The sequence below is a fragment of the Flavobacterium sp. R1_16 genome, from assembly GCF_057652095.1.
On record NZ_JBYFCG010000002.1, the window covers coordinates 288,357 to 403,699 of the forward strand.

89 protein-coding genes, 1 tRNA gene and 1 other RNA gene (2 of these 91 cut by a window edge) are annotated in these 115,343 nt (G+C 33.7%); 53 read left to right on the forward strand and 38 right to left on the reverse strand.

All coding sequences use genetic code 11. The features are described from left to right. The 5 genes from pyrE to AC23L6_RS05710 form a co-directional block, all read left to right on the forward strand. Nucleotides 1-526 carry the 3' portion of an orotate phosphoribosyltransferase gene (pyrE, locus tag AC23L6_RS05690; protein WP_487560983.1) on the forward strand. It extends 122 nt beyond the left edge of the window, so the window shows 526 of its 648 coding nt (coding positions 123-648); its start codon lies off the left edge, out of view; the stop codon is at nt 524-526. A gap of 26 nt (nt 527-552) precedes the next feature. After that, on the forward strand, nt 553-945 hold the full coding sequence (locus AC23L6_RS05695; RefSeq protein WP_487560982.1) for an SRPBCC family protein: 393 nt from the start codon (nt 553-555) through the stop codon (nt 943-945). 225 nt (nt 946-1,170) lie between these two features. After that, nucleotides 1,171-3,585: an ATP-binding cassette domain-containing protein gene (locus tag AC23L6_RS05700; RefSeq protein ID WP_487560981.1), complete on the forward strand. Its 2,415-nt coding sequence runs from the start codon at nt 1,171-1,173 to the stop codon at nt 3,583-3,585. After that, nucleotides 3,539-4,768 (forward strand): HlyD family secretion protein, encoded by a 1,230-nt coding sequence (locus AC23L6_RS05705; RefSeq protein WP_487560980.1) that lies wholly within the window; start codon nt 3,539-3,541, stop codon nt 4,766-4,768. The genes AC23L6_RS05700 and AC23L6_RS05705 overlap by 47 nt, the downstream gene beginning before the upstream one ends. Nucleotides 4,769-4,776: 8 nt before the next feature. Next, on the forward strand, nt 4,777-6,105 hold the full coding sequence (locus tag AC23L6_RS05710) for a TolC family protein (protein ID WP_487560979.1): 1,329 nt from the start codon (nt 4,777-4,779) through the stop codon (nt 6,103-6,105). 2 nt (nt 6,106-6,107) lie between these two features. On the opposite strand, the gene AC23L6_RS05715 is transcribed toward AC23L6_RS05710, so the two are convergent. Then, nucleotides 6,108-6,836, reverse strand: coding sequence for a biotin--[acetyl-CoA-carboxylase] ligase (locus AC23L6_RS05715; protein ID WP_487560978.1), 729 nt, complete (start codon nt 6,834-6,836; stop codon nt 6,108-6,110). Between the two features lie 94 nt (nt 6,837-6,930). Here AC23L6_RS05715 and rsfS point away from each other — a divergent pair, with 94 nt between their 5' ends. The 9 genes from rsfS (at nt 6,931) to AC23L6_RS05760 (ending at nt 14,510) form a co-directional block, all read left to right on the forward strand. Next, nucleotides 6,931-7,302, forward strand: a complete 372-nt coding sequence (gene rsfS, locus AC23L6_RS05720; RefSeq protein WP_487560977.1) for a ribosome silencing factor — start codon at nt 6,931-6,933, stop codon at nt 7,300-7,302. 15 nt (nt 7,303-7,317) lie between these two features. Continuing rightward, a complete protein-coding gene (gene ftsH / locus AC23L6_RS05725; protein WP_487560976.1) occupies nt 7,318-9,249 on the forward strand; it encodes an ATP-dependent zinc metalloprotease FtsH in 1,932 nt (643 codons plus the stop codon). Between the two features lie 109 nt (nt 9,250-9,358). Continuing rightward, a complete protein-coding gene (locus AC23L6_RS05730) occupies nt 9,359-9,961 on the forward strand; it encodes a lactate utilization protein B/C (RefSeq protein WP_487560975.1) in 603 nt (200 codons plus the stop codon). 1 nt (nt 9,962) lies between these two features. After that, nucleotides 9,963-10,766 carry a phosphatidate cytidylyltransferase gene (locus AC23L6_RS05735; protein WP_487560974.1) on the forward strand — a complete coding sequence of 268 codons (804 nt, stop codon included), beginning with the start codon at nt 9,963-9,965 and terminating at the stop codon, nt 10,764-10,766. Further along, nucleotides 10,756-11,409 carry a phosphatidylserine decarboxylase family protein gene (locus tag AC23L6_RS05740; protein WP_487560973.1) on the forward strand — a complete coding sequence of 218 codons (654 nt, stop codon included), beginning with the start codon at nt 10,756-10,758 and terminating at the stop codon, nt 11,407-11,409. The genes AC23L6_RS05735 and AC23L6_RS05740 overlap by 11 nt, the downstream gene beginning before the upstream one ends. Further along, entirely contained in the window at nt 11,410-11,679 is a 270-nt protein-coding gene (locus AC23L6_RS05745; protein ID WP_487560972.1) for an acyl-CoA-binding protein, read from the forward strand. A gap of 13 nt (nt 11,680-11,692) precedes the next feature. Further along, on the forward strand, nt 11,693-12,451 hold the full coding sequence (locus AC23L6_RS05750; RefSeq protein ID WP_487560971.1) for a superoxide dismutase: 759 nt from the start codon (nt 11,693-11,695) through the stop codon (nt 12,449-12,451). A 177-nt stretch (nt 12,452-12,628) separates the two neighbouring features. After that, nucleotides 12,629-13,192 (forward strand): Crp/Fnr family transcriptional regulator, encoded by a 564-nt coding sequence (locus tag AC23L6_RS05755; RefSeq protein WP_487560970.1) that lies wholly within the window; start codon nt 12,629-12,631, stop codon nt 13,190-13,192. Between the two features lie 52 nt (nt 13,193-13,244). After that, complete coding sequence (locus AC23L6_RS05760) at nt 13,245-14,510, forward strand: glycosyltransferase (protein ID WP_487560968.1); 1,266 nt, start codon at nt 13,245-13,247, stop codon at nt 14,508-14,510. Between the two features lie 202 nt (nt 14,511-14,712). On the opposite strand, the gene AC23L6_RS05765 is transcribed toward AC23L6_RS05760, so the two are convergent. Next, a complete protein-coding gene (locus AC23L6_RS05765; protein ID WP_487560967.1) occupies nt 14,713-17,490 on the reverse strand; it encodes an alpha-amylase family glycosyl hydrolase in 2,778 nt (925 codons plus the stop codon). A gap of 118 nt (nt 17,491-17,608) precedes the next feature. Further along, nucleotides 17,609-20,242, reverse strand: coding sequence for a valine--tRNA ligase (locus tag AC23L6_RS05770; RefSeq protein ID WP_487560966.1), 2,634 nt, complete (start codon nt 20,240-20,242; stop codon nt 17,609-17,611). A 299-nt stretch (nt 20,243-20,541) separates the two neighbouring features. Here AC23L6_RS05770 and AC23L6_RS05775 point away from each other — a divergent pair, with 299 nt between their 5' ends. Next, nucleotides 20,542-20,979: a DUF1573 domain-containing protein gene (locus AC23L6_RS05775; protein WP_487560965.1), complete on the forward strand. Its 438-nt coding sequence runs from the start codon at nt 20,542-20,544 to the stop codon at nt 20,977-20,979. Between the two features lie 32 nt (nt 20,980-21,011). Here the strand turns inward: AC23L6_RS05775 and AC23L6_RS05780 are convergent, their stop codons facing one another. Beyond that, on the reverse strand, nt 21,012-22,340 hold the full coding sequence (locus AC23L6_RS05780) for an aspartyl protease family protein (RefSeq protein ID WP_487560964.1): 1,329 nt from the start codon (nt 22,338-22,340) through the stop codon (nt 21,012-21,014). A 128-nt stretch (nt 22,341-22,468) separates the two neighbouring features. On the opposite strand from AC23L6_RS05780, the gene AC23L6_RS05785 reads away from it, so the two are divergent. The 6 genes from AC23L6_RS05785 (at nt 22,469) to lgt (ending at nt 27,722) form a co-directional block, all read left to right on the forward strand. Next, a complete protein-coding gene (locus AC23L6_RS05785; RefSeq protein WP_487560963.1) occupies nt 22,469-23,665 on the forward strand; it encodes a pyridoxal phosphate-dependent aminotransferase in 1,197 nt (398 codons plus the stop codon). A gap of 172 nt (nt 23,666-23,837) precedes the next feature. After that, nucleotides 23,838-24,509: a GTP cyclohydrolase I FolE gene (gene folE / locus AC23L6_RS05790; RefSeq protein ID WP_487560962.1), complete on the forward strand. Its 672-nt coding sequence runs from the start codon at nt 23,838-23,840 to the stop codon at nt 24,507-24,509. Nucleotides 24,510-24,543: 34 nt separating this feature from the next. Continuing rightward, nucleotides 24,544-24,933 (forward strand): four helix bundle protein, encoded by a 390-nt coding sequence (locus AC23L6_RS05795; RefSeq protein ID WP_487560961.1) that lies wholly within the window; start codon nt 24,544-24,546, stop codon nt 24,931-24,933. Between the two features lie 44 nt (nt 24,934-24,977). After that, the gene (gene cysS, locus AC23L6_RS05800) at nt 24,978-26,456 is read left to right on the forward strand and encodes a cysteine--tRNA ligase (protein ID WP_487560960.1); all 1,479 of its coding nucleotides are present in this window, start codon (nt 24,978-24,980) and stop codon (nt 26,454-26,456) included. Nucleotide 26,457: 1 nt separating this feature from the next. Then, complete coding sequence (gene yidD / locus AC23L6_RS05805) at nt 26,458-26,733, forward strand: membrane protein insertion efficiency factor YidD (protein WP_487570229.1); 276 nt, start codon at nt 26,458-26,460, stop codon at nt 26,731-26,733. 62 nt (nt 26,734-26,795) lie between these two features. Further along, the gene (gene lgt / locus AC23L6_RS05810) at nt 26,796-27,722 is read left to right on the forward strand and encodes a prolipoprotein diacylglyceryl transferase (RefSeq protein WP_487560958.1); all 927 of its coding nucleotides are present in this window, start codon (nt 26,796-26,798) and stop codon (nt 27,720-27,722) included. 30 nt (nt 27,723-27,752) lie between these two features. Here lgt and AC23L6_RS05815 read toward each other — a convergent pair whose 3' ends face one another. From AC23L6_RS05815 to AC23L6_RS05875, 13 genes are all read right to left on the reverse strand, one after another. Then, nucleotides 27,753-28,547 carry a metallophosphoesterase gene (locus tag AC23L6_RS05815; protein WP_487560957.1) on the reverse strand — a complete coding sequence of 265 codons (795 nt, stop codon included), beginning with the start codon at nt 28,545-28,547 and terminating at the stop codon, nt 27,753-27,755. Nucleotides 28,548-28,653: 106 nt separating this feature from the next. Beyond that, complete coding sequence (gene secDF, locus AC23L6_RS05820; protein WP_487560956.1) at nt 28,654-31,626, reverse strand: protein translocase subunit SecDF; 2,973 nt, start codon at nt 31,624-31,626, stop codon at nt 28,654-28,656. A gap of 248 nt (nt 31,627-31,874) precedes the next feature. After that, the gene (locus AC23L6_RS05825; protein WP_487560955.1) at nt 31,875-32,699 is read right to left on the reverse strand and encodes a hypothetical protein; all 825 of its coding nucleotides are present in this window, start codon (nt 32,697-32,699) and stop codon (nt 31,875-31,877) included. A 107-nt stretch (nt 32,700-32,806) separates the two neighbouring features. After that, nucleotides 32,807-33,739, reverse strand: a complete 933-nt coding sequence (locus AC23L6_RS05830; protein WP_487560954.1) for a malate dehydrogenase — start codon at nt 33,737-33,739, stop codon at nt 32,807-32,809. A 77-nt stretch (nt 33,740-33,816) separates the two neighbouring features. Next, nucleotides 33,817-34,839, reverse strand: coding sequence for a DUF6588 family protein (locus AC23L6_RS05835; RefSeq protein ID WP_487560953.1), 1,023 nt, complete (start codon nt 34,837-34,839; stop codon nt 33,817-33,819). A 50-nt stretch (nt 34,840-34,889) separates the two neighbouring features. After that, complete coding sequence (gene gyrB / locus AC23L6_RS05840; protein WP_487560952.1) at nt 34,890-36,830, reverse strand: DNA topoisomerase (ATP-hydrolyzing) subunit B; 1,941 nt, start codon at nt 36,828-36,830, stop codon at nt 34,890-34,892. Between the two features lie 114 nt (nt 36,831-36,944). Further along, nucleotides 36,945-37,967 (reverse strand): dipeptide epimerase, encoded by a 1,023-nt coding sequence (locus AC23L6_RS05845; protein ID WP_487560951.1) that lies wholly within the window; start codon nt 37,965-37,967, stop codon nt 36,945-36,947. A gap of 168 nt (nt 37,968-38,135) precedes the next feature. After that, nucleotides 38,136-41,468 (reverse strand): bifunctional amidotransferase subunit GatB/aspartate--tRNA ligase AspS, encoded by a 3,333-nt coding sequence (gene gatB/aspS / locus AC23L6_RS05850; RefSeq protein ID WP_487560950.1) that lies wholly within the window; start codon nt 41,466-41,468, stop codon nt 38,136-38,138. After that, nucleotides 41,468-42,865, reverse strand: a complete 1,398-nt coding sequence (locus tag AC23L6_RS05855) for an amidase family protein (RefSeq protein ID WP_487560949.1) — start codon at nt 42,863-42,865, stop codon at nt 41,468-41,470. The genes gatB/aspS and AC23L6_RS05855 overlap by 1 nt, the downstream gene beginning before the upstream one ends. Before the next feature lies 1 nt (nt 42,866). Beyond that, nucleotides 42,867-43,136 carry a hypothetical protein gene (locus AC23L6_RS05860; protein WP_487560948.1) on the reverse strand — a complete coding sequence of 90 codons (270 nt, stop codon included), beginning with the start codon at nt 43,134-43,136 and terminating at the stop codon, nt 42,867-42,869. Between the two features lie 221 nt (nt 43,137-43,357). Beyond that, a complete protein-coding gene (locus AC23L6_RS05865; protein ID WP_487560947.1) occupies nt 43,358-43,807 on the reverse strand; it encodes a hypothetical protein in 450 nt (149 codons plus the stop codon). A 19-nt stretch (nt 43,808-43,826) separates the two neighbouring features. Then, complete coding sequence (locus tag AC23L6_RS05870) at nt 43,827-45,587, reverse strand: porin family protein (RefSeq protein WP_487560945.1); 1,761 nt, start codon at nt 45,585-45,587, stop codon at nt 43,827-43,829. A 32-nt stretch (nt 45,588-45,619) separates the two neighbouring features. Further along, complete coding sequence (locus tag AC23L6_RS05875) at nt 45,620-48,634, reverse strand: tetratricopeptide repeat protein (protein WP_487561240.1); 3,015 nt, start codon at nt 48,632-48,634, stop codon at nt 45,620-45,622. A gap of 171 nt (nt 48,635-48,805) precedes the next feature. Between AC23L6_RS05875 and AC23L6_RS05880 the strand changes: the two genes are divergently transcribed. The 4 genes from AC23L6_RS05880 to AC23L6_RS05895 are packed head-to-tail and all read left to right on the forward strand — an operon-like array spanning nt 48,806 to nt 52,053. Then, nucleotides 48,806-49,489: a cell division ATP-binding protein FtsE gene (locus tag AC23L6_RS05880; protein WP_487560944.1), complete on the forward strand. Its 684-nt coding sequence runs from the start codon at nt 48,806-48,808 to the stop codon at nt 49,487-49,489. Then, entirely contained in the window at nt 49,489-50,376 is an 888-nt protein-coding gene (locus tag AC23L6_RS05885) for a glycosyltransferase family 2 protein (protein WP_487560943.1), read from the forward strand. Before AC23L6_RS05880 ends, AC23L6_RS05885 begins: the two co-directional genes overlap by 1 nt. A 3-nt stretch (nt 50,377-50,379) precedes the next feature. Beyond that, entirely contained in the window at nt 50,380-51,126 is a 747-nt protein-coding gene (locus tag AC23L6_RS05890; RefSeq protein ID WP_487560942.1) for a class I SAM-dependent methyltransferase, read from the forward strand. Beyond that, complete coding sequence (locus AC23L6_RS05895) at nt 51,127-52,053, forward strand: glycosyltransferase family 2 protein (protein WP_487560941.1); 927 nt, start codon at nt 51,127-51,129, stop codon at nt 52,051-52,053. A gap of 20 nt (nt 52,054-52,073) precedes the next feature. On the opposite strand, the gene AC23L6_RS05900 is transcribed toward AC23L6_RS05895, so the two are convergent. Continuing rightward, nucleotides 52,074-52,901 (reverse strand): glycosyltransferase family 2 protein, encoded by an 828-nt coding sequence (locus tag AC23L6_RS05900; RefSeq protein WP_487560940.1) that lies wholly within the window; start codon nt 52,899-52,901, stop codon nt 52,074-52,076. Between the two features lie 40 nt (nt 52,902-52,941). Here AC23L6_RS05900 and AC23L6_RS05905 point away from each other — a divergent pair, with 40 nt between their 5' ends. The 4 genes from AC23L6_RS05905 to AC23L6_RS05920 all read left to right on the forward strand — a co-directional run bounded on the left by AC23L6_RS05905 (nt 52,942) and on the right by AC23L6_RS05920 (nt 56,879). Then, nucleotides 52,942-54,081: a glycosyltransferase gene (locus tag AC23L6_RS05905; RefSeq protein WP_487560939.1), complete on the forward strand. Its 1,140-nt coding sequence runs from the start codon at nt 52,942-52,944 to the stop codon at nt 54,079-54,081. 227 nt (nt 54,082-54,308) lie between these two features. After that, nucleotides 54,309-54,887 (forward strand): YciE/YciF ferroxidase family protein, encoded by a 579-nt coding sequence (locus AC23L6_RS05910; protein ID WP_487560937.1) that lies wholly within the window; start codon nt 54,309-54,311, stop codon nt 54,885-54,887. A 141-nt stretch (nt 54,888-55,028) separates the two neighbouring features. Further along, a complete protein-coding gene (locus tag AC23L6_RS05915) occupies nt 55,029-55,796 on the forward strand; it encodes a dienelactone hydrolase family protein (RefSeq protein ID WP_487560936.1) in 768 nt (255 codons plus the stop codon). Nucleotides 55,797-55,859: 63 nt separating this feature from the next. Beyond that, a complete protein-coding gene (locus AC23L6_RS05920; RefSeq protein WP_487560935.1) occupies nt 55,860-56,879 on the forward strand; it encodes a M28 family metallopeptidase in 1,020 nt (339 codons plus the stop codon). 101 nt (nt 56,880-56,980) lie between these two features. On the opposite strand, the gene AC23L6_RS05925 is transcribed toward AC23L6_RS05920, so the two are convergent. The 5 genes from AC23L6_RS05925 to AC23L6_RS05945 form a co-directional block, all read right to left on the reverse strand. Then, nucleotides 56,981-60,760, reverse strand: a complete 3,780-nt coding sequence (locus AC23L6_RS05925; RefSeq protein ID WP_487560934.1) for a T9SS type A sorting domain-containing protein — start codon at nt 60,758-60,760, stop codon at nt 56,981-56,983. 341 nt (nt 60,761-61,101) lie between these two features. Beyond that, nucleotides 61,102-61,175: transfer RNA gene (locus AC23L6_RS05930), tRNA-His, on the reverse strand. A gap of 61 nt (nt 61,176-61,236) precedes the next feature. Next, nucleotides 61,237-61,953, reverse strand: coding sequence for a bacillithiol biosynthesis deacetylase BshB1 (gene bshB1 / locus AC23L6_RS05935; protein WP_487560933.1), 717 nt, complete (start codon nt 61,951-61,953; stop codon nt 61,237-61,239). A gap of 39 nt (nt 61,954-61,992) precedes the next feature. Continuing rightward, nucleotides 61,993-63,108 (reverse strand): chorismate-binding protein, encoded by a 1,116-nt coding sequence (locus tag AC23L6_RS05940; protein WP_487560932.1) that lies wholly within the window; start codon nt 63,106-63,108, stop codon nt 61,993-61,995. After that, nucleotides 63,108-63,536, reverse strand: coding sequence for a PaaI family thioesterase (locus AC23L6_RS05945; RefSeq protein ID WP_487560931.1), 429 nt, complete (start codon nt 63,534-63,536; stop codon nt 63,108-63,110). Before AC23L6_RS05945 ends, AC23L6_RS05940 begins: the two co-directional genes overlap by 1 nt. A 141-nt stretch (nt 63,537-63,677) precedes the next feature. Between AC23L6_RS05945 and AC23L6_RS05950 the strand changes: the two genes are divergently transcribed. The 4 genes from AC23L6_RS05950 (at nt 63,678) to AC23L6_RS05965 (ending at nt 70,896) form a co-directional block, all read left to right on the forward strand. Next, nucleotides 63,678-65,237 (forward strand): right-handed parallel beta-helix repeat-containing protein, encoded by a 1,560-nt coding sequence (locus AC23L6_RS05950; RefSeq protein ID WP_487560930.1) that lies wholly within the window; start codon nt 63,678-63,680, stop codon nt 65,235-65,237. A 126-nt stretch (nt 65,238-65,363) separates the two neighbouring features. Continuing rightward, complete coding sequence (gene purL / locus AC23L6_RS05955; protein WP_487560929.1) at nt 65,364-69,149, forward strand: phosphoribosylformylglycinamidine synthase; 3,786 nt, start codon at nt 65,364-65,366, stop codon at nt 69,147-69,149. A gap of 84 nt (nt 69,150-69,233) precedes the next feature. After that, nucleotides 69,234-70,340, forward strand: coding sequence for an acyltransferase family protein (locus AC23L6_RS05960; RefSeq protein WP_487560928.1), 1,107 nt, complete (start codon nt 69,234-69,236; stop codon nt 70,338-70,340). A 109-nt stretch (nt 70,341-70,449) separates the two neighbouring features. Beyond that, a complete protein-coding gene (locus AC23L6_RS05965; RefSeq protein WP_487560927.1) occupies nt 70,450-70,896 on the forward strand; it encodes a hypothetical protein in 447 nt (148 codons plus the stop codon). 40 nt (nt 70,897-70,936) lie between these two features. Here AC23L6_RS05965 and AC23L6_RS05970 read toward each other — a convergent pair whose 3' ends face one another. Next, complete coding sequence (locus AC23L6_RS05970) at nt 70,937-71,527, reverse strand: dual specificity protein phosphatase family protein (RefSeq protein ID WP_487560926.1); 591 nt, start codon at nt 71,525-71,527, stop codon at nt 70,937-70,939. Nucleotides 71,528-71,640: 113 nt separating this feature from the next. On the opposite strand from AC23L6_RS05970, the gene AC23L6_RS05975 reads away from it, so the two are divergent. Together AC23L6_RS05975 and AC23L6_RS05980 are read left to right on the forward strand one after the other, a co-directional pair. Beyond that, nucleotides 71,641-73,416, forward strand: coding sequence for an AMP-dependent synthetase/ligase (locus AC23L6_RS05975; protein WP_487560925.1), 1,776 nt, complete (start codon nt 71,641-71,643; stop codon nt 73,414-73,416). 185 nt (nt 73,417-73,601) lie between these two features. Beyond that, the gene (locus AC23L6_RS05980; RefSeq protein ID WP_487560924.1) at nt 73,602-74,690 is read left to right on the forward strand and encodes an endonuclease; all 1,089 of its coding nucleotides are present in this window, start codon (nt 73,602-73,604) and stop codon (nt 74,688-74,690) included. A gap of 334 nt (nt 74,691-75,024) precedes the next feature. On the opposite strand, the gene AC23L6_RS05985 is transcribed toward AC23L6_RS05980, so the two are convergent. Beyond that, complete coding sequence (locus AC23L6_RS05985; protein ID WP_487560923.1) at nt 75,025-77,121, reverse strand: T9SS type A sorting domain-containing protein; 2,097 nt, start codon at nt 77,119-77,121, stop codon at nt 75,025-75,027. Between the two features lie 292 nt (nt 77,122-77,413). Beyond that, entirely contained in the window at nt 77,414-79,801 is a 2,388-nt protein-coding gene (locus tag AC23L6_RS05990) for a 7TM diverse intracellular signaling domain-containing protein (RefSeq protein WP_487560922.1), read from the reverse strand. Between the two features lie 110 nt (nt 79,802-79,911). On the opposite strand from AC23L6_RS05990, the gene AC23L6_RS05995 reads away from it, so the two are divergent. The 3 genes from AC23L6_RS05995 (at nt 79,912) to AC23L6_RS06005 (ending at nt 83,365) form a co-directional block, all read left to right on the forward strand. Next, nucleotides 79,912-80,484 (forward strand): non-canonical purine NTP diphosphatase, encoded by a 573-nt coding sequence (locus tag AC23L6_RS05995; RefSeq protein WP_487560921.1) that lies wholly within the window; start codon nt 79,912-79,914, stop codon nt 80,482-80,484. Between the two features lie 100 nt (nt 80,485-80,584). After that, nucleotides 80,585-82,510, forward strand: a complete 1,926-nt coding sequence (locus AC23L6_RS06000) for a DEAD/DEAH box helicase (protein ID WP_487560920.1) — start codon at nt 80,585-80,587, stop codon at nt 82,508-82,510. A gap of 87 nt (nt 82,511-82,597) precedes the next feature. Continuing rightward, nucleotides 82,598-83,365 (forward strand): carboxypeptidase-like regulatory domain-containing protein, encoded by a 768-nt coding sequence (locus AC23L6_RS06005; protein ID WP_487560919.1) that lies wholly within the window; start codon nt 82,598-82,600, stop codon nt 83,363-83,365. A gap of 63 nt (nt 83,366-83,428) precedes the next feature. Here AC23L6_RS06005 and AC23L6_RS06010 read toward each other — a convergent pair whose 3' ends face one another. Further along, complete coding sequence (locus AC23L6_RS06010) at nt 83,429-84,085, reverse strand: TrmH family RNA methyltransferase (RefSeq protein WP_487560918.1); 657 nt, start codon at nt 84,083-84,085, stop codon at nt 83,429-83,431. Nucleotides 84,086-84,150: 65 nt separating this feature from the next. On the opposite strand from AC23L6_RS06010, the gene AC23L6_RS06015 reads away from it, so the two are divergent. From AC23L6_RS06015 to AC23L6_RS06025, 3 genes are all read left to right on the forward strand, one after another. Next, a complete protein-coding gene (locus AC23L6_RS06015; RefSeq protein WP_487560917.1) occupies nt 84,151-84,843 on the forward strand; it encodes an SIR2 family NAD-dependent protein deacylase in 693 nt (230 codons plus the stop codon). A gap of 61 nt (nt 84,844-84,904) precedes the next feature. Next, nucleotides 84,905-86,251 (forward strand): adenylosuccinate lyase, encoded by a 1,347-nt coding sequence (purB, locus tag AC23L6_RS06020; RefSeq protein ID WP_487560916.1) that lies wholly within the window; start codon nt 84,905-84,907, stop codon nt 86,249-86,251. A gap of 172 nt (nt 86,252-86,423) precedes the next feature. Next, a complete protein-coding gene (locus AC23L6_RS06025; protein ID WP_487560915.1) occupies nt 86,424-88,655 on the forward strand; it encodes a cation:proton antiporter domain-containing protein in 2,232 nt (743 codons plus the stop codon). Between the two features lie 62 nt (nt 88,656-88,717). On the opposite strand, the gene guaB is transcribed toward AC23L6_RS06025, so the two are convergent. Next, nucleotides 88,718-90,190, reverse strand: a complete 1,473-nt coding sequence (gene guaB, locus AC23L6_RS06030) for an IMP dehydrogenase (RefSeq protein ID WP_487560914.1) — start codon at nt 90,188-90,190, stop codon at nt 88,718-88,720. Nucleotides 90,191-90,345: 155 nt separating this feature from the next. Between guaB and AC23L6_RS06035 the strand changes: the two genes are divergently transcribed. Further along, nucleotides 90,346-92,868: a cation-translocating P-type ATPase gene (locus tag AC23L6_RS06035; protein ID WP_487560912.1), complete on the forward strand. Its 2,523-nt coding sequence runs from the start codon at nt 90,346-90,348 to the stop codon at nt 92,866-92,868. Here the strand turns inward: AC23L6_RS06035 and AC23L6_RS06040 are convergent. Then, complete coding sequence (locus tag AC23L6_RS06040; protein ID WP_487560911.1) at nt 92,865-93,728, reverse strand: hydroxymethylglutaryl-CoA lyase; 864 nt, start codon at nt 93,726-93,728, stop codon at nt 92,865-92,867. The two genes, AC23L6_RS06035 and AC23L6_RS06040, sit on opposite strands and share 4 nt — an antisense overlap. A 46-nt stretch (nt 93,729-93,774) precedes the next feature. Then, the gene (locus AC23L6_RS06045; protein WP_487560910.1) at nt 93,775-94,794 is read right to left on the reverse strand and encodes a quinone-dependent dihydroorotate dehydrogenase; all 1,020 of its coding nucleotides are present in this window, start codon (nt 94,792-94,794) and stop codon (nt 93,775-93,777) included. Nucleotides 94,795-95,075: 281 nt separating this feature from the next. On the opposite strand from AC23L6_RS06045, the gene AC23L6_RS06050 reads away from it, so the two are divergent. The 5 genes from AC23L6_RS06050 (at nt 95,076) to pepT (ending at nt 99,635) form a co-directional block, all read left to right on the forward strand. Next, nucleotides 95,076-96,098 carry a hypothetical protein gene (locus AC23L6_RS06050; RefSeq protein WP_487560909.1) on the forward strand — a complete coding sequence of 341 codons (1,023 nt, stop codon included), beginning with the start codon at nt 95,076-95,078 and terminating at the stop codon, nt 96,096-96,098. A gap of 21 nt (nt 96,099-96,119) precedes the next feature. Then, complete coding sequence (locus AC23L6_RS06055; protein ID WP_487560908.1) at nt 96,120-97,091, forward strand: MBOAT family O-acyltransferase; 972 nt, start codon at nt 96,120-96,122, stop codon at nt 97,089-97,091. A gap of 69 nt (nt 97,092-97,160) precedes the next feature. After that, on the forward strand, nt 97,161-97,571 hold the full coding sequence (locus tag AC23L6_RS06060; protein ID WP_487560906.1) for a hypothetical protein: 411 nt from the start codon (nt 97,161-97,163) through the stop codon (nt 97,569-97,571). Between the two features lie 195 nt (nt 97,572-97,766). Beyond that, nucleotides 97,767-98,186, forward strand: a complete 420-nt coding sequence (locus AC23L6_RS06065; RefSeq protein WP_487560905.1) for a hypothetical protein — start codon at nt 97,767-97,769, stop codon at nt 98,184-98,186. A gap of 159 nt (nt 98,187-98,345) precedes the next feature. Continuing rightward, on the forward strand, nt 98,346-99,635 hold the full coding sequence (gene pepT / locus AC23L6_RS06070) for a peptidase T (protein WP_487560904.1): 1,290 nt from the start codon (nt 98,346-98,348) through the stop codon (nt 99,633-99,635). A 52-nt stretch (nt 99,636-99,687) separates the two neighbouring features. Here the strand turns inward: pepT and yajC are convergent, their stop codons facing one another. Both yajC and nusB read right to left on the reverse strand, forming a co-directional pair. Next, nucleotides 99,688-99,960, reverse strand: a complete 273-nt coding sequence (gene yajC / locus AC23L6_RS06075) for a preprotein translocase subunit YajC (protein ID WP_487560903.1) — start codon at nt 99,958-99,960, stop codon at nt 99,688-99,690. A gap of 50 nt (nt 99,961-100,010) precedes the next feature. After that, complete coding sequence (nusB, locus tag AC23L6_RS06080) at nt 100,011-100,922, reverse strand: transcription antitermination factor NusB (protein WP_487561238.1); 912 nt, start codon at nt 100,920-100,922, stop codon at nt 100,011-100,013. A 264-nt stretch (nt 100,923-101,186) separates the two neighbouring features. Between nusB and AC23L6_RS06085 the strand changes: the two genes are divergently transcribed. Then, on the forward strand, nt 101,187-102,947 hold the full coding sequence (locus AC23L6_RS06085; RefSeq protein WP_487560902.1) for an ABC transporter ATP-binding protein: 1,761 nt from the start codon (nt 101,187-101,189) through the stop codon (nt 102,945-102,947). A gap of 71 nt (nt 102,948-103,018) precedes the next feature. Continuing rightward, nucleotides 103,019-103,399, forward strand: coding sequence for a PUR family DNA/RNA-binding protein (locus tag AC23L6_RS06090; protein ID WP_487560901.1), 381 nt, complete (start codon nt 103,019-103,021; stop codon nt 103,397-103,399). Between the two features lie 341 nt (nt 103,400-103,740). Here the strand turns inward: AC23L6_RS06090 and AC23L6_RS06095 are convergent, their stop codons facing one another. Continuing rightward, nucleotides 103,741-104,979: a cation:dicarboxylate symporter family transporter gene (locus AC23L6_RS06095; protein WP_487560900.1), complete on the reverse strand. Its 1,239-nt coding sequence runs from the start codon at nt 104,977-104,979 to the stop codon at nt 103,741-103,743. A gap of 27 nt (nt 104,980-105,006) precedes the next feature. Then, nucleotides 105,007-105,323: RNase P RNA component class A (rnpB, locus tag AC23L6_RS06100), an RNA gene on the reverse strand. A 139-nt stretch (nt 105,324-105,462) separates the two neighbouring features. Between rnpB and dnaX the strand changes: the two genes are divergently transcribed. After that, nucleotides 105,463-106,548 carry a DNA polymerase III subunit gamma/tau gene (gene dnaX / locus AC23L6_RS06105; protein WP_487560899.1) on the forward strand — a complete coding sequence of 362 codons (1,086 nt, stop codon included), beginning with the start codon at nt 105,463-105,465 and terminating at the stop codon, nt 106,546-106,548. A gap of 35 nt (nt 106,549-106,583) precedes the next feature. Next, nucleotides 106,584-107,168 carry a DNA polymerase III subunit gamma/tau gene (locus tag AC23L6_RS06110; protein WP_487560898.1) on the forward strand — a complete coding sequence of 195 codons (585 nt, stop codon included), beginning with the start codon at nt 106,584-106,586 and terminating at the stop codon, nt 107,166-107,168. Nucleotides 107,169-107,180: 12 nt separating this feature from the next. Here AC23L6_RS06110 and AC23L6_RS06115 read toward each other — a convergent pair whose 3' ends face one another. The 4 genes from AC23L6_RS06115 to AC23L6_RS06130 are packed head-to-tail and all read right to left on the reverse strand — an operon-like array spanning nt 107,181 to nt 111,299. Then, the gene (locus AC23L6_RS06115) at nt 107,181-107,756 is read right to left on the reverse strand and encodes a TMEM175 family protein (RefSeq protein WP_487561237.1); all 576 of its coding nucleotides are present in this window, start codon (nt 107,754-107,756) and stop codon (nt 107,181-107,183) included. A 19-nt stretch (nt 107,757-107,775) separates the two neighbouring features. Further along, nucleotides 107,776-108,666 (reverse strand): Ppx/GppA phosphatase family protein, encoded by an 891-nt coding sequence (locus AC23L6_RS06120; protein ID WP_487560897.1) that lies wholly within the window; start codon nt 108,664-108,666, stop codon nt 107,776-107,778. 7 nt (nt 108,667-108,673) lie between these two features. Next, complete coding sequence (gene ppk1 / locus AC23L6_RS06125; RefSeq protein ID WP_487560896.1) at nt 108,674-110,809, reverse strand: polyphosphate kinase 1; 2,136 nt, start codon at nt 110,807-110,809, stop codon at nt 108,674-108,676. A gap of 4 nt (nt 110,810-110,813) precedes the next feature. After that, nucleotides 110,814-111,299, reverse strand: coding sequence for a SixA phosphatase family protein (locus tag AC23L6_RS06130; RefSeq protein ID WP_487560895.1), 486 nt, complete (start codon nt 111,297-111,299; stop codon nt 110,814-110,816). Nucleotides 111,300-111,872: 573 nt separating this feature from the next. Here AC23L6_RS06130 and AC23L6_RS06135 point away from each other — a divergent pair. Both AC23L6_RS06135 and AC23L6_RS06140 read left to right on the forward strand, forming a co-directional pair. Next, on the forward strand, nt 111,873-112,403 hold the full coding sequence (locus tag AC23L6_RS06135) for a hypothetical protein (RefSeq protein ID WP_487560894.1): 531 nt from the start codon (nt 111,873-111,875) through the stop codon (nt 112,401-112,403). A 21-nt stretch (nt 112,404-112,424) separates the two neighbouring features. Next, on the forward strand, nt 112,425-115,343 hold part of the coding region annotated (locus tag AC23L6_RS06140; protein WP_487560893.1) for a beta strand repeat-containing protein (this coding region is incomplete at its 3' end). 783 nt of the annotated region lie beyond the right edge of the window; 2,919 of 3,702 annotated nt are visible.

The following is a 115,343-nucleotide window of genomic DNA, read 5'->3' on the forward strand; positions in this document are numbered from 1 at the left end:
TGACAATAGGATGACACTGTCATTTCCTGCTATACGAAATTATATTCGAGAGGAGTTTTCTAAAAATATTGAAAAGCAATTTGGAAAACCTGATGTTATTGCTGGTGTAGCTACCGGAGCAATAGGAATTGGTATGCTGGTGGCGGAATATATGGGACTCCCGTTTGTGTATGTGCGTCCTGAACCAAAAAAACACGGAAGAGAAAACCAAGTGGAAGGTTTTCTGCAAAAAGGACAAAACGTAGTTGTAGTTGAAGATTTAATCAGTACGGGTAATAGTAGTTTACTTGCCGTTGATGCATTGAGAAGGTCTGGTGCTAATGTTAAGGGTATGGTCGCCATTTTTACCTATGGCTTTGATATTGCTGAAGAAAATTTTAAAAAATCTCACCTAGATGTTTTCACTTTGAGTAACTACGACAATTTACTCAATTTAGCAGTGAATAAAAAATACATTACAGAAAAAGAACTTGCTTTACTGAAAGAATGGAATCTTGCTCCAGACAGTTGGGGTGTTGAAGCTTAATTCTTTTACCTAATACATAACATATAATGAATCTAGAAAGTCCTAAGGTTACTATAGAAAAATCAGCTCAGTATCTATTTGATGCGCTGTCTGATGTAAAAAATTTTGAAACGCTAATGCCAGAATCAATTGCAAAGTTTGAAGTTCTTGGTGAGGATGCTTTCATTTTTGGTTTAAAAGGTATGCCTGAAATCAAATTGAAGATGAAGGAAAAAGTAGCTCCCAACAAAATTGTCTTAGGTGCTGCAAGCGATAAATTACCCTTTACGCTCACTGCTAACATTGACAGCGTTTCTGAAAACACATCAGCTGTACAACTTTTTTTTGAAGGCGAATTCAATCCTATGATGGCCATGATGATAAAAGGTCCTATTGGAAAATTTATTGAAACTCTGGCAGGGAATATGAACAAGCTGTAAAACAGTATTTTGTAAATCAATGAACTATAGTCTTTTAGTAAAAACTGAAAGACTTTTTTTGTACCTTAAAATTAAAAAAAATGTCATTTTAACGAGTTTTCAGGTTAGTTATAGAGAAATTTAGTGGGATTAATTAAATATGAGTACTATTGTTCTGTAATAATTAGCAAACAATTAAATAACATTATGTTAATGTTTAATTGGATTAGATAAACCCCCAAATCTATGCCAAAAACCGACCCACAATTGAAAAGTAACGACTGCGGAATTAGTGCAGTTAAGACCATTTTCAACATTTATGAAAAAGATATTTCTCGAAAATATATCGAGGAAAATATCCCCGTTGAAGAAAAAGGTACCCGAATAGCAGATTTAAAAGACTTTCTGAATGCAAATGGCTTTAATGCTCAATTCAAACTGCTAGATGTTAATTACATCAACGGAAACGAAGCTCATTTGAATGACTTATTTCCTTTCATCATTCCAATTCAAAACAAAAGAGGATTACATTATGTAGTCATCAATGAATTAAAAAATAAAAGATTTAAAGTATATGATCCTAGCAAAGGAAGTCAATACTATTTATCACTTCAAGAAATTAAAAAGCTCTCTCATTTTGTAAAAAACAATTGGGATTTAGCTGAAACTGAAGACAAAATTCTCGCTATCTGTTCCCAAGATTTAAAAGAGTACAACATTAATTTTGATGTTGCTCTTGTAAACAATGGTCATGCAACACTTTTTAATAAACTTACTTATTTTAAATACCTTAAAGAAAGTTTTGGATTTAAAAATAGTGAGGCTGAGAGAAACTTCCTTGATGATTTATTAAAAAACCAAGAGATTTCAAGTGTTCCAACTAGCTTTAAGAGCCTTGAACTTGAAAAAGGAAAAATTAAAAACAATTCTCCTCTTATCCTTGTTGTAAAATCAGACCAAGAAAAAGAAGAAACCGTAAACTATCCTCAGGAAGAAAACAGAAGTTTGTACTGGAAACTGTTCAAGCAATTGGGTGAGTACAAAAAATTGTGGTACATCTATATTTTTGCGGCACTTTTCTCTGCAACAACTGCTCAGATTGCCGTATTTACCAATCAGATATTAATTGACAACGTTTTACCTACTTACAATTTAAATACTTTAGTATTATTTGCCATTGGATTAGGTATTTATAAGATATTCGACATTTTTACTACCCTGTATAAAAATTTCGTGAGTATCCACTTGGGTAATGCTCTAGACCGTTATTTCTTATTTTCATTTGATGATAAAATCAATAATTCGTCACTTTCATACATCCATTCCTATAAAAAAGGAGATTTGATGGAGCGTGTGAGCGATTCGATGAAATTGAAAACCTTCTTCATGAAGTTTTTCACAGGAATTTTGGTGGACATCATCGTATCGATTTACTCTTTGTGTATTTTATTTTTCATTGATAAAATGCTAACGCTTATTGTTGTTGCGGTAATGGTGTTGTTCTTTTTGTGGTTCAAATTTATAACCCCTTACTTGAAACAAAACGAAAGATTGCGTTATATTCGAAAAGCCGATTTTATCTCTAAAATGATGGAAAAAGTAGATGGAATTCAAGTAATCAAAAGTTTTAAAATTGAGCGCTTCCATTCTAATAAAATCTACAATAGCATCAATGGCTATTTGAAAATACAACTTCGTAATGGTTATGTAGATTTAATTAACAAGTTGGTTGTTGCTGTTATTGTAATTGTTTTTTCCGTTTTGATTATGGTGTTTCTGACAAAATCTGCTATTGAAACGCAAATCATTACTCTTGGTCAAATAGTTACTTTTATTGCATTATCGTCTAAGATTTTCTCATCGTTAAAAGGGATTCTTGACGACAACATGACGCTGCAGGAAAATGAAGTGATTTTGAAACGCTATTTGGACTTTGATGAACAAGCCAAAAAAGTGAATGGAAAAGGAATTAAAGATTTTAGTATTGATAAAATCGAATTCAAGAATATCAATTTTGGCTACTTGCCGAATGAAATGGTGCTGAAAAATATCAACCTAAAAATTAATAAGGGCGATAAAATCAAGGTTGAAGGTCAAAATGGTTCGGGTAAATCAACATTTAGTAAAATATTGACTACGTTGTATCATCCCCATTCGGGATCTATACTCATTAATGACAACGATAAAAAGTTCTACAATGAAGACCGAATGCGAGATAAAATATTACTAGTTACCAATGAAGATATTTTATTCAATGATACCATTCAAAACAATATTGCGCTAGGTAAGGATATTTCTATCGCCGACATTATTGAAATGGCAAAAAAAATCAACTTCTATGATTTCATCGCCTCAAAAGAAGATGGTTTGGATTTTATTATTAATGAGAACGGGAAAAATTTATCCACAGGACAACGTAAAAAAATACTTTTGTTACGTGCCTTATTTTCTAATGCCGAATTAGTAATACTCGACGAAGTACTCTCTGGAATGGATATCGAATCCAGAAACAAAGTAGAATCGTTAATTGATAATGATGCTACTAAAATCTACATTATCATTTCTCATGAACCTATAAACAACATTAACTTTTCCGATAAATATAAAATTACAAATGGAGAACTCAAACTTTTACAACACGAAGTCAATCAACTTTATTAAAATTCTAAACAAAATTTTAGTAGCGTTTCTGGTTATTTCCATTATTTTAATCTTTACACTCAACATTAACGATACCGTAAGCTTCAAAGAAGGACAGATTTTTTCAGATACCCCTCAGCTCAAAATTAATGCTCCTAATGAAGTACGAGTTATAAAAGTATTGGTAAAAGAAGGTCAAGAAGTACAAAAAGGAGATACCTTATTTGTTTTAGAGAACAAAAAGACCAAATCAGACTATGATGTATTAAACACCGATGTTGCTTCTATGGAACATAAAATAGATATCATTAATAAACTGATTGAGAATACTTTAGATAGAAAAAAATCGTTAATTCAATTGTTAAATATTCAGTCTAGAATCTATTCTACTGACCGTAAAAAAACGGCTATGGAGATTAGTTCATTGAACAACAAAATCAATCTTTCGTCTCAACAAACATCTATTCTAACAGATAAATTCAAAACGGATTCTATTTTGTATGCCAAAGGCGCCATTTCGAGATATGAAATGACCGATACCAAAAATAGAAATCTAGACGACAAAAAAGTGCAGGTTGACATTAAGTCGAATTATAGTGTTAAAAATTATGATTTTGAAAATCTACACAATAATTACAGCCGAACAAAAAATGACTTAAAACGCAATATCATTGATGTAGACAATCAAATTCAGAATTACCGTAGAGATGTTTTAGAACTTCAAACGATGATTAAAGATGGTAAATATAATCTGAATTACATTGGAGACGAATTGAAAAAATTAATCATTATTTCTCCAATACATGGCACTATTTCCAATCTTTTTAATGCGAGACAAAATGTTGAAATTGCCAATAAAAATGACTTATTAACCATAATTGCTCCTAAAAAAGAGAACTTCTATGCTAAGGTGATTCTGGATGAAAAAGACCTTACCTATATCAAAAATGGGCAAGAAATTAATTTGAAATTAGACGCCTATAATTACTATCGATTTGGAGCGATTAAGGGAAACATTACCTATGTATCGCCTTCAGATGTTGACAGAACCTTTTACTGTCTTGCTGATATCAAGAAATATAATCCTAATATTCAACTGAAAGCAGGATATAAGCTCAAAGGAGAGGTTATTATTGAGAAAATGAAACTTTTTCAATACATCATCAAAAAATTATTTAATAAAATTGATAATAGCACTCATTAATACATCTTATGAAAAAAAATGTCCTACTCATTATACTTTTCATTTTTTCAAACACCCTATTTGCACAGGATGCGCTAACATTTGGTGACTGCTTGAATCTAGCCTTAAAAAATAATTTATTACTAAAAAGCGCATTAAATGATGAAAAAATAGCATCATACCAATACAAATCCAGTTATGGAAAACTGTTGCCCAATGTATATGGTGAAGCCGAAAATAGAAATTCTTGGGGTAGAGAAATTGACCAAAACACCAACCAGTTTGTCAATCAAGATTTAAAAATTTATTCTGGAAGAGTTAATGCTGTATTCAATTTATTCTCAGGATTTTCAACCATCAACACGATAAAATCGACTAAAGAAGAGCTGAAAATTCAAAGAATCAATATCAAAAAAGTACAAAACGAAATTAGTATTGACTTGGCTCAAAAATTCATCACCATACTCTACTTACAAGAAATAATAGCTGCCAATAAAGAACAAATACAATCCAGTGAAAAACAATTGGAACTGGCTATTCTAAAATTCAATTCTGGTGTTGTTGCTGAAAGTGAAGTATTTAAAATAAAATCCCAAAAAGCCAGAGAAGAATTAAATTTAATAACGAATGAAAATCATTTGGTAGATAATCTTATCAGTATCAAACAATTGATGAACATTCCGTTAGAAAAAGAAATTACTTTGATTAGCCCTACTACAGATATCAATAAAAACAAACTCTTGGATGAAAATCCTTATTCTTTGACAAAAAAAGCGATTGAGATTAATCCCAATTACAACATGAGTGTTTTGAGAGAAAGTAAGGCTCGAACCAACCTTTCTTTAGCTCGCTCTTCACTCTATCCAACCTTAAGTTTACGATTTCTGGCGGGCTCAAATTATACTGATAATTACTTTGACAAAGGAGTTTTTATATCCAATGATGATCAAATAGATCTCAACTATTCTAGAGGTTTACGATTGAACTTAATTATACCTATTTTCAGTCAGATGACTAATTTCTCTAAAATAAAGACGAGTAAATTGAACTACAAACAATCAAAATTAGATACTCAAATTACTCAAAATAATTTGTCTAAAGAAGTTTTGAAAGCCATAGCAGATACCAAAACGGCAATAAAGAAAAATGAATCTTCATCCTTGGGTTTCGAATTTTCAAGAAAAAGTTACGAAGCAGACGCCTTAAAATTTGAATTGGGAAAAATTAACATCACCGAACTCAATGTAACCAAGGTAGCCTATAACAATGCACAAGCTGAATTGATTCAATCTAAATATGAATTATTGTTTAATAACGCTCTGATTAACTTCTATTTAGGCGACGAATTCAAACTGTAAACTTAATACAAAAGTTGAATTTCTTTGAGGTCAAATTCTGCAATGGTATTATCCTCTAAAAGAATTTGAAGTTTACCAATAGAGGAAACACCTTGAATGATTCCCATGAAGTTTTGACCATTAGCATCTTGGAATGGCATTGGAATTCCTTTTTTAAAGAGCATGTCTGTATAACTTTGCCACATCAAATCGGATTGCTTTTGCCAAGACAAACTATTTTTCTTCATCTTATCTACTATCAATAAAAGAAGCTCTTCTTTGTCAAAAAAACGATTGGTTACAGCTGCTAATGAAGATGCTCTGGGCAAATGTTCAAAATTAGTCTGATTGCAATTCAGCCCCAAACCCACTACTGAAAAAATGGTTCCATCATTCTTGATACTATTTTCAATTAAAATGCCACCAATTTTTTTGGTGTCTGACATAATGTCGTTTGGCCATTTGATGCTTAATTTTGGTATGCTGTATTGCTGCAATACTTGGATTACCGACAGAGAAACAATACAATTTAAATTAAAAATCTGATTGATATCTGTGATAAAATCCGTAATCAAGACACTCATTATTAAGTTTTTACCAGTTTCCGATTCCCAAACAGCACCCATTTGCCCTTTTCCTTTAGTTTGGTTTTCTGCGGTAATAACAGTGTAATTTTCAAGCTGTTGCTCATTCAAAAACCGTTTCAAAAATTCATTTGTAGAATCTATGGCATCGAGTTTGATTACATTCATAATAAATAATTTGTGAAACAGAATTTAATGTTATGTTAAGGTTCAAAAATAATCACAAAAAGTGGTAACTTTGCAAACTTAGACAAAAAAATAGATGACAAAAAAGGCAATAAATAATGATGTTCTTCTGGCCAACATCATCAAAGGAATTGAGGAAGTAAAAGGAAATGATATTGACATTTTAGATTTAAGAGAAATAGATAATTCTTCATGTGATTACTTCATAATTTGCAACGGAAATTCAAATACGCAGGTTAACGCAATTGTTAACTCAGTTCAAAAAACAGTATCAAAAGCAATCAAAGACAAACCTTGGCACGTAGAAGGAACCGATAATGCCGAATGGGTATTAATGGACTATGTGAATATTGTTGTACATGTTTTTCAAAAACATATCAGAGAATATTACAACATTGAAGGTCTTTGGGGCGATGCAAAAATCACTACAATTCAAAACAAATATTAAAAGAAATCATTTATAATGGCTAACGAGAGTAAACCCAATCCAAATAAGCTTAAAATTCCTTCATGGTTGATATATGTAGGAATCGTATTGATATTTTTATTAATCAGTGTTTTTTCTGGCGGTTCTAGTTTTCAAGAAGCGGCGAAAACTACTTCATCAAAATTTAATACCTTTTTAGAAAAAGGAGAAGTCCAAAAAGTAATTGTTTACAACAAATCTGAAGCTGAAGTTTATTTAACTCCAAATGCTTTAAAAGAACCCTATCATAAAGCTGTTGCCAAAGATTTATTGAATCGCCCGAATACAAAAGGGCCTCATTATGTTTTTGATATTGGAAACGACGAAATTTTTCAAAACAAACTTGAAAACGCTGTAAAAGAAGGAAAATTAAAAGATTATAATTTTCTACCCAAAAACAATTGGTCGGACATCATTATAAGTTTATTGCCTATACTGATTATCGTAGGTATTTGGATTTTCATCATGAGACGAATGAGCGGTGGTGCTGCAGGCGGTGGTGGACAGATTTTTAATATTGGAAAATCAAAAGCCCGACTTTTTGATGAAAAAACAGATATAAAAACAACCTTCAAAGATGTTGCTGGTCTTGAAGGAGCCAAAGAAGAAATTCAAGAAATTGTAGAGTTTCTTAAAAACCCAGAGAAATATACCAATTTAGGAGGTAAAATACCAAAAGGAGCCTTACTTGTTGGTCCTCCGGGAACTGGAAAAACATTACTTGCCAAAGCCGTTGCTGGTGAAGCTCAGGTTCCGTTTTTCTCCCTATCGGGTTCAGATTTTGTGGAAATGTTCGTAGGTGTTGGAGCTTCTCGTGTTAGAGATTTGTTCAAACAAGCCAAAGAAAAATCACCTGCTATTATTTTCATAGATGAAATTGATGCTGTAGGTCGTGCTAGAGGAAAAAACAACATCTCTGGAGGAAATGACGAACGTGAAAATACGCTAAACCAATTACTGACTGAAATGGATGGTTTTGGAACCAATTCTAATGTGATTGTTCTTGCAGCTACCAACAGAGCAGACGTATTGGATAAAGCCTTAATGCGTGCTGGACGTTTTGACAGACAAATTTTTGTTGATTTACCAGATATTAGAGAGCGTAAAGAAATATTTGAAGTGCATTTGACTCCTTTGAAAAAAGTAGAAGGATTAGACACCGACTTCCTTGCCAAACAAACTCCAGGTTTTTCAGGAGCTGACATCGCTAATGTATGTAATGAAGCTGCACTAATTGCTGCAAGAAATAACAAAACAGCAGTTGACAAACAAGATTTCCTTGATGCTGTTGACCGTATAGTAGGTGGATTAGAAAAGAAAAACAAAATTGTCACTCCCGACGAAAAGAAAGCCATTGCCATTCATGAAGCTGGACATGCTACTGTTAGCTGGATGTTGGAACATGCTGCACCATTAGTAAAAGTAACTATTGTTCCTCGTGGTCAAAGTTTAGGTGCCGCATGGTATTTACCTGAAGAGCGATTGATTGTGAGACCTGACCAAATGCTGGATGAAATGTGTGCTACTATGGGAGGACGAGCAGCTGAAAAAGTCATTTTCAATCGAATTTCAACAGGTGCTTTGAGTGATTTAGAGAAAGTTACGAAACAAGCCAGAGCCATGGTTACCATTTATGGTTTGAACGACAAAATAGGAAACGTAACCTATTACGATTCAACAGGACAAAGCGAGTATAGTTTTTCAAAACCGTATTCCGAGGAAACTGCAATGCTAATTGACAAAGAAATATCGACTCTAATTGAAAGTCAATACCAAAGAGCGATACAAATTCTCGAAGAGAACAAAGACAAATTAAATCAACTTGCCGATATTTTGATAGAAAAAGAAGTCATTTTCAAGGATGATTTAGAGGAAATCTTCGGTAAGCGTAATTTCGATCTCAATTTACAAGAAGAAACTTCTTTGTAATCAAAAATTACAATAATTTTAAAAAATCTTAATTCAAAAATGCTTTTGAATTAAGATTTTTTTATCTTTGGATGTTTTCAAAAACAAATTAATCGTTTCAATAAAAAATATGAGTCTTTTCAGAAAATTTTTTGGTTCTGGCAATGATTCCTCCGAAGAGGAAAAAATCAGTGAATTCAATAGTTTACAAGCCAATCTATCGGCTCCTGTGGACGAAAAATTTACTTTCAACTTCAAAAAGAACGGAGGTAAATTTTTATATTGTGAAAACCTTACTGAACTTAAAGAACAATTTGAAAACATACTAGAAGAAAACGACTGGTTTGAAAAAGAAGCAGTGTGCTACGAGCCTAAGCTTTTCAGCATGCTTGAAGAAAACAAATTATCCTATATCAAACCTAGCAACCCAAAATTTTTGTTAGCCAGCTGTGAAAATTTGATTGCCGACGAAGGTTCAATTCTTTTTTCTTCAAATCAAATCAAGCAAAATAAACCCAACGATTTACCTGTAAACATTGTTGTTATTGCTACCACAAGTCAAATTATCGAAAGTAAAAGTGATGGACTTCGGGTAATTAAAAAGAAATACGACAAAGATTATCCTACTAATATTACTACCATAAAATATTTTGAGAAAGCCAAAGAAGAAGACTTCCTACAATACGGAAGTGCGCCAAAAAATCTTTATTTGTTGCTTTTAGAAGATCTCTAAGATGAACGAAACGCTCAAGAGATCCTTATCAGGTGCTGTTTATGTAATTCTATTGCTGACTTCGATTCGATTTTCTGCCGAAAGTTTTTTTATTTTATTTGGAATCTTTCTACTACTTGCTGTTGTTGAATTCTGTGAATTGGTTCAACTTCAAAAAATACTTCCAATAGGTATCGCTTTGCTACTGTTTGGATTATTTTATAAGGTTCGATTCAACAGAACCTATGATTTGATACTCCTTGGCATTACTCTATTTGTATCTGTAAAATCAATTGCATTTCTTTTTAGTCAAAGAAATTTTCCTGTCGATTTTCTGTCTAAGTATGTCTATCTTTTAGGATACATTATCTTTCCTTTTATTATAATAACCAAACTACCCTTTGGAATTCAAGGCTACAATCCTAAAATTATTATCAGCGTCTTTTTACTTATTTGGACTAATGATACCTTTGCCTATCTTGTTGGAAAATCCATTGGTAAACATAAATTATTTGAACGTATTTCACCAAAAAAAACAATTGAGGGTTTTCTTGGCGGAGTCGTTTTTGCTGTAATAGTCAGCTTTCTCATTTCTAAATTTTACATTGAAGGTGCAACAAATATTTGGATTGGAATCGCTTTTATAGTAGGCATTTTTGGAACCATTGGCGATTTAATTGAATCTAAATTCAAACGAATTGCTGGCGTTAAAGACAGTGGGAAAATTATGCCTGGTCATGGAGGTATTTTAGATCGGTTAGATAGTGTTATATTTGTAGCACCATTTATATATTTATTCTATCAAATTTTATATTATGTTTCATAAAGAAGGCGGAAAAATAATCCTTATTGCGACCACTTTAACTGTGGTATTTTTACTGTTAGCAGATAATTTTATTACCCTATTTTGGTTACAAAAAGCGGTTGAAATTACAGTCTTGTTTCTGCTTATCATGATTCTTCAATTTTTTAGAAATCCGAAAAGAGAGGTTGCCATAAACGACCATCACATCATTGCACCAGTAGACGGAAAAGTGGTCGTAATTGAAGAAGTTTTTGAAGCAGAATATTTCAAAGACAAAAGGCTACAAGTGTCCATTTTCATGTCGCCTATCAACGTTCATGTGACACGCTATCCGGTAAACGGAAAAGTAAAATACAGCAAATACCATCCTGGTAAATACCTCGTGGCTTGGCACCCAAAAGCGAGTACCGAAAACGAAAGAACAACAATTGTGGTGGAAAATAGAATTTTTGGTGACATCTTATACCGTCAGATTGCTGGAGCACTAGCCAAACGTATCGTAAATTATGCCGAGGAAGGTACACAAGTAATTCAGGGAACCGATGCTGGGTTTATAAAATTTGGTTCAAGAGTAGATTTATTTTTACCTTTGGGCACTGAAATTAATGTGAAATTGAACGAAAAAGCGGTGGGAGGAAAAACCATTATCGCTATAAAATCCTAAATGACACCAAAAGATTTAGATACTCGTTTTGAAGAAGCGCTGGCTATAGCTGAGGAAATGACACAGGCTTCCTTGCCTCAAGACGTTCAGTTGCGACTGTATGCTTACTACAAACAAGCTACTTTTGGGAATTTAAGTCTAAAACAATCTTCATCAAATCATATCCGAGATGCTTTCAAGACCAATGCATGGATGCAAATTAGCCATCTCACTGCAGACGAAGCAAAAGAATGTTACATTGAAATGATTCATTCCCTTGTTAAAAAATAAACTTTTTATGAAAATGAAACAGCTCCTACTCCTAGTTGTATTTACACTTGTGTTGCTTTCATGTAATGATAAAAAACTAACCGAAGTGGTTGAAGTACCACTGCCCACTGCCGAGGAAAAAATGACCATTGGTGTACCCGATGATGTAAAAGCGGATGAAGGTGCCTTTGAAATGCTAAAACTACCGTATTCCTATGAAGCCTTGTCACCACATATTGATGCCTTGACCATGGAAATGCATTACTCCAAACATTATCTTACCTACACTAACAATTTGAACAAAGTGATTGCTGGAACTGAAATGGAAAATATGACCATTGAAGACATCCTGAAAAAACTAGACGTTAGCAATGCCGATTTACGAAACAATGCTGGTGGTTATTACAATCACAGTCTTTTTTGGGAATGTATGGCTCCTAAAGCGGGTGGACAGCCTAAAGACACTTTGGCTACAGCTATTACTAGAGATTTTGGTTCTTTTGAGATTTTTAAAACCCAATTTGAAGATGCCGCGACCAAGCAGTTTGGCTCTGGTTGGGCTTGGCTAGTTACCGACAAAGCAGGAAAATTACAAATTACCAGCACGCAAAACCAAGACAATCCTTTAATGCCCAATGCCACGATTAAAGGAACTCCTATCCTAGCGCTCGACGTTTGGGAACACGCCTACTATTTGAACTACCAATACAAACGAAAAAAATATATTGAGGCGTTTTTTAATATTATTAATTGGACCAAAGTCAACGAGAAATATGAAGAAGCCATAAAATAATGTGTTGTTGAACGCTATACCCTAAAAGTCTCCATCTGAGGCTTTTTTTGTTATATTTGGAAATGAAAATGCGAATGTAATTAAGTACAAATGATTATAAATAATTTTACATATTTGAAAAAGGAACATTTGCCAATTTATAAGTTATGTGCCATATTACAACAACGCAGCAAACCAATGAACATTTTTATTAAATATTTAACTAGCATTTCAAAATTAAGTGAATCGGCTATTCATGACATCAATGAATATTTATCAGTTGAAGAAGTGCCTAAAAAGCAAATTTTCGTTCCAGAACTCTCTGCTTCCCAAAAATTATATTTCATAAAAAAAGGTATAGTTAGAGCCTTTTTTTATCATGATGGCAAAGAAATAACCGATTGGTTTGGTATGGAGAATATGATAATTGGTGCGACGGTTAGAAATTTTCCTGTTAAAAATACTCGCCACAGTATAGAAACATTAGAAGATACAGAGTTAGTTAGTGTTTCATTTAATGATTTGGAAAAACTTTATCAAAAACATCACGACATTGAGAGATTAGGTCGTTTAGTTGCAATTAATACAATCTTATTCCTTCAACATAAAATTGACACTCAACAATTATTTTCGGCAAAAGAAAGATATAATGAGTTCGTATATAGATATCCCAATTTGATTAATAGAGTTCCATTAGGATATATAGCCTCATATCTTGGAATGAATCAGGTAACATTAAGCAGAATCCGAAAACAATATTAATTTTTTAGTTTATGCTAAAAAGAAAGTGTAGTATTATTGATTCCTTTGTGACATGAATATAGGAATATTTACATACGGAACTCGTGGCGACTTACAACCATATGTTGCATTAGCTCTTGGACTTATTGACAAAGGACACAAGGTAACAATCTCAGCAACAGAAGACTTTAAAGCATTTGTAGAAGGTTTTGGTGTGCCATTTCAACCTCTTTGGGGAAATGCAGAAACGATGATGAACTCAACAGAAGGACGAAGCATTTTACAAACAGAAAACGCTATAAAGTTGATGAAATATTATTTCAAAGTGCTTCACGACAACAGAGAACCATTGAGAAAAAGTTACTTCGAAGCTATTTCAAAAGTTGATTTCATTATTGCCAACTCGATGACGCTACCAATTGTAAGTGCCATTGCAGAAAAGCAGAATAAGAAAGTGGCATTAACTTATTTTATGCCACCTGTTGTTCCAACAAAAGAATTTCCATTGGGCGACTTTGATTTTTTCAATTTCTCTTGGTACAATAAACTGACCTATAAAATTGCACAAGGTTTCTTTTGGAAATTTATCAAACAAGATACCAATGAATATAGACAAGAACTTGGTTTACCTATTTTAAAAGAAAATTTGGTTACCTATCTTGACAAACAAAAAATATTGGACTTGTATTGCATTAGTCAATCATTAATTCCACAGCCAAAAGACTGGGAAAGCCATCATAAAATCACGGGTTTTATAAACATTCCTAAACATAAAAGAGACGAACATTTTTTGGACATAATACCAACTGAACTTACAGAATGGTTAGAGCAAGGCGACAAGCCAATTTATATAGGTTTTGGAAGTAATGGAGTTGGTAATACTGAAAAGTTTATTAAAATATTGACAGAAATTTTAGAACAGACAAATGAACGCATTTTGTTTTGCACAGGTTGGTCGCAGTTCAACAACTTACCCAGAAATAAAAATCTATTCATTACAAAATATGTAAATCACGAAACTATTTTACCAAAATGTAAGGTTGGAGTTTTTCACGGAGGAGCAGGAACTTTGGCTACGATGTTAAGACACAATTTGCCAGTAATCATTGTTTCGTTTTATACAGACCAACCAACTTGGGGAAAAATAGTTGAACGCAAGAAATTAGGTGTTCATATACCTGTTAAAACTTTATCAGCTGACAAACTAATCTCAGCTATTCAAAAAGTTCAAGCAAAGGAAACAGAAAATAATGTTTCAATAGTTGGACAACAAATCAGGAACGAAAACGGACTTGACAATGCAATAATTGAAATTGAAAAATACTTTAATGACATATAAAAATACGGCACATAAAAGCAGTTTGGCTCAATGGCGGGTGACGTGGTTAATTGAACATTCTACCTCGCATCAGCTTTTGTGGTGTATTGACAGTTTCGTGCTCCGAAATCCGCCACTGTGCCAAGCGCCATAACGTTACTAAATCAAAAAAGGCAAGATTCAAAAATCTTACCTCTTTTAAAACTATATCGAAAAGATATGCTTATTTCTTCCAGAACTTTACCGTTTTGGTTTTGTTGTTATTGAATGTAACATGCAACAAATACAATCCTGTGGATACTCCAGTCAAATCCACTTTTTTATCATTTAGTTTCGGTGAAAAGTTACTTCCGTTCATTCCAATCACTTGAATAGTTCTAATGGATTCTTTGGTGTCAATTGTCATGATGTCATCGACCAACGTTGGGTAGGCAGAGAAAGAAATGCTATCTGCTGGGAATTCGTCAGTTCCAAGGGTAAAACCTGTGTACGAAGTGGGAACTTCAGGCAATGCATAACGTGTGGCAGTATAAATTTTTAATTCCCCTGGTTGCAAGTTCACATTCGTTCCTGCTGCAATCGAAGTACTTCCGTTAGCCATATAATCAAACCAATTGTTCCCCGCTGGTAAACTAATTGAAACAGCACCTGTGTAAGTTGTACCATCCGTAGGAGCATTAAAATTACCTACTACAAAAACACGCTCGTTTCCAGAACCCCAAATCACACTTCTTGCAGCTTTACCTGAGCCTAAATCAGAACTTGTTGGATTACCAGAAAAAACATTGGGTAAAATACGTGTTCGCAATTGAATTAATTGTCCGATTTTTTGGTAGGAATTCATTCGAGTAGCATTGGTATACCAATTCAAACTTTCAGGAATGGGTTTTGGGTCGGTTCTATTCCCTGCTGCACCTGCTGCATTGCTAAAAATACTATAATCATAAGCCAATTCTTGGAACATCCACATCATGTGTGAACCATTTAATAATACATTAAAAGCAGTATTCAATGGTGCTCTATTGCTGAAACCAGCAGCTGTTTTTATTGTAGCTCCATTACCAAAAGTTTTGGCTTTATACATATTTCTTTCTTCATCGTGACTCTCACAATAGGATAAAAATCCGTCTTGATTAGAGCTATTCAAATCGTCTCCATCTCTCAACCAACCCATGGCGGTTTGCTCATAACTCTTGGTATTGTTGATATGACACATCATACCAAAATTTACATAATTTTCGCGTTCGCCACTAGTGTACTCCCAGTGTTCCAGAATAAAGTAGGCATTTGGATTACCAGCTTTTACACCATTGTTAAAGTAATCAAACATGATTTCAGTACGGTTTCCACAGTCAGAGCCACAAAAACCATGAGAAATATCCATACGATAGCCATCTACTTTGTACTCATCAATCCAATACTTCAATGCTCTCTTGAACATGTAACGTGTTTGAGTAAAATTATGATCGTAATCCTGATTCACACTAGAACCGTGAGGAGCTATTTGGTTGAACCAAGGATTGTTAGTAGCAATTGAAGTAGTACCCCAATACATTTTAGCCTGTGGTGCAGCACCTGTAGCATGATTAAAAACCATATCTAAGATTACTGCTATTCCTCGTTTATGGCATTCGTCAATTAACTTTTTCAAATCATTTTCAGTTCCATAGGATTTATCAACAGAAAAATAATGCGTTGGATTGTAACCCCAACTAATATTTCCTTCAAACTCAGTCACTGGCATAATTTGAATGGCATTCACTCCTAGATTTTGAAGATAATTTAATCTGTCAGTAATAGCGTTGAAAGTGCGTAATGCTGAAAAATCATTTACCCATAATTCATAAATTACTAGATTATCTTTGTTGGGCTTCACAAAATTCAATGTTTGAGAACTCCAATTGAATTTAGCTTTATTAGTTTGCAATACTGATACATACCCATCTCCTTGAGTGGGATATGTTTTTAAGTTTGGATAGCGTTGTTTGGGTTCCCATTGGTCATCTGGGTGCAACACTTTCTCTGAATAAGGATCACTTATTTTTACTAATTTACTACCTATTTTAACAGCATACTGAAAAGCATATTCTACACCAGACTGCAAGCCTGTGAGTTCAATCCACCAATATCCCGTATCGCCATCTCTTTTTAACTGATACGCATTTGATATCGCCCAATTATTGAAATCTCCAACCACAAAAACATTATCAGGCAAGACATTACTTTTGTCTTTAGCATACAAACACAAATGAGCTTTGGTATTATCCTCTGCATTATAAGTAATTCCATCTACTAAACCAGAAGGCCTTGGAACATTTTGAGGGCTAGAAATAATAGCCACTGAACGGGTATCAGTTGCTGTTTTAGTTCCAGAAGTCGCCTCAACTGTGTATACGTAATCGCCAGTAGCACTCAAAACTTCACTATGCGAAATCGTTGTAGCATTTGAAGCTGTTTGAACTGTTACTCCATTCTTTTTAATAACTAAATTAGAAGCGCTGGTAGCATCTGCAGAAAAATTTACAGTACTCCCAGAGTTTACAGCTCCTGATGAAGATGAAGGTGAAAACTTAACACTCAACTCTCCTGCTGGAGCAATTGTGATAAAGAAATCCCCACCCGATGCTGTCTTTCCTTCCTTTGTTCCTCCTGGCCCATCATTAAACACCATTGACAACTCTTGATATTTTCCAGGACAACTCGTGAAATAATTGTACATGTTGTCTATAGTCAATACCCATTTGGTTCCGTCTTTCACCAGTTTGTGTTTGGCCAATCCACTTCTCCAAGTTGGAGCACATTGCCATTTTGTTCCTCCAATGGTAACTCCAATATGTGCATAACAGTTGGTTGCCGTAGCCATTGCTCCACCAGCTGGGTCATAGGTTATCGTAATTATTCCTGTGTAGTCATCTGTAATAATGGCCGGTACTGTAGTTACCGTTTGAGCTGATAGTGTAAAACAAAAAGCAAACGACAGAAAAAGAAAAAGTTTTTTCATTAGTTAATAATTTGGTTTATAGATAATTATAGAATACGAACCTAAAATTAAAAAATAAAGATGGAATGGATACTTTTTTTGCAATTGATTAACAAATGATGAATCACGGAAAGTAAAATTATTTTAATCCTGCCAGACTCTGCTCAATAGTTGCAATTTTTGCTAATGCATCAGCTTGCTTTTGTCTTTCAATATTCAAAACCTTTTCAGGAGCACCATTTACAAATTTTTCGTTGGAAAGCTTTGCTTCTACTGACTTTAAAAATCCTTTTGTATATTCTAACTCCTCTGTCAATTTAGCTATTTCATCCTCAATATTTATAGCGCCAGAAATAGGTATAAAATATTCATTTGATTTGATTCGAAATGATAAAGCCCCATCTAATTTTTCTGAAATGTACTCTAAAGAGGATAAATTTCCAAGCTTGATAATTACTCTATCGAAATAGGTTGAAAACTTTTCGTTATTAACTACCTTTAATTCAATCGAATCCTTGAATGGGATGTTCTTATCTTTTCTAATCGTTCTAATTCCAGAAATGACATCGATTACATTTTCAAAATCGGTAATTATCGTTTGATTGAATGACTTTAATTCTGGCCATTGAGAAATAATCAAGGCTTCATTAGGAGTTCTCTCTGTGATAATTTGCCATATTTCCTCCGTTAAAAATGGCATAAAAGGATGCAATAGCTTTAGATTACTTTCAAGCATTTCGATAGCTTTATCAAAAGTAGCTCTATCAATTGGCTGTTGGTACCCTGGTTTTATCATTTCTAAAAACCAAGAACAGAAGTCGTCCCATACCAATTTATAAATGCTCATCAAAGCATCAGAAATTCTGTATTTTTCGAAATTGTCTTCAATTTCAAGAAGCGTTTGTTGCAACTTGGCTTCGTACCATTCTATAGCCACTTTCGAAGATTCGGGCTGCAGAATAGCATCTGAAACTTCCCAGCCTTTTATCAATCGGAAAGCATTCCATATTTTATTGGAAAAAGCTTTCCCTTGCGAACATAGTTCTTCATCAAACATAATGTCATTTCCAGCAGAAGCACTCAAAAGCAATCCCACACGAACACCGTCGGCTCCAAACTTGTCGATTAAATCTAGAGGGTCTGGAGAATTTCCGAGAGACTTTGACATTTTTCTTCTTTGTTTATCACGAACTAATCCCGTTAAATATACATTGGTAAATGGTTTTTTACCTGTGTATTCATAACCCGCAATAATCATTCGAGCCACCCAGAAAAATAGAATATCGGGACCAGTCACCAAATCATTTGTTGGATAGTAGTATTTAAAATCTTCACTTTCGGGATTCATAATTCCACCAAAAACTGCCATTGGCCAGAGCCATGATGAAAACCATGTATCGAGTGCATCCTCATCCTGACGAAGGTCAGAGGTTAGAAGTTGGAAGTTAGAAGTTTTTTTTTTGGCTAAAGCCAATGCCTCTTCGATAGTTTCGGCAACAACAAAATCTTCTTTTCCATCTCCATAATAATAGGCTGGAATTTGCTGTCCCCACCAGAGTTGTCTGGAAATGTTCCAATCGCGAATATTTTCCAACCAATGTCTATAGGTATTATCAAATCGTTTTGGGTGAAGTTTTATATCTCCATCAACTAAAACCGATTGAATAGCTGGTTTTACCAAGTCTTCCATTTTCAAAAACCATTGATCAGACAAACGTGGCTCGATTACAGCTTTTGTTCTTTCTGATCGACCTACTTTATTGTTGTGAATTTCAACCTTGGCTAAAGCGCCAATAGCTTCTAATTCTTTTTCAATTTCATTTCTTACCACAAAACGATCCTTGCCTTGATAATGTAAACCATAGCTATTGAGTGTAGCATCATCATTGAAAACATCAATGATTTCTAGATTGAATTTATCTCCAATTGCCTTGTCATTTGTATCGTGTGCAGGAGTCACTTTTAAACTTCCTGTACCAAATTCCCTATCAATATACTCATCAAAAACAATGGGTATTTCTCTATTACAAATAGGTACAATTGCTTTTTTTCCTTTCAGATGTTGGTATCTTTCATCTTCTGAGTGAAAACAAAGTCCAGTATCTCCAAAGATAGTTTCTGGTCTTGTGGTGGCAACAATCACGTATTCATCAGAATCCACAATTGCATACTTCAAATAAAATAATTTTCCTTGTTGTTCTTCGTAAATTACCTCTTCATCAGACAATGTAGTTTTAGCTTCAGGGTCCCAATTGACCATTCGGTAGCCACGATAGATATATCCTTTATTGTACAAATCGACAAAAGAGCGAATTACCGAAGCAGACATATCTGGATCCATAGTAAACTTAGTACGTTCCCAATCACAAGAGGCTCCCAATTTTTTTAATTGGTCTAAGATTACCCCACCGTATTTATCTGTCCATTCCCAAGCATGCTTTAAAAATTCTTCACGAGTTAAATCGTTTTTATTAATTCCTTCTGCTTTTAATTTGGCAACAACCTTAGCTTCGGTAGCAATAGAGGCGTGATCAGTACCAGGAACCCAACAGGCATTAAAACCTTTCAAACGGGCTCGACGTATTAGAACATCCTGAATGGTATTGTTAAGCATATGCCCCATGTGTAGTACTCCAGTAACATTAGGAGGAGGAATTACAATGGTATATGGTGTTCTATGATCTGGTGTAGAATGAAAATAATTATTTTTCATCCAGTAATCATACCATTTGTCTTCTATGTTTTTGGCGTCAAATTGTGCAGGAATTGTCATTTATCTTTAATTCTGTTATTTAAAATAATTTAATAAAATTGTTGTAGAAAATAAAAATTTCCAAAAATAGGAAAATTGAATATATGCTACAGGAATTATGAATACGGAATACCTAATTTTATGGACTTCAGATTAATGTATCTTAAGCAATGAAAAATTTCAAAAAAATGTTTTGGTATGTTTTTTGTACTCTTTGCAAAAGTAAAGAATTAGTTAATGTATAAAAAATTAAGAATTAATAATTTGTTCTTTGTACAAAAGAAAGTATTTTTACCTAACCTAAATAAAATTTAACCCAAATGAAAAAAATATTCTTGGTTCTACTTGTTAGTGTTTTCAGTAGCTCGGTTTTTGCTCAAGGTCCTAAAATCGAATTCAAAGAAGCTGATAATACGATTGATTATGGTAGAGTGGAAAAAAACAGCGATGATGGTGTTCGAAGTTTTGAGTTTACCAATACAGGTGACGCTCCATTGATTATCACTAATGCACAATCTACTTGTGGCTGTACCGTTCCCTCCTACCCAAAAGAGCCTATCATGCCAGGTAAAACTGGAAAAATTGAAGTAAAATACAATATGGGCGTCGGTCCTATCCGTAAAACAATTACTATAGAATCTAATGCCACTAATTATGAAGGTGGTAGAATTCCTCTAAAGATCAAAGGGGAAGTCTATGTTAAGGAAGCTGTCAACGTCCTAGAGAAGAAAAAAAGCTTACCTTCGATAGAAAACTAAACGATTAGAGCCTTAAATTGAGGCTCTTTTTTTTATAAAATACTTTTTAACTGAAATTTGAATTTTAAAATCTGACTGTTTCGTTCAATTTCAAAATTGAGCCACTTGCCATCTTCTGATTTTAGGATTTCATTAATTTCTTGCAAGGAATATTTATACCCCTGCATTTTGTTGATAGTGATGATAGTGTCACCTTTTCTCAATCCACAACGTTCAGCTGGAGAATCCTTCCTAATACTAGCGATGGTATAAATAGGTTTTAATGAAAATTTATATTTAAAATTTGCATCAATCTTATCCCCATTTTCATCAAAAGTATGCTCCATAATACTAACCGTTTTGAGAGGAACTGTTTCCTGAACCCATTGCATCCCCTCATTCTGAAGCTCGATACCACTCCTATTGTATTGAAAAGGCACATCAAAATGATTGCTTTTGGCGATAAATACTTGATTGTTTCTATAATCCAATAGAATTGTAAATCTTTTAAATATTTCTCCTCCAATAGAACCTACTCTATTTTCTACCATTGAGACACTTTTTATAGAATTTAAATCGGGCATTGCTATTATTGGATTGTTAAATTCAAATGTGCCCAATCGAAATTTAGAAATCCTTGTTCGCTTTCCTAAAACATCACCGCTAAAACCCTTGCCTAAAAAATCGTCAAAACTCTTCTCTGGAACTTTAAAATCTGGACTTACATCTTGAAATAACCATAATGCATCGCTATTACCAATATCCAAAAGCAATTTAGCACGAATTTCTTCATCATTCATAGTTACCCATGCTTCTGTATAGGGCTTGCTGCGTTCGATTGTTATAGGAATCCTTGTGTAACGCCTATTTATCTTTTTTTGCAAATTTTTATCATTCTTATATACAAACAGTTTCTTTTTATCATAATTAATCTCCACCAACTTATTTTTAAAAAAGGAATAACCAATGATGCCATTGACAGGAATACCTATATGTGTAGAAAAATTGAAACTTTGGTCTAAGACGATGTATAAATTATGATGATTATCAACTAATTCTTTTACGGATAGTATATTATCATTAGACCTCAACCCTTCTATTGCCTCTTCTTTTCCTAATCCTCGTAATTTAATTTTTTCTACATTATTAAAATTGAGTTCTTCTTTATCTTCCAAACTCAACAAAATAGTTTCTTCAACACCCGTGTCTAAAAGAAAGTTAAGTTCTACACCATTGACATTGATTGGAATAAAAATTAAATTATTAATCAATTGAAAAGGTATCGTTACTTTCTTTTTATCGGTTTCAAATTGAAAACCTTCTTGAGAAAAAACAGCTATTGAAGGAGTAAAAAAAATCCAAAAAAAGAATAGGAAACGCATAATTTATCTTTTGTTTTCTATAAAATTAAAAAATAATTGTGATAAATCGCAATTCAAACAATATATAGCGTAAAACTGTTGGTGTACTTTAAAAAAAATTGCAAATTTGCGACTCAATAAATATCATTATGCCTGAAATTTCAATTAGAGGTCGAAGAATGCCAGAATCACCCATTCGGAAATTGGCTCCTTATGCAGAAATGGCTAAAAAAAAGGGTCTAAAAGTGTATCATTTAAACATTGGACAACCTGATATAAAAAGCCCTGAAATTGCTATAAAAGCGATAAAAAACATCGACTTGGATATAATTGAATATGGTCCTTCAGCTGGTTATGAAAGTTACCGAAGAAAGCTGGCTCAATTTTATACCAATCAAGATGTTAAAGTTGCTTTTGAAGACATCATGATTACTACAGGAGGTTCTGAAGCACTACTATTTGCCCTCGGAAGTATTATGGATCCGGGAGATGAAGTCATCATTCCTGAACCTTTTTATGCTAATTATAGTGCCTTTTCAGAAGAATCAAGTGCTAAAGTTATTCCTGTAATTTCGAACATCGAAAGTGGATTTACGCTCCCAACCATAGCAGAGTTTGAAAAAGCGATTACGCCAAAAACCAAAGCTATTTTAATTTGTAATCCCAATAATCCAACAGGCTATTTGTACTCTGAATCAGAGATTAATCAATTGGGAGAATTGGTTAAAAAACACGATTTATTTTTAATTGCTGATGAAGTATACCGCGAATTTATTTACGAGGAGCGAGACCAACACTTTTCAGTGATGAACTTAAAAGGGATTGAACAAAACGTCATAATGATTGATTCTGTTTCAAAACGATACAGTATGTGTGGCGCACGTATTGGCTGTATGATAACTAAAAACAGAGAAGTTATTGACGCTGCGATGAAATTTGCACAAGCGCGTTTATGTCCACCAACAATCGAACAAATTGCTTGCGAGGCAGCAATAGAAACTCCTCAAAGTTATTTTGACGAAGTCATTTCAGAATATAAGGAACGTAGAGACACTTTAATATCAGAATTAAAAAAAATAGAAGGAGTTGTAGTGACTACCCCAAAAGCTGCATTCTATTGTATTGCTCAATTACCCGTTGAAAATACTGATAATTTTGCTCAATGGCTACTTGAAAGTTACCAATCAAACAACGAAACTGTAATGGTAGCACCCGCAGCAGGTTTCTATTCAACACCTGGAGTTGGATTGAATCAAGTTCGAATTGCTTACGTTTTGAAAAAAGAAGATTTAATTCGTTCCGTTGAAATCTTAAAGGAAGCACTTAGCGTTTATAATTCTAAATAATTTTTGCCATTCGATTTGGCAAAAGGTTCATCTAAGTTCAAAAACCTTCGAATAATTTTAAAATACAAAAGCCTAAAATGCTCCCAAAATTAAAATGGGCATAGAAATTCTTTAATTTTAATTAATTATCTTTGCTCTTCAAATAAATTACCTCAAAAAAGAACACTTATCAATGATAAATAAAGACGATTTTCAAGACGAAATTGGAGACAATCACATAGCATCATCTGCAACTAATCCCATCCGAAATGATGCCTTTGATTTACCAGATGATAAAAAAATTGAACTCATTAAAAAAGATGTTGAGAGCATTCTAAAAACCCTTGGAATGGACTTAAACGATGATAGTATCAAAGGAACTCCAAATCGCGTTGCTAAAATGTTTGTTAAAGAACTTTTTGGAGGTTTAAATCCAAGTAGAAGACCAAATCCCTCGACCTTTGATAATAATTACAAATACGGCGAAATGCTGGTGGAAAAAAACATTACGCTTTATTCCACCTGCGAACATCACCTTTTACCTATAATTGGTAGAGCCCACGTGGCTTACATTTCAAACGGAAAAGTAATAGGCCTTTCTAAAATAAACCGTATTGTTGATTATTATGCTAAAAGACCCCAAGTACAAGAGCGCTTGACGATGCAGATAGTTCAAGAGTTACAAAAAGCATTAAATACTCCTGACGTAGCCTGTGTTATTGATGCTAAACATTTGTGTGTCAATTCAAGAGGAATTCGTGATATCGAAAGTAGCACCGTCACTTCTGAGTTTGGCGGAAAATTTAAAGAAGAACTAACCCGAAGAGAATTCTTAGAATATATTAAGTTAGAAACTAAATTCTAAAATGTTTATTGTTCTTTGTTTTTAGTTTGTAGTTATGGCAAAAATAGAAAAATTTGAAGATTTAGAAATATGGAATATGGCAAGGGAAATTTGTCAATATGTTGATTATCTAATCCAAAATACAAATCTAAAATCCAATTATTCTTTAAGAGATCAAATAGATAGAAGTTCTGGATCAATAATGGATAATATTGCCGAAGGTTTTGAACGTAATGGAAATAGAGAATTTATTCAATTTTTAAGTATTGCAAAAGGTTCTTCAGGAGAATTAAAATCACAATCGTATAGAAGTTTTGATAAAAAATTAATTTCAGACGAACAACATTTGAAATTGAATCAAATGGTTGAATTAGAAAAAAATAAAATTGCAGCCATGATGAACTATCTAAACAATTGTGAAATAAAAGGTCTAAAGTTTAAATAATCATTATTAACAATAAACAAAAAACCACAAACAATAAACAAAAAATGTCTTTATACAAGAATAATACGCTCAAAATATACAATTCTCTCTCAGGAGAAAAAGAAACATTTGTTCCCATTCACGATGGAAACGTCGGAATGTACGTTTGTGGCCCTACAGTTTACAGCAATGTTCATCTTGGAAATGTGAGAACGTTCATGTCTTTTGATATGATTTTCAGGTATTTATTGCATTTAGGCTACAAAGTGCGCTACGTTCGAAATATTACCGATGTAGGTCATATTGTTGACGACGTAGATGAAGGAGAAGATAAAATAGCTAAAAAAGCACGCTTGGAACAATTAGAACCTATGGAAGTCGTGCAACGCTATACGGTAGATTTTCATGACATTCTGAATGAATTTAATTTTCTTCCGCCAAGTATAGAACCTACTGCCACTGGTCATATCATTGAGCAAATTGAAATTATCAAAAAAATTATTGATAAAGGAATTGGGTATGAAGCGAATGGATCTGTATATTTTGATGTAGTAAAATTTAATGAAACCAATAATTACGGTAAATTAAGTGGTAGAAATATCGAAGACATGATGGCTAATACTCGTGAGCTAGATGGTCAATCTGATAAAAGAAATCCACAAGATTTCGCCCTTTGGAAAAAGGCAGAACCCCAGCACATTATGCGTTGGCCTTCTCCTTGGAGCGATGGTTTTCCAGGCTGGCACCTTGAATGTACCGCTATGAGTACTAAATATTTAGGCAATCATTTTGACATTCACGGCGGTGGAATGGATTTAAAATTCCCTCATCATGAATGCGAAATTGCACAAAACGAAGCTTGCACAGGACAATCCCCTGTAAACTATTGGATGCATGCCAATATGCTTACTTTAAACGGTAAGAAAATGGCAAAATCTACTGGAAATAATATTTTGCCAAGAGAAATTCTAACAGGTGAAAGTCCGTTTTTAAGCAAAGCTTTTTCTCCAAGCGTAGCTCGTTTTTTTATGATGCAAGCCCATTATAGAAGCATTCTAGATTTTTCTGATGATGCTATTATTGCTGCCGAAAAAGGCTATAACCGACTCATGGAAGCTATGCAAAATTTAAAGGAAATCAGCCCAAAATCGACATCCACGCTTGATATCACTTCTTGGAAAGCAGCATGCTATGAAGCTATGAATGACGATTTTAATTCCCCTATTTTGATAGCCAATCTTTTTGAAGGTGTTCGTTATATCAACGTACTAAAAGACAATACAGCTTCAATTACCGCATCCGATTTAGCTACGTTCTCTACAACTATGAATGCTTTTGTATTTGATGTTTTAGGTTTAGAGGATAGTAAAATTTCAAATGATAACAATACTAAGTTAGAAGGTGTTATAGAAATGCTTATTGGTATGCGAAATGATGCTAGAGCCAATAAAGATTTTGCTCTATCCGATCACATTCGAGATCAATTAATTCGATTGGGTATTCAATTGAAAGATGGTAAAGAAGGAACCACATTTACTTTTTAAATTGACCATAAAAAAAATACTCATAGTACCCTTTGTTTTTTTAGTGCGATGCTATCAAGTTGCCATTTCACCATTTACACCCGCTAGCTGCCGCTTTGAACCTACTTGCTCCAATTATACTATTGAAGCGCTAAAAATTCATGGTTTATTCTATGGAGGTTTTCTAGCAACGAAGCGTATTTTGAGCTGTCATCCTTGGGGCAGAAAAGGCTATGATCCAGTTCCAACTACTTCCGATGAGAAAAAAATAAAAATAAACTGTAATCATAAACATTAGCTAATTTTAGGTCAAAATTTGTTTTAAATATTTATTTTTACACTAAATAATACCATAAAAAAATGGCACCATCATTAAGTATCGTTTGGAATCCCTCAGAGGGAATTGATTTAGGTTTTTTTGTAATACGATATTACAGCCTCATGTTCGTGATAGCTTTTGGTTTAGGCTGGTACATCATGAAAAGAATCTTTGAAAACGAAAATGAATCTCTGGAAAAATTAGATTCTTTATTTATTTGGACCGTTTTAGCCACCTTATTGGGTGCTCGTCTAGGTCATGTGTTCTTCTACGATTGGGAATATTACAGAAATCATTTATCAGAAATTTTGTTGCCGTTTCGATTTGAACCCCATTTTGAGTTCACAGGTTTTCAAGGATTAGCTAGTCATGGTGCAGCTATAGCTATAATTGTTGCTATGTATTTTTTTAGCAAAAAAATTATGAATAGACCTTTACTTTGGGTTTTGGACAGAGTGGTAATTCCTGTTGCCAGTGGAGCTATTTTTGTTCGTATTGGAAATTTTTTCAACTCAGAAATTGTTGGTAAAGAAACTACTTCTTCTTTTGGAATTCAATTTATAAGAGACCATTTCACTGCACGAGAAGCCATGGCTAAAACCCAAATGCCAAATCCAAAAGAAGCCTACCATGCCATTGCTACCAATCCTCAGTTTTCTGAGTTATTGCAACAAGTGCCTGCCAAACATCCTGCACAATTGTATGAGTCCTTTTGTTATATCTTTGTCTTTGCTATCTTATTTTTCTTGTACTGGAAAACAAATGTAAAAGAAAGATTAGGTTTTCTTTTTGGTTTGTTCTTAGTCCTATTGTGGTCTGTCCGTTTTGTAGTGGAATATGTCAAAGAAAGCCAAGGCGGATTTGAACAAGAATTAGGACTATTCTCAACGGGACAGTGGTTGAGCATTCCTTTTATATTAGTTGGTTTGTATTTTATTTTTAATGCTGAAAAACCGATTGAGGTTTGATTTTTAAAGTAAGTCCCTAATAATATAACATTAAAACTCCAAAGCAACAAAATGCTGTTGAACCCTATCAGGTGCGACTTCCCAAACGCGGAAACCCAATGGATTTTGGTCAAAATTTTTACTAGTGGTTTCTCCACTTACTAACTGCATCTTTCCAACAGTATGCATCACTGTTTGGTGCGTATGACCAAACAAATAAGCAATCACATTATTTTTACTAAATAAATCTAGCAATTCCTGTCTTTTTGCTAAAGGAAGATTAAAATAGCCTTCCTCCTCGTTTGGTGAAACAGTAAATAATGGATAATGACCAATTACAAACTGAGGGTTTTTCTTTTTAGTCTGTACTACTTTTTTAAACCATTTATCGTGTTTGTCTGATTCTTTTTCTATGTTAGTTTTCCATAACTGTGAATTAGTCACAACAAAAGAATATCCTTTATTATTGAATTCATAGTAATCTTGACCAATAGTTTTTCTATAGTAACGTAAGCTTGCATCACTAGGAATATTCCCTACATCATGATTTCCGGGAGCGCAATAGCATGGCATGGTAAAACCCGCTTTAATCTTTTTAAAATCCGTATAAGAACTATCTGTAGGATTATGTACTAAATCACCACAAATAACTACAAAATCAGGATGCAAGGCATTGATTTGTTGAACAGCCTGTTGGAATGTTTTTACATCATGCTCATAACCACCCATCCCTAATTGAGTATCGCACAATTGAACGAAAGTGAAAGACGATTCTTCCCTTTCTGTAAACGACATACAAAGAAATAGTAATGAAATACATATGTATTTATAGCTTCTTGATGTCATTACTAGTGGTTTTAAAATATATTTCAATCATCTCGCTAAGATACCAAAAATACAACCAAAAAAAATGCCCGATTTTCATCGGGCATTTTCTGTATATAAAAAGCGATTAGGCTTTGTTATGTTCTTCTTCGATTCTTTTGTGTTCTGCATCCGAAATGCTATCACAAAGAACTGGTGTTGCAATAAATAAAGAAGAATACGTTCCTACCACAATACCTACCAACATGGCAAAGATAAATCCTCTGATAGATTCACCACCAAAAATGAACATGATTAACAATACTAAAATCATTGTTAATGAGGTATTGATGGTTCTAGACATCGTAGAATTAATCGACTGGTTAACAATCTGATTGAAATTTCCTTTTGCTTTCCCGCCAATATACTCACGAACTCTATCGAATACAATTACCGTATCGTTCATAGAATAACCAATAACGGTTAGAATTGCAGCTATGAAATGTTGGTCGATTTCCATTCCAAACGGCATGTATTTCCACAATAACGAATAGATTCCTAATACGAAGATTACGTCATGCGCTACTGCTGCAATCGCGCCTAGACTGTATTGCCATTTTCTGAAACTGATTACTAAATATAATCCAACAATTAGCATTGCACCCAAAACCGCCCAATACGAATTGGTTTTAATATCATCAGAAACTGCCGCAGATACTTTTGAACCTTGGAGGATACCCAATTTCTTACCTTCATAAATATTGACAAATTTTTCGTAAGTCATATCAGGACCAAAATGTTTTTTAAGATTGTCATAAAGAATTCTATTTACGGCAGCATCTACTTCTGTTCCAGATTCGTCAACTCTATATTTAGTTGTAATCTTCAATTGGTTATCACTACCAAAAATCTTTGCTTCAGCACTACCATCAAATACCTTTAACAATTCTTCACGAACTTCTTCAGCTGGAACTGGTTTTTCAAAACGCACTTGAAAAGTTCGCCCTCCTTTAAAGTCCACTCCGTAATTCAATCCGTGAGTCGATAGTGAAATAACACTCACAATACAAACTATAAGAGAAAATATGTAGGTATATTTTTTAACTCCAAGGAAATCAAAATGGAAATTAGTAAAGAAATTTTTAGAGAATCCTGTAACGAAAGTTAATTTGTTTCCTTTGTTTACACTCCAATCTAAAAGAATTCTAGTAATAAAAATGGATGTGAATAAAGAGGTAGCTATACCAATTAATAAGGTAGTTGCAAATCCTTGAATTGGACCAGTACCAAAAATTAATAAAACAGCTCCTGTTAATACGTGCGTAACGTTAGCATCAACGATAGAACGCATAGCTCCTTTCCAACCAAAAGATGCTTTAATTGCCTCTTCAATTGTTTTTCCAGCCCGCAGTTCTTCTTTTGCTCTTTCATAGATAATAATATTCGCATCAACAGCCGTACCCATGGTTAATACGATACCCGCAATACCTGGCAACGTTAGAACAGCTCCAAGGCTCGCTAAAATTCCGAATAAAAATAGTAAGTTAACCGCTAGAGCGATATTGGCATACAATCCAGATTTACCATAATATACCATCATCCACAAAGAAACGATTAATAAACCAATGATGGCTGAATTAGTTCCATTGTCAATTGCTTCTTGTCCTAATGATGGTCCAACTACTTCTGATTGAACAATCTCAGCGGAAGCTGGTAATTTACCTGCTCTTAATACGTTCGCTAAATCTTTTGTTTCAGTAACATCAAAAACTCCTGAAATTTCTGAACGACCTCCAGATATTGGTCCGCTTGATACTCCAGGTGCAGAATAAACAATATCATCAAGAACAATAGCTATATTACTTTTTTGAGTATAAGCTCTTCCCGTTAATTCTTCCCAAGCTTTTGCTCCTTGTCCATTCATTTGCATCGTTACCGATGGCTTACCTAATTGATCAAATGAATCTTTAGCGTCTGTAACTACTCCTCCACCCATTGAAGCTTGGTTGTCTCTATTCCCTTTTAAGGCATATAGTTCAACCGTTTCAACTGGTTTCTTCGTTTTTTCGTCAATATTTACAGAAGGTTTACCCCAAACAAACTTAGCATAACGTTTGTCAGCAGGAAGTAAAATTCTAATATCTTGTCTTTTTAAATACCCATTGATAGCTGAAGTATCTTTAGGATCAACTACCGCCAATACTGGTCCTCCACCTTGACTTACAAATTTATCTAATAATGGTCCTAATTCTTTATTTTCAGTAACCGTATCTTTTACTTTATTTGTCAATAAAGTATCAATTCCAGTTTTTGCTGTTTCTTTAACCTTTATTGCTGATTTTTCAGTAGCTTTTAAAGTATTATTAGCTGCCATTAGGAAGTTTCCTAAATCATCTATTTTATAGGTTTCCCAAAACTCTAATTGAGCTGTACTCTGCAATAATTTTTTGATACGATCTACATCTTTTGCACCTGGAAGTTCCACAAGGATTCTTCCTGATTCTCCTAGCTTTTGGATATTAGGTTGTGTAACACCAAATTTATCGATACGTTTTCTTAATACTTCAAAAGCACTTTCGATAGACTCATCTACTTTACGTCTGATTACTTTTTTTACTTGATCATCAGTCATTTTGAAGTTAACCTCATCTCCGATAATTTTATTAGAAAAAATTTCAGGTGAAGCTAATTTTACTGTCCCAGCTGAAGCCTTGTCAAAAGCTTCGAAAAAAGCATCAATATAATCTTGATTTCCTTGTCTGTTAACTGTAGCATCTGCTAAAGCTTTATTGAAAACTGGATTTTTAGTATTATTTGCTAATCCTTTAATAATGTCTTTTACCGAAATTTGAAGCTGAACGTTGATTCCACCCTCAAGGTCAAGACCTTTGTTGATTTTTTTATCTTTTACTTCATTATAAGTAAAATCTGTGAATCCGAGATTGAATACTTTTTCTTTCCCAATGGAATCTAAATATTTTATTTCTTTCTCAGAATTTCCTTTCGCATACACTTTAGCGTCGTTTTCTACATTGTGAGAAACGAATGTGAAAGAAAGTTGGTAAATACTTACCAATGCAAATAAAATTGCGAAAAATTTAACTAGTCCTCTATTCTGCATTATTACTAAAAATTAATTATTTTTTATTAGTTGGTTTACGGTTGATTTAAATGTATTGTAGCCTCATTAAAACAACGTTTAAGTTGGCATCATTTTTCAAAACGTGCAAATATATAATTATGGTAAAGATTAACCAATTTATTTTGGATTAATATTAAAAAAAAACAAGTATTGATTACTGACTAATTGAATAAGTAAAAAAAATATTCTTTAAAAACCGTCTAACAAAAAAATAAAATAATATTGTTTTAATTAATCAACTTGGTAAGTAAATAATCATTAGTTGTTTGACTGCTGGATAATGGAAAATCAATCGATGTTAATTCACTTATTAACGGATTTAAAGAATAGCTAATAGTGGTTTCTGATCGTATCAAGCCGTAATTTTTAGCATAATACTGATAGGAAATTAGAACATCTTGACTATCTGATGATAGAACATTTACCGAAAATTGTCCTACTTGAGCATTCACTTTCGCGTTTAACGTTAGCTTTACTTTTTTAACATCAGTATAATTAACACCATTGGATGTAAATGTAGCCAAACTTCCATCTTCATTTGCTGATAAAACATAATTCACAGTCAACGGATATCCTGGCAAAGCAGTTTCATTTATTATAGTTCCAGAGACTGTTGCCAATTTTTCAAGAGCAGAGGCGTTTTCTTTGAATAAAACAAAATCGGTGACAGAAAAAGAAACCGGTAAATCCGAACCAATATTTACGGAAACATCACCAGATAATTTAACTGATTGACCATCTGCACGTAAACCATTATTCCTGAGTACTCCACAGAAAAAACCTGTTGGCAAACTTTTGGTTTTCATTCGTTTATATGTCACAGAATTAATAATAGAATCATTCCCTACATACAATGAATCTCTTCCTATAATCACTGGATCAACTGAAAGATTTTCTGTTTTGTATGTCCAAAAATTATTCGATTTTAACGGGAAATAACTTGTAACACCTGAATTATCTACTGGATTTTTATCAGTTGACGCACTATCATCACTTGAACAAGAAGAAAATACCACTACTAAAACTGCTACAAACCAATGTATGTATCTCATTTTTTCTATTTTAGTTAGCGAAGATAAACTATTTCCAATTGTTTTAAACAAAAAAACGGCAACCTACTAAAGATTGCCGTTTTGATATCAATTTCTCTTTTATAGTTTTACAAAACAGATGCTAAATCTGCATTCATGTTGCGTACGGCATCAACACTTTTTGCGAATTTTTCTTTTTCGCTATCATTAAGTTTGATATCAAGAATTTCTTCTACTCCATTACGTCCAATGATGCAAGGAACTCCAATACAAATGTCAGATTGTCCATATTCACCCTCTAACAATACTGAGCAAGCAATCATTTTCTTTTGGTTGTTTAAAATACTATCTACCAAATAAGCTACAGATGCTCCAGGTGCATACCAAGCAGAAGTTCCTAAAAGTCCTGTAAGAGTAGCTCCTCCTACCATAGTATCAGCTGCCACTTTATCTAATTCTGCCTGAGAAAGAAACTCAGAAACAGGAATTCCGTTGTAAGCAGCTAAACGTGTTAATGGAATCATTGTAGTATCACCATGACCACCTATTACCATTGCAGAAACATCATTTGATGGTTTGTTTAATGCTTTAGATAAATAATATCTAAAACGTGAACTATCTAATGCTCCACCCATTCCTATAATTCTATTTTTTGGAAGTCCGGTCGCTTTTAATGTCAAATAGGTCATTGTATCCATTGGATTTGATACTACTACAATAATGGTGTTAGGAGAAAATTGTAAAATATTTTCTGCTACCGTTTTTACAATACCTGCATTAATACCTATTAATTCCTCACGAGTCATTCCTGGTTTTCTTGGAATCCCAGAAGTAATCACTACCACATCGCTGTTAGCCGTTTTTGAATAATCGTTAGTAACTCCTGTTATTTGAGTGTTAAAGCCAGTATTGGTTGCACACTGCATTAAATCCATCGCTTTTCCTTCGGCAAAACCTTCTTTAATGTCAAGTAATACTACCTCACTAGCAATTCCTCTATAAGAAATAACATCAGCACATGAAGCACCTACATTTCCTGCTCCTACAATTGTAACTTTCATTTTATTTTTATTTAATATTTATATTCTATTTATGTTATTTAATCTCTTATATCTGAAAATATCACCTTATAAAAAATTTAATTTATCGCATAATGCAACGACAAATTTACGTTCACAAATTTATTAAAATCAATTGACGATTGAAAATATAATTTATGCCATTTGTAAGCTGCTGAAAGCTCAATTATACTATTAATTTTGGTTTTGTAAATCCCTTTCAATTTTTGGTTTAAAAATACTTGAGAGGAACCCTCAGGAAAAGAAATCACCTGATCAATAGTCCCTTTACCACCTGTGAATTTGTATTTGAAATCACTAACATTGACTATAGAACCTAGCATGAATTCAAAATTATTATATTCTTTAGAAATAATGGTCTGGTATTGCCATGAATTAATAGCTCCGTTAATTTTATTGATACCAAGTGTTCCAAAATTGGTTCTAATATCCAAAAAATCAAAACTTATATTTTCTTTTGAATTACTCAACATCATGGCGAGATGAATTTTTTTGGATTCTAAAACAGGTATGTATTGGCTTATGTTGTGTTTAATTCCTATTCCATATACTTGATATTCACCTCTGTTGATTTTTGTTTTTGGAGCAAATTTGGCAAGAATTTCTGTTCCAAAACCCAACGATACTGAACCAGAAAGATGAGGATAAATTATTACATCTTCGTTAATTCCTTCTGGGGTTTCAATTGGATAATTTTGATTAATAGCCCCATAAATATCAACAATTTTTATTTGTTTACCGTTACCGAGGGCTGTTGGGATTGTTTCAGAGGTTGCATCTTGAATGGTAAGAAATTTAAAATCGGAATTGTTAATTACAAATTCTCTGTCTTTGTTAGGAACAAAAAAAATGTTAGAATGCACTCCAAAAGTAGCACTCCAACGTTTCTTTTTCTTGGCTGAAAACATCCAGCCACCAGATGACTGATAAACAGCTGCATCGGTGGCTGGAGTTATAAATTTATTTGAATAATAGATGGCATCAGCAAAAAAATCATCTAAATGGTTTAGAACTATTGGGTCAATAGATTGTGAATACCCTACATTACACATGAATACAATAGCTACTAATACCTTTTTCATGCACATAAAATTTTTAGCATGAAAAACAATTCCTAAATAACTGATTTGTTTTATGCATCTATATTAGCATAAACGGCGTTTTTCTCTATGAATTCTCTACGCGGCGGAACATCATCACCCATTAACATAGAAAACACTCGATCTGCCTCAACTAAACTATCAATGCTCACTTGACGTAGGGTTCTGAAATTAGGATCCATGGTAGTTTCCCACAATTGCTCTGCATTCATCTCTCCAAGACCTTTATATCGCTGAATTGTAGCACTTCCTCCCATTCTTTCATTTGCCAAATCTCTTTGGTCTTCCGTCCATGCATATTCTTTTTTATTTCCTTTTTTCACTAAATACAATGGTGGAGCTGCAATATATACATGACCTTCTTCAATTAATTCTTTCATGAATCTGAAAAAGAAGGTTAATATCAAAGTAGAAATGTGACTACCATCGACATCAGCATCACACATGATGATTACTTTGTGGTAACGCAATTTCTCCAGATTTAATGCTTTGCTATCCTCAGCTGTACCAACAGTCACACCAAGTGCGGTAAAAATATTTCGAATCTCTTCGTTTTCAAATACTTTGTGATGCATGGCTTTCTCTACATTCAAAATTTTTCCTCTTAAAGGTAAAATAGCTTGGAAATTCCTATCACGACCTTGTTTTGCTGTTCCTCCTGCGGAATCTCCCTCGACAAGATATACTTCGCATTTTTCAGGATCTTGTTCGGAACAATCAGATAATTTACCTGGTAAACCTCCTCCTCCTAGAACGGTTTTACGTTGCACCATTTCACGCGCTTTTTTCGCTGCATGTCTTGCTTGAGCTGCCAAAATCACTTTTTGAACAATAATTCGAGCATCATTTGGATTTTCTTCCAAATAATTTTCCACCATTTCACTAACCGCTTGACTAACAGGGGAAACAACTTCTCTATTCCCTAATTTAGTTTTGGTTTGTCCTTCAAATTGCGGTTCCGCTACTTTTACAGAAACTATTGCTGTTAATCCCTCACGGAAATCGTCTCCTGCAATTTCAAACTTCAATTTATCTAACATTCCTGATGCATCCGCATATTTCTTTAAAGAACGGGTTAAACCTGTTCTAAAACCTTGCAAATGCGTTCCTCCCTCATGTGTATTAATATTATTTACATAAGAAAAAATGTTTTCTGTGTAACTCGTATTATAGATTAAAGCTACCTCGACCGGTATTTCTCCTTTTTCAGAATCCATAGAAATCACATGAGAAATAATAGGCTCACGATTTCCATCTAAATAGCGGATGTATTCTTTAAGTCCTTCATCTGAATGAAAAACTTCTGACAGAAAATTTCCGTCTTTATCTACTTCTCTTTTATCTGTAAAAGTTATGGTAATTCCTTTGTTCAGATAAGACAATTCTCGCATACGAGACGATAAGGTATCGTATGAAAATTCTGTTGTCTGAGTAAAAATAAGATCATCAGGATAAAACGTTTGCATCGTACCCCTTTTGGTCGTCTCTCCGACTTGTTTTACAGGATATAAAGATTTTCCTCTTTCATATTCTTGCTCATAGATTTTACCATCTCTAAAAACGGTAGATTTCATGTGCTTTGAAAGTGCGTTTACTACAGAAACTCCTACCCCATGTAATCCTCCAGAAACCTTATAAGAATCTTTATCAAATTTTCCTCCTGCACCAATCTTAGTCATTACTACTTCAAGTGCTGATACGCCTTCTTTTTTATGCAAGTCAACAGGAATACCACGACCATTATCCTCTACAGTTACAGAGCCATCCTTATTGATGGTGACATTAATTGTATCACAATGACCTCCCATTGCTTCATCAATAGAGTTATCTACAACCTCATAAACCAAATGATGCAATCCTCTTACACCCACATCTCCAATATACATGGAAGGTCGCATTCTTACATGCTCCATTCCCTCTAATGCCTGAATACTATCTGCTGAATAATTATGCTTCTTATTTTCTTCGCTCATATAATTTTATTCTAAAAAATGTATTTTTTGTCTAACACGCAAATATATAAAATCAGGAATGATTTTAGGATAAAAAAGCCTCTTTTACCATTGAAGTTATTAACATTTTATACCTCATCTTGTGTATAATTTCGCACCTGTTCCCGAAGCATTTGGATAAACAATTTTTCCGAAATTGAAACTAGCTCCATCGGCAATATCTTTACTCAAAAGCAAGGCTCCATCGGCGTCTAAGTAATCTAAAAGAGGAGCAATTTGAACCAATCCAGAAATTCCAACAGTCGATTCTGTCATACATCCTGCCATTAACAGTAAGTTATTTTTTTTAGCCAATTGAATCATTCGCAATGCTGGAGTAAGTCCTCCACATTTCATTAATTTGATATTGATTCCGTGAAATAATTTACTACACAAAACAACATCTTCCTCACGTTGGCAGCTTTCATCTGCGATTATGGGCAAAACAGAATACTCTTTGACTTTTTTCATCCCTTCAACATCGACTGCTTTGAGTGGTTGCTCAATGAACTCTACATTCAAATCTTTTAAAAGTAGTGCATTTTCAATGGTCTGATTGGCTGTCCAAGCACAGTTAGCATCAATTCTAAAAACAGCATCTGTCTTTTTACGGAGATTTTCTACTATTTCAATATCTTTAGACGTCCCTAATTTAATTTTATAAATAGGCCAAGGTTTTTCGATAATTTTTTGTTGCATTTTTCCGATTGAATCAATGCCAATAGTATATGATGTTAGAGGTGTTTTTGTGTCGTCATTAGACCAATAACTTCTTAGGGTTTTATTATTCTTTTTTGAATAAAAATCCCAATAAGCCACATCAATTGCACATAAAGCAAAATAATCATCCTTAAGGAATGGTTCAATGCTTTTCCAAAATTCTTCTGGATGAAGTTCAAAAGTCGACTCGACAACGGATTGTATTTTGATGAAACTTTCCTTTAACCGCTCTTGAGTGCTATGATAATACGGATTTACAGTTGCTTCTCCATATCCAAAATGAATTCCATCGGTAATACACACTATTGCTGTTTTTTGAACTGTAACAGTATAGCGAGAAATCGTGAATGGATGTTGCAGGAGCAAATCATAGAATTGGAAAGAAAATGTTAGTCCCATAGCTGCATGTAAAAGTATTAATATTTGAAAACATTTACTCAACCAAAATAAAAGTAGTAATAATAATTGATTTTTTAATGTTAAAAGTACAGCAAAGGATAAAAATTCAAAAGGTTTGTGATTATAAACACAAACCTTTTGTTTTTCTTTAGTACTTTAAGATACACTCTATTTTTTTATAATGCGAACATTCATTTCTTCTACTTTTTTATCCGATAAAAGAGATGGTGCTCCAAACAATAAATCTTCACTTGAACCTGTTTTCGGGAAGGCCATTACTTCTCGAATAGATGCTTTTTTCTCCAAAATCATCATCAGACGGTCAATTCCCCAAGCAATTCCTCCGTGTGGCGGTGCGCCGTATTGGAAGGCTTTGTACATGGTTCCCACACTTTTTATCATTTCCTCTTTATTGTAACCCATATTTCTATAAGTCGCTTCCAGAATTTCCGATTTATGAGCACGAACCGAACCTCCACCAATTTCGTAACCGTTTAAGATAATATCGTATTGTTGTGCGATGATGGTTCCAATTTCGTCATCATCTCCTTTCATATGCTTTTCTAAGTCATAAATGGCTGGCATCGAGAATGGGTTGTGCGTAAACGTCCATCTTCCTTCATCGGTTTTTTCGAACATTGGAAAATCAACCACCCAAGCCGGACGCAATTCCTTCGGATTGATTAAATGCAACATTCTTCCCATTTCCTGACGAACCGCATCCAAAGCTTTGTTAGCTGTTGCATAATCTGCCGCCGAGAAGAATACAATATCTCCAACTTGTGCATTCGTCGCTTTTATAATTCCTGCTGCAATTTCTTCGCCCAAGAACTTAATAATTGGCGATTGCAATTCATCTTCGTTTACGATAATATAAGCCAATCCACCTAAGCCGTGCTGTTGGGCAATAGCAGTAAGGGCTTCTATCTGACCTTTGGACATTCTTTTGTTTCCTTGCTCTTGAGCCGAAACCTTGATGCATTTTACAATACCGCCTTCATCAATAGGCTTGCTGAATACTTGGAAAGTGGTGTCTTTTACAATATCCGTGATGTCCTGCATTTTCAAACCGTAACGCAAATCTGGTCGATCGCAACCGTAAAAATCCATTGCGTCTTTATAGGTAATCACTTCAAACGGATGTAAAATCCATTTTTTGCCGTATATTTTGGTCACTACTTCATTAAACATTTTAGTGTTCAAATCGATAATCTGCTGCATACTGGCATACGCCATTTCCATATCTAATTGGGTAAATTCAGGTTGGCGATCTCCACGAGAATCTTCATCCCTGAAACAACGGGCAATTTGGAAATATTTTTCATATCCACTAACCATCAACATTTGTTTGAACTGCTGAGGCGCTTGTGGTAAGGTATAAAAGAAACCGGCTTGTTTGCGTGTTGGCACAATAAATTCACGTGCTCCTTCATCGGTTCCGGCACTTAAAATTGGGGTTTCAATTTCTAAGAATTCTTCTTCATCTAGAATGTCACGCAATAATTTAATTACTTTATGACGGTTTACGATTGCTCGTCGCACCTCTTCGTTTCTGTGATCTAAAAACTTATATTGAAAACGAGTTGCTTCATTTGTTTTTGCCGCTCTTTTAATTTCAAAAGGCAAAGTTTTAGATAAATTTAATATCTCTAAAACCGAAGTTTCCAATTCAATTTTACCAGTGCGCAATCCTGCATTATAATCATCTTCATTACGTCCAACCACGATACCTTTTACAGAAATCACCGACTCGGGTTTCAATTTTACCAACTCATCAATATTAGGGAATGATTCCCTGCTGATTCTGACTTGAAAAATTTCATAACTAGAATCACGCAAATCGATAAACATCAACTCGCCGTGGTCGCGAACACTTGCAACCCAACCAGAAAGCATTACTTCCTGACTGATGTTTTCTTCTGATAACTGTGAAATTTTGTGCGTTCTATAGATGTCTTTTATGATAATTGGAATTTCAGGAAGCGTTTCTTCTTGAATTTCTTTATTCTCTACAACTGCTTCTTTGGAAACTTTCTCGGATGCTTCTGATTTTTCTAAAACAGCAGCAGCTCCTAATTGGTCTAAAATGAGTTGACGAATTACTTTTCCGTTGGCTCCTTTTCCAATAATACCTAAAATCTTTCCGACCAAAATACCTGATTTTCCTTGGTCTCCGGCTTTGATATCATTGGCGACAGCCTCATTTTCTGAAATCACTTTCGCAATAACTTCTTGGATTTTATCTTCTGAAATGGTGTTTTCTTCAAAATAGGTATTGTAGTCAAAAGTGCGATCTTTTAAATAACCCGTAATCGCATTTTGAACTAAAACCGCCGTGATTTTCTCGGCTTTAAACAATTTGAAAATGTCTGTTAAATGGGTAACGCTATGAATTTCTGCATATTCATCTGCCTTTAAATTGTTTGCCAAAGTTTTAGCCACAAACGAAGGATCTTTGATTTCGTTATTAATGGCTATAAATGTTTGCGAACGCAACTTATCTGCAGTAAAAAACTTAGCATCTTGTGGCAAAACACCTCCACCAATCAAAATAGATTCTACTGCAAAAGGCAAGGCTGCTGTATCCACTTTAATAGCTTCAATCTCCTTTTTGATGTTTACAAAAGGTAAATCAGGTTCTGAAATAAAACGATAATCCGCTTCAAATTCTTTTTTACGCATGGTTTTGGTTTGCTTTAAATCGGCATCCCATAACACCGTAGTTTGGTCTGGTCTGAACTCTTTGTGTTCAATAAAGTAATTGAATTGTTTTTCAACCTCTTCTTTCAAAGCCTCAACCATAAACTTAAACGAGTTCAAGTTTTTGATTTCGGTTCTTGGGTTTAAATCGTAACTGTGTTTTTTGCGTAAAGACACCGAAACATCCGACTTGAACTCCCCTTTCTCCAAATTTGCTTCAGAGATTCCTAAATTTTGAACAATACGTTGAATGTATTGCGCATAGGTCGAAGCGTCTTCAATATTCCGGATACAAGGTTCGGTAACAATTTCAATCAACGGCACACCCGCTTTATTAAAATCAACTAACGAAATTTTCTTTTCGTGCATCAATTTCGCAGCATCCTCTTCAATATGAACCTGAGTCAGATTTACAGTAAATTGAGAACCGTCATTTCGGTAACAAGACACGTGTCCGTCAGGAATGATTGGATTGTGGTACTGTGTTATTTGTATGTTTTTTGGATTATCCGGATATTCATAATGCTTTCTATCCCAAGAGATGACTTCATTACTAAAAGAGGAATCCACCGCTTTTCCAAAATAAATGGCTTTGGTAATCGCTTCTTTATTTATCGCTGGCAAAACGCCCATTTGTCCCGTACAAACCGAACATATATTTTGGTTAGGTGTTTCTATTTCTTGGTTGGGACAAGAACAAAACAACTTGGTTTTGGTATTCAATCGAACGTGAGTTTCAAGTCCGATTACCAATTCTAAATCGTGGGCTTTTATTGCCGCTGTTAATTGCTCCAATTCCATTATAGTGTATCTTTTAAGAAGTTTGCAAACTGCAATACTAATTCATCCTTATTTTTTGCTGCTGTAATTTGCAGTCCCGTACTTGTTCCTTGTGGCACGGTTAAAGTTGGCAATTGACCTAAACTAAAACCAACGGTGTAAGCATCGGATAAATACATCGCCAGAGGGTCTTTTAGACTTTCTCCGATTTTAGGCGGAGCAGCTGGTGTAACTGGTGATAAAACAATATCAACTTCTTCGAAATCTTTGCTGAAATTCTCCGAAATCTGATCTCTTAAAGCCAATCCTTTTAAATAAATTTCATCTGAAAAACCTTGAGACAATACCTGATTTCCCCCGACAATTCTACGTTTGGTTTCTTCAGAGAAATTTTCAGAACGGGTAACCGCATAACTGTCAATCAAATTATCTCCTTCAATACGATTCCCATAATTGGTTCCATCCAAACGAGATAAATTTGAAGCCGTCTCTGCCATTGCTAACGTATAATAAGTCGAAACTAAAATATCCGATTTGAAAAAATCCAAGGCTATAACCTCAATTCCTTTGGCTTTTATTTTCTCCATTGATGCTAAAAAGTCCGCTTTTATTTGCGCATCAATAGCGTCGCTTTCGATAAAGTTTTTGAAATAACCTACTTTTTTTACTGGCGAAGTTGCAATTGCTTCCTCACTAATTTCGGTTGAAGTAATTGAGGTTTGATCTTTTGGATCCTTACCGCTCATTACGTTCAACACAATTCGGATATCTTCAATTGATTTTGCCAATGGCCCCACACAATCCGTAGAAGACGCATACGCCATCAATCCATATCTTGAGATTCGTCCATAAGTTGGTTTGAAACCATAAATATGATTGTAACCGGCAGGCTGACGAATCGAACCTCCCGTATCTCCACCAATAGAAAAAACAGTATAGTCTTTGGCAACATTTACAGCAGAACCTCCGCTTGAACCTCCAGCCACTAATTCGGGATTGATTGCATTCTTAACCGCTCCAAAAATGGTGTTTTCACTAGAAGATCCGTGACCAAAACTATCACAGTTTTCTTTTACCAACGGAATCGCACCTGCATCCAGTAATTTCTGAATAGCAGTAGCCGTGTAAGGCGATTTATAATTTTTCAACAAATCAGAACTTGCAGTGGTGTAGGTTCCCTGCACCATATACACATCTTTAATTCCAAAAGGAATACCTTCTAAAAGTCCGATTTCCTCTCCTTTAGTAATTTTGGCATCTACTTTAGAAGCTAAATCTAAAGCCAAAGTATCCAACAAAGAATTGACAGAGTTATAAGTATTTTGTTTGAGCAGTTCTAATTTTTCTTGTACCAAAGCGGTGCAAGTGATTTGTTTGGACTCCAATTGCTGGTGTATTTTTTTTATCTGAGATTCCATTTTATCCTTCTATAACTTTAGCAACTACTAAAAAACCATTTTTCTTGTTCGGAAAATTTTCTAAAATGAGTTGTTTCTCGATAGCAGAACTTTCGATAACAACATCTTCCCTTAAATCACTTAAAGACACACAATTATGATTGACATTATTTGAAGCATTATTATTTGATGGAATTGCATTTTTAATCACCTCAAATAATTGATTCACACTCTCGGAAGGTTGCGCTCCTTTAATACTCGACAAGACGTCGACTGTCATTGTTTTACTCATAATTTCGTTTCGTTTTAAAGTCAAACTTTTAAGGAGGCGAATTTACAAAAAGTTTTATTAGGGAATACTGTTTTTTAAACGATATAGAGCGTCCTTTACGAAAAAGAACATTATTTTAACATTTTGTTACATTTGATTGCATTTGTAGCAAAACATGTAAAGTATAATTCGATTTTAAGGAATGGAACGCAGATAAAACGGATGTAAAAACACGGATTTTTCTACTCCACAGTCTCGATTAAATACTTCGTTCCATGAATCTCAAAAGTAAACCCTGTTTGGTTTCCCATTAAATGAGAACCTAATGGCGATTGTGGCGAAAGCGCAATAACATTGATTCCTTCAACTGCAATTTTAGGGAGAGCTGCGCTTAAATACAAATAAATGCCATTGGCTTTGACCAAACTCCCAACGATAATCGTTTTTGCAATTGTGGTGGAATCTATTTTGTCTAAAATGGCTTTTTGAGCCAAGACTTCTTTCAGTTTATGATTGAGTTTTTCTTGTTCCAAATGCATCATTGACAATGCCGTTTCGTGTTTGTCACCGGCAGAACCTTTGGCATCGTTTTTAGAATCTTCGGTCAATGCCGCAATCATGTCTCTGAAAACGTCTATTTTATCCTGAACTAGTTGTAGATACTGTTGATGAATTTTTTGTTTAAAGGTCATTTTTAGCTTTCAAGAAAATTTAAAAATCAAATTTATAATTTCCGCCTAGCATTATTTGAAAAGATTGTACGGAATAATTGAGCCATTTTTGATAGGCTTGGTTGGCTATGTTATTCAAACGTAAAAAGGCTGTAAAGCGTTCGTTATATTTATACCCAACATTAGCATTCACATCAAAATAACTATCTAGTTTTTGAACATTCATTTCAGGAAGCAAAGTCAAAACATTTGTCTTTTGTACCAAATCTTTTCGTTCACCAACAAAGAAAGCTTCTGCTCCTGCGTACCATTTTGGCGTGATGGCAACATTTAGATTTGTTCCTAGTTTTAAAGCAGGCAAATTCCATGCTTCTTTTTCATCGGTTGTTGAAAATGAACTGAACGTCCCGTTAACTCCAAAAGAAATATTCTTAGAAAAATCGGCTTTCAATTCGCCAAAAAATCGCAATGTTTTTAACTTATCATAAACCACTCCGAACGAATTTCCATATCTAAATTCATCCTGTACTTGAATTGTTTCATCATAAGGGTTACTTCTAAATAATCCTTTGTCTTTTTCACTAACATAAGAACCTTTTAGATTGTAACTAATATAATTTGATAATTTCCCTTTTAAACCTGCGTATAAATCGAATTGTTTGTTAGTAGGTTTAATGAATAAAGTTGGTGATAAAAAGGAATTTTCGTTAGTAAAATCTCTATACGAATTCTGATCTAAACTACCTTCAAGTCCTGTGTAAAATAACATCCAATCACCCACTACTTTCAAAGAGGCATTAACTTGCGGATAAAAAAGCAGCTGATTATCATCGTATTTAGTATCCATACTATAAAAAATAGAGGCTCCAATATTTATAGACCAATCGTCTTTTTTCATGGCAAAACTTGGATAAAGTCCAAAATTGGTATATCCGTAATCTATAGATGCCGTTTCTGTGTAGTCCTTTGCAAAAGAACCTCCTACATAATCTACAATCAGATTTGTTTTTATGGTTTTGTCTTCAATATCAAACTTAAAAGATGGCTTAGCTATGAATCGATTTTCTGCTGAATCATACCCATCCCAGAATCGATTGTATTTTACATTAATTTCGCTGAAAGCACTCTCAATAAAGCTAATTTTTCCACCTACATAAAAGTTATTGTAAGTTTGCCCGCTATCTACCCTGTCATAAATAGCTACTCTTTCCTCTGGAGTTAACGATGAACCATACTCTGAAGGCAAACCATACCAATGGTATTTTTGAAGTTGATAACCTAAGTCGGTACTCCAAGAATAATCACTTTTTTTACTTCCATAGGTTAGATCTAATGAGGTATTAAAATAAGAGTCATTAACAGGAACGTCTTCAATTCCGCCTTGAGAGGATAAATGTTTCAACATTCCAGCAACATAATCGGTATCGCCCACATTCTCAGTGACATATAATTCGCCCAAAATGGTCTTATAATTCCCTAAACCTCCAGTGAAATAATTTTTATAAAGTGTTTCTTCTTTAGACTTATCTACATTGGCCGCTTTTCCCTTAGAAGGTGAAAATGTTGAAGCCACTGGAAAGGAAAAAATAGTATAGGTAATATTCTCTTTTTTACTATTGTCTGAATCTTCCAAAGTTGGAGTTTCTTTCACTTTAAAAGCATCAGAAATAGTTGGCGTATAAGGCTTTACTACGTTAACCACTTCGGTTCCTATGTTTGCGTCTTTCTTTTGTGCAGTAACGGTTTGCAAACTAGTAAGAAAGAAAAGAATAGCGATAGTATGTTGAATTTTGATTTTCATATCGAATGAATTGAGAATTAAATAGTCTCTAATTAGTTTTGAATGGATGAATTGGTTTTTGCTTCTTGTGATTTAATCTCATCTAGTTGTTGTTGTGCTTCCTCTTTTACATCAGAAAAATTACTGAAATTTTTGATAACGCTTTCTAAAATATAAGTAGCCTGAAAACTATCTTTTAATCCATAGAAGTTCTTTGCCATGATTACTAATCCTTTTGCTCCAAAGTATTTGTATCCTGAATAATCTTTGGTCAATTTTTGAACCGTAGTATTTGAAGCTTCAAATTTTCCATCTTTGTTTTTGAAATAGGCATCGTAATATAAAGCTTCTGCTGCTAATTCTCCTTTGGCAATGGTAAGCAATTTGGCGTAAGCTATTCTTGCTTTTGGCTCATCATTACTTTGAATTGCAGAACGTGCTACAATAATTTGTGCATCCGATTTTACCTTATCGTCCATTTTTGGATTTGCCAATACTTTCTCGGCATAAATCACAGCATTAGGATAATCTTTTTGCTCGTAGTAGGTTTTCATTAGATTGGATTGGGCAAAAGTGACGTTTTGAGGAAAATCGGCTTCTGCTTCTAATCGTTTTAAAGTTGCAATTGTCTTGGTAAAATCGTCTTTCTTTAAATAAATCTGAGCTAATCTGGTCAACGATTGTTCTGTAAATTCATTTCTGGATAAAGAAGTTACATATTCATAGTGAGGAATAGCGTTACTTTCTAATCCATCAGCAAAATAAGATTGCGCCAAATAGAAATTAGCTTTTAGAGCGTGAATTCCATTTGGAAATTTAGCCACATAACCACTAAATGACTTAATAGATTGCTTGGTGTTATTTAATAAATATTGTTTTTCAGCTGCCTCGTAGGTATCATTATCCAATTCGGCATCGGAAACTTCAACAAAATCTAACGTTCTTACCCAAGTTGCATATTCATCTACTTTTCCGTTATCTACATAAATTAAACGAGCCGTCGAAACCGCTTCAAGAGCTTCAGGGCTTTTTGGATATTCTGCTGCAATTTTTTTGAATTTAGCTAAAGCCAATGCATCATTCTCCGCATTATAATAAATCAACCCTTGACGCAAAATTGCCTTTGAAGCATAAGAACCATTTTTGAATTCACTGATTAATTGGTCATAGGTTTTAATGGCTAAATCATTTTTCTTCTCGGTCACATAGGTATTTCCTAACTCAAACAAGGCATCGTCTCGATATTGTGATTTTGGGAATGTTGCAATAAATTTATTCAAATCTTCAATCTTCCTGTCATTTTTATTGACAAATCCGTAGCTGATTCCTTTTTGGAAGGCAGCATAATCAGCATCAACGCTTTTTAATTCGATTACTTTATTATAAGCATCCATTGCTGGCCAATATTTTGCAGTAACAAATCGGCAATCCCCTAAACGCAAATAGGCATCATTCAAACGAATTTTGTCGTCTTTAGTTACATCTATTTGACTTTGAAAATAATTTCCCGCTTGGTCGTATTCTTTTTGTTTGAAATAACAATACGCAATATTGTAGTTGATATTCTTGTTTTCTGGAGTTGTTTTAGACTCTGGAATCGCTACAAATTGCTTGAAACTAATCAATGCTTCATTGAAATTATCAAGAACATACTCGGTTTCTCCTTTCCAAAAGGTTGCTCTTGCGGTAAATTTAGCATTTCTAGGTTCAGCAATTGATTTTTTGAACATTGCCAGGGCTTCTTGATAATTCCCGTCGGTATATAATTCTAATCCTCTGTAAAAAGTTACTTTTTGATACGCTTCTTTATTGGCAAAACTTTTGTTTTTTTCCAATAAATCGAGAGCACCTTTATAGTTTTTAGAAGTGATAAAAGAATTGATTAACAAGGTTTCTATTTCTTGCTTGCTTGCTGAATTTGGATATTTTTCTAAATAGGCTGACAACACATCTGGAACGGATTGATAAGAATTTCCAATTTCATAGCTCAGTTTAGCATAATTCAAATTAGCATCTTCTTGGATTTTCAAATCATATTGCATTTCCGAAGCATTTTTAAAAGCATTTAAGGCTTGCTGTTTTCGGTTTGTTTTCATGTAGCATTCCCCAAGATGGTAGTAGGCATTTTGGGCTACCGAATCATTTCCGCCTATGATTTTATTAAATTGAGAAATGGCATTTTCAAAATCATTTTGCTCATAATAAGCATAACCTAATTGATAAAAATCGGTATTATTCCATTTACCTTTTTTTCCTTTGTATTCTTTCAAATAAGGAATTGCTTTGTCGTATTGTTTTAAGTTAAAATAACTTTCTCCGATAATCTTATTTAATTCTGATTTTTCTGAAGCATTCGATTTTGGCATAGCAACTAGTCCTAAATCAATGGCTTTTTGAAAATTTCCAGATTTAAAATTCATATCCGCCTTGAAATAGGACAATTTTTCTTTGTATTTTTCTTCTCCTGAAACTTCTTCAAAATATTTGTTGGCATTTTTATAATCATCATTATCATACGCCATAAAACCTAAATAGTATTTTGCTTGTGAACCATACTCTTTAGAATTTAATACTTTATTAAAATAAGGCTCAGCCTCTTTTTTCTTATTGGCGCTAAAATAGCTGTATCCTTTTTGGAAATTAAATCGATCCAAATCATCGTAACTCAACGAACTTTCATCCACTTTATCAAACCATTCGAGGGCTTGAGGAAATTTTCCTTGATCAAAATAGTAATGAGCCACTTCTATGTAAGCTTGATTTTGTTTTGAACTAGTTGGATAATCTCTAACAAAATTTTCCATCATTTCATCGGCATTATTTTGATTGAGATGAATGGCACAAATGGCACTATAGTAAGCACAATCCGCTTGAACATCAGTATTTGAATTGACTGCTTTTACTTTGTCAAAAATAATCTGTGCCGATTGGTATTGATTGTTATTGAACAACGAAAGTGCTCTGTTATACTCTTCCAAATCATTAGTATAAATAGCCGATTTTTGGGCAGAAACACTACCAAACTTGATTAAAAAAACTAAAAAAATTAAGCTTGAAAATTTTCGCATCATGATTATATTTATTGATTCAAAAGTATTACTCTGTAAAGCATAACGAAGTATGTTGAGGTTTTATTATGAACATTTTTTTTAACAACGTGCATTTATAATGAATAGTTCTGAAATTTATTTTGAATACCAACGTTATCTTATTACTTTTACACAATAAACAAAATCACTATGTCCGAACCCATTCTATTTTTAAGAAACGTAACAATTTATCAAGAAAATAAAGTCATTTTATCTAATATTAACCTAGAAGTACATCATGGTGAATTTTTATATATCATAGGAAAAACAGGTTCAGGTAAGAGTAGTTTTATGAAAACGCTCTATGCCGATTTACCACTTGTTGAAGGGCAAGCAAGCATTGTTGATTATGATTTAGCTACCTTAAAAGAAGACAATATTCCTTATTTGAGACGAAAAATTGGAATCGTTTTCCAAGATTTTAAATTATTACCTGATAGAAGCGTTAAAGAAAACATGCTCTTTGTGCTAAAAGCAACAGGTTGGACAGACAAACAAGAGATGCAAGTGAAGATTGATGAAGTTTTAGAAAAAGTAGACTTAAAATCGGTTGCTAATAAGATGCCACACCAACTTTCTGGTGGAGAGCAGCAACGAGTCGCCATAGCAAGAGCTTTATTGAATGATCCTGAATTGATTTTGGCCGATGAGCCTACTGGAAATTTGGATCCTCAAACCAGTGTTGAAGTCATGGAAGTATTACGAAAAATCAATGCTAATGGAAAAACCGTAATTATGGCAACACACGATTATGCATTATTAATGAAATATCCTTCTAAAACATTGAAATGCGAAGACAGCAAAATTTTTGAAGTTGTTCAGAGAACGGTTTAATGCTATCCATACTCATCCCAACATATAATTATAACGTTTACAATTTAGTTTCAACTGTTCAGAAACAAGTGGAACAAACGGGGATTGAATATGAAATTATATGTTTAGATGATGCCTCAAATTTGATTTCTTTAGAAAACGAGAAAATAAATACGCTACCTAATAGCAGTTATAAAAAATTAGAGAGCAATATTGGCAGAAGCAAGATTAGGAATTTGTTGGCTCAAAAGGCTAAGTTTGATTGGTTACTGTATCTTGATGCCGATGTGTTGCCTAAGAAAGATACATTTATTTCAGAATACATTCCGTACATGAACAATGAAGAAAAGATTGTAAATGGAGGATTATTGTATCGTGAAGAAAAACCCGAAAAGGAAAAATTATTGCGTTGGGTTTATGGCAAAAAAAGAGAAGCCTTATCCGCTGAAGTAAGACAAAAGAATCCCTATTTAAGTTTTCTTACATTGAACTTTTTGATTCATAAATCAGTATTTAAAAAAGTTTCATTTGATGAAAGCATACCCAATTTCAGACATGAAGACACTTTGTTTTCCTATAATCTAATGCAAAAAAACATCAGAATTGTACATGTAGATAATCCTATTTATCATTTGGGATTAGATACTTTCAAAGATGCTATACAAAAAGAAAAAGAATCATTGACAGCGCTAAAATACCTGATTGACAACATATTAATCAGTGTTAATTATCTTAAAATATCAAAGATTTTTTCTGTAATAAAACAATACAAACTACAATCTGTTATCTCTTTTTTTTACAAAATATCACAATCTTTATTTCTTAAGAATTTATCTAGCAACAATCCTTCATTGTTTATTTTTGATTTGTACCGTTTGGGATATTTGTGTAGTATTGAAAACAAGTAAAATATGTATCAAACGATAAAAAATAGTATTTCTAAAATCATTCCTAAAAAAGTACTCTTTGAACAAGAGGAAATTTTAAGAAAACTATTTTCAATATTTTACAGTGGAAATAAATACCAATGTTCTATTTGTGGCAAAAAGCTCAAAAAATTTGTTACTAGATCTAACAACGATAGATTATGTCCTAACTGCGGAAGTTTAGAAAGAAATAGACGACTGTGGCTGTTATTAGAAAATGAATTTTTAGTCCCTAATACTGCCATTTTAGATTTTTCTCCTTCAAGATGTTTGTATCGTAAATTAAAAAAAATAAAATCCATCAATTACTACAGCACTGATTTGTCGGGAGATTTCATAGCCGATTTTCAATATGACATAACTGATTTAAAAATTGAAGACAACAAATTTGATTTAGTAATTTGTTATCATGTACTGGAACATGTTCCAAATGATCTTAAAGCTATGAGAGAATTGTATCGGATTTTGAAACCTGGTTCAAAAGCACTCGTACAAACACCCTTCAAAGAAGGAGCTATTTATGAAAATGATTCTATAACTTCTGAAAAAGAACGGTTGAAACATTTCGGACAAGAAGACCATGTTAGAGTCTATTCGGTTTCAGGATTACAACAAAGACTTGAAAGTTGTGGCTTTTTGGTCGAAGTGAGAAACTATTCTTCGGATGAAACTAATTTTGGTTTGAATCAAGAAGAAACCATCCTTGTCATAACTAAACCTTTACATAAGTAAATGAGCTTTTTTTCAATCATAATTCCACTTTATAACAAAGAAAAATTTATTGAAAGCACATTACATAGTGTTCTCAATCAAACTTTTGTAGATTATGAAATTATTATAGTTAATGATGGTTCAACAGATAAAAGCCTTGAAAAAGTAGCACAGTTTAAAGATTCTAGAATAAGATATTTCAGTAAAGAAAATGGAGGAGTCTCGACTGCTAGAAATTATGGAATTAAAGAGGCAAAATCAGATTACATCACTTTTATTGATGCTGATGATTATTGGTATCCAAACTTTTTACAAGAAATATTTGAAAATATTCATCAATTTCCTGAACAAAAAGTTTTTTCAGTAGCTATTGAAATTGAAACTTCAAAAAACACAATTCCTGCACAATATTCAATCAAAAAATCTAGTGATATTCAATTGGTAAATTACTTCGATGCTAGCAGTAAAGAAAGTGTGATTTGGACCTCTTCTGCTGTTTTCCACAAAAGCATATTTAGTGAAATTGGAGATTTTGATATTAACTTAAAAAGTGGTCAAGATACAGATTTATGGATTAGAATTGGTTTAGTTTATCCTATTGTTTTTTCTTGGAAAATATTAGCACGATATGTTTATGACAGAGATAGTTTGTCAAAAAAGAAAGAATATATTGCTACAAAAATGGATTTTTCAAAATTTTCAGAACAAGAAAAAGAAAATAAAATCCTTAAAAATTTCTTAGACTTGAATCGTTTTTCATTTGCTATTAAGTGCAAACTTCACAATGACAAAGTCAATTTTAATCGATTTTATAAAGGAATCGACAACAACAATTTGTCTGTTAAAAAGAGAATTTTATTGAAATTACCTTCGTTCGTACTAAGACTATTACTTCCAATTAATGTTTTTTTCGTTCGGATAGGATTAAACAATTCGGTATTCAAATAAAGAAACTCTACTCTAGAACCTTAGGTATTGACTTTTACTATTTCCTTGTATTTTCTGATGCCTGAAATTCCTATTTTGAATTTATGTACACATTCATGTCTTGTAATATAATTTTTCCTAAAAAGAAAAAACAGGTATTTTACCAACCATAAATAGGCTAATTTGCCTTTTGTTTTGTAAAACAGCGCTGCTCTTGCAAACAACAGTTTATCTTGACCCTCATGAATTCCGGACGAAAGTTTAGGATGGGAAACTATAACCGAAGGATAATAATACAATTTCAAGTTTTGAAGAAATGAAGACCTTAGAAATAAGAATTCCTCTGCTGTTTCAAAAACAGACCCGAGCCCAAAATGTTCATCAAAAGAAATTCCATTTTTCTTTATAGCTTCTAACTTTACAGCTATTTCAATCGAACTAACAGACCAAAGACTTTTCAAAGTATGTAGATAGGATTTCTTTGACTCTTTTTGAGGTTTATCTGCTCCTACTCTTTGATGATTGAAAGTAATTACTGAAGCCTCTTTTACATCATTAAATGCTTTTATGATATCTTCCTCAAAATCTGGGAAATACACCACGTCGTCATCTGCAATCAAACAAATCTTTTTATTTGCATTTTGTATCGCCAAATTTCTACTTTTGGAAAGCCCCTTTTCTAACGAGTTAATTACCCTAACTGTCGGATAATTAGATAGTAAAAGCGAGTCATTCTGAGTTTGATTGACAATTAGAATGGAAAAATTGGAGAAATGAGAAAAAGGAAACATCGGTAATAAAAAATCCAACGATTTTTTATTCATGGTAGAAATCAAAATTTCTATATCCAGATTAGTATATCTACTCACCGATTTTTATATTTACGCAAATATAAAACTTATTTGATTAATGAAAATACTTTTAATTGGAGAATACAGCAGGCTGCACAATTCACTAAAAGAGGGTTTAGAGTCTTTAAATCATGAAGTTACTATTGTTGGAACTGGAGATAAGTTTAAAAATTTTCCTGTAGATGTATCCATTAGCCCAAAAATCATTTCTTCTAATTCTGTTTTCCTATTTATAAATAAAATCTCAATCCGTTTACTCGGAATCAATCTTGAAAGTATTGAAAAGGGTATTCGATTTTATTTTCTTCTGCCTCAGTTGCAAAACTACGATGTAGTACAATTAATCAATTCAAATGCCATCGAAACCTTTCCCAGATGGAGTATGTACCTACTTGGAAAGGTATTTTCTCGTAATCGCAAAATTTTTCTATTAGTTTGTGGTGAAGAAACCCCAATTATTGATGTTTTATTAAAAAACAACCTAAAATACTCTATACTAACCCCATACTTTAATAATCCTAAACTAAAAAAGCAATACATCTACAGTCTAAAATACGTTTCCAAGAGTTACAAAAAACTATACAAATTTGTAGCTACTCATTCTAATGGAATTATAGTCTCCGATTTGGATTACAAAATCCCAATGTCACAAACCAATACTGACTTTACTTTTATTCCTAATCCCATTAATGTCGATACAATTAGATTTTCACCAAATGCAATTCATGATAAAATAGTTGTTTTTCATGGCGTTAATAAATACAGTTCAATAAAAAAAGGAAATTCCTTTTTTGAAAAGGCTCTACTTAAAATAAAAGAAAAATATCCTACAAAAGTAAAAGTGATTACAGCAAATAGTCTGCCTTATAATGAGTATCAAAAAACATACAATGAAGCCCACATTGTGTTAGACCAAGTATATTCTTTTGATCAAGGTTACAACGCATTAGAAGCTATGGCAAGAGGTAAAGTAGTATTTACAGGTGCCGAAACAGTATTTACAGAACATTATAATTTATCTGAAAAAATAGCTATAAATGCTCTACCAGATGTTGATTACATAGTCAATGAACTTTCTTATCTAATTGAAAATCCCGAAGAAATTATTGCTATTGGTAATCGTGCTAGAATTTTTATTGAACAAGAACATCACTACATCGCCATAGCAAATAAGTACCTAGAGTTTTGGAATAAGTAAGTTCCTTTTTGATAATTTTCAGGACAAATTCTTTGAAATGGTTCCAAATTCTCCTAATCCAACTATTGAAAATCTCAATTTAGTACCCATATGTTAAAGTTTAATGCAGTACATCGGGTATTTTTTTTACTAAAAAATATAATGGCTACTTTTGAAACTTCACCATTTAAAAACAATAGCAAACATAAAATAACATTCAAAAAAGAGAGTCCCCAAAATTATCTTTTTTGAAAAAACCTACTAAAATGGATAGTTTCAGAAAACCTTCGGCAAACAAAAGACGCGGAGATGAAAACGAAATAAAAACCATTCGATTAAAATTCGATGGTATTGTTGGACTGCGTGAAGTAATTCTAAAAGAATTACAATCTTTGTACTATGTAGAAAAAGCATTATTGAAAGCTTTTCCAAAAATGATAAAAAACGCCTGTTCCTTTGAATTAATTGAAGCGATTACTATACATTTTGAGGAAACGAAACAACAAGTTATACGTATAGAAGATTCGTTTTTGGCACTAAATACCAATCCAACACTACAAAGATGCCAAGCTATAGAACAACTCATTCAAGACGTTGAATCTACTATTGAAAATACCAAATTCGGGACTATTCGTGATGCAGGAATATTACTTTCACTTCAAAAAATAGAGCATTATGAAATTGCAGCCTATAGTATCCTGTCAACGTATGCAGAAAGTAGTAATGAAAATGCTATTGCAGAATTACTAGCAATATCATTAAACGAAGAAAAAGTAACCGAATTACGACTTGAAAAAATATCAAATTCAATTCGATTTGATTCGTGATTCTATTCCATTAGAAAATTTTGTACTAAATATTTAGCAATCAAGTATTTTTTGAATTAATTTCGGATATTTGCTATCCGTAAAATTAATTATGTTGTTGTGTTTGAAAAGCAATACAACATTCCTCTAAAATTTATAAGTATGAAAAATCAAAGTTTGCTCTTGTCTATTTTCTTCTTTATCTCCATTTTGAGTTACTCACAACTTAGACCTGTAAAGTATAAAGATGGCGAGCAAAATTTAAATGGATTTCAATCTATCCCAAAAAAAATAAAAAAAGACAAGCCAGGTATTCTCATACTTCCAGCATGGATGGGAATTGATCAACTTTCAAAAAATAATGCACAAAGGCTCTCCGATTTAGGATACTACACCTTTGTTGCCGATATTTATGGAGAAGGCAATTACCCAACTGATATGCAAGGAGCCGCAACGCAATCTTCTTTCTACAAAAAAAACTTCGAACAATATCAAAACAGAATTCAATTGGCCTTAGAACAATTAATAAAATCTGGGGCTAACCCTGACAAAATTGTGGTTATTGGATATTGTTTTGGGGGAACAGGAGCTATTGAAACTGTTAGGGGTAATTTGCCCGTGAAAGGTGTAGTCTCTTTTCACGGAGGTCTAGGAAAAGCTGGTGATAGAATTACAAAAAATAACACTACAAAGGTTTTAGTGTGCCATGGTGCCGATGATCCTTATGAATCAGTTGAAGAAATAAGCGCTTTTCAAAAAGAAATGAGAGAGGCTAAAATCGATTGGCAAATGATTTATTATGCTAACGCAGTTCATTCTTTCACAAATCCTGAAGCTGGAAATGATAATTCAAAAGGAGCAGCCTACAATGAAAAAGCAGATAAACGTTCGTGGGAACATCTATTGATTTTTCTAAAAGAGGTTTTATAACAGCTATCCTAAAAATTACAATTAATCCCTTTCAAGAACTTTAAAAACTGTAACTCGTTTTAAATGAAAAAAATAATTCTTCTGAGTTCAATCTTTATACTAGGTATAAGTTGCGCCAGTAAAAAATCGGATAATACAAATGTAGACATTCAAAAATATATCAATACCATTTCATCAGAGGAACTTAAAACCCATCTTTACATTGTGGCTTCAGACGAAATGGAAGGACGAGAAACAGGTTCGAAAGGACAAAAAAAAGCTGGAGACTATCTAATTAGTCAATACAAGAAAAATAAAATTACTTTTCCGAAGGGAGCAAAAAATTATTACCAAAATATTCCTGCAGCTTTCTTGAATGCAAAACGCAATGAAAATTTACCTGATTCTGAAAATATTTGGGCTTTTATTGAAGGCTCAGAAAAACCAAATGAAATTGTAGTAATCTCAGCCCACTACGATCATGTTGGAATAAAAAATGGAGAAATCTACAATGGTGCTGATGATGATGGTTCTGGAACTGTAGCTTTGTTAGAAATTGCTCAAGCTTTTGCCAAAGCCAAGAAAGAAGGCAATGGACCAAAACGTTCTATCTTGTTTTTGCATGTAACTGGTGAAGAACATGGTCTTCATGGTTCAAGATATTACTCTGAAAACCCTCTATTCCCTCTAGCAAATACCGTAGCTGATGTAAACATTGATATGATTGGTCGTCGTGATGAAGCCCATTCCAACTCTAATAACTATGTTTACATAATAGGTTCTGACTATCTGTCATCCGATTTGTATACTATTTGTGAAGAGACAAACAAAAAATACATTCATTTGGATTTAGACTATACCTATAATGATCGCAAAGACCCAAATCGATTTTACTATCGTTCCGATCATTATAATTTTGCAAAAAATGGCATTCCTTCGGTCTTTATATTTAATGGAACTCATGCCGATTATCATAAACCAACTGATGAAGTAGAAAAAATAGAATTTGATGCCCTAGCCAAGAGAACACAATATGCTTTTACAATAGCTTGGGAAATAGCTAATCGAGAAAATCGACTTGTGATTGATAAAGACGGTAAATAATAATCAAAACAAAAAAAGCTCCGAAGTAATTCAGAGCTTTTTTTGTTTCAATACTATCAAATGCTTGAACATCAAGAATCCAATTGTTTTACTTAGAATTATCATCTTTTTATCACTCTAATGTATCGCACCTTATCACCTTCTGCAACAATCACGTTGTAAACTCCAGTTGGATAATTACTGCCTATTTCTCTGGTAGACAATTCTGTTACAGTAGCTTTACATACTTCAAGTTGTCTTCCAACCATATCATATATTTTAACTTCTACCAGTTCATCACTAGAACTTTCAATAGCTAGGTTAAAGTGAGCTACGAATGGATTAGGAAATGCTTTAACAGTTAATTCTGACACGTTGCTTTCATTGATTTGAGACATTCTAGCAACCAAATTTGTTGGGGTTTTCAAGATACATGCTGGACCATAAGCTTGCCAAACATTATTAAATTTCACTGCAACTCTAATGGAATATGTTGTATTGTAAGAGCCTCCTCCTTGTAATTGACTTAAAAGAAAATAACGTAGTTTGGTCTCGTAAGTTCTAACCAAAACATCATTAGTTACCTCAAAACGGTAATCGGTTGCCAAATATACCTCATTTGCTAAGATTTGTGATGTTAATGACGATAGCTTGCCTCCACATAATGAGTCAATTAACTTCGTAGTTGGAACTGAAGATGGAGTAGAAACCGTGCAGGATGGACCATATTCTTGCCAAATACCATTAAACTTGACAGCTACCCTTATCGTATAAGTTGTATTATAATTAATTCCTGAGAACTGTGATAATAAGAAATATCTATTTGTTGTCTCAAGAGCACTACTGAAAATAGCTGTACTAACCTCAAAGCGATAACTAGTTGCTAAAAATACTTCATTAGCCCATATTGGAGTACTTATAGAAGCGAGAACTGAACCGCATTGCGAGTCAATCAATTTTGTTTGTCCAACCGTTACAGGTGTTTTTACAATACAAGAAGGCCCAAAAGAAGACCACTCTCCGTTTAATTTATAGGAAACAGCTATACTGTAAGCACTGTCATATGTTACAAATCCTGTTAGTTGTGATAAATTAAAATACCTATTTGAAGTTTCATAAAGTCGCACCTCAGATCCTTTTGTTATTTGAAAACGGTAATCAGAAGCAGATACTATTGGTCTAGCCCATATAGAAGTAGAAACTAATGGTAAAGTAATGCCGCATTGTGATGCAATTAAACTTGTTAATGGCACTAAATATACGCTACAAGTTTGTCCAAAATTTCTCCAAATTCCATAGACCTTAATCTGAACTCTTATAGAATAGGTAGTTCCAAATGGTATCTCTCCTGATATTTGACTTAATGAAAAAGAGCGTGTGTATGATTCCACAAATCGGATTGAATTACCATTAATAATTTCAAAACGGTAAGCCGTAGCCAAATCATTCTCATCTGCAAAAATTAATGTTTCTGTCGAAAGAATGGTAACACCACACTGACTATTCTCTATATTAACATTTATACTATCTGGAGTTGCTGAATTACAATCATCATCTATCCCATTATAAATAATCTCTTGTTGAGCTGAATTAATATCGGCATTTGTATCGTCACAATCTGTATTATTCAAAACATACCCAACTGGCTGATTGCATCGTAATAGGGTCTGATTGCTGTTTCCGAAACCATCTCCATCGTTGTCTGCATAATAGGTAGTTGGTGAACAAATTGCATATTCAATATGAAGTAATGGAGCAATATTCTTCCCTCCTTCAAAAGATTCTGCTATTCTTGAGTTCGTTGCTGTAGCACCTCCATACAAAATAAATGACATTGCATTGCCGTTTACCCAATTTGATTGGTCAACTATTTCTTGTACTATGTTAGTCAAATCGGATGTCTTGTATTTAGCACCAAGTACCGTCCAATTTTCAGGAGACCAATTTACTTTGGAATTAGTTTTCGTTCTACTACTTATGTTGTAGGGAGATGCACTAAAGACCGATGAGTTACTAATTGCCTCCCCAGCGATAGTTATGGTTACAGGTCCGCTGTTAATTTCATCAGCTGTAAACTCTAGATAGGCTCTTTCGACAATGGCTCCTTTAGGGATAGTTAATCCTTTGAAACGAAGCCCTACCTGTTGAACATCGGTAGCTTCCTCTGTGTAAAATTCTAAATCACTACTCCCAACATCTACATGACCATTACTGGCTGAAACATTTTCTTCAGCATCATCATTGGCACTAGAGATTCGAATATTTAAAGTTTGTAACGTAGGATCAACAGTGATGGTTATTTGCTTGCTACTACTTGATGAAGTTTCATTATCATAAGCAATAACTTCAATAGTGTAAGTCCCTGTAGGAAGCCAACCGTTGCTTCCTGATGCTGTAACTTCAAATGATTTCTCTGGATTCTCTGTATCGATAAAAGTTTTGCCATTTAATTTAACTTCAACATAGTCAACTTCTTTACTTGTTTTTACTTTAACTTTAATACTTGATGTGCCAGCAGGAAAATTTTGATTGTTTTCTGGAGATTTAATTTCTAAACCTAAATCTGTCAAAGACATATCATAAGCTAGTGTAAACTGGCTATCAGCATCTATTTTATACTCATTTGTAACAGGAGAATACGTTTTTACATCAATCGTATTAGTTTTTGGATGAAAGGTCATCATTCGCAGAAAACCATTACCCCCATTTACATCTTCTTGATAATTACTCATGCGTAAATATACCGGCTTTCCACAAGCATTAATTTCGTCACGCTCTGCTTCACCAGGAGTCGCTCCAGAGTAATAATGTCCGCTTAGTATTAAAAAAACATTACAATGTTTTTGTAGAATATTGTCTAGAACTGCTTGAACATTGCCAGAGGAACTATTCAACGTATTATCATCGCTTAAAAATTTGTGCGTTGAAATAATTGCTCTTCGATTGGGAAATGCATTTAATACAGCATCAACCCATTGCTGAGTTTGATAAGGAAAATTATACTCCAAAGCAATATTGATAAAATCCATACCACCAGCAGAAAAAAGCACATAATTATTTTTCCATAATCTATTTTCATAGTTACCATCATCAGCAGTAACTACATCATTAGTGCCTCCCATATAACCTCCATACCAGTTGTAGGCTTGATAACTTGTAATTCCTAAACCATCAGCAGTAGCAATAGCATTTGTTGCAGGAAAATTTTTATCGTATAAATCAGCTGGACCAATGACATCAATTGCATTGTAATCGTGATTTCCAGGAGCAACTCCAATCGCTATATCATTTTGATTTAATAAGTTTAAAGCTTGTCTCGCCCTATTCCACTGCACTGGCTCGCTGTAATCAACAATATCACCAAGATGGTCTACTAATACAATATTGAGATTAACTTTTTGATTGATAATCCACTGTGTTTGATCAATAAATATTTGAAAATTACTTTCTCTGTATGTATAATGTTGTGTATCTGGAAGTGCTATAACTGTAAAATCTTTTCTGTCTGATACAGTTAGGTCAGTAGTATTGGTTTCTAAATTTTCTAAATCTACTTTTGCCATAGGATTTTGAGATCCTAATTTAGCCGTTCTAAAAGTATATTCATTACTTAACTTATCATCTGTTTTAATAACAAAATAATAATCTGTATCAGGTTGTAAATCAGACAACTCTACAGAATTACTATTTTTGGTTTTATCTATGCGCACAGATTTCGGATAGCATAAATAATTTGAACCTTCATTTACAGTACCATAAAATAGAGTTATGACATTATTAGACTCCTTTTTAAAAAAAGTTATAGGTTTTATGTTTTTAGTTTCAAATAATCTATAATCATTGTTTTTGGAGAATATAGACAAACTGCAAAAAAGGAAAATAAGAAAGGGACAATTCTTCATCTTTTTGTATGTTAAATAATAATGAGCAAATTTTCTAAATTATTTATGCACACCAAAATATTATCGACAAACAGTTGGAATAGTTGTTTAAAGACGATTTTTTATCATAAAAAGACTTTATTTTTTTAAGTATTTACAAAAAATATTTGTCAAATCAGTATAAGCTTAACCGTATACTGAGTTAATAATATATTGAACGAGAAGGATTATGATGCTTTTTAAGTTTCAGTTTTTGAAGATTCCTTTAATTAAAATAGTTTATTTCGAAATATTTATACCAAATAAATGAAGGCAAATACAACAAAAAAAGCTCCGAATTACTTCGAAGCTTTTACTTTTCGGGTGGCTGACCGGGTTCGAACCGGCGACCCGCGGCACCACAAACCGCTACTCTAACCAGCTGAGCTACAACCACCATTTTTAACGAGTGCAAATGTATTGTAAAAGTTTTATTTTACAAAGAAATATTATAAAAATTATAGTAAATCTCCTAAACTATTGACCGCCAAATATCTTTCTGTTGTAAAACCCTCAGCAAAGTCTTTTCCTATTAATCTCCCAAAATCTTGTGGGCGATAATTCAAGCTTTCTAGAAAATTTTTAGAGGCAATTGCAGTCTCTGGTTCTTTAGAATCTGGATTATAAAACTGCGAACTGTAAGCCAAAATAGCGTTGACTCTTATTTCATTAAAACCACTTATATCCACAACAAAATCAGGTTGTGCATTTTTCCATTGCAGATAATGATACACTACCTTAGGTCTCCATGCTGTTTGTTTTTCTCCTTGAAAATGGGTTTCAATTTTTCTCAGCCCTGAGAGAAAACAAGCATCTGAAACTAATTTGCTTCCCTTACCATGATCAATATGACGATCGTCAACAGCATTGCACAATACTATTTCTGGTTGATATTTTCGAATCATTTGAATCACCTTCAACTGATGCTCTTCATCATTCACAAAAAAACCATCTCTCATATTGAGATTCTCACGTATGTGAATCCCTAATATCTTGGCTGCAGCTTCCGACTCCATGTCTCGAATTGCTGCCGTACCTCGAGTTCCTAATTCTCCTCGAGTTAAATCTATGATTCCTACTTTTTTTCCAAGGAATACTTCTTTTGCAATAGTTCCTCCACATCCTAATTCAACGTCGTCAGGATGTGCTCCAAAAGCCAGTATGTCTAATTTCATGTGATTCATGTTATAAATAGAGTTAACAAAGATATAAATCTAAAAAGCCAAATCTAATATCTTTTTTATCGTTTGTGATTTATTAACGGTTTCGTTCCATTCTTTTTCTGGAATACTATCTTTCGTAATGCCACCTCCTACGAATAGGTGTGCATCTATTGTCTCTGATTGAGACACTACATCTAATTTAACACACCGGAGATTAACATATAAATCTGTTGCATTCTTTTGGTTGCTAAAATCTGCATTTAACTCTCCTAAAAAGCCTGAATAATATTCTCTATCATAGCTCTCATGATTCAAAATAAAATCTTTTGCTTTATCCAACGGTAAACCACAAACTGCTGGAGTAGGGTGCAAAATTTCCAAAACTTGCTTCAAATTGCTGTTAGAATTGAGTTTTCCCTCAATATCTGTTTTAATGTGAAGCAGATTACCCGCTTTTAAGGTGTAAGGCTTAGAAATTTTTATTTCAGAAGCACTATTATTTAATTTCTCAATAATAAAATCAGAAACAAATTCTTGCTCTTGCTGTTCTTTAGTTTGCCAAACAACTTCTTTATTTTCCTCAAACAATTGGGTTCCAGCTACTGCTGAAGTGTAAAAAAAAGTGTCCTCCACTTTAAGCAATTGCTCTGAAAAAGCACCTAACCACAATCCAATTTGAGGATGGTAAAAACAATAACTAAAAGCACTTGGATAGGAATGCAACAATCGTTGTAAAACAAGTATAAAATCAAAATTGGATACTTTGAGAATTTCTTTTCTTGATAGCACTACTTTATTTAAATTTCCAGATTGTATAGCATCAATAGCCTTTTGAATGATTGACTCATATCGTATCTTAGCTTCATTATCCTCTTTTTCTGCTAGGATAACGACTGATTTGTAATCATCAATTGCCTTAAATTCTGAAAGAATAATCTCCGAATCTTTTTCTGGAATATAAATTATTTTATTTCCATTGAAAGGAGCAAAAACAAAGCCTCTTTCCTTATAATCTTCCACTAAATGTAAAGTAGCATCTTTTTGAAAAATCCCAATCAATGTATCGGAATAAGGTTTGTTATATACTACAAAAGGAAGTTTTTTGTGCAATTGACTACTCGCTTTTTCTAAAACAGTAGCAATTGATTGATTTAAAAATTGATGCATTATATTTTTTTTCTTGGCAACACCATATTAGTCAATTTGCAAAGAGAAATCAGATTATCCTCTTCGTCAGTTATTTTAATTTCCCAAAGATGTATACTTTTTCCCTTATGAATTATTCGAGCAGTCCCGAATATCACTCCTTCTCTTTTAGATTTTAAGTGATTTGCAGAAATTTCAATTCCTCTAATTTCACTTTCATGTGGATTGATAAACAACATCGAAGCTGCACTGCCTACACTCTCAGCTAAAGCCACAGATGCTCCCCCGTGGAGCAAACCCATAGGTTGATGAACTCTTGAATTTATTGGCATTTTTGCCTTTAAAAAATCTTCTCCAGCATCGATGAATTCAATCTCTAAGGTCTGCATCAAAGTGTTTTCTGAAAATGCATTACATTGATTGATAATTGTATCTTTATCAAAACCCATTCGTTTATTTTTCTGTAAAAATAAGATATAATGATGATAGATTAAAAATTCAGACTAATTATTCTTTTTTTTCTTTAGTATCTAGTATCATCAAATAAACGAATAAAGTATTTTTACTATTTTTACCAAAATTCAATACTAATGCACAAATTAATCTACTTTCTTTTCATTGGACTTATCATCTCATTGAGTTCTTGTCGAAAAGATTTTGATACCGTTCCAAGTTCAGGAAATCTGCAATTTTCAAAAGATACTATTTATTTAGATACCGTTTTTACCAATATTGGTTCAAGTACCTACACTCTAAAGGTGTATAATCGGAGTAATAAAGACATCAAAATTCCGAAAATACAGTTAGAAAAAACCAATTCAAAATACCGAATCATGGTTGATGGAATGACAGGCGAAGATGAGGATAAAAATGGCATTGGTGATGGAAAAATCTTTAATAATGTAGAACTATTAGCCAAAGACAGTTTGTTTATTTTTGTTGAAACAACAGCAAATATTTCCGATGCTAATCCTAGCGATTTTCTCTACACCGATAGAATTCTGTTTGATTCTGGTGCAAATCTTCAAAAAGTAAATTTGGTCACACTAATCCAAGATGCATATTTTCTTTATCCACAAAAATACGAGGACGGAACTAAAGAAACCTTATTATTAGGGCTTGACGAAGACAATAAAGAAGTGCGCGTTAACGGTTTTGAATTGAATGAAAATGACCCAATAAACGGAAACGAATTTCGTTTTACCAACGAAAAGCCTTATGTAATTTACGGATATGCTGGTATTCCTCAAGGAAAAACCTTAACTATAGATGCTGGAGCTAGAGTGCATTTTCACTCTGAATCTGGGATAATTGTTCAACCAGAAGCTAATTTGATAATTAATGGAGAAATATCTCCTGATTCTTCTAAACCATTAGAAAACGAAGTTGTTTTTGAAGGTGATCGCCTTGAACCCGATTTTGAATATGTTGCAGGTCAATGGGGAACTATTTGGATGCGAGAAGGAAGTAATGCTAACATTAAACATTTAACAATAAAAAATGCTACTGTAGGGCTTTTGATGCAAAACAGTACTTTAACTTTAAACGATTCTCAAATTTATGATTGTTCCAACTATGGAATATTGGCTAGAGTCTCAAAAATTATTGGGAAAAACAATGTCTTAAATTCAGCTGGACAAAGTTGTTTAGCTATAAGTATTGGTGGAGATTATCAATTCACACATTGTACATTTAATAATAATTGGAACAGTACAAAGCAAAAAGCGGTCTTGATTACCAATTATGAAAAAAATGAAGACGAAACGATCTCAGCCTCAGACTTAGTTCGAGCCAACTTTTATAACTGTATTATTTATGGTTCTAATAATGTGGAACTTTTTTTAGACGCCATAGAATCGGTAGCCTTCAATACTTCATTTGAAAGCTGTTTAATTCAATTTAACGATTCAGGCACAGGTATTCAAAAAGATGTGAAGTACGATTTTATTCGTAAAGAGGAGACCGGCAACATAAAAAACAAAGACCCTAAGTTTTACAACCTAAACCTCAATCGATTAAACATTGATGAAACATCAGCTGCTTTTCAAAAAGGAAATCCAGATTATCGATTAGCTAAGGATATACTAGGAGTTACACGAACTACAACACCAGATATGGGAGCATACCAAAGCGCCCCTTTTCCAGAATAAATTGTTAAGAATCTTTTTAGTTTGTCTTTGTGTGTTGTGTTTTTTAGACTATTTTTGCAATCACAACAACACACCTGAGGCGTTCTAGATTATACAGGGCGTAACAGAATAAAACAACTACAACTAATGATTCATTTCTTCGGAAACGAAAGTTCTACTGTTTTTGCTATACAGACGCAAACCGAACTTTCAACAGAAACTATCTCGAAATTAAATTGGCTTTTTGGCAACGCACATAAAATAGAAAAATCCGTATTGACGGATTTTTTTGTTGGACCACGTGCCGCTATGATTACGCCTTGGAGTACAAATGCGGTAGAAATTACTCAAAACATGGGAATTTCTGGCATCATTCGTATTGAGGAATTTGAAAAAGTAGCTGCCAATTTTATTGATTTCGATCCAATGCTTTCACAAAAGTATTCGGAATTAAATCAAGACATTTATACGATTAATATCCAACCAGAACCCATTTTGGATATTGAAGATATTGACGCTTACAATAAATCAGAAGGTTTAGCTCTAAGCCCAGAAGAGGTTGAATATTTAAATAACCTTTCTACGAAATTAGGGCGACAATTAACCGATTCAGAAATTTTTGCTTTCTCACAAGCGAATTCTGAGCATTGTCGTCATAAAATTTTCAATGGAACCTTTGTGATTGATGGCGAAGAAAAACCAACTTCTTTATTCAAATTAATTAAGAAAACATCGGAAACCAATCCAAACGATATTGTTTCCGCTTATAAAGATAATGTAGCATTTGTAAAAGGTCCGAAAGTAACACAATTTGCTCCAAAAAGCGCTGACAAACCTGATTTCTATCAAGAAAAAGAATTCGATTCAGTACTTTCTTTAAAAGCAGAAACACACAATTTCCCAACAACCGTAGAACCTTTCAATGGAGCAGCAACAGGTTCAGGAGGAGAAATTCGTGACCGTTTAGCGGGTGGACAAGGTTCGTTACCATTAGCAGGAACTGCGGTTTATATGACTTCATACTCTCGTTTAGCAAAAGAACGTCCTTGGGAAAACGGAATGGCAGAAAGACCTTGGTTGTACCAAACTCCAATGGATATTTTAATTAAAGCCTCAAACGGAGCTTCAGATTTTGGAAATAAATTTGGGCAACCATTAATTACAGGTTCTATCTTAACTTTCGAGCACGAAGAAAACAATCGTAAAATTGGTTACGATAAAGTCATCATGCAAGCAGGTGGAATTGGTTATGGAAAATTAGATCAAGCGATTAAAAAGAAACCACAAGAAGGCGACAAAATCGTTATTCTAGGTGGAGAAAATTATAGAATTGGAATGGGTGGTGCTGCAGTTTCTTCTGCAGATACAGGTGCTTTTGGTTCAGGAATTGAATTAAATGCCATCCAGCGTTCGAATCCAGAAATGCAAAAACGTGCGGCAAATGCTATTCGCGGTTTAGTGGAAAGCGACAACAATCCAATCGTTTCCATTCACGACCATGGTGCAGGTGGACATTTGAATTGTTTGTCTGAATTAGTAGAAGAAACGGGAGGTTTAATCGATTTAGATAAATTACCAGTTGGTGACCCAACACTTTCGGCTAAAGAAATCATCGGAAACGAATCGCAGGAAAGAATGGGATTGATAATTGGTGAAAAAGATATTGAAACTTTACAAAGAATTGCCGATAGAGAACGTTCTCCAATGTATCAAGTAGGTGACGTTACGAATGACCATAGATTTACATTCGAAACCCGAAATGAAAAATATTTTACCACTGAATATAAAAATCGGGTTCTTGACTTCCAAAATTTAAATAACAGTCAGGAAAAATCTAAATCAACTGGTGTAAAACCAATGGATTATGCTTTGAAAGATTTCTTCGGAAGTTCGCCAAAAACCATTATGACGGATAAAACCGTTGCAACCAACTATTCAGATTTAGAATATTCTAAAGAAAATATAGCAAGCTATTTAAGTCAGGTTTTGCAACTAGAAGCCGTAGCTTGTAAAGATTGGTTAACCAACAAAGTGGACCGTTGTGTGGGCGGACGCGTGGCAAAACAACAATGTGTGGGTCCATTACAATTACCTTTAAACAATGTAGGAGTAATGGCATTGGATTTCAAAGGAAAAGAAGGAATTGCGACTTCGATTGGACACTCGCCTATTTCGGCTTTAGTGAATCCTGTTGCGGGTTCAAGAACTGCTATTGCTGAGGCGTTATCAAATATCGTATGGGCGCCGATGAAATATGGTTTACAATCAGTTTCATTATCAGCCAACTGGATGTGGGCTTGTAAAAATGAAGGAGAAGACGCTCGTTTATATGAAGCAGTAAAAGGATGTTCGGATTTTGCTATTGAATTGGGAATCAATATTCCAACCGGAAAAGATTCGCTTTCTATGAAACAAAAATATCCAAATGACGAAGTAATCGCGCCAGGAACGGTTATTATTTCAGCTGCTGGAAATTGTTCAAACATTACTAAAGTAGTAGAACCTATTTTACAACGAAATGGCGGAAACATTTACTACATCAACTTATCGCAAGATTCGTTTAAATTAGGTGGAAGTTCGTTTGCTCAAGTGTTGAATAAAATTGGAAATGATGTTCCAACAATTCAAAACTCGGAATTCTTCAAAAAAGCGTTCAACGTTTTACAAGATTTAATAAAAGACAGAAAAATTAAAGCAGGACACGATATTGGAAGCGGTGGTTTAATCACTACTTTACTAGAAATGTGTTTTAGCCCCCTAACCCCCGAAGGGGGAACTCCACACTTTGAGGAAACTGGGATGAAGTTAAATTTTGATTGTTTTGAAGAAAAAGATTTAGTTAAAATATTGTTTTCAGAGAATGTTGGAATTGTTATACAGCCAGCTAATAATGAAGAATTTGAAAAACAATTAACCCAAAATCAAATTGAATTTTTTAATTTAGGAACAGTTACAACTAACGGAAAATTAGAAATTATTTCTAAAGCTTCAATATTAAATTTAGATGTAGTTTCCTTACGTGATACTTGGTTTAAAACATCTTTCCTATTAGATTCAAAACAATCTAAAAACGGAATGGCAAAGGAGCGTTTTAATAATTATAAAAATCAGAAATTACAATTTACTTTCCCATCGCATTTTGATGGAAAATTACCGGTGATTGATGCTTCAAAACCAAGACCAAAAGCCGCTATTATTCGCGAAAAAGGAAGTAATTCAGAACGCGAAATGGCAAATGCTATGTATTTAGCAGGATTTGATGTAAAAGATGTACACATGACCGATTTAATTTCGGGAAGAGAAACTTTGGAAGACATTCAATTCATCGGAGCGGTTGGAGGATTCTCGAATTCAGATGTATTAGGTTCGGCTAAAGGTTGGGCTGGAGCATTTTTATACAACGAAAAAGCAAATACCGCTTTGAAAAACTTCTTCAAACGCGAAGACACGCTTTCGGTTGGAATTTGTAATGGTTGTCAGTTATTAATGGAATTAGAATTAATCAATCCAGAACACGAAGTTCATGGAAAAATGCACCACAACACTTCGAACAAACACGAAAGTGGCTTTACTTCGGTAACGGTTCAGAAGAATAATTCGGTGATGTTATCGACTTTAGAAGGAACCACTTTAGGAGTATGGATTTCACATGGAGAAGGAAAATTCAAATTACCATATTCAGAAGATAAATATAACATTGTAGCAAAATATGCTTACGAAGGTTATCCAGCCAATCCAAATGGTTCTGATTTCAACACAGCTATGCTATGTGATACGACTGGAAGACATTTAGTTATGATGCCACACATTGAGCGTTCTACTTTCCCGTGGAATTGGGCACATTATCCAGATAGAGGCCAAAAAGACGAAGTTTCGCCATGGTTAGAAGCTTTTGTGAATGCTAGAAAGTGGATTGAGAATGCTAAAAAATAAATTAATGAAATTAAGATTGTTACAATTAGTTTTATTTATATTCTCTTCTTTTTCTGTAACTTCGCCCATACTGGTTAAGAAAAAATGATAAAAAAACGAATTGCAACATTAGATGGATTTAGAGCTTTAGCCATACTATCTGTCCTCTTTTATCATTTTTTTTCAAGATGGATTCCACCTATAAATAAAACATCTTTGTACCCTTATTCTGATAGTTATAATTATTTTCAATATGGGTATTTAGGAGTTAATTTCTTCTTTATTATCAGTGGTTTTGTCATCTTTTTTACACTTGAAAACACAAGTGATTTTTCTACTTTTTGGAAAAAAAGAAGCATTAGATTACTTCCTCCTATTGTAGTAGCTTCTATAATTACCTTTCTTATTTTTAATCTATTTGATAATTCAAACTTATTTCCCTCAAGCCATCAGGCAAAAAATTTTATTCCTAGCATTACATTTATATCACCAGACTTATTGAATACATTATTTCCTAGCCTCCATCTAAATTATATCAACGGAGCTTACTGGAGTCTATGGCCAGAAATACAATTCTATCTTTTTTCAAGTATAATTTATTATTGTAATAAGAATAAATTCATTAGAAATTTTTTGATTATATCAATTTTCTTAATCATTATCCATCATATTATTCAAAACGTTCAAGGAAGTAACAAACTTCATATTGTCTTATCAAAAGATTTTCTGACAGCATATTCTAGATGGATTGAAAATGGTTTCAATTTGATTTCCTATTTACCTTTTTTCAGTATAGGTGTACTGTTCTATTTACTGTTTAAGAATAATTATCTTAATAATAATACTGAATGGCATATAAAATTTTCATTAACATTTTTGCTGTTATTTATATTATACATAGGAATAAATTTTGAAGTCAAATTAATCTTTATGATTATGTTCCTTTTATTTTTGGGTTTTATTTATTTACCTAACAAAATCTTGTTTTTTGAAAATAGGATACTAACTAATATCGGAGAATCTTCTTATTTTTTATACTTAATTCACGAAAATATTGGTGTTTTAATTATCTATTCGATAGGACAGTATTTTTTGCCATTTGGATTTGTCTTACCCATGCTATTAATTATGGTGTTCATGAGGATTAGTTACTTATACTTCTCCAAAATAGAGCGTAAAATAAGTACTTGGTTAAAAATGAAATTGCTTTAAACTCCTAATTTATTTAAAATAGTATCGGTTTTTATTATATTTGTTTGAAGATTACGTAAATAAAATTTCCCTACTACACACAACTTGAATTTATAAATTATTTTTACTTATGAAATTACAAAGTCTCTTATCCATAACACTACTAATGTTTGTTAGTAATTTTTTTGCGCAAAATTCATTTACTTCTATTGATACTAGTGATGGTATACACTACATAACACCCAACATTGATTATCCAATTACAGGAACCTATCTTTTTGAAGGAGGAGAACCCATTGTAGAATTGAACGCCAACGGAACTGGAATTTATCAATTACACGAACAGCCTAAAAAGGAAATGGTTTGGGGAATAGAGTGTGATGAAAACGGAAATCCTAAATACATCAAAGGATTTGAGAGTATAGCTTATACCCTTTGGTATCAATGTACCACAACCTCTGAAAGCGATACATATGAGGGATGGAAGAAGGTACCATTCTCTATTCATCTTAATACTTTAAAAATGTATATCCAAGGGGAAAGAGTAAAAAATTTTTCTGAGACTTCAGAAAAATAAAATAATGAGCTGTAAATTTCTAAAGAATGGTAACTACTATTTACTCATGTATAGAATCTTTTTGCTTCCTTGATTTATAAGCTTTAAGGAATTCTCCTTTGGGTTTTCCATCATCAAAAGAACTCCATTTAATGAGTGTCCTAACTCCTTTTCTAGCATCTTCATTAGACCAACCTTCATATTCAATTCTATATATAGCCGAATACATTTCAGCACGTCCTACACCATGATAACAATGAATTAAAACTGGATAATTATCCTTGTTATCCATAATTTTAAAAAATCGATCTAAATTCTCTTGTTTAGGAACTTGATCTGAACCGTTATTGAAATAATTAACACCTTTTATCTTGGCTACTACTTCTTGTTCGGCAGTTAATTCTTTTGGGACTTCTGGGTTGTTTACCAAATCAGCAGTTCCTGGAAAACGCAAATCTACAATAGATTTTATATGATACTTCTTTACATAATCAGCAATCTCATCTGGAGGAATAACCCCAGATTTATAGACTTTGCCTTCGGTTATCGTCTCAAAATTATGATTGATATTCATGTCGTAGGCATATTTCCCTACAAAAAATAAAATTATTGCTAAGATTGAAAAAACTATGATTTTTTTATTGCTTCTCATAATGATAAATTTAGACAAATTTACAAGTTTCATGACAATCTTTTTTTATTTTAAATAAATATTGTGATTCATTGTTTAATTAATTAATTTGCATAAAAATAATACCAACCAAAATGACCAAGATATCACGATTATTTGATTTTCCTTATTATCAGCTTGAAAAATTCAATTCTATTCCTGATGCGTTGGTAACGAAATACAATGGGAATTGGATAAAAACTTCAACAGAGGATTATATTGAAAAAGCCAATACCATTTCTAGAGCACTTTTGAGAATGGGTGTTCAACCTAACGATAAAATTGCTGTTATTTCAAGTAATAATAGAACGGAATGGAACATTATTGACATTGGTATTTTACAAATAGGCGCTCAAAATATTCCTATTTATCCAACTATTTCTGCCGAAGAATATGAATACATACTCAATCACTCACAAGCCATTTATTGTTTTGTTTCTGACACAGAAGTGATGCGTAAAATCAATTTAATTCGTGAAAAAACACCTCTTTTAAAGGAGATTTATACTTTTAATGAAATTATTGATCATAAAAACTGGAATGAATTATTAGAGTTAGGAAAAGACAAAAGCAACCAAAACATTGTTGAAGAAAGAAAAAATAGTGTAAAACCAGAAGATTTAGCAACAATAATTTATACATCTGGGACTACTGGTAAACCAAAAGGAGTTATGCTATCTCACACAAATATAGTTTCCAATGTATTGGATAGTGCGCCAAGAATTCCATTTGAAGCCGGAAATAGTAGAGCTTTGAGTTTTCTACCTATTTGTCATATTTTTGAAAGAATGATTTTATACTTATACCAATACTATGGTGTTTCCGTATATTTTGGTGAGTCTATAGATAAAATTAGTGACAACATAAAAGAAGTCAAACCAAACGTCATAACTGCCGTACCCAGACTATTAGAAAAAGTTTACGATAAGATTTATGCAAAAGGCAGTGAATTATCAGGTATCAAAAAAGCATTATTTTTCTGGGCCATCAACTTAGGATTAAAATATGAACCTTACGGTGCAAATGGAATTTGGTATGAATTACAACTAAAAGTAGCCAGAAAATTAATTTTCAGTAAATGGAAAGAAGGTTTGGGAGGAAATCTGGACTTAATGGTATCAGGAAGTGCTGCCCTACAACCAAGATTAGCAAGAGTTTTTGCCGCTGCCCAAATCCCAGTAATGGAAGGCTATGGTCTTACCGAAACCTCTCCTGTGATTTCTGTGAATGATATGAGAAACAGAGGATTTAAGATAGGAACTGTTGGCAAACCTATCAAAAATGTTGAGGTGAAAATTGCTGACGATGGAGAAATACTTTGCAAAGGACCTAATGTCATGATGGGGTACTACAAAGATGAAAAATTAACAAATGAGGTTATAACTGATGGTTTTTTTCACACTGGTGACATAGGTCTCATAGATAATGAAGGATTTCTCAAAATTACTGACCGTAAGAAAGAAATGTTTAAAACTTCTGGCGGTAAATACATAGCCCCTCAGTTGATTGAAAATGCCATGAAGCAGTCTCGTTTTATTGAACAAATTATGGTCATTGGAGATGGAGAAAAAATGCCTGCTGCTTTTATACAACCAAATTTTGATTTTATAAAAGAATGGGAAAAGATTCATGGAATTAAGATTGGTGAAACCAATGAAGAAATTATAAATAATCCCAAAGTAATAGAACGCATTCAAGAAGAAATTGATCATCTAAATTCCAAATTCGGTAATTGGGAACAAATAAAACGCTTTGAACTTACTCCAGATATTTGGTCTATAGAAAGTGGTCACCTAACACCTACGCTAAAGTTAAGACGTAAAATTGTTATGGAAAAATACAAACATCTTTACACTAAAATTTATCCATAATTTAACTATTAAATACCACCTCAAAAATATTTCACTTTTCATATATTGTTAATTTAATAGCTAAATGTGTTAAAATTTAAATATTTTAACAAATTATGCGACTAAAAATGATTTTTATAAGGCAATAAGATTTAGTTTTGTTGCCCCTTAATTTTATAAAAAAGTAAAATATTTAGTATCCTCACATGAAAAAAAATTTCACATTATTATTTCTAATTCTAGTTACTACAAGTTATGCTCAACCACCTGCTGGATATTATAATTCAGCTACTGGTACTGGTTATGCACTAAAAACACAATTACATGCTATTATTTCTAATGGCTATGTAGACAAATTCTATGGAGGGTTGTATGATACTTACCAAACTTCTGATATTGATAAAAATTATGAAAATGATGGAACAATTTTAGATATGTACTCAGAAAACCCAACTGGACCTGATCCATATAATTACTATCCAGATTCTTCACAAAGATGTGGAAGTTATACAAAAGAAGGCGATTGTTATAATAGAGAACATATCATTCCACAATCAGTTTTTAATTCTGAAACTCCGATGGTTTCAGATGCTCATTTTATTACTCCAACTGACGGTACAGTTAATGGAATACGTGGAGATTTACCTCATGGTAAAGTAGGAGTTGCCAATAAAACTACACTAAATGGTTGCAAGGTAGGAACTGCTGACAATAGTGGATATTCTGCTGGTTATAGCGGAACTGTTTTTGAACCAATAGATGAATTTAAAGGAGATATTGCACGGATGTATTTTTATTTTGCTACTCGGTATGAAAATTTAATTACAACATGGAATAAACCATATCCCCCTTTCAACGGAACATCCAATCAAGTTTTTACAGATACATTTAAAAATATATTGCTAACTTGGAATGCTCAAGACCCTGTAAGTCCAAGAGAAATAGCAAGAAATAATGCCATTTATGCACGTCAAAAAAACAGAAATCCATTCATTGACGACAATACTTATGTAACAAAAATATGGGGATCACCTCTAGCAACAAACTCTTTTGAATCATTAGGAACAGTAGCGGTATTTCCAAATCCATCAAAGGATTCTAAAATAAATATTCAAACCGAAGTAGTATTAGATGAAATAAGTTTAGTAACCATTAATGGGCAATTAGTTGAACAAATTAAAAAGCCCTACATGGAAAACAATACATTTACTTTAAAAAACTTGAGCCCCGGATTCTACTTTCTTAAATTGACATCAAATAACCAGTCAATTGTAAAAAAAATTATTGTGAATTAGAATAAGTGAATATTAAAAAATCAAATGCCATATCTTAGGATTGCATTTTTTTTATCTATAAATATAAAAATCTATTCGTTATTAAAGTTGATGTTTTCAGAATGTCCCTAAAGTAGTTGATTTTTTCATCAATCAAGTATATAAAATCAGTTAAATCCTAATTCTCACTAGCAGAAAATTATTGAATAAATCCCATTAAAAAAAGCTACATAAATCCCCTGCTAACAAATAAAAATGAGTTGAACTGAAAGAAAATATAAAAGCAAAAAAAAAACAGTAACTATCGCTACTGTTTTTTAATATAAATTGTCAGCTATCGCATCAATTGATTTTATTATCTCTTAATCATTCGAAGCGTTTTCAATTGCTTTCCTTGAGATACTATAACATTGTAAACTCCTGCAGGGTAATCTACTCCTATTTCTTTAGTAGTCAATTCTGTTACAGTGGCTTTACGAACCTCAAGTTGTCTTCCTATCATGTCATATACTTTTACTTCTACAAGTTCATCACTAGAACTTTCAATGGCTAAGTTGAAATGAGAAATAAATGGATTAGGGAAAGCTTTCACAGCAAAAACATTTGCTTGCAATTCATTAGAACTCATTCTAGAAATTGAAATCGCTGGCGTTGTAACGTTACATGCTGCTCCAAATCCTTGCCAAACATCATTAAATTTAACAGCCGCTCTAATTGAATACGTTGTGGTTGGCGCACCACCTCCGCTCAATTGACTTAAGCTAAAATATCTGTTTGTAGTTTCGTATGTTCTAACATTAGAACCATTAGTAACTTCAAAACGATAATCTGTAGCCAAATAAACTTCATTAACCAAAATTGGTGTATTAACAATGGCCAAAGTAGCACCACATTGTGCATCAATAACTTTAGTAGCTGTTACATCACTTGGAGTAGTTACGTTACATGATGGACCAAATGCACTCCACACACCACCAAATTTATATGCTACTTTTACACCATAGGTAGTATTGTATGTAATACCTGATAATTGTGACAATTGAAAAAATCTATTAGTAGTGTCAAATGTAGTTACTGTTGAACCATTTGTAACTTCAAAGCGATAGTTCGTAGCATTAAAAATTTCATTAGCAAAAATTTGAGTGCTTACAGCATCTAAAACAGCTCCGCATTGAGCATCAACAACTTGAGAAAGGCCTGGGGCTACTGGTGTAGTAACGGTACAAGCTGCTCCATAAGGAAGCCATGTATTATTATATCTAGAGGTTACTCTTATAGTATATGTAGCACCATATCTAGCAATTGTTGGTAACAATGACAAACGAAAATATCTATTTGTAGAATCATATGTATTGGCTGCACCAGAACCTCTTTTAACTTCAAATCTATATGCTGTAGCTCCAGAAACTGGTTTGGCCCAAATAGCTGTTGCCACAGAAGATAAAGTAGCACCACATTGTGCATTTATCAAACTAGTCAAAGGTGGTACAGTTACATCACAAGATTGACCATATGCCTGCCAAACTCCTCCAAAGTTTACTTCTACTCTAATAGAATAAGTAGTACCATAATCTACAGTTCCTGATAATTGACTCAATTGGAAAGAACGAGTTGGTGATTCAAAAGTTCTAACTGTAGATCCATTTGTTACTTCAAAACGATATGCTGTTGCTAAATATACTTGGTCTGCAAATATAAATGTATTCAACGTTGGAATTGTCGTTCCACATTGAGAAGCAACAACTTTAGTTGCTGTTGCACTATTTGGTGTCGTTACACTGCATGAAGACCCGTAAGCACCCCAAACACCATCATATTTGGTAGCTACTCTTACACTGTATGTACTATTAAATGCAACTCCAGCAAGTTGGGATAATTGAAAAAATCTGTAAGGATTTTCAACTACACCTACAACATCAACTCCATCACTAACTTCAAAACGATAATCAGTAGCCAAATAAACATCTTCTGCAAAAATGGAAGAAGTTACAAGTGCTAATGTACTTCCACACTGGTCAGCAACAACCTTAGTAGCTGAAGGATTAGCTGGCGTAGTAACATCACAACTTACACCATAATCATCCCAAACTCCTGCAATTTTTACGGCAACTCTTACAGAATACGTAGTATTGTAAGCTGGTATTCCAGCTCCTAATTGAGAAATTAGAAAATACCTGTTTGTCGACTCATATACAGTTACATTACTTCCTTTAGTAATTTCAAATCTGTAATTTGTTGCAGATGCAACTGGATTAGCCCAAACTGGAGTGCTAACTGCAGCCAATACTCCACCGCATTGTGAGTTGATAACTTTTGTACACGAAGTACAAGCATCCGCTAACTCTGTATTTGATGTCGTGCTCGAATTATTTGAACTCGAGTTGGAATCTATTTTTGTATTTCCAAACATTGTGGTTACAAAAAATAGACTGAAAAGTAAAACATTTTTCATAAACTATTTTTTTGGGGTTAATAAATTGAACTGAATCATTAAGTTAAACAAAATATTTAATCTGCATGTAGCAAAAAACATATAAATATATACCTTGATTTCATTTTTATAAAAATATTTCTGCTATACGACCAAAATAATCGATAAAAGACCTTTTTATTGAGTTTGAAGGCAACAATTCATACCTTTTATACAAAAATAACAGCCCTGACTAATTGTATAATTTTAAATTTTACAACTGAAAAACATGGTTTTGGGAAGGTTTTTGCACTATTTGTTCAACCATTAAAAATCAAACCGAGACTAAAGCAACAATATTTTTGTATAAACTGTCCTTATCAATTGGCTTTGATAAATAATGATTCATCCCTATTTCAGAAACTCTGGCTTTTGTGGCTTCCATTACATCGGCAGTAACGGCAATAATTGGAATGTTTTTTTTGGCCTCACCTGCTTCGCCATTTCTAATTGCGATAGTGGCTTCATAACCATCCATGATAGGCATTTGCAAATCCATCAAAATTATATCATAATGATTTTCAGTTAGTTTTTTCACGCCTTCCTCTCCATTATTAGCAAAATCAACAGTAGTGTTCAGCCATTTTTTTGTAATCATTTTAATAACCATTTGGTTCATAGCATTGTCTTCAACAACTAGAATCGATTTTCCTTTTAGGTCATATTCTAACGCAGTTGGCTCAACTGATTCTGTTTTGACTACCTCAATAATTTCATAAGGCAATTCAATTTCGCAAATCGTTCCTAAACCTGTGGTACTGTCAATTTTAATCTTTCCTTTATGTAATTGAATCAAGTGATTCACTATGTAGAGACCAAGACCTAAACCTCCAAATTTTCGTTTGTTATTAATGCGTTCTTGAGAAAAAGAATCGTAAATACTATTTATTTTTTCTTTAGAAATCCCAACACCAGTATCGCTAATAGTAAAAATCATCAACACTTTGTTTCCCTTCTCCCTCTTGGCTTCCAATTTAAATTTCACAAAACCTTCATTCGTGAATTTCAACGCATTACTCAATACATTGTGAAGAATTTGACTTAATCGTATGACATCTCCTTTAACCATATCTGGTAAATCCTCTCCCTTTTGAAAAGTAAAATCCAAATTTTTATCCTTAGCTTCTCTATTAAAATTATTTGCAATATGTTCAACTGTTTTTATCAAATCAAAATCGGTTGATTCTAGTTCTATTTCATTTTTTTCAATTTTGGAGAAATCTAAAATATCATTAATAGAACTCAATAAACTATAGGTAGAATATTTTATAATTTGACTTCCACTTTGAACTTGTTTATCATCGCTTTCGTTTGCCAATGTTTTAGCCGTATTTAATATAGCATTCAATGGAGTTCGCAATTCGTGGCTAATATTAGAGAGAAAATAAGATTTCAATTCGTTCATTTCCTCTGAACGTTGAAGTGCTAAAGTTTGTAATTCTTCTCGCTCATTTTTTAAACTCCGTATCAAATTCGCCATCGAAAGCGAGAGGAAAATAACCTCTAGTCCAGTACCTAACTTGGAGCTGTTTTCTGTCCAAAATGTTAATGGTAGAATACTAAAATTTTTGAGAATAAAAATTACAAATCCGCTAATCAAAAAGAAAATACCAATAGCAAAGAAATAATCTACTTTTTTTGTTTTTATGTAAACAACAACTAAGGAAGAAATTATCAATATCAATAGTATTAACCCTAGTCCATTGGCAATTGGATATGAAACTTCTAATGTACTGGGAACAAACAATAAAGCAATAAACAAGACAAAATCTAAGACATACAGCGCTCTAAATGAGTTATTAATAAAAGAATTGTATTCCTTAATTTTTAAGAATATCTGAGCATATCTCCCCAGTAAAAAATTAGCAATTGTGGCGAAGATTATAACTGAATGTAAGGAAAACCAACCAGAATTTGGGGTTATAAATTGAAAGAAATAACCATCAACTGAAAACTGTAATAAACCTATAAAAACAACATACAAACTGTAATATAAAAACGTTCTTTCTCTCATGGCAAAGAAGAAAAAGAAATACAAAATGGCTGCAATTATTAATATTCCATAGAAAAACCCAAATACAATTTGTTCAAATGAAGTCAGAGCAATTAAATCTTCAGTAGTGTGTAAATTTAAAGGCATAGAAAGTAACTCACCATCACTTTTTACATGCAAATAAAATTCTTGCATTTCTTTTGGTTCCAATTCTATTCTAAAAATAGTTTTTCTGTGATTAAAACTTCTTTCCTTGTAAGGTATAGCATCCCCACTCTTGTACTTTGTAACAACTCCATTAGAAGTAATGCAATAGAGTTCTGCAAAATCCGTAATGGGTCTTGCTGTTTCTAAGAAGTAAACTAAACTCTTATCACCATCGTTCTTGAGTTTGAACTTAATCCAAAAATTATTCTTGGTAAATCCAAAATCGGCATTGGCTTTCTGAACAGGAATAAATCTCAAGGTTTTGTCATTTCTTACTTCATTCAGGGTTAATTCTTCAGAACCAACATCAACAAATGTAGCTTGAGAATGAATAGAAAAAGGACTTATGTCATTTCCTCTAAGAACATATTGGGAATGAAGCGAAGATGAAAAACATAAAAATAGGTACAATAAAATACAATTGATTTTGCCAAAAAGAAAAAGAGTCTTATTTTGTTTCATTCAGTAATTAATTTCAATTTGGTATGAAATGTACGAAAATAAGACAACTTTGGTTTTATTTCTATTTTTTTTGCGATAATTTTACCAAGAATCAATTAATCTTAAAAAATATGCAACTTGTTTTCGCATCGAATAATCCCAACAAAATCAAAGAAATACAACATCTACTTCCAAATACTATAAAAATCCTAAGCCTATCCGATATTGGTTGTGAAGATGAAATTCCGGAAACGTCAAATACTATCGAGGCCAATGCTATTCAAAAAGCAAATTATATAACCCAAAACTATGGGTACGATTGTTTTGCAGATGATACTGGTCTAGAAGTCGAAGCTCTTAATGGAGAACCTGGCGTTTTTTCTGCTAGGTATGCAGGCGAACAACGAAATTCTGAAGACAATATGGATAAACTGCTTGCTAATCTTCAAAATCATTCCAATAGAAAGGCACAATTTAAAACGGTAATAGTTTTAAATCTTGCTGGAAAACAATATCTTTTTACTGGAATTGCTAAGGGCGAAATTACATTGGATAAGAAAGGAATTAAAGGTTTTGGCTATGATCCCATCTTCAAACCCGAGGGATTTTCTGATACTTTTGCACAACTTTCTGTAGAACAAAAGGGTGCTATTAGCCATCGTGGCAAGGCTGTTAGACAACTTATCGATTTCATAAAAAAGTAACCTATTGATTATCAAACAATAATAAAAACACAAATCTGTATTTTGAGTTAGGGTATCTCGTTTATTCACCGTACTTTTGCACCAAATTTTAAAAACTTATATGAATAAATTTGAACAATTAGGATTGAGTGAATCGCTACAGCGTGCGATTATCGATCTAGGATTTGAGAATCCGACCGAAGTACAGGAAAAAGCGATTCCCCTATTATTGGAACAAGAAACAGATTTAGTAGCGTTGGCTCAGACAGGAACAGGGAAAACGGCAGCTTTTGGTTTTCCAGTGATTCAAAAAATTGATGCTGACAACAGAAATACACAGGCGTTAATTTTATCACCTACACGTGAGCTTTGCTTACAAATTACCAACGAAATTAAATTGTACTCTAAGTACGAAAAAGGCATCAATGTAGTAGCTGTTTATGGAGGTGCAAGTATCACCGAACAGGCTAGAGAAATTAAAAGAGGAGCTCAAATTATTGTAGCTACACCTGGTAGGATGCAAGACATGATTAACAGAGGTTTGGTAAACATTACTCAAATCAATTATTGCATCTTAGACGAAGCAGACGAAATGTTGAACATGGGATTCTACGAAGACATCGTAAACATCCTATCAACCACACCTGACGAAAAAAGCACTTGGTTATTCTCGGCAACCATGCCTGCAGAAGTAGCGCGAATTGCAAAACAATTCATGCACAATCCATTAGAAATCACTGTTGGAACTAAAAATTCTGGTTCAGCAACAGTATCTCACGAATTTTACTTGGTAAATGCTCGTGATCGTTACGAAGCCTTGAAACGTCTAGCTGATGCTAACCCAGACATTTTCTCTGTTGTTTTTTGTCGTACCAAAAGAGACACACAACAAGTAGCCGAAAAATTAATTGAAGACGGCTATAATGCTGCTGCACTTCACGGCGATTTATCTCAAGCGCAAAGAGATTCTGTAATGAAATCCTTTAGAGGTAGACAAATTCAAATGCTTGTTGCAACCGATGTGGCTGCTCGTGGAATTGATGTGGACAATGTAACTCACGTAGTAAACTATCAATTACCTGACGAAATTGAAACCTACAATCACCGTTCAGGTCGTACAGGCCGTGCTGGTAAATTGGGAACATCTATAGTTATTGTAACAAAAAGTGAATTACGTAAGATTTCATCTATTGAAAGAATCATCAAACAAAAATTTGAAGAGAAAACCATTCCGTCAGGAATTGAAATCTGTGAAATTCAATTGTTGCACTTGGCCAACAAAATCAAGGATACTGAGGTAGACCACGAAATTGACAACTATCTTCCAGCCATCAATACGGTATTGGAAGGCTTGTCAAAAGAAGAATTGATTAAAAAAATGGTATCTGTTGAATTCAACCGATTTATTAATTACTACAAAAAGACACGTGATTTATCCACTCAATCTTCTGGTTCAGAAAGACGTGATGACAGAGAACCAAGAGAAAGTTCTAATGGCGGAGCGGTGCGTTACTTTGTAAACATAGGTGCTAGAGACAATTTTGATTGGATGTCATTAAAAGACTACCTTAAAGAAACACTAGACCTAGGTCGTGATGATGTATTTAAAGTAGATGTTAAAGAAGGATTCTCATTCTTTAATACAAATCCAGAATTTACGGATAAAGTAATGGAAACCTTAAACAATGTAACTCTTGAGGGAAGACGTATTAATGTAGAGATTTCTAAAAACGATGGTGGAGGAAGACGTGATCATAACGGGCGACATTCTGGTGGTTCTAGAGGTGATAGAAATTCTGGTAGCGGAGGTTTCAGAGGTGACAGAAGTTCAGCTCCAAGAAGCGGAGGCTTTAGAAGCGATAGAAATTCAGCTCCGAGAGAAGGCGGATTTGGAAGAAGTGAATCAAGAGGTTCATCTGCTCCAAGACGCGAAGGCGGATTTTCATCAGATAGATCATCAAGAACAAGTGATTTTTCTAACAGAGCTCCAAGACGTTCTGAGGGTTCGTCTGATAGACCAAGAGAAAGAAGACCAAGAAGAAGCTAAGCCTTTTTGTTAATTTTCTTATAATTATACCAAAGACTACTCTATATTTTAAGGTGTTTTATTACTTTTAAGCTTTTAAAACACCCTATGAAATATTTAGTAGTCTTTTTTCTTTTACTTACGTCAGTTGCCTCTTTCTCACAAGAAACTACTACAATTCAAAAGGTTTCAGGAACCATCCAAAACGACAATACTTTACTGCCAATTTCAAATGTAAATGTTATCAATTTAAACAAAGCCATTGGAACGACCACTAACAACAAAGGTTTTTTTGAAATTGAAGCCGCAGTAAACGATACGCTACACATTTCCTTCATAGGGTTTCAATCCTTGAAAGTTAGGGTAACCAATGACTGGATTAAAAATAAAACGACCAAAATCCAATTAACCGAAAAAGCAATCGCTCTCGAAGAAGTGATTATAATGCCTTATAATTTAACGGGATACTTAGAAATCGACTCTAAATTAATTCCAATGCGTGAAAATTATCGCTACAGCATTTCGGGTTTACAGCAAGGATATGAAGCAGGCGAATATTCTCCAAATGCTTTTGGGAGAGTAATGGGTTCTATCTTTAATCCCGCAGACATGTTGTACAATTTTTTTGGTAAAAAACCTAGAGAACTCAAAAGGCTCAAGGAAATCAAAAAAGACAATTCTGTTCGCGAAATGCTGGAGTCCAAATACGACCGAGAAATGATTGCGGTGCTACTAGGCATCGACAAGAAAGAATTGTCCGAAATTATGGAACGGTGCAACTACTCTGAAGCCTTTGTAAAATCTGCTAACGATTTGCAAATCATGGACGCCATTAGCCAGTGTTATGAAGAATACAAGGTGTTGAAAAAGAAGTAAGTATCTGTAATTATTTGGAAATTAGTAACGAAATTTATACGAATTAACCTATCAAAATACTTTCTATTCTTTACTATAATACCGCTTTTCAATACGTTTGATATCCTTAATTGAATTCTTAGTCCAAGCCAAACGTTTTTCGAGAATTTCATCGGCAGATAATTGCCAATCAAGATTTGAGTTTCGCAATCTATTGGTGAGATTTTGAATAATAATAGCAGCTGATACCGAAATATTTAAACTCTCTGTAAAGCCTACCATAGGTATTTTAAGAAACCCATCGGCTTGCTGTAAAATTTCGTCTGAAAGTCCTTCTTTTTCAGTACCAAAAAACAAAGCGCTTCGTTTTGATATATCAAAATTTTCGAGCAAAGAATCCTTTTCATGTGGTGTAGTTGCAATGATTTGATAGCCTTTATTTCTGAGGGTAGTAATACAACTAGAAACGCTGTCGAAGGTATTAATGTCAACCCATTTTTGAGCACCCATAGCAATTTGCTTGTCAATTCTTTTACCAAAACGTTCCTCGATAACATTCAATTGCTGAATTCCAAAAACTTCACAACTGCGCATCACCGCACTAGTATTGTGCATCTGAAAAACATCTTCTACGGCTACAGTAAAGTGATTGGTTCTATTTTGAAGTATCTCAAGAAATCTTTCTTTGCGGTTGTCTGTCAAAAAATCTTCCAAATAATGAAGGTATGCGGTATCAATCATTTCATCTTTTTTGGCAAAAATAGTAAAAAAGAGTAGTTTTATATCCTTGTAAAACTAGCACGCCAATGAAAAAGAAACTGGTACTTCTCACTGGAGCAGGTATTAGTGCCGAAAGCGGTATTAAAACCTTTAGAGACAGCGATGGCTTATGGGAAGGTCATGATGTTATGGAAGTAGCTACTCCTGAAGGTTGGCATAAAAATCCCTCTTTAGTTCTTGACTTTTACAATAAAAGAAGACAACAATTAAAAGAAGTTCAACCCAATTTAGGGCATCACATTTTAGCTCAACTAGAACAGGAATTTGAAGTACATATTATTACACAAAATGTAGATGATTTACACGAACGTGCCGGTAGTTCTAACGTTTTGCACTTGCATGGTGAATTATTAAAAGTACGAAGTTCAAAAGACGTCAACTACATTCTGGATTGGCATGACGATTTACACCTAGGAGATGTAGACCCCAATAAACATCAATTGAGACCGCATATTGTTTGGTTTGGAGAAGAAGTTCCCGCACTTGAAGAAGCGGTATATCTCACCCAAATGGCGGATATCTTTGTGGTCATTGGAACTTCCCTTCAAGTGTACCCAGCTGCTGGATTGGTTGATTTTACGCAACCTGAAACTACTCTTTTTTATATTGACCCTAAGCCTGCGATAATTCCAAATCGCAGCAACTCCATTGAAGTTATTGATACAATAGCTAGTGAGGGATTGCTAATTCTCAAAGAACGTTTATCGCAATTGTTATGAGAAAACTGAATACTATTCCCTATTTTTGCACCACACATTTTGAATAAACAACACAACAACAATGACTACTTTAAACGAATTGAATGCTATATCCCCAATTGACGGAAGATATAGAAGCAAAACCATTTCCTTAGCTCCTTTTTTCTCTGAAGAAGCCTTGATACGATACCGCGTGTTAATCGAAATCGAATATTTCATTGCTTTGTGCGAAATTCCTTTGCCCCAACTAAAAACCGTAAACCCTACTGTTTTTGAAAGTTTACGAAACATTTACAAGGACTTTTCAACCCAAGATGCACTTTGGATTAAAGAAACTGAAAAAGTAACCAATCACGATGTAAAAGCAGTAGAATATTTTATAAAAGATGCTTTTGAAAAACTGGGTTTAACCCCATATAAAGAGTTTATTCATTTTGGACTAACCTCCCAAGACATTAATAATACTGCAATTCCTCTTTTGACTAAAGAAGCTTTTGAGCAAGTATATCTACCTTTATTAATCTCATTAACTGCTAAACTGAAAGAGTTAAGCATGGAATGGGCTACTATTCCTATGCTGGCCAAAACCCACGGTCAACCTGCTTCTCCTACTCGTTTAGGAAAAGAAATTGGTGTATTTGTAGAGCGATTAGAAGAACAAATGCGTCTGTTATTCAACATACCATTCGCAGCTAAATTTGGTGGAGCCACAGGCAATTACAATGCGCATCATGTTGCGTATCCACAGATTGATTGGAGGCAATTTGGAAATCATTTTGTAGAAGACATTCTCGAATTGCATCACTCCTTCCCGACTACACAAATTGAACATTACGACCATTTTGCAGCTTTTTTCGATGCTTTAAAGAGAATCAATACCATCATCATTGATTTAGACAGAGACATTTGGACTTATGTTTCGATGGAGTATTTCAAGCAAAAAATCAAAGCAGGAGAAATTGGTTCCTCGGCAATGCCTCACAAGGTAAACCCTATTGATTTTGAAAACTCAGAAGGGAATTTAGGAATTGCCAATGCTATTTTTGAACATTTAGCAGCAAAATTACCTGTTTCTAGATTACAAAGAGATTTGACAGACAGTACCGTTTTGAGAAATATTGGTGTTCCCATAGGGCATACTTTAATTGCTTTTGAAGCTACCTTAAAAGGGCTGAATAAATTGCTGTTGAATGAATCTAAATTTGAAGAAGATTTAGAGAAAAACTGGGCAGTTGTTGCCGAAGCAATACAAACCATCTTGCGTCGTGAAGGCTATCCAAATCCATACGAAGCGTTGAAAGGTTTAACTAGAACTAACGAAGCTATAACCAAGAATTCCATTCATGCTTTTATAACAACTCTGGATGTCTCTGATGCTATAAAAACAGAATTAATGCAAATTACACCTAGCAATTTTCTCGGAATTTAATTAAAATACATGCTTACTAAAAGTCATCCTTAGCGATGACTTTTTTTTCTGAAATAAATACTTAACAGTTTTTTAAGTCTCAATTAGTCTTTAAAACACTTTCCTTTTTTGTAAATTAGCCCAAATACTTTACAATAAACAACCAACAAGGCCATTTCAAAGACGACAATGTATGAGTGCAATTGCAACGACTTCACATCATTTAGAACCACTAATTAGTGACCTAGGGTTAATTCTCTTGACAGCGGGAATTGCCGTTTTATTGTTTAAAAAACTAAAGCAACCTCTTGTTTTAGGCTATCTAATTGCAGGCTTTTTAGCAGGTAATCATTTTGACTTTTTTCCATCGGTGACAGACAGTAAAAGTGTAGAAGTTTGGGCTGAGATTGGTGTTATTTTTCTGTTGTTCAGTCTAGGACTAGAATTTAGTTTTAAAAAATTGATGAAGGTCGGCGGAACAGCTTCTATAACCGCTACTACGCAAATTGTATCCATGACATTTATTGGTTTCCTCGTGGGGCAATGGATGGATTGGTCCAAAATGGATAGTATTTTCCTAGGAGTTATTCTTTCTATTTCATCTACAACCATAATTCTGAAAACATTTGATGAACTGGGCGTAAAGGCTCAAAAATTTGCAGGAATTGTCATAGGTTCGCTCATCGTTCAAGATATTCTTGCCATATTAATGATGGTGTTATTATCTACAATCGCTGTTAGTGAACAATTTTCGGGAGGAGCATTGCTGCAATCCATTTTTAAACTACTGTTTTTCTTGACGCTTTGGTTTGTAGGTGGCATCTTTTTTATCCCCACCTTACTCAAAAAAGCAAAACATTTACTTACCGATGAAATGTTACTTATCATTTCAATCGCACTTTGCCTAATGATGGTCGTTTTAGCAGCTAATGTAGGATTTTCACCTGCACTTGGTGCGTTTATCATGGGCTCTATCATTGCCGAGACGACACAGGCTGAGCATATAGAACACTTGGTAAAACCTGTCAAAGATTTATTTGGTGCTGTGTTTTTTGTATCCGTTGGAATGTTAATCAATCCACAGGCATTATACGAACATGCTATCCCTGTTTTAATCTTATCTCTGATTACCATTTTTGGGCAGTCGTTTACCTCAACAATTGGTGCATTGCTTTCTGGTCAACCTCTTAAAGAATCGGTACAAACGGGAATGAGTTTATCGCAAATTGGTGAATTCTCCTTTATTATTGCAACATTGGGTACAACCTTGAATGTAACAAGTTCATTTTTGTATCCAATTGTAGTAGCCGTCTCGGCAGTAACTACTTTCAGCACGCCATTTATGATAAGAATGTCAACTCCATTTTCAGAGTTTTTGGCTAAGAAATTACCCCGGAAATGGATAAAGAGAATCGAAAGATATAGTGCCAACACCCAATCTATTAAATCCGTAAGTAATTGGCAAAAAGTGCTGAACTCTTATCTCACTCTTGTTATAGTAGTATCGGTCATTATAGTGGCAACTATTTTGCTTTCATCTCGATTCATTTTGCCATTGGTCGAAAATTTCAAATTTGGGAATGCATTAGGAGCTTTGATAACTTTAGTCTTTCTATCTCCTTTCTTGTGGGCACTTTCGATGAGACGAGTTGCAGCAGAAGAAGTCTCCATTTTGATGGAAGAACGCAAATATCGAGGACCAATTATCATGATGATTTTGTTTCGATTGTTGCTAACCATATTTTTCATAGGATTTTTGTTGAATATCTTTTTCTCTCCTTCTGTGGCGTTAATTGCATTAATTATAGCCTTATTTATTTACTTTTTATTCCGAAAAAAATTAAATCAACAATACCATAAAATTGAAAATCACTTTTTGACCAATCTAAATGATAGAGAAATTACAAGAGCGAGAAGAAGTAGAAGTGATTTGTCTCCTTGGGACGGACATATGGCTTATTTTGAAATTGCCAAAGAGTCGAATATCATTGGAAAAACACTAAAAGAACTTCAAATCCGGGAGCAAATGGGAATTAATATTGCCTCAATAAAACGAGGTGATATTATGATTAATATTCCTAAAAGAAGCGATCGCCTATTCCCTAGTGACGAAATTTGTGTTATTGGCAACGATATGCAAGTCAACGAATTCAAAAACTACTTGGAGCAACATGAAATTGAAGTTCCTGCGTCCTCAAAAGAACCAGAAATTGTGTTGCGCCAAATTGAATTAAAGAATGATTCCTATATTGGAAAAACCATAAGAGAATCCAAATTAAGAGAAAAAACACACGGTTTAGTTGTAGGGATCGAAAAAAGAGGAAATAGGATTCTCAATCCAGAATCGGATATTGTTTTAGAGAAAGATGATATTCTTTGGATTGTAGGAGATAAAAAACTTTTGGCTGATTTGGTTCACGATTAGCCATAAAAAAGGTGCTGTCTTTTTCTGTCCAGCACCTAATGAATTGTATAACTATTTGATTTTTATCTTGAATAATTAGGAGCTTCTTTTGTAATCGTCACATTGTGTGGGTGACTTTCGTTAATTCCACTAGTGGTAATGCGAACAAAACGACCAGTTTCTTGTAAGGTTGCTATATCTTTTGAGCCACAATACCCCATACCTGCTCGAAGACCGCCAATAAATTGTTGCATACTTTCATTCAACTCTCCTTTGTATGGAACTCGACCAACTATTCCCTCTGGAACTAACTTTTTAACATCGTCTTCCACATCTTGAAAATAGCGGTCTTTAGAACCTTCTTGCATCGCTTCAACAGACCCCATACCACGATACGATTTGAATTTTCTTCCTTCAAAAATAATAGTTTCTCCAGGTGATTCCATAGTTCCTGCAAGCAATGAACCTAACATCACAGCATCGGCTCCTGCAGCAATTGCTTTTGGGATATCCCCAGTGTAACGAATACCACCATCGGCAATGATTGGAACTCCAGAACCTTTTATAGCATTAGCTACTTCAAGCACAGCCGAAAATTGTGGAAAACCGACACCTGCTACAATACGTGTGGTACAGATGGAACCAGGACCTATTCCTACTTTTACACCATCTGCACCATTTTCTACTAAATACTTGGCAGCATCAGATGTAGCTATATTACCTACTACCACATCTATTTGAGGAAATTTAGACTTTACTTCTTTCAAAACATTGACCACACCTTGGGTATGACCGTGAGCTGTATCTATAATTATGGCATCAACACCTGCATTTACTAATGCTTCTGCCCTATTGACTGCATCTCCGGTAACTCCAATTGCAGCTGCAACGCGCAAACGCCCATATATATCTTTATTGGCTATGGGTTTCTGAGTTAGTTTTGTAATATCTCTAAAGGTTATTAATCCTACTAATTCGTATTTTTCATTTACCACAGGAAGTTTCTCTATCTTGTTTCCTTGCAAAACTACTTCGGCTTGTTCTAGTGAAGTGCCTTGGGCAACTGTGACCAAATTATTACTAGTCATCACCTCAATTATAGGTCTGCCATTGTTTCTTTCAAAACGCAAATCGCGATTGGTTACAATTCCTTTTAAGATTTTATTTTCATCTACAATGGGAATTCCTCCAATACCAAATTCTTTCATAGCATTTTTGGCATCGGCTACTGTTGAGGTTAGAGGTAAGGTTACAGGATCGATAATCATACCTGATTCTGCACGCTTTACTTTACGCACTTTTGCAGCTTGTTGCTCAATTGTCATGTTCTTATGTAAAACTCCTATTCCTCCTTCTTGAGCCATAGCAATAGCCATAGCGCTTTCGGTAACCGTATCCATGGCTGCTGATACGATTGGAACATTTAGAGAAATGTTTCTTGAAAATTTGGATTGAATACTAACTTCTCGAGGAAGTACATTTGAATAGTTGGGTACTAATAGAACATCATCATACGTTAAACCTTCTCCGATAATCTTTTTGTTGTGTGCGATCATTGCAATTTGTAGTTGTAGTTAAATTGCATGCAAATTTAGATAATCTTAAGCAATAAAGCACTTTAATTTCATCAAAAATGATTAAATTGCATTATAAATATTTGGTCTTTAATTCTTTTGTAAATCAAATGAAACGCTAACTAAAATTCATTCTTATGAACTCACAACATGAATCTTTTTTAGGCCTTACTGAAAATGAGGTTGTGATGTCAAGAAATACAAATGGTACCAACTCACTCGATCATCAAAATAAAAACAATTTAATTGCTTCGCTGATTGATATGATAATGGAGCCTATGTTTTTACTTCTTTTAATTGCAACAAGTATTTATTTTATAACAGGAGAATATGGTGATGGAATATTCATGACTGCCGCAATTGTATTAGTATCTACTATTTCCTTATACCAGGAATCGCGAAGCAGAAACGCTATTGAATCTTTAAAAAAATTAACACAACCCAAAAGTAAAGTCATTCGTGAGGGCAAAGTACAAGAAGTTCCAAGTGAGGAGATTGTTCTTGGTGATTTAATTCAAACAGAGGAAGGTACGTTTATTCCTGCTGATGGAGTCATTCTTCAATCGAATGATTTTTCCGTAAATGAATCGATTTTAACTGGAGAATCATTATCGGTTTTTAAAAGTGAAAAAACAGAAAATAATCGTGTTTTTCAAGGTACCATTGTTGCTAGTGGTTTGGCAATATGCAAAGTAACCGCCATCGGAAAACAAACTGAACTGGGCAAAATAGGTAATAGTCTGGCCAATATTGCCGAAGAAAAAACACCATTACAAATACAAATTGGGAATTTTGTAAAAAAAATGTCGCTCATTGGTTTATCTGTTTTCTTCATTGTGTGGGGAATTAACTACTATAATTCTAGAATTGTTCTGGACAGTTTACTCAAAGCGTTAACCTTAGCAATGAGTGTTATTCCCGAAGAAATTCCCGTTGCTTTTACCACATTTATGGCTTTGGGTGCTTGGCGCTTGATGAAAATGGGAATTATTGTGAAACAGACTAAAACAGTTGAAACTCTAGGAAGTGCAACTGTAATATGTACCGACAAAACAGGTACAATTACTGAAAACAAAATGGAGTTGGCGCAATGGTATTTGCTTTCAAAGAATACTATTTCTAATGTAAGAGATGAAATAAGTACGGAAGAACTAGAATTAATAAGCCTATCAATGTGGTCAAGCGAACCTATTCCTTTTGATGCTATGGAAATTGCCTTGCACGAAGCTTATGAAAAATTGACCCCAATAGATGAACGCTCCAATTATAAACTCGTTCATGAATATCCATTAAGTGGGCAACCACCCATGATGACGCACATCTTTGAAAACAAAACGGGTACAAAAATTATTGCTACCAAAGGTGCTCCAGAAGCAATCATAGCCTGTTCCAATTTATCTGAAAAGGAAACAAAGCAAATTCTCACTGCCATGCAAACTATGGCTAAAGAAGGTTTTCGTGTTCTTGGAATTGGTCTCGCTGAATTTTCTGGAAAAGACTATCCAAAAACACAACATGAATTTATCTATACATTCAAAGGTTTAGTTGCTTTTTATGACCCTCCAAAAGAAAATATAAAATCTGTATTTGAAACGTTTTACAATGCTAACATTCAGGTGAAAATTGTTACTGGAGATAATTCTGAAACCACATCAACTATTGCTAATAGAATTGGTTTTAAGCATGCTGACAAAATAATGAAGGGTGACGAACTAATGGAAATGAATGATGCAACACTTAATAAAAAAGTAATGGAAACCAGCATTTTTACTCGAATGTTTCCAGAAGCTAAACTCAAAATCATAAAAGCTCTAAAAGACAACAACCAAATCGTGGCGATGACTGGTGATGGTGTTAATGATGGTCCAGCATTAAAATCGGCTCATATTGGAATAGCTATGGGTAAAAAAGGAACCGAAATTGCAAAAGAAGCCGCTAATCTTATTCTCATTGATGATGATTTCTCTAAAATGACCGATGCTATCGCTATGGGCAGAAAAATTTATATCAATCTTAAAAAAGCCATTCAATACATCATTTCGATACATATTCCTATCATTTTAATCGTTTTTATCCCATTAGCATTGGGTTGGATGTATCCAAATATTTTTTCACCCGTTCATATCATATTCTTAGAAATCATTATGGGCCCTACCTGTTCCATCATTTATGAAAATGAACCTATGGAAAATAATTTGATGTTACAAAAACCAAGATCTCTCACTACTACCTTTTTTAATTTGAATGAAATAACCATTAGTATTGTCCAAGGACTAGTAATTACTTTAGGCTTGCTCTTTGTATATCAATATTGCGTTGGTGAAAATTTTTCTGAAAAATACACTAGAACGACCATTTTTTTGACTTTGATAGCCTCAAATATATTCTTGACTTTAGAAAACCGTTCTTTTTATTATTCAATTTTTACAACTATTCGGTATAAAAATAATTTGGTTTTGTTGATTATAGGAATTACGATTGCCATCACCGCACTATTGCTGTCTTTTCCTGTCTTTCTTAATTTCTTTTTGTTTGAAAAAGTAGATGGTATTCAGATTGGTTTTAGCATTTTAATAGGATTTGTATCCGTAATGTGGATTGAAATTTACAAGGCAATTAAACGTTCAGGATTGCTTACTAGTTCCAAATCAATAAATTAATGAAACTCATTAAATAATGTAGTCGCCACACCAAATGCTTTTTCAAATTGTAGCGAATTACTATTCGTAATTTCCTTTTGTGCATCAAAATATGATAATAGCTGCTCTGTAGGCATGTTTCCCGTTAAACTATCTGTTGCCATTGGGCAGCCACCAAAACCTTGAATAGCACCATCAAAACGGCGACAACCTGATTTGTATGCAGCGTCAACTTTTTCAAACCATTTATCTGGCGTAGTATGCAAATGAGCTCCAAATTCTATTGCGGGGTATTTAGGAATTAAATTAGAAAACAGATATGAGATAACTTCTGGCGTTGAACTTCCAACAGTATCCGAAAGTGACAAAATTTTAACGCCCATATTAGCTAGTTTTTCTGTCCACTCGCCTACTATGTCTACGTTCCAAGGATCTCCGTAAGGATTTCCAAAACCCATTGACAGATAAGCTACCAAGACTTTATTACTCTTGTCTGCAATCTCTAAAATCTCTTGTAAAGTAATTAATGATTCCGCAATTGTTTTATGCGTATTTCTCATCTGGAAATTCTCAGAAATAGAAAATGGAAAACCCAAATAATCTATTTGTGCATGTCCTGAAGCGGTTAGTGCTCCCTGAGTATTGGCTATAATTGCCAATAACTTACTCTTTGTTGTGGACAAATCTAGCTGACTTAAAACTTGAGTGGTATCCTGCATTTGAGGAATAGCTTTAGACGATACAAAACTTCCAAAATCTATGGTGTCAAAACCAACATCCAACAAGGATTGGATATAAGCCACCTTCCTTTCTGTAGGAATAAATGACTTTATGCCTTGCATGGCATCACGTGGACATTCTATGATTTTTATCGACTTCATATTCAGTCAAAGATAGGAAAGAATCGAATGAGATGAAATCGCATTCTTACAATCGTTCTAAAATCTTTTTATTTATTGCTTTTACTAATGCAGGTCCTTCATAAATAAACCCTGTATATAACTGAATTAAACTGGCTCCAGCGTCTAGTTTTTCTATTGCATCTTCTGCAGAATGAATGCCTCCAACTCCAATAATGGGGAAGGCTTTATTGCTTTTCTCAGATAAAAAACGAATCACTTCGGTAGAACGTTGAGTTAATGGCTTTCCTGATAATCCTCCTTTTTCAATTCTGTTTTCAGAGCGCAATCCCTCGCGCGAAATAGTTGTATTTGTGGCTATTACTCCTGCAATTTTCGTTTCCTTAACAATAGCTATAATGTCTAATAGTTGTTCATCTGTCAAATCTGGAGCTATTTTCAGTAAAATAGGTTTGGATTTTGGTTTCAACCAATTCTTATTTTGTAAGGTTTGAAGCAATACTGTTAGTGGCTCTTTATCCTGCAAAGCTCGGAGATTTGGCGTGTTTGGAGAACTTACGTTTACCACAAAATAATCAACATAATTATACAACGCGTCAAAACAAATTTCATAATCTGATGCAGCATTTTCATTAGGCGTATTTTTATTTTTTCCAATATTTCCGCCTATTAGAACACCTTTATTCTTTTTTAACCGCTCAACAGCTTGTTGAACGCCTCCGTTGTTAAAACCCATTCTGTTGATTATCGCGCTATCCTCTTTGAGTCTAAACAATCGCTTTTTTGGATTACCTTCTTGTGCTTTTGGGGTTAATGTCCCTATCTCAATAAATCCAAAACCAAAATTAGATAACTCAGAGTATAAGACTGCATCTTTGTCAAATCCAGCGGCGAGACCAACAGGATTTTTGAATTTTAACCCAAAAACTTCAGTCTCTAAACGTTTATCATTCACCTCATAAAAGGCTTTGATAAAAGCTGAAAAGCCGGGTATTTTTGATATTTTTTTAATTAAAGAAAAAGTAAAATAATGAACCTTTTCAGGATCAAACCAAAAAAGAATTGGACGAATGAGTAATTTGTACATGGTAGTTGTGTTGTGTGTTGCAAAAGTAAAACTATCCAACTGATTTGTAAAGTTTAGAGATGTTTTTATTTATTGAGTACTTAGTATTTTATACTCTAAAATCATTTTTTACTTTTTTTCGTGATTGTTAACAAAATAATTGTTCATAATTTTCTTGTTAAGACAAAGTGAAAAAGAAAACAAATACTTAATTTAGAGCACTTTATGATTTTAAACTTATATGATTTTAAAACATTAATCTGAAAATATGGAAAAAAAAATCGCTTTTGCAATCAGCAATTATGACCGTCATCATTGTAGTAGTGGTTGCTGGTCTTTGGGAACTGTATCTAAGAAATAACGGCAGAAAAGTATCTTATGATGATGGTCCACCACTCTGGTCTGACAAAAGAGAAATGGTTTATGAATCCCCGAATGAAGCTGTGGTATTCATAGGTTCTTCACGTATAAAATACGATTTAGACATTCCAACTTGGAATTCAATAACGAACGTGCATGCCATTCAATTGGCAATTGAAGGAAGTTGTCCTCGACCTGTACTTGAGGATCTTGCCAATGACCCTAATTTTAAAGGAAAACTAATTATTGATGTTACAGAAGGCCTATTTTTTTCAAATGCGCCTCACAATGCTGAAAACCCTAATAAAAACATCAACTATTTCCACGAACAAACTCCAGCACAACGCGCTAGTTTTATAATTAACAAACCTCTTGAATCAATGTTTGTGTTTTTGGATAAAGATCATTTGTCTCTCAATGCTCAATTGGATGAATTGGAATTAAAAAGTAGGCCTGGCGTATTCATGATGCCTATATTTCCAATGGATTTTGATCGATGCACCTTCGATAGGCAAATGTACATGACTCCAGCTTTCGTTTCAGATACTATCCAACGTAATAAAGTAAAAGGCATCTGGCAATTCTTTGCAAGCATGAGCAAAAAAGCACCTCCAATGCCCGAAAGTGAATTAGATGCCATTTTTAAATCGGTAAAAAATGCTACTGATAAAATCAAAGCGCGGGGTGGTCAGGTTCTTTTTGTAAGAACACCGTCTAGCGGCGCTTATCTTCAGGGAGAAAATATAGTTTTTCCAAGAGATAAATATTGGAATCGTTTGTTGAATGAAACCAAATGTCCCGGCATCCATTTTATGGATTATCCCTCAATAGCCCATTTTGATTGTCCTGAATTTTCTCATTTACAATTGAAAGATGCTGTAACGTTTACTCAAGAATTCATAAAAATAATAAACACTGTAAACGGCTGGAAAATAACTTCTTCAACTCAAGAAAAAACCAATTAATACTATCTAAATTCTCATATTATGGTATTTAACTCCTACACATTCATTGTCTTTTTTATTCTCATACTGTTTTTACACAACCTTCCATTATCATGGAAATCTAAGAAGATAAATTTATTACTCGCCAGTTATATTTTTTATGCGGCATGGAATCCTCCTTTCATTTTATTGTTATGGATGTCAACCGTAATCGATTTTTATGTTGGAAGATCACTTTATACACAAGAAAATCATTTCAAGAAAAAAATGTTGTTAATTCTGAGTTTGATTGGAAATCTTGGAATGCTAATTTTCTTTAAATATGGTACTTTTTTACTTGAAAATTTTGTTGCATTGTGTAATGCAGTAGGTTTTGATTACCATCCCGCTGAACCCAATATTATACTTCCTGCGGGAATTTCGTTTTATACATTTACCACCTTGTGCTACACAATTGATATGTACCAAAAAAGAAGCGAACCTGTAAAATCATTATTAGATTTTTCTTTGTTTGTTACATTCTTTCCTCACTTGGTTGCTGGGCCTATAGTAAGACCACCACAATTGGTTCCCCAATTTGAATCACCACGCAAAGCTTCATTAAAACAACTTACAGATGGATTATTGCTACTAACTCTTGGATTGTTTATGAAAGTTGTTCTAGCCGATAGCATGTTGTCAGCAACTGCAGATAGTGTTTTCGAATCAAAAGAGGTGCTACTTTCCCTAGATGCTTGGATAGGTGTTTTAGCCTTTTCGGGGCAAATCTTTTTAGATTTTGCTGGATACTCGACTTGTGCCATTGGAGTGGCGTTGTGTCTTGGTTTTGTTTTACCACAAAATTTTAATTATCCCTATGCAGCAATAGGCTTTTCTGATTTCTGGAAACGTTGGCACATAACTTTATCTTCATGGCTTCGTGATTATTTGTATATCCCTTTGGGTGGCAATCGTCATGGAAAAATCAGAACCTATTTTGCCCTGATGGGAACAATGCTTCTTGGAGGTCTTTAGCATGGAGCCAATTGGACTTTTGTAGCTTGGGGTGGATTACATGGAATTTATCTTTGGGTAGAGCGCTATTTGAAAGACAGACGCAATGCCGCACATATTCACAAACAACCATCAGATGCAATTGAAGTACGACGCCATCCTTGGATAAGCTTTTTCTATGCCTTACTCACTTTTATGTTAATCAATATTACTTGGGTATTTTTCCGATCGGACACTTTTGAAAAATCATGGCAGTTATTACAATCCATGTTTGGCATCGCTCATGATGGTAAAGCATTATTGACCACTTTAGCAATACTTAAAGTTGCCATAATCGTTCCTTTGATAGTCCTATTTCATTGGTTTATGAGAAACACAAAAGTCTTAGATGTAGCCTATAAATTATCATGGTTTTGGCTAGGTCTTGTTTGGTCGAGCCTTATTTTAATGCTAATTTGGGCACAAGAAAGTGGTAGTTCATTTATTTATTTCCAATTTTAACTCTTAAAAATTACACCAAAAAAAGCACCTAAAATCATTTCATTTTTTCAAATTCAAGCAGCTTTATTTAGCTGATTTTAAGAACAATAAAGATAACAATTAGTTAATAAAATGTTGTTGAATCCTATTTCAAAATTCACTACTTTTAAGTAAATTTATAGGGCAAATTGAATCTTAATTTAAATTGTTGAAATCATGAAAAACTGGAAAAAACAAACTGGAGTATGGATTGATTCTTCAGAGGCGGTCATAGTAACGTTTTTTGATGGAAAAGAAAACATAACCGAAATTAAATCGGGAATTGAAAACAAAATCTATCACGATGACGAAGGACATAAAGGTACTTTTTCGGGAAATCGACACGGTAATAATGAACAAAAATTTAGAGAACGCAACAAAAATCAACTGAACTCTTTCTTAAACAACGTAGTGTCTCAAGTTAAAGAATCTGATGAGCTGTTTATTTTTGGTCCTGCCGAGACAAAAACAAAATTACAAGATATCATATACCATGAAAAAGTAATCGACATTCATAAATTGAAATCCGTTCAAACGGCAGCTAAAATGTCTCCTAACCAAATTCTAGTCAACGTAAAAGATTTTTATAAAAATTAATCTTATAAGCGATTTTAGACACGTGTGATTACGCATGCTCAATTTCCATTCTTAGTTTGAGTATTTTGTGGGCTACTCAATTCTACACAGAAAACTATATTCATAACTTAGCCTAACTACGTTCATTCTATTTGTATCTTTGCTGAAATAAATTCAATCATGCAACATATCATTGACCGATTCATCAGCTACGTTACTATCGATACCGAATCTGATCCTCATTCAGAAACTATTCCAAGCACAAAAAAACAATTGGTTCTAGCCAATCTATTATTTAAAGAACTTAAAGCCATCGGAATGACCGAAGTCACAAAAGACAGTAATGGCTATATTATGGCGACTTTACCTAGTAATATCGAAAAAGAAGTTCCAACTATCGGATTCATTTCACATTATGATACTTCTCCAGATTTTACTGGTGCAAATGTAAAACCACAAATCATAGAAAAATATGACGGTGGAGATATCATCTTGAATGCTGAAAAAAATATCGTTTTATCGCCAAGTTATTTCAAAGATATATTGCAATACAAAGGACAAACCATAATCACCACCGACGGAACTACCTTGCTTGGTGCCGATGACAAAGCAGGACTTACCGAAATTGTTACAGCAATGGAATTCCTCATCAAAAATCCACAAATCAGACATGGAAAAATAAGAGTAGGATTTACACCCGATGAGGAAATTGGTCGTGGAGCCGATTTATTTGATGTCGAAAAATTTGGATCCGATTGGGCTTATACCATGGACGGAAGTCAAATAGGCGAATTAGAATATGAAAATTTTAATGCTGCTGGTGCCAAAATTACCTTCAAAGGAAAAAGTGTTCATCCTGGATATGCCAAAGGTAAAATGATTAATTCCATGCTCATTGCCAACGATTTCATTAATGAGCTACCCAGAAAAGAAATTCCTCAAGAAACCAGAGGATACGAAGGCTTTTTCCATGTTCATCATTTATCAGGGAGTATTGAAGAAACTGTATTGGAATTGATTATCCGTGATCACAGTGCCAAAAAATTCAAAAAACGCAAAGAATTGATTCACGATATCACCAAGAAATTCAATAAAAAATTTGCTAAACAATTTGGTGAAGACATTGTCGTTACTGAAATAAAAGACCAATACTACAACATGAAGGAAATGGTTAAACCCGTTAAATTCATAGTTGACTTGGCCGAAAAAGCCATGAAAGAGCTACACATTAAACCGATTATAAAACCCATTCGAGGAGGAACTGACGGCTCGAGATTATCCTACATGGGATTACCTTGTCCTAATATTTTTGCGGGCGGACATAATTTTCACGGAAAATACGAATATGTACCTGTTGAAAGCATGCAAAAAGCCATTGATGTTATTGTTAAAATCGCCGAGTTGACAGCAACATCAGATTTTTCAAAACAAGCAACTGAAATCGATAAAAACTCGAAAAGTAAAAAATAAGCCAAAAAAAATGCCTCAATTTCTTGAGGCATTTTTTTTAAATGAACATAGATTATTTTTTGTTCAACGCCAAACTCATTTCCATAGAAATAGCCGAACGTTCCATTTTTAATTTACCCGACATAGTTTCAATAACCACTGTAGTTTCTGCTAGTTCAGACACTTTACCGTGAAGACCGCTTTTGGTAATGATTCTATCGCCTACTTTTAAATCGGCTTCAAATTGTTTCTCTTGTTTTGCTCTTTTTTGTTGTGGTCGAATCATAAAGAAATAGATGACTACAAACATTAAAATAAAAGGTAAAAATTGTTGTAACTGTTGCATAATTTTTTGTTTAAAATTGTTTTATTGTATTTTACATTTCCACTAAAAGCTTACATAAGCCCTCTACCCGTTTTGACAATTTTATTGGCCGCTTGAAATTCCTTTACCAAATTGTCTAAAATTCCGTTGATAAAAATACTGCTTTTAGGCGTAGAATATTCCTTGGCAATTTCTAAATATTCGTTAATAGTTACTTTCACTGGAATAGACGGAAATTTCAAAAATTCGCATATAGCCATTTTCAATATGATGGTATCAATTTCGGCAATACGCTCTGTGTCCCAATTAGGTGTTTTATCAATATATTCTTTAGCCAATTCCACTTCGTTCAAAACTGTTTTTCGAAACAAATTGGAAACAAATTCTTTATCCTCAGTATCTTTGAACAATTTAGGCACTCTAAAACTATCATCCGAAGGCGATTTTAAAGTAGCAATTTGTTTGATAATTTGTGTATTTACAACCGGAATATCATCCACCCAAGTCAATTTATGATCCTCTAAATAGTCATACAATTTATCATTGGCAGCAATAATATCGGAAAAAACAGCAATAATAAATTGTTTATCTTCTTCAAAAGTATTGGTTCTATTGGTCATGTATTTTTTATACAACGAACTTTCTTTAATGGCTGCTTGCAACAACAAAATGTAGTCATCATTCAAGGACCAGTTGTTGATTTTTCTATCTTCTAATGCAATACTAAGCGAATTATTTTCAGAGAGTAGTTTAAAAATAGCATTATTGATAAATTTCTTGTTGGGATTTCGTTCTTCGGGAGTGGCTAGATGTTTCTCGGCTGATTTTTTTAAAAATTCAGCTTCTTTTTTACAAATTTCTATCAAAGAAGACAGCATTACCAAATACAAATCTTGGATATTTTCGATACTGAACAACAAGAATTTTTCTTCTTTTTCTATATTTTCAGAACCATTTTGGTGCATCGCATAAATGGATTGCATCACTTTAACACGAATATGTCTTCTATTTAACACTATCTAAGAACTTTTAAAAAATTAGAATTTTGAAAGGTATCTTCCATTGGGCAAAAGTAATAATTATATTGAAATCAGGAATTATTTATTGCTTTCTTTTTTATTTTGCTCTTGCTTTCAGGGATTTCTTCGTACTCATAAAAATGCCTTAAAGTTGTTTCTCGCATTCGAATTATTGCTCACAATCAAGTATATTTGTCATTCAAAAATCAATACTGTTGCCACTAGCACATGAAAGAATTACAATACCTCAATAAATATTTTGTTAAATACAAATACAGCTTTTTAATTGGTATTGTAACAACAATAGTTGCGCAGATTTTTTCACTTTTTACACCCAAATTAATCAGCAAATCGTTTCAATCTATTGAAGAATTTGCCAAGCAAAGCCACATTGATTCTTCGTTGATACAAAGGGAATTGGTTCACAATATTTTGTTGATTATCGCTACCACCATCATTGCTGGTTTTCTTACGTTCTTGATGCGACAAACCTTGATTGTGATGTCACGACATATTGAGTTCGATTTAAAAAATGAAGTCTTTCGCCAATATGAAAACCTATCGCAAAACTTTTACAAACAAAACCGAACAGGTGATTTAATGAACCGCATTAGTGAAGATGTAGGCAAGGTGAGAATGTATGTAGGACCAGCGGTGATGTACACCATCAACACCTTTATTCGATTTGCTATTGTGATTGTCTACATGTATAATGTATCGCCACGTTTGACTTTATATACTTTGCTTCCGCTACCTATTTTGTCCTATGCCATTTTCAAATTAAGTTCTGAAATCAATAAAAGAAGTACTGTTTTTCAGCAATATCTTTCTAAAGTTTCGAGTTTTACTCAGGAAATTTTCTCTGGAATTCGGGTGATAAAAGCCTATTCGCTAGAAAGTCAACATCAAAAAAACATGGAAGAGCTGTCGCTAGAAAGCAAAGCTAAAAGCATGAATCTAGCCAAAGTACAGGCTTTATTCGGTCCTTTGATGCTGGCTCTAATTGGCGTAAGTAACTTGGTCGTGATTTATTTTGGTGGGTTAATGTACATCAACGGAAGTATAAAAAGTATAGGAACTATTGCTGAGTTTATTCTTTATGTCAATATGCTGACTTGGCCTGTAGCCTCGTTAGGTTGGGTTTCATCTATGGTTCAGGAAGCCGAAGCGTCTCAGAAACGCATCAACGAATTCTTGAAAATCAAACCCGATATTCAGAACAATCATCCAAAACATTCAAGTATAGAAGGCGCAATTGAATTTAGAAATGTGAATTTCACCTACGATGATACTCATATCAAAGCCCTTCAAGACATTAGTTTTACCATTCACAAAGGAGAAACACTAGCTATTTTAGGAAAAACAGGCTCGGGAAAATCGAGTATTCTAGCACTCATTAGCCGATTGTATGATGTGACCGACGGTAAAATCCTAATTGACGGAACCGAAATTAGTCAAGTCAATTTATACGATTTACGCAACAGTATTGGTATTGTACCACAAGATGCTTTTTTGTTTTCTGACACCATAAAAAACAACATTAAATTTGGCAAAGAAACGGCCACTGACGATGAAGTCATTGATGCAGCAAAAAAAGCGGTGGTTCATGACAACATAGTCAATTTCAACTTGCAATACGAAACCATACTAGGCGAAAGAGGCATCACACTTTCGGGAGGACAAAAACAACGCGTTTCCATAGCTCGCGCCATTATCAAAGATGCGCCTATCTTGTTGCTCGACGATTGCCTCTCTGCAGTAGATACAGAAACCGAAGAAACCATCTTGAATAACCTGTTAGAATTTTGCAAAGACAAAACCACTATTATCGTGAGTCACCGCGTTTCGTCAGCAAAAAATGCCGATAAAATTATCATTCTCGACGAGGGAAAAATCATAGAACAAGGCACTCATAATCAATTACTAAACCAAAACGGCTATTATGCCACCCTCTATTTGAAACAACTTTCAGAAAAAGAATTGACCTAATTGTTGTTTTCTACAACTTTTTTTATCATTTTTGAATCGTAATTTAACGTAAACCAATTGATGGATGTATTATGAGAGAAAATGATATGTTAGAGAAAGAAGAAATTTTTTCTAAAGTTTTAAGAGCAGGAAGAAGAACCTACTTTTTTGATGTAAGAGCTACAAAGGCTGATGATTATTACATTACAATCACTGAAAGTAAAAAATTTACTGAAGAAGACGGATCCTTTCACTTCAAGAAACATAAAATTTATTTGTACAAAGAAGATTTTACTGCTTTTACAGAAATTTTAGAAGAAATGACCGCTTATGTCTTGAATCACAAAGGAGAAGAAGTAATTTCTGAAAGACACCAAAAAGATTTCAAGAAAGAATACCAAAATGAAGTTACAGAAAGTGAAACTCCAAAACTAGACAAAAGTTTTACTGATATCGAATTTGACGATATTTAATCTCTGAAAACCAATACTACAAAAAGGTCTAAAAGTCATTTGATTTTTAGACCTTTTTTTGTGTTGTATATAAATCATTACTTGATTACCTTTAAATTATTTGTAAAAAATAGTCTATTTGATAATAATACAATGCTTTATAGTATACATACAAGTTAAACGAAATTTTAGACGGCAAAATAGAAATAAATACATCAAAGAAAATATATGAAAAAGTTACTGATATTAATAATAATTAGAATTACTGCTTAAAGCGATTCTTATAAAAAACTCAAAGCGTTTACTATACAATCGTGATTATTAATATCAATTCTAATTCTTACACCAACCTACAGTTAAACTCAAAACTCCTCCAAAGTATTTTCCATATTAGGTTCAGAAAAATCATGCTCACTTTTTGAGATAACAATCGTTGCAACACTGTTCCCAATGAGATTGGTAATGGCTCTTGCCTCACTCATAAACTTATCCACGCCAAGCAAAAAAGCCAAACCTTCCACCGGTATTTTATGAATCGCCGTTAAAGTCGAAGCCAAAACAATAAATCCACTCCCAGTAACTCCAGCCGCTCCTTTTGAAGTAATCATCAAAATGCCAATGATGCTCAAGATTTCCCAAAAACTCAAATGCACATCATACAACTGCGCCAAGAAAATCACCGCCATCGACAAATATATTGAAGTCCCATCCAGATTAAAAGAATAACCCGTAGGTATTACCAATCCCACCACCGATTTACTGCAACCCATGCGTTCCAACTTCACCATAATCGAAGGCAAAGCCGCTTCTGATGAAGAAGTTCCTAAAACAAGTAAGAGTTCTTCTCGAATATATTTCAACAAATCAAGCATTCGTATTTTATAATACCGAAGAATACTACCAAGAACCACAAAAACAAACAAGAACATCGTCAAATAAACCGAAAGCATCAATTTCCCTAAAGGAATCAAAGTCGCAAGTCCAAATTTTCCTATGGTAAATGCCATTCCTCCAAAAGCTCCAAGCGGAGCGAGATACATGACATACTTCAATCCCAAAAACACGAACTTAGAAAAGCGTTCCAAAATCAAAACCGCATGATCGCGATGTTTATAAAAGTTAAGATACATCCCAACTATAATCGCCACCACTAAAACCTGCAAGGTCAAATTAGATAAAAAGAACTGTAACCATGAAAAATGCTCCGAGGCACTCTGAGTATATGTACTGGCATCTTGTAAATTCAATCCCGATTTGTCGATGCGTCCAGGTTGAAAAAGATACGCGACAACGACACCTATAGCAAGAGCCAAAGTAGAAACCACTTCAAAATAGAATAAGGACTTAAGACCTATTCTGCCTACTTTCTTCAAATCGCCTATTCCGGAAATTCCCAAAACAATCGTCAGAAAAATAATAGGTGCGATAAAAAGCTTGATAATATCCACAAAAGTCTTTCCGATGATTTCCATCTGAATACCTTTTTCAGGAAAAAAATGACCTAACAGAACTCCGGCAACAATGGCAATAAAAACCCAAAAAGTGAGATTCTTAACAATCTTGGAAGTCAAATTTTTCTTAGACTTTGAGGAGGGAGTCATACAATTATATTTTGATACATATAATTAAAAAAAAGCAGACCTGTAAGCCGGATTCTGTACCTCGCCAAGGCGGGTCCTTATCATTTATCTAGGCACGCAATTACTCACGTGCTCCATCTTTCTACCCTTCGACAACGGACGAGTCATCCTTAACTATCGATATACTTGAAATTTCACCGCATAGAGTTTACCTGGTTTCACTACAGCTTGACCTGTACATACTTTCTGTTGCACTTGTCCTTTTCCGATTGCTCGAAACGACGGGTGTTACCCGCTATGCTACTCTGTGGTGTCCGGACTTTCCTCCCCCCGCCTGGGCGGGGGACGATAAGGCGGTCTGCGGTGCAAAAGTAAGGATTTAAGAATTTAGATTAATGATTTTAGATTAACGATTGTTGATTTTTGATTTTTGATGTTGACTTTTGATATTTGACTTTTGATATTTGACTTTTTAAATCTATATTTGCTATCCAATCAAATTCTATGGAACAATTTGTAGTATCGGCTCGCAAGTATCGTCCGCAAACATTTAAAGATGTTGTGGGACAACAGGCCATTACCAATACGTTATTGAATGCCATAGAAACCAATCACTTGGCCTCTGCCCTATTATTTACTGGGCCAAGAGGTGTAGGAAAAACAACTTGTGCTAGAATCCTCGCCAGAAAAATCAACCAACCCGGTTATGATGATCCCAACGAAGATTTCGCCTTCAATGTATTTGAACTCGATGCCGCTTCTAACAATTCTGTTGACGACATAAGAAATCTAATTGATCAGGTTCGTATTCCACCACAAACAGGACAGTACAAAGTATACATTATAGACGAGGTACACATGTTGTCTTCGGCAGCTTTTAATGCGTTCTTAAAAACTTTGGAAGAGCCACCAAAACACGCCATTTTTATATTGGCTACGACCGAAAAACATAAAATCATCCCTACAATATTGTCCCGTTGTCAAATATTTGATTTCAAAAGAATAACCGTTAGAGATGCTAAAGAACATCTTGCCGATGTAGCCCAAAGTCAAGGAGTAACCTTCGAAGACGATGCCTTACACATTATTGCTCAAAAAGCGGATGGTGCCATGCGAGATGCCTTGTCCATTTTTGACCGAGTTGTTTCCTATTGCGGAAATAATTTGACAAGACAAGCCGTTACCGAAAATCTAAATGTTTTAGATTACGAAACCTACATAAACATTACAGATTTAATTTTAGCCAATAAAATTCCTGAACTATTAATGGCTTACAATGACATTCTATCGAAAGGTTTTGATGGACATCATTTTGTTTCAGGATTGGCTTCTCATTTTAGAGACTTATTGGTTTGTAAAACACCTTCGACCTTATCCTTATTAGAAGCTGGAGAACAAGCTCAAAAGTTATACGAGGTACAATCTCAAAAAGCCACACATGATTTCCTACTCAAGGGAATAGAGATTGCCAATGATTGTGATTTGAAATACAAACAATCTCAAAACCAACGTTTATTAGTCGAGCTTTGTTTGATGCAACTGGCCTCTATCACTTTTGATGGAGAAAAAAAAAAGTTGACGGATATATAATTCCTGCCAAGCATTTTTACGGTCGAGTTTTAGAAATGGCTGTTGAATCTCCAGAAATTATGGATATTCCAGTTCTAGCCCCTGTAGAAACCAAAGTTGAAAAAGTAGCAGAACCATTAGCAGAAGTTGCTCCAAAAACACCTCAAATTCCCAATCCAGAAGGAAAAGTATCGGCACTTTCTCTAGCCAGTATTCGCGCTAAAAGAGAATTACAAGAAACCACAAAATCCTTAACGAAAGAAGCGGTTCATTTACCTACAGAGCCTTTTAATGAAACAGATATGCTGTTGCATTGGAACAAATATGCTCAAAAACTGGGAGACAAAGGATATAAAATCATGGAATCCTTATTGTCTATCAATGATCCTGTGTTGAATGGTACCGAAATTACTCTTGAATTACCCAATGAAAGTTCCAAAATTGATTTTGAATCTGAAAAAAATGGCTTATTGGGCTATCTTAAAGGACATTTGCACAATCATGATATTACAATAAAAGTAATTGTGAATGAAAGCGTTGAAAATAAATTTGCATTTACCGCACAAGACAAATACAACCGATTAAAAGAAATAAATCCCAATTTGGAGTTATTACGAAAAACTTTTGACTTGGATATTTAGAGGGATTTATTCTTAATTGACAAACGCTTTTTCAATTCTTTTATCAGGAATCAACCAAATTAGAGCTACTAAAATATAGATTCCAGCAGAAATCCATTCGCAATAAAACGAAGAAGCAATAGCTATTAAGTAAAAAACTAACGAAGATTTTCCCTTCAAATCATTACCGACTGCTTTGGATAGCAAAGAATCTTTTCCATGATTTTTTATGATTGCATTTTGTAAAATCCAGTAGGCTAAGGCTGCCATGAATAAGAAAAAACCGTATAATGTCATGGTGGCTTTAGCGAAATGATTTTCACCCATCCAGCCAGTTGCAAAAGGAATTAATGACAACCAAAACAGTAAATGCAAGTTTGCCCATAGTATTTTGCCATTCACTTTTGTGGCACCATGTAGCATGTGATGGTGGTTATTCCAATAAATTCCGATATAAATGAAACTCAAAACATAACTTATAAAAACAGGAACTAATTTTATCAAATCTGAAAAATCAGCAGTTTCTGGAATTTTAATTTCAAGAATCATAATGGTAATGATAATTGCTAAAACGCCATCACTAAAAGCTTCAAGTCTGTTTTTATTCATGGTAATATAGGCTAAATCTTTATATTTTACCAAAATACATGGCTTTAATAATTCCGTCCGACAATCCTATTTTGGGAACATAAATCTTTTTAGCATTGCTCCATTTCATGGCATTGAGATAAATTTTTGTTGCCAAAACAATTACGTCTGCTCGATCAGGATTCAATCCTAACTCTGAAATTCGTTGCTCATAGGTCAAGGAATTTAAGAAATTATACCGCTTCAAAACATAGGTATAACTCAATGGTTTATCTTGCTGCTTGCCAGACATTTTGAACAGTTTGTTAATGTTACCACCAGAACCTATAAGCGTTACCGTTTCAAATTCACCACAATAGGATTTAATCCATTTTTCAATTTCTTGCCATACTATGTTGTTAACCATATCATTCAATAATCGGACGGTTCCTATTTTAAACGACTTGGAAGCAATCATTTTCCCATCAGAAAACAAAGAAAATTCCGTGCTACCACCACCTACATCTACATAAAGATAGGTTTGTTCTGTTTTTAGAAGGTAATGCAAATCGGTTGATGCAATGATAGCTGCCTCGGTTTTACCATCAATAATATCAATTTTGATATCAGCTTTTTCATTAATAATATCAATAACTTCTTGACCGTTACTGGATTCTCGCATGGCTGATGTGGCAAGCGCAACATATTTTTCGACTTTGTGGACTTTCATCAATAATTTGAAAGCCTTCATAGCATCCACCATACGATCAATATTCTCATCAGAAATGTCTCCAACAGTAAATGCATCTTGACCTAAACGGATTGGTAGTCGAACCAAAGCACTTTTGCTAAAATGAGTTTCTTTCCCTTTTTCTTCAATAATATTAGCTACCAATAATCTCATAGCATTGGAACCTATATCTATTGCAGCATACTTTTTTAATACTATCATTCTGGAGCTATTCTTTTATTATTGAATCGTTTGTTGACTGAGTTTGAGCGGAAATCTGATTTTTATTCTTATAATAATTATAGGTTTCCAACTGAGCTCTGAATACTGTATTTTGACCTCGAACTCTATATTTATTATCCAATTTTTCAGAATGATACCGCGCTTTAACATTTCCTTTCCATCCAATGTTAAAAATATCAATCAATTCTTTTTTAATACTTTCATCATATATAGGACAGGTTACTTCTACCCGACCATCAAGATTTCTAGTCATAAAATCAGCTGAGGATATGTAAACATCAGGTTCACCTTTATTTGCAAAAATGTAAATTCTAGAATGCTCCAAATAATTATCTACAATACTAATGGCTTCGATATTTTCGCTCATGCCTTTCACTCCCGGAATAAGCGAACATATTCCTCTAATTTGCAATTGAATTTTTACGCCAGCTCGACTTGCTTCATATAATTTATCAATCATAGCAAAATCAGAAACACTATTCATTTTTAATTTAATATAAGCCTCGCCACCTGCCTGTGCATTGTGAATTTCTCTATCGATTAGCTTATAAAATCGTGATCTTGTGTAATGTGGAGACACAATTAAGTGTTTGTATCGGTGTACTCTAAAATTTACATCAAAGAAATCAAAGACCTTGTCTATGTCTTTCAAAATCTGCTGATGACAAGTAAAAAGGGTAACATCCGTATATACTTTTGCGGTAGATTCGTTGAAATTTCCTGTTGAAACAAATCCGTATCGCTTTAATTTGCCAAACTCAATTCTTTCAATGACACAAATTTTGCTGTGTACTTTTAAACCTTTAATACCAAAAATAAGATTGATACCTTCAGTTTGCATTTGCTCAGCATAGTAGATGTTACTAGCTTCATCAAATCGTGCTTGAAGTTCAATTTGAACGGTAACTTTCTTTCCGTTTTTGGCAGCATTAATAAGTGAACTAACTATTTGTGAATTTCTTGCTAAACGATATAAGGTAATCTTAATTGTGGTTACTTTTGGATCTAATGCTGCTTCTCTCAGAAACTTAATTAAGTAAGAAAATGACTGATAAGGAGCATGAACCAAATAGTCTTTTACACTAATTCTTTCTAAAATACTTCCATCTAAACTCAAATCACAAACCGGTAATGGTTCATTTAATGAATACAATAAATCAAATCGACCCAAATTAGGAAAATCCATATAATCTCTTCTATTATGATATCGTCCACCAGGAATTACACTATCGGTTGAGTCAATATGCATTTTTGAAAGGAAAAATTTCAAGGTATCTTTTTCGATTTTTTGGTCATAAATAAATCGAACAGGCTCACCAATTCTTCTATCTTTTACACTTGTGGCAATTTTTTCAAGCATACTTTTACTCAAATCGCTATCAATCTCTAACTGAGCATCACGGGTAATTTTTATCATATGAGCCGAAACACTCTCATAATCAAAAATATTGAATATACTACTTAAATTGTGTCTGATAACATCGTCTAAAAGAATAATGTATTTCTTCTCGTCACTAGATGGTAAAACCACAAATCGATTAATGGTTTTTGGTATTTCTATTACTGCATAGCGAACCTCTTTCTTGGTCTTAACAATATTTAAAAGTGACTTGGAAGGCTTGGCGCCTCGCATAACTAACTTAACTGCAAGATATCCAACGGTGTCTTTCAACAATGGGAATTCTGCCAAATCATTTAGGATAATTGTTACTAATGCAGGGCTTACTTTTTGAATAAAAAAATCTTTGAGAAAATGCTCCTGTTCTTCAGAAATTTCATCCTCATTAATCATGAAGATGTTTTCCTCTTGAAGCTTTTTCTCAATAATGCTTAAAATCCTCAAACTTTCTGATTGCTGCTGAATTACTATTTCAGTAATATCTTTTAGTAATTGTTTTGCGCTGATGCCTCCCAAAACTTTTTCTCCCGAAACCCCAGACAAACTTAAACGCCTAATTGCAGCAAAACGAACTCTGAAGAACTCATCTAAATTATTGGAAAAAATTCCTAAAAAACGTAGTCTATCTAATAGCGGAACTGCTTCATCAGCAGCTTCTTGTAATACTCTAGCATTAAAAGCCAACCAGCTTTTTTCTCTATCGGTATATGAATTATTAATCATGTATTTATTTTAAATCTTTTGGGAATAGTGTTTTAATTGTTCTTCCTCTATCGATGAACTGCCAGTTGTCCGAATCAAATTTCAGAGATACAAAGCCAGATGTAGGAACATTTTCTATAAAAATGTTTCCAAATTTATTAACAAAATTTGTAATTGCCTCGTTGTGTCCAAAAAGAATCACATTATCGTACTTATTATTGAGAGATTTAACAATTCTTTCCAAGTTATTTCCGTCAAAAGTATAGAGTTCTTCTTTAAAAACAATGTTCTCAATAGGATATAAAAAATTTTGAGCAAAAATTATTGCTGTTTCTGATGCCCTTCTTGCAGGACTGCTGAATACTAAAAAAGTTTTAGGTAGAAGGCTTATTGCCTTTTTTGCCACAAGATGCGCATCTTTAATACCTCTATTATCTAATGGTCTGTCAATATCTTTGAGAGGCGCATCCCAACTCGATTTAGCGTGTCTAATAACTATTAAATTTTTCATAGCGGAGGAAATTTAATCAACTAATGAAATGTTTTTTTATCAAGCTACAATTTACGTAATTTTTGTTTCACCAGAATCAATTAATTTTTTAATCATAATTTGTTAAATAAAAGGAATCAAAATAATTTATAAACAAATTTTTATTAACACGCTTTTGTAATCTTTATCTGTAAAAATATAGTTAAAAACGTATTTTATCCGTTATTTTTGCATTTTATCGATGTTTTTTTTGGTGGATTCATTTTAATAGAATAGTTTTGAAATGTTAAAACAACTAAAATCTAAATAAAATGAAAGTACTAAAGTCTAAAACTGTAGAAAAAGTTCTAAAAAAATATCAAAATATATCCCTTAAATGTCATTTAATCTGATATTTATGTTTTTTACAGAAAAAATTATTATTAAATAGTTTTTGTAAGTAATTTGGCTCACGAAATTAACCTGGTAAAATACATCCCAAATACGAGTAATAATAATTAATAAAAATTTAATATTATGAAAACAAAAGTCCCAAACATATTTATTAACCAACTGAAAACTCTTTTTCTGTTTAAATTATCCCCAATTTTAATTATGAAACAACTAATCTTACTACTGATAGTTGCATTTTATAGTGCATCTGTTTCTGCTCAGGTTGAAAGACAGGATGGTTCACCCCAAGTCATGGAGGTGAATTCTTTCATTGCATCTTTGAAGCCCGAGGCCAACAATCTTAGTTCAAGAAAATCTGTCAATCCGGCTGCTCAGAATTTGGAAAATTTATTGTACAAGGTTCAACCTTCAATTTATTTTAATTCTGGCAATGTAAAAACCTATGGAGAAAAACCAAAAAGTTTTTTCATTGATTCACGATCTTTGAATAAAATAAGCAATTCAAATTTATTGAAAAATAATATTGAGATTGTCACCATCAAAATTAATAGTGCTACTGAATTAAGTTCAACTATTGATTTGTCTGTATTTTCAAATTTCAAAAATTTAAAATACATCTATATTGTTTCAAGCGTATCGACTACCGATTTGGCTCTCTCAAAAATGATTCGCAATTATGATGAAAAATATAGTATTTTTTATAAAATTGAAAAAGGAGATAGCAATCAATAATTTTTGATAAAAGAAAGCATTATGAAAAATTTATACATTAAAGCAATCGAAAGCAAAATTCAATACTTAGTTGTATTACTTGTTTTTCTCCTTGGAACTACAATTAAAACAAATGCTCAAGTTAGAGTTAATTTTGCTCAAAGAACCTCACAATATACTCCTTCTAAAAAGATTTATAATGTGAAAGGGGATTTTACCATGTTAGGAAATACGTGTTTAACACCTCAAAACTACGGTGATAATACAAACAATAACGGTCAATACATGACTTACGTTGACACTGATGGAGATCCAAATACTTTTAACTCCTCATCAGCTACCTTAGCGTTATCGACTGAAAACGGAGCAATTCCAAGTTGTTCTAACATTGTGTACGCAGGTTTGTACTGGACTGGTAAATCATCAAGTAATAATACGTTTAACGTTACTCGACAAGTTCCTAACGGCACGGAGTCTATTAATAACAACCTTACCGCCACTCATAACCAGAACATAACCAATACCAATTATTCGTTATCTATCACGAGAAACAATCCAAATCCGAGTGGAACCAATACAAGTCCAGTCTTTACGTTTTCAGGAAATGGAAATACCTACGTATTTAGTTATACCAACAATGCAGCACCAGCTAAAGTAACGCTCTCTGTCAATGGAGGAACTGCAGTAAATGTGCCTGTAACCATTGTAACTTCTGGTTCTACTGCCACTGCAACTCTTACCACTCCCTATACCATTGTTGATGGGACGGTAACTATAAAAATCAATAGTTTAGTACGAAGTACAGCCATAAATTTATCAACTACAGACACTAGAAATTCATCGTCTGCCTTGGTAAATGTTTCTGGTACTATCCAGTCGTTTACAACGATAACAAAAAATTATGATAAAAGAGTAATCTCATTAAAAGGCCCTAACTCTTCTTCTTACACAAAATTTACAGCATCTGCAAGTGATATTTATTATCCAACTGGAGGTGCTGATGATAATATATTCTCTGCTTACAAAGAAATTACTGACTACGTACGAACTAACGGTATTGGAGAATATTTTGCAGCTGACATGGCATTATTGGAAGGTAATGTTAGCGGAACTGGATACTCTGGCGGCTGGGGTATTATTGTAGTCTATGAAAATGCGAAAATGAAATATCGCGACGTAACTATTTTTGATGGATATGCCTATGTTCAAGCTAGTAACTCATCAGGTTTTACACTACCTGTTTCAGGATTTAATACTGTTCAAGCTGGAAATGTAGGAGTAAAACTTGGTTTAATGGCTAGTGAAGGTGACGTTGCATTTACTGGTGATTACTTTCAAATCCAAAAAAATAGCGATGCTAGTTATTTAAACTTAAACCATTCCGGAAATTCTTCAACAAATTTCTTTAACTCGTCAATAAATACAGGGGGAGCTTTCAGAAATCCTTCATTACAAAATAATACGGGTATCGACATTAGCATGTTTAATGTTCCTAACCCTAGCAACTCCGTTATTGGAAACAACCAAACATCAACTAATTTTAAATACGGAACTAGTGGTGACACTTATTCTATATTTGCTATTGCAATGGCTGTTGATGCTTATATTCCAGAGGTTGAAGGAGTTATATCTGCTACAAGTATAAATAATGTCCCTGTAACTTCTCAACCTTACACTTCATTACCTGGGCAAGAAATTGCATTAAATATTGATGTAAAAAACTTAGGTACAGAGGCAATTAACAATTATAAATTAATTGTTCCAATACCTTATAATGCTACATATGTAACAGGCAGTGCCGTAGGAACAGTATTATTCTCTCCTCTTCCAACTCCTAACAATGTATATTTTGATGCTTCTTTAGGAGCAACAGGATCTATAGTTTGGGATTTCGGAAAATTACCATTACCTGTCAATCCTAGTACGCTTTTAGGGAAATTAAGTTTTAAAATAAAAGCAACACTTGACTGTCAAATTTTGAGTAATTCAAGTTGTGGTAGTAAAATTGTTATTGATGGTACATCTAGCGGTGTTGGTGCAACTACAGGTATTACATTTAGTGGAACGAAGGTTATTCAAGGTTACACCCAAAATGGAACCTGCGTTGGACAACCTATTTCAGAATCAATAAACGTTGGTATAAATGGTGCTGACTATGTAGCAACAAATTGTCAAAATGCGCCTTTAGTTAGAAACTTTTCATATTGCAACGGAACAAATGTTGTATCTCCAACAGAAATCGCATCTAATTTCCCAATTGGAACATTATTTTATGATTCGTTTCCTGTAACAATGAATTCCGTTCAGTATACTGCAAACAATCCATTCCCACTAATAGATGGTTCAACTACTACCTATTATGCAGTACCTCCGGGTAATTCAGGTTGTAATTTCCCATTTACTATTGCAAAATGTAAAAAAATAATTGCTAACGATGATTCTGGATCTCCTGTAAATGGATTGACAGGTGGTACTTCATTTTCAAATGTATTGGTAAATGATACATTAAATGGTATATTGGTAACTCCTTCTCAAGTAAGCCTTAGCTTCGTAAGTGCTACTAATCCTGGAGTTAAATTAAGTGGAAGCAATGTGATTGTTGACCCAGGTACTCCTGAGGGTTCATATACTTTGACGTATCAAATATGTGAAATTGGTAACCTAACAAATTGCGATACCGCAATAGTTACTGTTACTGTAACTAAATCTATTATTGTTGCTCAAGATGATAACATATCAGGGGGTAACGGTTTAATAGGAAATTCAAATGCTGGAAATGTTCTATCAAATAATGGAAATGGTGCTGACACTTTAAATGGTAACCCAGTAGCTATTAACCAAGTGAATTTAACAGTAACAAGTCCTGCGACACCTATCAACGGAGGTTCTGTTCCTGTTATTGATGTTACAACTGGTCAAATTAGTATTCCTGCTGGTACTCCTGCTGGGAACTACACCATA

Excerpts from the sequence above, each read along its gene's own strand:
- AC23L6_RS05995 (WP_487560921.1), top strand. The coding sequence starts at position 79,912 with ATGCAACTTGTTTTCGCATCGAATAATCCCAACAAAATCAAAGAAATA.
- AC23L6_RS06130 (WP_487560895.1), bottom strand. The coding sequence starts at position 111,299 with ATGAAAAATTTAATAGTTATTAGACACGCTAAATCGAGTTGGGATGCG.
- guaB (WP_487560914.1), bottom strand. The coding sequence starts at position 90,190 with ATGATCGCACACAACAAAAAGATTATCGGAGAAGGTTTAACGTATGAT.
- AC23L6_RS05980 (WP_487560924.1), top strand. The coding sequence starts at position 73,602 with ATGAAAAAAAATTTCACATTATTATTTCTAATTCTAGTTACTACAAGT.
- AC23L6_RS05835 (WP_487560953.1), bottom strand. The coding sequence starts at position 34,839 with ATGAAAAAGGTATTAGTAGCTATTGTATTCATGTGTAATGTAGGGTAT.
- AC23L6_RS05755 (WP_487560970.1), top strand. The coding sequence starts at position 12,629 with ATGAACATTTTTATTAAATATTTAACTAGCATTTCAAAATTAAGTGAA.
- lgt (WP_487560958.1), top strand. The coding sequence starts at position 26,796 with ATGGCACCATCATTAAGTATCGTTTGGAATCCCTCAGAGGGAATTGAT.
- folE (WP_487560962.1), top strand. The coding sequence starts at position 23,838 with ATGATAAATAAAGACGATTTTCAAGACGAAATTGGAGACAATCACATA.
- AC23L6_RS05825 (WP_487560955.1), bottom strand. The coding sequence starts at position 32,699 with ATGAGATACATACATTGGTTTGTAGCAGTTTTAGTAGTGGTATTTTCT.
- AC23L6_RS05940 (WP_487560932.1), bottom strand. The coding sequence starts at position 63,108 with ATGCATCAATTTTTAAATCAATCAATTGCTACTGTTTTAGAAAAAGCG.
- ppk1 (WP_487560896.1), bottom strand. The coding sequence starts at position 110,809 with ATGATTAATAATTCATATACCGATAGAGAAAAAAGCTGGTTGGCTTTT.
- purL (WP_487560929.1), top strand. The coding sequence starts at position 65,364 with ATGATTCATTTCTTCGGAAACGAAAGTTCTACTGTTTTTGCTATACAG.
- purB (WP_487560916.1), top strand. The coding sequence starts at position 84,905 with ATGACTACTTTAAACGAATTGAATGCTATATCCCCAATTGACGGAAGA.
- AC23L6_RS05750 (WP_487560971.1), top strand. The coding sequence starts at position 11,693 with ATGAAACAGCTCCTACTCCTAGTTGTATTTACACTTGTGTTGCTTTCA.
- AC23L6_RS05950 (WP_487560930.1), top strand. The coding sequence starts at position 63,678 with ATGCACAAATTAATCTACTTTCTTTTCATTGGACTTATCATCTCATTG.
- AC23L6_RS05880 (WP_487560944.1), top strand. The coding sequence starts at position 48,806 with ATGTCCGAACCCATTCTATTTTTAAGAAACGTAACAATTTATCAAGAA.
- AC23L6_RS06120 (WP_487560897.1), bottom strand. The coding sequence starts at position 108,666 with ATGATAGTATTAAAAAAGTATGCTGCAATAGATATAGGTTCCAATGCT.
- AC23L6_RS06055 (WP_487560908.1), top strand. The coding sequence starts at position 96,120 with ATGGTATTTAACTCCTACACATTCATTGTCTTTTTTATTCTCATACTG.
- AC23L6_RS06065 (WP_487560905.1), top strand. The coding sequence starts at position 97,767 with ATGAAAAACTGGAAAAAACAAACTGGAGTATGGATTGATTCTTCAGAG.
- rsfS (WP_487560977.1), top strand. The coding sequence starts at position 6,931 with ATGACAAAAAAGGCAATAAATAATGATGTTCTTCTGGCCAACATCATC.
- AC23L6_RS05735 (WP_487560974.1), top strand. The coding sequence starts at position 9,963 with ATGAACGAAACGCTCAAGAGATCCTTATCAGGTGCTGTTTATGTAATT.
- AC23L6_RS05890 (WP_487560942.1), top strand. The coding sequence starts at position 50,380 with ATGTATCAAACGATAAAAAATAGTATTTCTAAAATCATTCCTAAAAAA.
- AC23L6_RS05715 (WP_487560978.1), bottom strand. The coding sequence starts at position 6,836 with ATGAATGTAATCAAACTCGATGCCATAGATTCTACAAATGAATTTTTG.
- AC23L6_RS06050 (WP_487560909.1), top strand. The coding sequence starts at position 95,076 with ATGACCGTCATCATTGTAGTAGTGGTTGCTGGTCTTTGGGAACTGTAT.
- nusB (WP_487561238.1), bottom strand. The coding sequence starts at position 100,922 with ATGCAATCCATTTATGCGATGCACCAAAATGGTTCTGAAAATATAGAA.
- AC23L6_RS05990 (WP_487560922.1), bottom strand. The coding sequence starts at position 79,801 with ATGAAACAAAATAAGACTCTTTTTCTTTTTGGCAAAATCAATTGTATT.
- AC23L6_RS05710 (WP_487560979.1), top strand. The coding sequence starts at position 4,777 with ATGAAAAAAAATGTCCTACTCATTATACTTTTCATTTTTTCAAACACC.
- AC23L6_RS05705 (WP_487560980.1), top strand. The coding sequence starts at position 3,539 with ATGGAGAACTCAAACTTTTACAACACGAAGTCAATCAACTTTATTAAA.
- AC23L6_RS05760 (WP_487560968.1), top strand. The coding sequence starts at position 13,245 with ATGAATATAGGAATATTTACATACGGAACTCGTGGCGACTTACAACCA.
- AC23L6_RS05770 (WP_487560966.1), bottom strand. The coding sequence starts at position 20,242 with ATGACAATTCCTGCACAATTTGACGCCAAAAACATAGAAGACAAATGG.
- AC23L6_RS06090 (WP_487560901.1), top strand. The coding sequence starts at position 103,019 with ATGAGAGAAAATGATATGTTAGAGAAAGAAGAAATTTTTTCTAAAGTT.
- AC23L6_RS05960 (WP_487560928.1), top strand. The coding sequence starts at position 69,234 with ATGATAAAAAAACGAATTGCAACATTAGATGGATTTAGAGCTTTAGCC.
- bshB1 (WP_487560933.1), bottom strand. The coding sequence starts at position 61,953 with ATGAAATTAGACATACTGGCTTTTGGAGCACATCCTGACGACGTTGAA.
- yajC (WP_487560903.1), bottom strand. The coding sequence starts at position 99,960 with ATGCAACAGTTACAACAATTTTTACCTTTTATTTTAATGTTTGTAGTC.
- AC23L6_RS05970 (WP_487560926.1), bottom strand. The coding sequence starts at position 71,527 with ATGAGAAGCAATAAAAAAATCATAGTTTTTTCAATCTTAGCAATAATT.
- AC23L6_RS05865 (WP_487560947.1), bottom strand. The coding sequence starts at position 43,807 with ATGACCTTTAAACAAAAAATTCATCAACAGTATCTACAACTAGTTCAG.
- AC23L6_RS05785 (WP_487560963.1), top strand. The coding sequence starts at position 22,469 with ATGCCTGAAATTTCAATTAGAGGTCGAAGAATGCCAGAATCACCCATT.
- AC23L6_RS05845 (WP_487560951.1), bottom strand. The coding sequence starts at position 37,967 with ATGGGACTAACATTTTCTTTCCAATTCTATGATTTGCTCCTGCAACAT.
- AC23L6_RS06135 (WP_487560894.1), top strand. The coding sequence starts at position 111,873 with ATGAAACAACTAATCTTACTACTGATAGTTGCATTTTATAGTGCATCT.
- AC23L6_RS06110 (WP_487560898.1), top strand. The coding sequence starts at position 106,584 with ATGGCTGTTGAATCTCCAGAAATTATGGATATTCCAGTTCTAGCCCCT.
- AC23L6_RS05975 (WP_487560925.1), top strand. The coding sequence starts at position 71,641 with ATGACCAAGATATCACGATTATTTGATTTTCCTTATTATCAGCTTGAA.
- AC23L6_RS06000 (WP_487560920.1), top strand. The coding sequence starts at position 80,585 with ATGAATAAATTTGAACAATTAGGATTGAGTGAATCGCTACAGCGTGCG.
- gatB/aspS (WP_487560950.1), bottom strand. The coding sequence starts at position 41,468 with ATGGAATTGGAGCAATTAACAGCGGCAATAAAAGCCCACGATTTAGAA.
- secDF (WP_487560956.1), bottom strand. The coding sequence starts at position 31,626 with ATGCAGAATAGAGGACTAGTTAAATTTTTCGCAATTTTATTTGCATTG.
- AC23L6_RS05860 (WP_487560948.1), bottom strand. The coding sequence starts at position 43,136 with ATGAGTAAAACAATGACAGTCGACGTCTTGTCGAGTATTAAAGGAGCG.
- AC23L6_RS05700 (WP_487560981.1), top strand. The coding sequence starts at position 1,171 with ATGCCAAAAACCGACCCACAATTGAAAAGTAACGACTGCGGAATTAGT.
- AC23L6_RS05855 (WP_487560949.1), bottom strand. The coding sequence starts at position 42,865 with ATGGAATCTCAGATAAAAAAAATACACCAGCAATTGGAGTCCAAACAA.
- AC23L6_RS06005 (WP_487560919.1), top strand. The coding sequence starts at position 82,598 with ATGAAATATTTAGTAGTCTTTTTTCTTTTACTTACGTCAGTTGCCTCT.
- AC23L6_RS05870 (WP_487560945.1), bottom strand. The coding sequence starts at position 45,587 with ATGAAAATCAAAATTCAACATACTATCGCTATTCTTTTCTTTCTTACT.
- dnaX (WP_487560899.1), top strand. The coding sequence starts at position 105,463 with ATGGAACAATTTGTAGTATCGGCTCGCAAGTATCGTCCGCAAACATTT.
- AC23L6_RS05780 (WP_487560964.1), bottom strand. The coding sequence starts at position 22,340 with ATGCGTTTCCTATTCTTTTTTTGGATTTTTTTTACTCCTTCAATAGCT.
- AC23L6_RS06115 (WP_487561237.1), bottom strand. The coding sequence starts at position 107,756 with ATGAATAAAAACAGACTTGAAGCTTTTAGTGATGGCGTTTTAGCAATT.
- AC23L6_RS05895 (WP_487560941.1), top strand. The coding sequence starts at position 51,127 with ATGAGCTTTTTTTCAATCATAATTCCACTTTATAACAAAGAAAAATTT.
- AC23L6_RS05885 (WP_487560943.1), top strand. The coding sequence starts at position 49,489 with ATGCTATCCATACTCATCCCAACATATAATTATAACGTTTACAATTTA.
- AC23L6_RS06040 (WP_487560911.1), bottom strand. The coding sequence starts at position 93,728 with ATGAAGTCGATAAAAATCATAGAATGTCCACGTGATGCCATGCAAGGC.
- AC23L6_RS05905 (WP_487560939.1), top strand. The coding sequence starts at position 52,942 with ATGAAAATACTTTTAATTGGAGAATACAGCAGGCTGCACAATTCACTA.
- AC23L6_RS05740 (WP_487560973.1), top strand. The coding sequence starts at position 10,756 with ATGTTTCATAAAGAAGGCGGAAAAATAATCCTTATTGCGACCACTTTA.
- pepT (WP_487560904.1), top strand. The coding sequence starts at position 98,346 with ATGCAACATATCATTGACCGATTCATCAGCTACGTTACTATCGATACC.
- AC23L6_RS05985 (WP_487560923.1), bottom strand. The coding sequence starts at position 77,121 with ATGAAAAATGTTTTACTTTTCAGTCTATTTTTTGTAACCACAATGTTT.
- AC23L6_RS05695 (WP_487560982.1), top strand. The coding sequence starts at position 553 with ATGAATCTAGAAAGTCCTAAGGTTACTATAGAAAAATCAGCTCAGTAT.
- AC23L6_RS06045 (WP_487560910.1), bottom strand. The coding sequence starts at position 94,794 with ATGTACAAATTACTCATTCGTCCAATTCTTTTTTGGTTTGATCCTGAA.
- AC23L6_RS06015 (WP_487560917.1), top strand. The coding sequence starts at position 84,151 with ATGAAAAAGAAACTGGTACTTCTCACTGGAGCAGGTATTAGTGCCGAA.
- AC23L6_RS05765 (WP_487560967.1), bottom strand. The coding sequence starts at position 17,490 with ATGAAAAAACTTTTTCTTTTTCTGTCGTTTGCTTTTTGTTTTACACTA.
- AC23L6_RS05920 (WP_487560935.1), top strand. The coding sequence starts at position 55,860 with ATGAAAAAAATAATTCTTCTGAGTTCAATCTTTATACTAGGTATAAGT.
- gyrB (WP_487560952.1), bottom strand. The coding sequence starts at position 36,830 with ATGAGCGAAGAAAATAAGAAGCATAATTATTCAGCAGATAGTATTCAG.
- AC23L6_RS05875 (WP_487561240.1), bottom strand. The coding sequence starts at position 48,634 with ATGCGAAAATTTTCAAGCTTAATTTTTTTAGTTTTTTTAATCAAGTTT.
- AC23L6_RS05745 (WP_487560972.1), top strand. The coding sequence starts at position 11,410 with ATGACACCAAAAGATTTAGATACTCGTTTTGAAGAAGCGCTGGCTATA.
- AC23L6_RS05945 (WP_487560931.1), bottom strand. The coding sequence starts at position 63,536 with ATGGGTTTTGATAAAGATACAATTATCAATCAATGTAATGCATTTTCA.
- AC23L6_RS05925 (WP_487560934.1), bottom strand. The coding sequence starts at position 60,760 with ATGAAGAATTGTCCCTTTCTTATTTTCCTTTTTTGCAGTTTGTCTATA.
- AC23L6_RS05775 (WP_487560965.1), top strand. The coding sequence starts at position 20,542 with ATGAAAAAAATATTCTTGGTTCTACTTGTTAGTGTTTTCAGTAGCTCG.
- ftsH (WP_487560976.1), top strand. The coding sequence starts at position 7,318 with ATGGCTAACGAGAGTAAACCCAATCCAAATAAGCTTAAAATTCCTTCA.
- AC23L6_RS06025 (WP_487560915.1), top strand. The coding sequence starts at position 86,424 with ATGAGTGCAATTGCAACGACTTCACATCATTTAGAACCACTAATTAGT.
- AC23L6_RS05795 (WP_487560961.1), top strand. The coding sequence starts at position 24,544 with ATGGCAAAAATAGAAAAATTTGAAGATTTAGAAATATGGAATATGGCA.
- AC23L6_RS06010 (WP_487560918.1), bottom strand. The coding sequence starts at position 84,085 with ATGATTGATACCGCATACCTTCATTATTTGGAAGATTTTTTGACAGAC.
- AC23L6_RS05730 (WP_487560975.1), top strand. The coding sequence starts at position 9,359 with ATGAGTCTTTTCAGAAAATTTTTTGGTTCTGGCAATGATTCCTCCGAA.
- cysS (WP_487560960.1), top strand. The coding sequence starts at position 24,978 with ATGTCTTTATACAAGAATAATACGCTCAAAATATACAATTCTCTCTCA.
- AC23L6_RS05915 (WP_487560936.1), top strand. The coding sequence starts at position 55,029 with ATGAAAAATCAAAGTTTGCTCTTGTCTATTTTCTTCTTTATCTCCATT.
- AC23L6_RS06035 (WP_487560912.1), top strand. The coding sequence starts at position 90,346 with ATGAACTCACAACATGAATCTTTTTTAGGCCTTACTGAAAATGAGGTT.
- AC23L6_RS05830 (WP_487560954.1), bottom strand. The coding sequence starts at position 33,739 with ATGAAAGTTACAATTGTAGGAGCAGGAAATGTAGGTGCTTCATGTGCT.
- AC23L6_RS06085 (WP_487560902.1), top strand. The coding sequence starts at position 101,187 with ATGAAAGAATTACAATACCTCAATAAATATTTTGTTAAATACAAATAC.
- AC23L6_RS06095 (WP_487560900.1), bottom strand. The coding sequence starts at position 104,979 with ATGACTCCCTCCTCAAAGTCTAAGAAAAATTTGACTTCCAAGATTGTT.
- AC23L6_RS05815 (WP_487560957.1), bottom strand. The coding sequence starts at position 28,547 with ATGACATCAAGAAGCTATAAATACATATGTATTTCATTACTATTTCTT.
- AC23L6_RS05965 (WP_487560927.1), top strand. The coding sequence starts at position 70,450 with ATGAAATTACAAAGTCTCTTATCCATAACACTACTAATGTTTGTTAGT.